This is a genomic window from Streptomyces sp. NPDC043870 (assembly GCF_056435785.1).
On record NZ_JBWKDT010000011.1, the window covers coordinates 113,315 to 228,657 of the forward strand.

The window sequence follows — 115,343 nt, forward strand, 5'->3', positions numbered from 1 at the left end:
CACGCCGAGCAGCAGCTGGTAGCAGTCCCCGCCGTGCGCGGCGTCCCGCCTTCCGGTCGCGGACTTGGCACCCGCCGTCTTCCCGTTCGTGGCCTTCCCGCCGGAGCTCTTTCCGGAGGCCGGACCCGGCTGCTGGACGCGGACGAGCATGTGCAGCAGACCGGGGCCGGCCGAGTCGACCGGCAGCAGCTCGGCCGCCGAGACCAGGGAGAAGCCGGCGACCGGGCGCCCTTTGCCCGCGAACCACCGCTGCCGGGGCAGCCATTCGCGCAGCAGTGGCGAGAGCGAAGGAAGCAGGGCGACGGGGGTCCGGGTGGATGCAGCCTCCGACATGGCATCGCGTCCTTTCCCCGGGCACACCACAGGATGCGAAGAGTGTCCCGGATTGCGGCAATAGCTGTCCGGCTGTGCGGGACGTGTCGGGTGAGGATGGTCCGTACGGACTCGATATGAGGGGGAGCGTGCCCCGTGCGGGCCGGTGACAACCGCCCCGCACGCGACATGGCATGTGCCGGAATCACGCACCCATGGGGGCGGACCGCGGCACGGACTCCTTCGGCGCGACGCTCTGCGCCACGACGGCGTCCGGTACGGCGTCCTTGGGCGAGGCGGCCTTCGGGACGGCGTCCTTCGGCACGGCCTCCTTGCGCAGCCGGAACCAGTAGAAGCCGTGCCCCGCCAGCGTCAGCAGATACGGCCACTCGCCGATCGCCGGGAACCGCACCCCGCCGATCAGCTCCACCGGATGACGGCCGTTGAAGCTCCGCAGATCCAGCTCCGTCGGCTGCGCGAACCGCGAGAAGTTGTTCACGCACAGCACCAGATCGTCCATTCCGTCCTCCGTCGAGGGGGCCTCGCGCAGGAACGCCAGCACCGCCGGATTGGACGACGGCAGTTCGGTGTACGAGCCCAGCCCGAACGCCCGGTTCTGCTTGCGGATCTCGATCATCCGCCGGGTCCAGTGCAGCAGCGACGACGGAGAGGCCATCGACGCCTCGACATTGGTGACCTGGTAGCCGTAGACCGGATCCATGATGGTCGGCAGATACAGCCGGCCGGGATCGCACGACGAGAAACCGGCGTTGCGGTCAGGAGTCCACTGCATCGGGGTGCGCACCGCGTCCCGGTCCCCCAGCCAGATGTTGTCGCCCATCCCGATCTCGTCGCCGTAGTACAGGATCGGCGAGCCGGGCAGCGACAGCAGCAGCGCCGTGAACAGCTCGATCTGGTTGCGGTCGTTGTCGAGCAGCGGCGCGAGCCGCCGCCGGATGCCGATGTTCGCGCGCATACGCGGGTCCTTGGCGTACTCCGCGTACATGTAGTCGCGCTCCTCGTCGGTGACCATCTCGAGGGTCAGCTCGTCGTGGTTGCGCAGGAAGATGCCCCACTGGCAGTTCTCCGGGATCTCCGGGGTCTTGGCCAGGATTTCGGACACCGGGTAGCGGGATTCCCGCCGCACGGCCATGAAGATGCGCGGCATCACCGGGAAGTGGAACGCCATATGGCATTCGTCGCCGCCCGCCGGGAAGTCGCCGAAGTAGTCCACGACGTCCTCGGGCCACTGATTGGCCTCGGCCAGCAGCACCGTGTCGGGATAGTGTGCGTCGATCTCCTTGCGGACCCGCTTGAGGAATTCGTGGGTCGCCGGCAGGTTTTCGCAGTTGGTGCCCTCCTCCTGGTAGAGGTAGGGCACGGCGTCCAGCCGGAAGCCGTCGATACCGAGGTCCAGCCAGAAGCGCAGCGCGGAGACGATCTCCTCCTGCACCGCCGGGTTCTCGTAGTTGAGATCCGGCTGGTGCGAGAAGAAGCGGTGCCAGTAGTACTGCTTGCGGACCGGGTCGAAGGTCCAGTTCGAGGTCTCCGTGTCGACGAAGATGATCCGCGCGTCCTGGTACTGCTTGTCGTTGTCGGCCCAGACGTAGTAGTCCCCGTACGGCCCCTTCGGATCCTTGCGGGACTCCTGGAACCACGGGTGCTGGTCGCTGGTGTGGTTCATGACGAAGTCGATGATCACCCGCATGCCGCGCTGGTGGGCGGCGTCGACGAACTCGACGAAATCGGCGAGGTCGCCGAACTCGGGCAGCACCGACGTGTAGTCCGCGACGTCATAACCGCCGTCGCGCAGCGGGGACTTGAAGAAGGGCGGCAGCCACAGGCAGTCGACGCCCAGCCACTGGAGATAGTCGAGCTTGGCGGTGATGCCCTTGAGGTCGCCGACTCCGTCGCCGTTGCTGTCCTGGAAGGACCGTACGAGCACTTCGTAGAAGACGGCGCGCTTGAACCAGTCGGGATCACGGTCCTTGGCGGGTGTGTCCTCGAAGGTGTCGTGGACGGGCTCGTTGACGATCATGATGTGGGTGACCCTCCGATCGGCGGGGACGGTCGCAGGACCACGATGTGCGCAGGCATGACGCCCGGCTCGAGGCGCACATAGGCAGCCCTGCCCCAGTGATAGGTCTCGCCGGTGAGCTCGTCGCGCACCGGTACGGTCTCGTGCCAGTCGAGGCCGAGCTCCGGCATGTCAAACGAGACCGTCGCCTCCTGGGTGTGGTGGGGGTCGAGATTGACGACCACCAGAACGATGTTCGAACCGGATCGCTTGCTGTAGACGATGACCGCGTCGTTGTCGGCGTGGTGGAAGTGCAGATTCCGCAGCTGCTGCAGGGCCGGATGGCGGCGGCGCACCCGGTTGAGTGCAGTGATGAGGGGGGCGATGCTGCGCCCCTCCCGCTCCGCCGACTCCCAGTCCCGAGGCCGCAGTTGGTACTTCTCGGAGTCCAGGTACTCCTCGCTGCCCGGCCGCAGCGGGGTGTTCTCGCACAGCTCGTACCCGGCGTACATGCCCCAGGTGGGGGAGAGCGTCGCGGCGAGCACCGCACGCGCCTCGAAGGCCGGGCGGCCGCCGTCCTGCAGACAGGCGTGCAGGATGTCCGGGGTGTTGACGAACAGGTTGGGCCGCATGTACGCGGCGGCCTCGCCGGACAGCTCGGTCAGATACTCGGTCAGCTCCTGCTTGGTGTTGCGCCAGGTGAAGTACGTGTACGACTGCTGGAAGCCGACCGCGGCGAGCGTGTGCATCATCGCGGGGCGGGTGAAGGCCTCGGCCAGGAAGATCACGTCGGGGTCGGTGCGGTTGATCTCGCCGATGACCTTCTCCCAGAAGACCACCGGTTTGGTGTGCGGATTGTCGACGCGGAAGATCCGCACACCGTGCCTCATCCAGTGGCGCAGCACCCGCAGGGCCTCCTTGACCAGTCCCTTCATGTCCTGGTCGAAGGCGATCGGATAGATGTCCTGGTATTTCTTCGGCGGGTTCTCGGCGTAGGCGATGGTGCCGTCGGCGCGATGGCGGAACCACTCGGGGTGCTTCTCCACCCACGGGTGGTCCGGGGAGCACTGCAGCGCGAAGTCGAGGGCGACCTCCATCCGCAGATCGCGGGCGCAGCGGACGAACTCGTCGAAGTCCTCCAGGGTGCCGAGGTCCGGGTGGACCGCGTCGTGGCCGCCCTCCGGCGAACCGATCGCCCAGGGCACGCCGACGTCGTGCCGGCCCGCCTTGAGCGCGTTGTTGGGACCTTTGCGGAAGGTGGTGCCGATGGGGTGGATCGGCGGCAGGTAGACCACGTCGAAGCCCATCGCGGCGATGGCGGGCAGCCGCTGCGCCGCGGTCCTGAAGGTCCCGGAGACCGGCTTGCCGCGCTTGACCGTGGCGCCCTCGGAGCGCGGGAAGAACTCGTACCAGGAGCCGAACAGCGCGCGGGTGCGCTCCACCTGGAGCGGCAACGCGGGTGAGGCGGTGACCAGTTCGCGCAGCGGATGACGGGCGAGCGCGGCCACCGCCGCCGGGGCGAGCGCCGCGGCCAGCCGCGCCTCGGCGGAGCAGCTCTCGTCGCGCAGTGCGTCCGCCGCGGCGAGCACCGCCTCCCGGCCGTCCTTCTTCGGTACGCCCGCGGCGGCGCGCTCGTACAGCTCGGCGCCCTCGGCGAGCACCGGCGCGGTGTCGATCCCCGCCGGGATCTTGATCCCGGCGTGGTGGCGCCAGGTCGCCACCGGGTCGCTCCAGGCCTCGACGAAGTAGGTCCACTGCCCCTCGGCGTCCGGGGTCACGTCGGCGCCCCAGCGGTCGGTGCCGGGCGCGAGTTCACGCATCGGCGTCCAGGGGCCCTGCCGACCGCCGGGGTCGCGCAGGACGACATTGGCGGCGACCGCGTCATGGCCTTCGCGGAAAACCGTCGCGCTGATCTGGAAGGTCTCGCCGGCCACGGCTTTGGCGGGCCTTCTGCCGCAGTCGACGAGCGGGCTTACGTCCAGGACGGGAATGCGGCCAATCAGCGGGTTCACGGCATCACCTGGGGGCTGTGCGGGCATGGCGGGGCGAGCGGGCGGGTCCGCTTCGCGGGGTGTGGGTGTTCTTTGTAACTGCTCCGTCGACGACTGGCGGGTTGCGGGCATGGCCGCTCCTGTCCGCGTTCACTCGAATGGAAGGGTCGCGAGCGCGCTCCGGTGCGTACCGGGGGAGCCTTCCCACGCACTTCGGGTCCGCAATCCGGTGGTTCGTTAACTACTAGGGCGTAGGCGGCGAGGCAAGATTGCGGGGCGACACACTGCGGCTGCTCGCCTCTCCCGACCGGGCATCGGCCGAAGGGGGCACGGTCCGATGCGCCCTCCTCGCGCCGTGGTTGGTGACGGGGCGACGCCACTACGGTCGAAGGGTTGGGCGGGCGCACACCGTTGTGCGTCCCCGGATGAACCTCCGCTTCGAAGGTGGGACCTGTGAAGGCCATTCGTCGATTCACCGTCCGCCCCGTCCTCCCCGAACCCCTCGCTCCGCTCAGCGACCTGGCCCGCAATCTGCGCTGGTCCTGGCATCCGCAGACCCGGGAGCTGTTCCGCGCCGTCGACCCCGCCGGGTGGCAGGCGGCGGGCGGCGACCCGGTGCGGCTGCTCGGCTCCGTGTCCGCGGGACGGCTCGCGGCACTCGCCACCGACCCGGACTTCCTGTTCCGGGTCTCGGAAACCGCCCGCGATCTCGACGACTACCTGGGCGGGCGCCGCTGGTACCAGGACCAGTCCGGCGACGGGGAACCGCTGCCCGCCGCCGTCGCCTACTTCTCGCCCGAATTCGGGATCACCGCCGCGCTGCCGCAGTACTCGGGCGGCCTCGGGATACTCGCCGGTGACCATCTCAAGGCCGCCAGCGACCTCGGCGTCCCGCTGATCGGTGTCGGGCTCCTCTACCGGCACGGATACTTCCGCCAGTCCCTGTCCCGCGACGGCTGGCAGCAGGAGCACTATCCGGTCCTCGACCCCGACGAGCTGCCGCTGACCCTGCTCCGGGAACCCGACGGCACCCCCGCCGTGATCGCCCTCGCCCTGCCCGGCGGCCGGTCGCTGCGCGCCCGCGTCTGGCACGCCCAGGTCGGCCGCGTACCGCTGTTGCTGCTCGACTCGGACGTCGAGGAGAACGCGCCGGGGGAGCGGGACGTCACCGACCGGCTGTACGGCGGGGGCAGCGAGCACCGGCTGTTGCAGGAGATGCTGCTCGGCATCGGCGGGGTGCGTGCGGTTCGGACGTACTGCCGGATCAGCGGCCATCCCGAGCCCGAGATCTTCCACACCAATGAAGGCCATGCCGGATTCCAGGGTCTCGAACGGATCCGTGAGCTCATGCCGTACGGCCTGGACTTCGAGGCCGCGCTCGAAGCGGTCAGGGCGGGAACGGTGTTCACCACGCACACGCCCGTTCCGGCGGGGATCGACCGCTTCGACCGCGAGCTGGTCGCCAGCCACTTCGGCGACGACGGCGAGCTGCCGGGAGTCGACCCCGGGCGGGTGCTGCGGCTCGGCATGGAGAGCTACCCGGGTGGCGAGCCCAACCTGTTCAACATGGCGGTGATGGGGCTGCGGCTCGCCCAGCGCGCCAACGGGGTCTCGACGCTGCACGGCGCCGTCAGCCGCGGCATGTTCGCCGGCCTGTGGCCGGGCTTCGACCCGTCGGAGGTGCCCATCACCTCCATCACCAACGGTGTGCACGCCCCGACGTGGGTGGCGCCCGAGGTGCTGAGTCTCGGGGACACCGTCGTCCACACCCCGGGCGCCGACCTCTGGGAGCTGCGCAGGGTGCTGCGCGAACAGCTCGTGGGGGAAGTACGGCAACGGCTGCACGCGTCCTGGCGCCAGCGCGGCGCGGGGACCACGGAGCTGGGCTGGATCGACGGGGTGCTGGACCCCGACGTCCTCACCATCGGCTTCGCGCGCCGCGTCCCCGCGTACAAGCGGCTCACGCTGATGCTGCGCGACCGCGACCGGCTGATGGAGCTGCTGCTGCACCCGACCCGGCCGGTGCAGATCGTCGTCGCGGGCAAGGCCCATCCGGCGGACGACGGAGGCAAGCGGCTGATCCAGGAGCTGGTGCGGTTCGCGGACGACCCGCGGGTGCGCCACCGGATCGTCTTCCTGCCGGACTACGGCATGGCGATGGCGCGGAAGCTCTACCCGGGCTGCGACGTCTGGCTCAACAACCCGCTGCGGCCGCTGGAGGCGTGCGGCACGAGCGGGATGAAGGCCGCTCTCAACGGCTGCCTCAACCTCTCGGTGCTCGACGGCTGGTGGGACGAGTGGTACGAACCCGACTTCGGCTGGGCCGTCCCCACCGCCGACGGAAGTGCCGCCCACGACGACGAACGCCGCGACGATCTGGAGGCCGCCGCCCTGTACGGGCTGATCGAGGAGCGCATCGCACCGCTCTTCTACGACCGGGACGGTGACGGACTGCCGGGCCGCTGGATCGAGATGGTCCGCCGCACGCTCACCACGCTCGGCCCGAAGGTCCTGGCGGACCGCATGGTGCGCGAGTACGTGGACCGGCTGTACGCACCCGCCGCCCGCGCCCACCGATCCCTCGCCCTGGACGCGGACGCCGCCACGGAGCTGGCGGCGTGGAAGTCGCGGGTGCGCGCGGCCTGGCCGGGTGTCTCGGTCGGCCATGTCGAGGCGGGTACGGCCCTGGGCACGGCGGAACTGGGCTCCACGCTCGCCCTGCGTGTGTGCGTCGCCCTCGGCGAACTCCAGCCGGAGGACGTGGAGGTGCAGGCGGTGGCGGGCCGGGTCGACTCCGACGACGCGATCGCCGACGCGCAGACCTTCCCGCTGAAACCGGTGGGCGGCGGCCCCGACGCGGCGGGCCGCCGGGTGTACGAGGGCCCGCTCGCGCTCGACCGCACCGGCCCGTTCGGCTACACCGTGCGTGTGCTGCCTGCCCATCGGCTGCTGGCCTCCGGCGCCGATCTGGGGCTGGTCGCGCTGCCTACGGAGGCGACGGGTGAAGGGGCGGGAGTGCTGATGCGCTGACATGGGCGCCCAGTGGGCGGGGATTGACGTGTACACGGAATGGCCTTAGGTTCCACGGCCAGTGTCACGTTCATACCCCCGCCCACTGTTCATGTGGATGAACGAAAGGCTCCGTCATGCGCAAGAGAACCGGCGTCGCGCTCCTGGGCTTCGGCCTCACCCTCTCCGCCGCCCTCCTCAGGGCCCCCACCGCCGCCGCAGGGCCCGGAGCGGCCGCCGCACCCGCCCCCGTACAGGCCGCCGCACCTGCTCGGTTCACCCACCCCGGCGTGCTCGTCAGCAAGCCCCAGCTCGACTTCGTCCGCGGCAAGGTGCAGGCCGGCGCGCAGCCCTGGAAGGCTGCGTACGACCAGATGCTCGGCAGCAAGTACGGCTCGCTCTCCCGCACCCCCAAGCCGCGCGCGGTCGTCGAATGCGGCTCGTACTCCAACCCCGACTACGGTTGCTCCGACGAGCGCGAGGACGCGATCGCCGCGTACAGCCAGGCCCTCGCCTGGTACATCACCCGCGACGACCGCCATGCGAAGAAGGCCATCGAGCTGATGGACGCCTGGTCCGGAGTCATCAAGGACCACACCAACAGCAACGCCCCGCTCCAGTCCGGCTGGGCCGGCTCGGTCTGGCCCCGGGCCGCCGAGATCATCAAGTACACCTACACCGGCAGCTGGCCCAACGCGGGACGCTTCGCGACCATGCTCCGCGACGTCTACCTCCCCGAGGTCATCAACGGGAAGCCGAACAGCAACGGCAACTGGGAACTGATCATGATGGAGGCGGCGCAGGGCATCGCCATCCACCTGGAGGACAGGCCGGGCTACGACAAGGCGATGTCCATCTACAACGGCCGCGTCCCCGCCTACGTCTATCTGGCGAGCGACGGCTCACAGCCGAAGTACCCGCCGCGCAGCTCCATCGACACCACCTCGGAGCTCATCGACTACTGGCACGGCCAGTCGGCCTTCTCGGACGGGCTCGCCCAGGAGACCTGCCGCGACTTCGGCCACACCGGCTACGGCGTCGCGTCCATCTCCCATGTCGCGGAGACCAGCCGCATCCAGGGCCAGGACATCTTCCCCCAGATCAAGGACCGGCTGCGGCACATGCTCGGCTTCCACACGAAGTACGAGAACGGCGCGTCCGTGCCGTCGTCGCTGTGCGGCGGCAGCCTGAAGCTGGGCCTCGGGCTCGTGACGGAGGTCGGCTACAACGCGCTGAACACCCGTATGGGCATCGCCATGAGCAACACCAAGCAGTACACGGAGTCCCACCGGCCGCAGGGCACCGAGAACCATTACGTGGCGTGGGAGACGCTGACGCACGCGCAGAACCCGAACTGACACGCGGAGGCGCGGGCCCGGTCGCTACGGGGACGCGAAGTCGGGGCCGTACTGTGCCCGCGCCGCCGCCTTGATCCTGGCGATGTGGGTGCCGAAGTCGGCCCGGCGGAAGCCCGTGACGTGCTTGTAGTCGTACGTGGCGGTGAACGCGAACGGCTTGACCACCCACCGGGGCGTGGGTGCGTCGCTCCTGTGACCGGTCTTGAACGGCACCGAGGTGAAGTTGCGCCGCTTCAGGTAGCACGAATTCGTGATGCCGAGCGGCAGATCGACCCACCGACGCGCGATCAGGGCAAAGGCCGCCCGTGTTCCGGCGGCCGACTGCGCGTTCAGCGAGGCGAGCAGTGCGGTCAGCTGACGCTCGGCCTCCGGGACGAAGGCCCCGCCGGCCACGATCGCGCGTTGGGCGACCACCGTGCCGAGGAAGTTGGAGCACAGGTCCTCGGGCGAGAACGACGAATTGTGCAGACCGGGAATGGCGGGGCCGCAAGATCCGGCACCCATGGGGTACGTGGCGATCTCGTGTCCCAGTGCGTCGTCGAAGGCGATCGACCGGGCCGTCTCCAGCCACTCCGCCGGCGGCACCGCGCTGGTCAGCGTGGCCTCGCCCTCGGCGGTACGGATCTTCGTGCCGGCGGTGCCGCTCGCCCGGTGGATCTCCTGATAGGCGAATGCCGTGCCGTCGCAGACGTCCCACAGGTGGGCCAGGTCGATGAACCCGGCTCTGCCGGTGTAGACGATGCCCGGCTTGCCGGAGCCGTGCCCTCCGGCGGCGCTCGCGCCGGTGAGGAAGCCGGGCGACAGCATGCAGCACGTCCGCAGGACCGGAGGTCCGGCGAGCGCCGGGCTCGGTGGGGCGGGGGGCATGAACGAAGGACGCCGAGGCGGAGGCGGGGCGACGATTCCCGGGAACTGCTCGGCGGCGTGAGTCGCGTCGGGCTGCCCCTGCACGGAACTCGTCGTGCCGTACGCCGGGTCGATCGCCGGCGGAGCGGACGGCGGCACCGGCACCTCCGCCTCGTACGCATCGGTGGCTTCGGCCCGCGGTGCCGACGCCCACAGGTCCTGAGGGCCACCGGGACGAAGCATGTCCGCCTCGCTCTGCGCCGCTTCCCCGCCGATCCACCGAGCCAGTTGCTCCACCGCCTCCGGCGTGACGGCTGACTGCCCGCACGCCGTCCGCCACGCGGCGGCCACGCGGAAGGCGGCCAGCACGCCGGACTGCAGGGCCCCCTCCATGTAGCCGAAGAACCCCGGCGAGGCCTGCTCGCCTGCGAAGAACAACCGTCCCTGGTAGGCGCTGCTCAGGTTCTTCGCGACCGTGGTGACCTGGTTCGGGGCAGGCACCGCATAACCGGTGCAGACGTAGGGCTCGTTCGGCCAGTCGACCAGGGTGGACTTCTTCACATTGGCGGCGTAGCCGGGGTAGAGCATCTCCATGCGGGTCTCGTAGAGCGGCGCGCTGAGGACGAACGATCCGCCTGAATAGACGGACAGGTCGAACCCCTTCGCCGGTTTCGTCTGTTTGTCGGTGCCCTCCCAGACACTGCCCAGCCAGTCCCAGAGCGCGCTCGGCGCCAGTTCCTTTCCCTTCGCGGCCCAGAAGTCGCTGTCGAAGGCGCTGAGGAACTTGACCGCCGGGCCGTGCTGGATGGTGTAGTCGGCCGGGACGAAAGGTGTGGGACCGCTGACCTTCGGCCACACGAACGGCGAGCCGGCAAGGATGGCGAAGTCGAAATCATCGGTCGAGACCGCCCCTCCGGAGGCACCGGACGTGTACGTCACCCGCACGCTGCTCTTCTGCACCTCGACCGCGGTCACCGGGCTGCCCAGCCGGACGTCTTTCAGGGTGCGTGCGAGCGCGGTGGCGAGCTGGTCGTTGCCGCCCTCGCAGCGGTCGGTTTCGGTGCGGCTCCAGTAGGCCAGCATGTCGCCGGCCATCGAGTGCGCCTTCACCGCGGCCAGGTACCCGAGGTAGCTCTGCTTGTTCAGTGCAACGCACTGGTCGTTCTCGGTGATCAACTCGAAGTAGTGCCGGGCCGGGGAGGAGGCCTGACCGAACATGTCCGGGTCGTTCAGGCGGTCCTCGAGCGAGATGGCGTCCAGCTTGGCGGCGTTCTTGCTGGTCCACGGACGCAGCGCGTCGACCGCCCTCGCCTCCGCGCCGATCTTGCGAAGCACCGGTTTCAGGTCGGACTCGATCTGCTTCTGCTCGGCATCCGTGAGGTCGGTCATGCCGAATCTCAACCGGACCTTGAGCCCCTTGCGCTTGTACTCATCCTTCGTGGTGACCTTGGTCAGCGTCAGTTTGAAGGCACGGGCGAGGGCGATCCACGCCCAATGGTTCTCTCCGATCAACTCGGCGCCCGCTTCGACCACCTTGCCCGGTACGAGCGACCGGTCCGTGCGCACCCGGCCCCCCAGTCGCTCGGTGGCCTCGAACACGGTGACCCGGGCCCCGCCTGTGGCCAGTGACCAGGCGGCCATCAGCCCCGCGAAGCCCCCGCCGACCACCGCCACCCGCAGATTGGACAGCGCGCACGGGTCCGCGTATTCGTGCAGCGAAGCCTCGGAAGGTGTCTCCCACGCGTCGAGCCCGGGGCGGTCCACGGCGACTGCGTCGCCGTCGCCGTACGTACGCAGGCCGCTCCGGTCGCCGGCCTCGCCGCCGGGCCTCACGGCGGCGACCGCACGGTCCGCGCGCAGACAGCCGCTGCCCAGCCGGCGCGCGTCGGCGCCCGGCATCGGCGGGTCGCAGCTCGCCAGGAGCGCCCGGCGGGCCTCTTCGATGGGCAGCGGCCGGCCGGCGGCCTGGAACATCAGTGCCACCGTGCCGGTCACCGCCGGCGCCGCCATGCTCGTGCCGGACATCCGGACATACGACGGCCCCCGCTCACTTGTGCCGGGGTGTGATCGCGCGCCGAGCACGCGCACGCCAGGAGCGACAAGATCGGGTTTCTGGCGCCCGTCGCGGGTCGGACCGGAGGAGGAGAACAATCCCGGCGGCCGGTCCGGGCGGTGCGCGTCATAGGCGCCGACCGCGATGGTACGAAGCCCGTTGACGATGGTGCCGAGGGTGGTGGCGGTGTCCACGTCGGAGTCGTCGAAGTGCGTCTGGCAGTGCCGGCACCCGGCATCCCGCTCGATCCAGGCGTGCACCCGGCCGTCCACCACGTCGTCCGCGTGCAGCGTGATGTGCCAGCCGTCGACCGCGGGGTCCGGGTCGAGGAACAGGCTGATCTGGTGGTCGCCGTTGTTGGGGTCGTGCGCCCGGTGGTAGATCCGGCCCACCTCGCGCCCGTCGATGCCGATCACCCCGTTGTCGCCGAGCGGCACCACGGCCCGGTGCGCTCCGTCGGCGCTGACCACCTCGACGGTCAGCCGGTCGCGGCCCGGGTACCAGATGTCGACCTCGTTGGAGGTGAGGTCGGCCGGGTCCACCTTGACCCGGAAGGTCTGTGCTTCTCCCGGGCGCAACTGCCAGGCGGCGTGGGCGCGGCGCTCGAAGTAGTTGCCGCAGGACTGGACAATGGCCCTGCCGGGCGCCTCACTTACCAGATGGTCCAGGGCCTGCTCCAGCAGCAGCCGCCCCGTGTGTTCACCGGCCTGTCGGCCCAGACTGAGATTGATCACGCAGGACCGGTCCCCTGCGGTGTCGAAGATCATCGCGCAGGCGTCCAGCAGATCACCCGAACTGCCCAGGGGAACAACCGCATTGCCGGGCTGTCTGCTCAGACTGACCGCCAGAATGTCCGCCTCGGGCGCCAGCCCCGGCGGTCCGCCCGCCAGACCGTTGCCCGCGGCGACGCTCAACGTGTGAGTGCCGTGCGCGCCCGTTCCCGGGTCGAAGTCGGCGGGGTGGTAGCCCAGTGCCCGGTACGGGTCGGGCTGCGCGAGCGCGGCGTCGATGTGCGCGGCGGTGAACAGCCGTCCTACCCCGTACGGTGCGGCCGGGCCGGGGCTCGCCGGGTCCGCCGGGCGCTGGTCCCACAGGGCCAACAGCCTGGTGCGGCCGTCGGGTCGGCGGAAGTCGGGGTGTGCGAAGTCGAAGCCCCAGTCGACGACACCGACGACGACGCCTCTGCCGGTCTCTTCGAGGTCCGGCCGTGCCTGGTCCAGGAACGGCTCGCCCCCGGCCGCCTCGGTGTCGATCGAGGGCGGCTCGACGTCCGGTGCGTACAGACGCGGAGCCTTGACGCTCACCGTGGCCGGGTCGGCCCACAGACCGGCGATGTTCCGGCGGCGCACCCGCACGGTGGCGATGTCGCCGAAGGTGTTGACGACCCGCACCGTGGCCGGGGGCCGGTCCGGGTCGCGCAGCCGGAGGATGACACCGACCTCGTCATCGGGGTCGCCGCGGCGGGACAGCTCGTGCAGCGCCGGATCCATGGGCGGCCCCTTCGCTCATGGCGTCTTGCCGGACACCTTGGCGGCGATCTGGTCGAGCTTCTTGACCAGGGCGTCGTATCGCACCTTCGCGGAGGCTTCGTCCTCCAGCCTGGCGACCGCTTTGGTCAGTTCATCCAGCTTCTTCGCCAGATCGGGCAGGGGGTTCGGGGTGGGCGGCGTGGTGATCACGTGCAGCGTCACCACCGAGCCCTTCGGCCGGACACCCCCGACGGGCGGTTCGTGGCTGAAGACGTCGCCCGCTTTGCCCTCTGCGACGATCTCCCGCACCCGCGGCGTCAGCCCGAAGTCCCTGAGCTTCTTCTCGGCCTCCGCGCGGGTCTTGCCCACCACATCGGGCACGCCCACGCCGCCGTCCGGACCGGCACCGGCAATGGTGCCGAAGGTCAACGCAGCCATCTCCGCCTCACTTCTTGGTCAGCATGGACAGCAGGACCAGGTTGGTGACCATGTCGCCGCCGAGCCCGCTCCTGTGCGACTCGTTGCCGCCGGTCAGGCCCGGCATGAGCAGCAGGAACGGCAGGAAGTCGGCGATCTTGCTCTGCGACTGGGTGACCACCTTGACCGGCCTGCCGTCGGCGTCGGCGTCCACGGTCTCCTGAGTGAACATCGGCAGCAGCAGGGCGAGCAGTTTCGTCTGCTGCAGGTCGGCCCGGATCACGTCGGAGCCCTTCTTCTGCTCGCCGGACTCCTTGCGGAGCGTGGTGGCGAGCTTGACCTGGTCGGTGGCGAGCGTGTTGGTCCGTGACTCCAGCGACTTGACCGCTGCGGCCAGGGTCTCGATCTTGCTGTCCAGGTTGCGGGCGGTGGACTGCACCTGGCCCTGGCTGGCCGGGGCGGGCGTATGTCTCGGGGCGAAGCTGCTGCGCCGGCTCGGTGTGCGCACCGTCTGGCGGCGGTACGGTGTGCGTTCCTCGAAGTCCTCGTACTCGGTGCCGTCCAGCAGCGTGCCGATTTCGTCGTACTCAGTCATGGGTTGTCCCTTCGCGCATCGACGGTGGGTCGGTGGTGACGGTCGAACGGTCCCGCCGGTGCATGCGGGCGTGCATGACGACGGCTGGGCGGACCAGCCGGTCGAAGAGTCCGGGCTCGGGGGTGGTGAAGCCGGGCACGCCTCGCCCGCGGCACCACCAACATGTGTCGTCCGCGCCGAAGCACGCGGGGCACGCGCCGAGCGCGGCGGCCATGTCGTCGAGCAGACCGTGCGCCGCGTCCAGCTGAGCGGCCAGCTCGGCGAGCCGACGGCTTACGTCCTCGGCGGGCTCGCGGTGTTCGGAGGTCCGACGCGCCCCTCCCCCGGTCCGTAGCTCGGCCTGTTCGGCCTCGGCCAGGTCGCGCTCCAGCTGCGCCTCGCGCCGGCTGAGCAACTGGGCGAGCTGCTGGCCGGATCCGGCCAGGCCTGCCAGGCCGTCCGTGTCTGCAGCCGCTCCGGGGAAGTGCCGCTGCAGGAGTTCGATCACCTGCTGCTGACTGGTCATCGGACACCGACCAGTTCCTCGAAGTCGACGGCGAAGCACTCGTCGTCGGTCAGTGCGTCATCGATCAAGGCGTCGTCGATCACGGCGTCATCGATCAAGGCGTCGTCGAGACCGATGTCGTCGAAGTCCTCGTCATCGTCGAGACCTTCGTCGTCGTCGAACCCGCCGTACGCGCCGAACTCCTCGTACGCCGCGGTGGCGGCGTCGTCGGGTTCTGCCTCGTCCCGCTCCGCACCCACCAGCAGGCCCAGCAGCCGACCCGCCCGCTCGTCACCGGCCGTCGGATCCTCCTCCGACTCCGCGTCGGTCGCCCACTCCGCCTCGGTCTCTCGGGCGAGGGCGCCGAGCAGACCGGCGAACGTGTGGGCAGGCACCGGCACCTGCTGGTGGCCCACGGGAATCAAAAGGGTTCGGCCCGCGCTCAGGGCGGCCAGCGCCTGGGCCGTCTCCGGCCGCCGCAGCAACGCCATCAGCGCGGCCGCAGCCGGCCCGCCGCGGCCCCCGCCCAGGCCCAGCAGTCCCGAGGCCAACGCGCCGGGCCCGGCCGGCGAGCCGGCTGTGCCGACCGCTCCGCCGAGTACGCTCCCGACGCCACGGGGTACGCCGCCGATGCCACGGGCATCGTGGCGGCCGTATCGCTGGAGCGCCGACCCGGCCGCACCGACCAGCGCCCCGCCCAGCGCGCCGAACGGGCCCAGCGCACTGCCGGCGGCGGCGCCCCGAAGTGCGCCGGGAGCGACGGCCTTGGCGAACGTGCCCGCGGGCTCGGCCACCTTCGCCAGCGCATTGCCGAGGCCGCCGAAGAACTCCTCGTACTCCGCGGGGGTGATGTTCTCACCGCTCGCCTCTGCGAAGGCCTCTTCCAGTTCACCGTCGGAGAAGCCGGCATACCGGGAGTCCAGCACCTCACGCAGATGTGGGTAGTAGGTACCTGCGTAGCACTCCGGCATCTCCCTGACCTCCGTTGTGACAGCGTCGTGCTGCGACCTCAGCGAATCACGGGGTCAGTGCCGGCACCATCCGAGACGCCCGAACAGGTGCCCGTCGCAACTCCAGCGCGAAAGCGCCCTGGGGGAGCGTCCAACCGCTGTCACGACCTGGTGTCCTGATCGAGCACGTCCTTCGCCGCGAGCCGGCCGTCGTCGAAGCACAGCCGGTAGACCGGGTGCAGGGCGTAGTCGGTCGTCCGGTAGTACACGCACTCGTCCATCCCCGGCGGCTCGGGCTCCGAGCCGTCGGGCCGGCCGTCCAGCGCGTAAGGGGGCAGCCGTGCGGTGACGTCGGTGCGGCTGTCGCCGATGCGCAGGGCGTCGTAGTCGGTGCGGTTCAGGGACGACTGGGTCTGGGTGTACAGGGCGAAGCCGCCCATCAGCATCGTCAGGGCGACGAGCAGCGCCGCCGGGATCCAGATCGCCTGGGCGAGACCGCGGCGCACCCGCCGTCGCGCGAGGCTCAGTTCGCGGGCGGACGTGGGCGCCTCGGGGGCGGCCGGGACAGGTGCGCCGGCGCCGCTCAGCGGCAGGGACGCCGTCACCGCGAAGCCGCCGTCCGCCGCCGGACCGTGCCGCAGGGTCCCGCCCGCGAGCCGCACGCGCTCGTCGAGCCCGACAAGCCCCGTACCGCCGGAGGCAGAGCTCTTCGACGCCTGCTCCGGGCCAGGGCCCGTCCTCCGGATCCTGCCGGGCCCGTTGACGACCGAGACCGTCACGGTCTGCCCGTCCCGGCCGAGCACCACCTGCACGGACGCGCCGGGGGCGTGCTTGGCGGCGTTGGTGAGCCCTTCCTGCACGACACGGTGCACGGCCCGCCCCACCATGTCCGGCACGTCCCGGGCAGGCAGGTGCTCCCCGGTCAGTTCCACCGCCATGCCCGAGGCCCGCGCCCGTTCCACCACGTCCCCGGCCGTCTCGCCGGCCGGAGCCGTCCGCGCGGTCTCGTCGTCGGTGCGCAGGACGCCGATGATGTCCCGCAGCCGCCCGGTCGCCTCCGCCGCGGCCCGGCGGAGCTCACCGGCGGCAGCCTGCTGGGCGGGATCCAGCTCCCGGTCCACCTCCAGGGCCGCCGCCCGTACTGCGATCAGCGCCAGATCGTGCCCCAGCGAGTCATGCATGTCCCCGGCGATACGGGAACGTTCGCGCAGGCGCTCCCGGTCGGCGACCGCGAGCTGTTCCCGTTCCATGCGGTCCGCCAGCTCCCAGCCGGCGCTGACGAGCTGCGCGTACTGCCGTACGTACCGCCCGAACAACCAGGGCGCCACGATCGCGAGCGCCAGTGTGAGGAGCAGCGTGAACCACTCCCACGGGGTTCTCCCCACGAGCAGCGTCAGCAGGAGACCGGCCGCCGCCACGGCCCCGAACGTCCACAGCGCGGACCGTGTGTGCTCGGTGCGCCGCCCGGTCAGATAGCCGAACGCGACCAGCGCGAGGCTGTACGACGACGTGAACAGCTCCACCGACGCCGCCAGACTCAGTGCCACGACGATCGTCAGAGCGAGCAGCGGCCAGGCCCGGCACACGGCGACGCACACCCCGAGCGCCGCGACACCCGCGCCCACCCACCACCACGAACCGCCGTCGTTCGGGTCGCCCTTCAGCAGCACGGGCACGCTCAGCAGGCCCCACAGGGCCAGGTCGACGACGTAGGCACGGGTCCGGTCTCTGCGCATGTCCCCACTGTGCCGGACGCTCCGGGGCCCGGGCCCCCGACGAAAGTAGGGGGTGGTCAGCGGCCGGCCGAGGCGTCCTCCTCGTCCACCAGGCCCGCCTCGTACGCCAGGATCGCCAGCTGCACCCGGTTCCGCAGACCCAGCCGCGCCAGCACGGCACTGACATGTGCCTTCACCGTGCCCTCGACGACGTGCAACCGCCCGGCGATCTCCCCGTTCGACAGCCCGGAGCCGACCAGTGCGACCACCGCGCGCTCACGGGGCGTCAGCGGCTCCAGCCGGGCCCGGGCGTCGGCGGATTTCGACAGCCGGCCCGTGCCGACGTGGGCGATCAGACGGCGTGCGATCTCCGGGGAGAGGAAGGCCGCGCCCTCCGCCACCGCCCGGATCCCCGCGATCAGCTCCCGCGGATCGCCGGACTTGAGCAGGAACCCGCTCACTCCCGAGCCGAGCGCTCGCGCGATGTACTCGTCCTCCGCGAACGTCGTCAGCATCACCAGCGCGGTCTCCGGAGCGGTGCGCCGCAACTCCTCGGCGGCCTGCAGCCCGTCCAGCCGGGGCATCCGGATGTCGAGCAGTGCCACGTCCGGCCGGTGCTTCAGGGCGAGTTCGACGGCGTCGTGCCCGTGACCGGCCTCGGCGACGACCTCGATACCGGGGTCGGAGGCCAGGATGGCCTTCACACCCGCGCGGACCATCGCCTCGTCGTCGGCCAGCAGCACTCTGATCATGTCGTCACGATACGTGGAACCGCCCGGGGGAACCGGAGTTCCCCCGGGCGGTCCGCTCACCGACGTGCCTACGGGAACGTCAGCTTGACGCTGTTGATGTAGCCGGTGTCCAGCGCGGCCACGTCCTGGACCTTCAGCTTCCACACGCCGTTCGCGACCTCGCTCGACGCGTTCACCGTGTACGTCTCGACCACGTTGTCCGCAGAGTCGCTGCCGCTGGCGTTCTTCAGCCGGTACGCCGTGCCGTCCGGGGCGAGCAGGTCGATGACGAGGTCACCGCGCCAGGTGTGGACGATGTCGACGCCGACCTTGAGGGCGGCAGGAGCGTTGCCGGAGCGGCCGGTGACGGTGACCGGGGACGTGACGGCGGCGCCGTTGTCCGGGATCGCGACGTCCGTGGTGTTCTCGAACGACGTACCGGTGTCGCCGCCCGGCCGGGAGCCGACGTTGATTCCGGCCCAGGCGTCGGCGACCGCCTTGTACTCGGCGCTGCTGGCTCCGTACAGCTCGCTCGCGACGGCGAGCGTGCCGGTGCGGGCGCCCGCGTAGTTCGTGGTCGAGTTGAACTTCGTCGTCAGCGCCTTGTACCAGATCAGCGAGGCCTTGTCGCGGCCGATGCCGGTGACCGGCAGACCGTCCGAGGTCGGGGAGTCGTAGTTCACGCCGTTGATGGTCTTCGCGCCACTGCCCTCGGAGAGCAGGTAGTACCAGTGGTTCGCCGGGCCCGACGAGTAGTGCACGTCGATGCCGCCGATGCCCGAGTACCAGGCGTCCTTGGACGCGCCGTCCTTGCTCGGCTTGTCCATGTAGCGCAGCGGGGTGCCGTTGCCCCGGATGTCGATCTTCTCGCCGACGAGGTAGTCGCCCTTGTCCTGCGCGTTGTTGGCGTGGAACTCGACGGCCGCCGCGAAGATGTCGGATGTGGCCTCGTTGAGGCCGCCGGACTCACCGCTGTAGACCAGCTTCGCGGTGTTGGAGGTGACGCCGTGCGTCATCTCGTGCGCCGCCACGTCGATCGAGGTGAGCGGCTTGGTGTTGTTGGAGCCGTCGCCGTAGGTCATGCAGAAGCAGCTGTCGGACCAGAAGGCGTTGACGTACGCGTTGCCGTAGTGGACGCGGGAGTACGCGCCGACGCCGTCGCCGCGGATGCCGCTGCGGCCGTGCACGTTCTTGTAGTAGTCCCAGGTGAGCGCGGCGCCGTAGTGCGCGTCGGCGCCGGCCGTCTCGGCGTTCTGCGGGGTGCCGTCGCCCCAGGTGTCGTCCGGGCCGGAGAAGAGCGTCCCGGTGCCGGAGGTGCCGCGGTTGAGGTTGTACGTCTTGTGGTTGCCGCGGCCCGTGTCGGTCAGGGTGTACGACGGCGCCGTGCCGAGCGTGACCTGGCCGCTGTACATCGTGTTGCCGGTGCCGGTCTCGATGGCCTGCCACTCGTAGAGCTTCTTGCCACTGGTGGCGTCGGTGACGACGTGCAGCTCGTTCGGGGTGCCGTCGTGCTGGACGCCGCCGACGACGGTCTCGTACGCGAGGACCGGCTTGCCCTGGGCCAGCCAGACCACCTTGCGCGGGGCCCGGTCGGCGGCGGTCTTCTTCGAGCCTTCGGAGCGCGCGGCGGCGACGGCCTGCTGCTCGGCGGCCGCAGGGGCGACGTCGGCGCTGGTGTCGACGTTCTTGAGGGCGGCGGCGGAAGCCTTGGTGACCGACTCGGTCCGCCCGGCCTTCGTCTCGGCGACGACCAGGTCACCGCCGAGAACGGGCAGGCCCGCGTAGGTGCGCTCGTAGCGCGTGTGCGTGGTGCCGTCCCGGTCCTGGACGACATCGCGGACGACGAGCTTCTCCTGGGAGCCGAGGCCGAGTTCGGCCGCGGTGGCCGCCTTGGTGGCGTTGGCCTCGCGTATCAGCTCCGCCCGCTGGGCGGGGGTGAGCTGCGCGGGCAGTGCGCCGGGGTCGGCCGCCGAGGCGGCCTGCTGCTTCGGGGCGGTCGCCGGGGCGTCCGGGGCCGCGGCGGCGGAGCCGGACTGGATTCCGACGGCCAGGAGGGCCGCGGCTGCGAGCAGAGCGCCGGTCGCGGACGCGCGACGGCTGGGCGTGGGTCTCACGCGAACTCCTTCTGCGAGGGGGGTTACAGGCGGCTGGGTGGGCCGCCTGGGCAGAGCGACGGAGCATGTGGTGCGTGGATCGCAGGAAGAGTGGCAGGCGTGAGGGGCTCCTGTCAGGAGCGCGTCAAAAGATTGGCCGGAAAGTGTCCGTTGGATGAAAGACCGTGTTCGTTAAGCGGACGTTTCGTCGATCTTCACCGCGAGGCCGTCGAGCAGCCGGGCCAGCCCGAACTCGAAGAGCGTTTCGAGGTCCAGCTCGAAGTCGTCCTGCTCGAACAGGGTGGTGAGCAGAGGGTACGCGCCACCTGATGCGATCGCCTCGAACTGTGGCTCGTTCCGTGCCATCCATTCGTCGCCCGACAGTCCGGTGTCCTGCCGGGCCTGTGTCTCCAGGTCGGCCGCCATCGAAACTCCCTGCACATACGCGAAGAGTGAGAGGTGGGCGTGAATTGTCTGAAAGGGAGTCAGTCCCGTGGACCGCATGGCCCGCAGCACCCACTCCGTGTACGCCATGGCGTTCGGCGAGGCCGTGGGCCGGGTGAACGACGCCATCGCCTGCGCCAGCCACGGATGGCGTGTGTGGGCGTCACGCAGCGACCGCGCCGCCTTCTCCAGAGCCGGACGCCAGCCGCCCGCGGGCAGTGCGCCCAACGGCCGCTCGGCGAACGCCGCGTCCGACATCAGCCGCACCAGCTCGCCCTTGCCCGGCACATGGCGGTACAGCGCCATCGTCGACGTACCGAGCCGGTGAGGGCGTCACGACGGCCGTTGGCGCCCCCCGTCAGGCCGCCGGCCGGGGGTCCAGCCACAACGCCTCGGCGAGAGCGCACAGTTCACCCTCGGCCGTGGCCAGTGCCACGCCCATCGCGTGCTTGCGGCCGGATTCCGACTGCAGCCAGGAATAGGAGATGTGCGGTTCGCCGGCGCGCACCGGACGCAGGAGCGCGCCGGTGAGGGCCGCGGTGACCGCGCCCGGGCGCTGGGTGCCCAGCATGCGGCCCGCCCAGTTGCCCGGGCAGTCCAGGGCGCCCCACACCAGTTCCGGCGGGAGCAGGCCGTCCTCGGAGGCGAGGGCGGGGGACGGGATCCAGGCGGAGGCGACGAGGTCACGGCCCGGCACCGGGGTGCAGTGCTGGCGCAGGCCGCGGTCGGGCGTACGGTCCAAGCCGCAGCCGAAGCAGTCGACGAGACCGGCGGGCGGCGCCGCCCGGAACGCCTCGGCCGCGGCGGCCGCCTCGTCCAAGGAAGGGGCGGCCGGCGCGTCGAGCAGCAGCTCGGCCGGGCGCGCGATGGCCAGCGGTCGCTCCCTTTCGCCCAACTCCGCACCCCCACCGACCGTTCCGGCGATCCGCACGGGAACCTCCACCGGCACGGGACCGCGGAAGTCCACCCGTACCGTCTTCGCCCCCGAGCGCTCTGCGAGCACCCCCGCGACGTACCCGCCGAAGGCCACCCCGGGATAGCCGACGTACAGCTCCGGCACCACGATCGCGTCAGTCGTCGTCATGATCCCCACTCCATCACACCGGGCACGTGAGCTCCGAGCCCGCCCGGGCCGGCGAGGATTTCGCGACCCACTTCGAGTTCGGGCTCGGCCTGCTCATCGAGGGTCTGCGGGCGCTGCGGTGAGCCTCAGGGCCTGTCTTCCGGCTCTTGCCGGCCTGACCCAGAAGCCGAGGTCCTACACCAGGCTGTCCCGCCAAGCCCGGTGCAGATCCGCGAACCGGCCCGCCCCGCCGGTGAGTTCCGCCGGGGTGCCGTCCTCGACGATCCGGCCGTGCTCCATCACCAGCACCCGGTCCGCGATCTCGACCGTCGACAGCCGGTGGGCGATCACCACCGCCGTACGGCCGCGCAGCACCGTCGTCATCGCGCGCTGAACCGCCTGCTCGCCAGGGATGTCCAGGGAGCTGGTCGCCTCGTCGAGGATGAGCACCGCGGGGTCGGCCAGCAGCGCCCGCGCGAACGCGACGAGCTGGCGCTGACCCGCCGAGATCCGCCCGCCCCGCTTGCGTACGTCCGTGTCGTAGCCGTCCGGCAGACCGCTGATGAAGTCGTGCGCGCCGATCGCCTTCGCCGCCTGCTCGATCTCCTCGCGGGTCGCGTCCGGGCGCCCGATCGCGATGTTCTCCGCGACCGTCCCGGAGAACAGGAACGCCTCCTGGGTCACCATCACGACCCCGCGCCGCAGTTCGGGCACGGCCAGCTCGCGCAGGTCGACGCCGTCGAGGAGAACCCGCCCGTCCGTGGGGTCGTAGAAGCGGGCCAGCAGCTTCGCCAGCGTGGACTTGCCCGCGCCGGTGGAGCCGACGACGGCGACGGTCCGGCCCGCCGGGAGCGTCAGCCCGAAGCGGGGCAGTACCTCGCCGCCGGTGCGGTACGCGAACCGCACGTCCTCGAAGACCACCTCCCGGCCGGGGCCGGCCGCCCCGGCGAGATCCGGCAGCCGCGCGGGATGCTCGGGCTCCGGAACGGACGGCGTCTGGGCCAGCAGACCGGCGATCTTCTCCAGCGACGCGCCCGCCGACTGGTACGAGTTGAGGAACATGCCGAGACGGTCGATCGGGTCGTACAGCCGCCGCATGTACAGCACGGCGGCCGCCAGCACACCCAGTGCCAGTGTCCCCTCGGCGACCCGGTACGCGCCCCACAGCACCATCCCCGCCACGGCGGTGTTGGCGACCAGCCGGGAACCGACGACATAACGGGCCATCTCCAGCAGGGCGTCGCCGTTGCTGCGGGCGTGCCGCTCGTTCAGCGCGCGGAAGCGGTCGTCGTTGGCGCGCTCGCGGCGGAACGCGCGCACCGGCCGGATGCCGTTCATCGTCTCCGCGAACTTCACGATGACGGCCGCGATCGCGGAGGACCGCTCGGTGAACACGACCGCGGCGCGCCGCTGGTAGAGCCGGACGAGCAGATACAGCGGTACGAAGCTGAGCACGGCCAGACCCCCGATGCCGAGGTCCAGCCAGAGCAGCATCGCCGAGATGTAGACGAACGCGAGGGCGACGCCGATCAGCTCCTGGAGCCCCTCGCTGAGCAGTTCTCGCAGCGACTCGACGTCGGTCGTGGAGCGGGAGATCAGCCGGCCCGAGGTGTACCGCTCATGGAAGTCCACACTGAGCGCCTGGGCGTGCCGGAAGATCCTGCCGCGCAGATCGAGCAGGACGTCCTGGTTGACACGGGCGGCGGCGCGGATGAACGCGTACTGGAACACACCGGACGCCACCGCGCACACGGCGTACCCGACGGCCACGACCACGAGCGGCCCGTGGTCACCGCGGCGCAGCGCCGGGACGCCGCTGTCGATGGCGTACGCGACGAGCAACGGGCCGGCCTGCGCGGCGGCCTGCTGGAGCAGCAGCAGCAACGCGGAGAGCGCGACCCTGGCCCGCCGGGGCGCCAGCAGCGACCGCAGCAGCGCACCGGTGGCGCCCTCGGGCGCGGGGAGGGCGTCGCGGTCGAACGGGTCCCGCTCTCCGCCCGCGCGCTCCCCGGCCGTGTCGTCGGCGTCCGCGTACGGCTGTGTGGTCGTCGATGACGTCATCGGACTCGCTCCTCGGCGTGCGCGCCCGACATCAGCCAGGCGTACTCGGCGTTGTCCCGCAGCAGTTCGTGGTGGGTGCCCACGGCCGCGATCCGGCCCTGGGACAGCAGCGCCACCCGGTCGGCCAGCAGCACCGTGGACGGCCGGTGTGCCACGACGAGCGCGGTCGTGTCCTCCAGGACGCGCCGGAGCGCGGCCTCCACCAGCGCCTCGGTGTGCACGTCCAGCGCCGACAGCGGGTCGTCGAGGACCAGGAACCTCGGCCGCCCCACGACCGCGCGGGCGAGCGCCAGCCGTTGCCGCTGGCCGCCGGAGAGGCTCAGCCCCTGCTCGCCGACCTGGGTGTGGACTCCCTGGGGAAGCGTGTCCACGAATCCGGCCTGCGCCACGTCGAGCGCGCGCCGCAGGCCTTCGTCCCCCGCGTCCTCGGCGCCCATCAGCACGTTCTCGCCGACGCTCGCCGAGAAGAGCGTGGGCTCCTCGAAGGCCATGGACACGAGCTGCCGCAGCTCCTCGCGGGGCATCGCGGCGATGTCCCGCCCGTCGAGCGTGATCCGCCCACCGGTCACCTCGTACAGCCGCGGTACGAGCGCGGTCAGCGTCGTCTTCCCGGATCCGGTCGCGCCGACGAGCGCCATGGTCTCGCCGGGCCGGACCCGCAGATCGATCCGTTCCAGCACGGGCGCGGACCGTGGGCTCGCGTCCGGGTAACGGAACTCGACCGCGTCGAAGACCAGCCCGCCCTCGGCGAGTTGCCCGGAGGGAACAGGGGCCGACCGGCCACTCGTATGCGCAATGTGCCCGGCATCCCGGCCGGCTGCGAGGTCCGTGCCGGCGGCCCCGTCGACGGCCGGGCCGGCCAGGCCCTTTCCCGCCACCGGGCTGCCGGCCCCGGAAGCCGGAGCCTTCCCGGGAAGGCCCGCCCCCGCACGCCCGTGGTGGGCCCGGGAGGACGCCTCGGTCTCCTCCTGGGACTCCTCTTCCGCGTCCAGGACCTCGAAGTAGCGGTCCGTCGCCGTCGCCGCCTCCTGGCTCATCGCGATCAGGAAGCCGATCGAGTCCACCGGCCAGCGGAGTGCGAGCGCCGTCGAGAGAAAGGCGACCAGCGTGCCGGCCGACAGCTCGCCGTCCGCGACCTGGAGGGTGCCGAGGACCAGCGCCGTGCCGATCGCCAGCTCGGGGATGACCATGATGACGGACCAGATGCCCGCCAGGAGGCGCGCCTTGACCAGCTCGGTGCCCCGCAGCCGCCGCGCGAGCTCGCGGAAGGCGGCGGACTGGCTGCGGTGGCGGCCGAAGCCCTTCACGATGCGGATGCCGAGCACGCTCTCCTCGACGACCGTCGTCAGATCCCCGACCTGGTCCTGCGCCGTTCGGGCGACGGACGAGTACCGGTTCTCGAACATCGCCAGGAGGATCACCAGCGGCGCGACCGGCACCAGCAGGATCAGCCCCAGCGTCCACTCCTGCATCAGCAGAATGGCCGCTCCAGCCAGAATCGTCACTCCGTTGACCAGCAGGAACGTCAGCGGGAACGCCAGGAACATCCGCAGCAGCATCAGATCCGTCGTCCCTCGCGACAGCAACTGCCCCGACGCCCAGCGGTCGTGGAAGGCCACCGGCAGCCGCTGCAGATGCCGGAAGAGATCCGCCCGCATCGCCGCCTCGACCGCGGCCAGCGGCCGAGCCACCAGCCATCGCCGGAAGCCGAAGAGCACCGCCTCCGCGATCCCGAGGAGCAGCAGATACAGCGCCCCCAGCCACACCCCGCCCGCGTCCCGCTCCGCGACCGGCCCGTCCACGAGCCACTTCAGGACAAGGGGGATCACCAGGCTCAGACAGGACGCGACGATCGCGACGCACGCGGCGCTGAACAGGCGGACCCGTACCGGCCGTACGTACGGCCACAGCCGGAGCAGCGAACGTACGGCGGACCGGTTATCGGCGACTGCATCTGTGGTGGGCATCAGGGGCGAGCCTACGTTTCACCACTGACACAGCCCACCGAGTTTCCGCGGGGCCGTACCGGACGTCCGTCCGCTGGATCTCGCCGGATCGCACGCACCAGACGCCGCCGGGCCCGCCCTTCGGGCGGACGACGCTACTTTGAAGACACTCCCTAGCTCTCGACCCGCAGCAGCAGCACCGACCGTGCCGGCACCGTCACCGTGTCGCCGCCCCGGTGCACCGTGCCCGGCGCCGAGGACTGGTCCTCCCGCGAGGTGTCGACGACCAGCTCGTACGCCTCGGCCCACGGCGGTCCCGGCAGCCGGAAGTCCACCGGGGCGTCCGCCGAGTGCAGGACCGTCAGGAAACTGTCGTCCGTCACCTGATCGCCCCGCGCGTCCCGGCCGGGAATGTCCCGGCCGGAGAGGAAAAGCCCGAGCGTCGACGCCGGCGCGTACCAGTCCTGCTCGGTCATCTCCGTGCCGCGCGGCGTGAACCACGCCAGGTCCCGCAGCCCGTCCGCGGTCTGCGGCCGCCCCGAGAAGAACGCCCGGCGCCGCAGCACCGGATGTGCCCCGCGCAGCGCGAGGAGCCGCGACGTCAGGGCCAGCAGCCCGCTCGGGCCGGGTTGCCCCAGGAGCGACCAGTCGAGCCAGCCGACCTCGTTGTCCTGGCAGTACGCGTTGTTGTTGCCGCCCTGCGTACGGCCCATCTCGTCGCCCGCGACCAGCATCGGGACCCCGGTGGACAGCAGCAGGGTGGTGAGCAGATTGCGGATCTGCCGTCGGCGCACCGCGTTGACCTGCGGATCGTCCGTCTCGCCCTCCACGCCGCAGTTCCACGCCCGGTTGTCGTTCGTGCCGTCGCGGTTGCCCTCCCCGTTGGCCTCGTTGTGCTTGCGCTCGTACGAGACGAGGTCGCGCAGGGTGAAGCCGTCGTGGGCGGTGATGAAGTTGACCGACGCGTACGGCCGCCGCCCGCCCCAGGCGTACAGATCGCTGGAGCCCGACAGCCGGTACCCGAGGTCCCGTACGTCGGGCAGCGCGCCGCGCCAGAAGTCCCGGACCGCGTCCCGGTAGCGGTCGTTCCACTCCGTCCACAGCGGGGGGAACGCGCCGACCTGATAGCCCCCGTTGCCCACGTCCCACGGCTCGGCGATCAGCTTCACCCGGCGCAGCACCGGGTCCTGGGCGATCACCGCGAGGAACGGGGAGAGCATGTCGACGTCGTGCATCGACCGCGCGAGCGCCGCCGCGAGATCGAAGCGGAAGCCGTCGACGCCCATCTCGGTGACCCAGTAGCGCAGCGAATCGGTGATCAGCCGCAGCACGTGCGGCTGGACGACGTGCAGGGTGTTGCCGCAGCCGGTGTAGTCGGCGTACCGGCGGGCGTCGGACTGGAGACGGTAGTAGCCGCGGTTGTCGATGCCCTTGAGACTGAGGGTCGGCCCGAGCTCACCCGCCTCCGCCGTGTGGTTGTAGACGACGTCGAGGATCACCTCGATGCCCGCCGCGTGCAGCGCCCGCACCATCCGCTTGAACTCGCCGACCTGCTGCCCGGCCGTCCCGGATGCGCTGTAGGCCGCGTGCGGCGCGAAATAGCCGATCGAGTTGTAGCCCCAGTAGTTCTTCAGCCCGCGCCGCAGCAGATGGTCCTCGTGCGCGAACTGATGCACCGGCAGCAGCTCCACCGCGGTCACGCCGAGGCGTACGAGATGGCCGATCGCTGCCGGGTGCGCCAGGCCCGCGTACGTACCGCGAAGCTCCTCCGGAACGTCCGGGTGCAGCTTGGTGAAGCCGCGTACATGAAGCTCGTAGATGACCGAGTCGGCCCACGGCGTCTTGGGCCGGCGGTCGTCGGCCCACTCGTCGTCGGGCGCGTCGTCGTGGACGACGACGCCCTTCGGTACGTACGGGGCCGAGTCCCGGTCGTCGCGGACGGTGTCGGCGACATGCTGCTGCGGCCAGTCGCGGACATGGCCGTACACCTCGGGCGGCAATGCGCCGTACTCCACCCGGGGGACACGGCGGCCGTCAGCGGCTCCGCCACGGGTCCTGCCCCCGAATTCCCCGTCGACCGCACGTGCGTACGGGTCGAGCAGCAGCTTCGCCGGGTTCCAGCGGCCGCCGGTCCACGGGTCCCAGCGGCCGTGCACCCGGAAGCCGTACCGCTGACCCGGCCGTACGCCCGGGACGAAGCCGTGCCAGATCTCGTGCGTCAGCTCGGCCAGCGGCAGCCGGGTCTCCGTCCCCGCCTCGTCGAACAGGCACAGCTCCACGGCTTCGGCCCCGCCCGCCCACAGCGCGAAGTTGGTGCCCGCGACCCCGTCGGGACCGACCCTGAACCGCGCGCCCAGCGGGGTCGGCGCCCCCGGCCAGACCGGCGGCCCGGGGACATCGGCTTCACTGCGCCGTCCGTTCAGCGCCGGACGCCGCTGCGCGGCAGGGGAGGTCCGCTCCCCTTCCCGAACTGCCTCCTGCTCGGCTGCGCTCGACACGTGTCGGCCTCCCGCGGCTCGTCGGGCCCCGCGGGATGTGGCGCGCGGCGTCCCGGCCGCGGCTCCCCGCGCGTGGTCCTCCCACCTGTTCTGCCCGCGCTGTGCTACTCCCAACATGACCCGCACTCACGTTTCCCCTGGAGGGTGGCGGTCGTTGGGCGGTACGTGCTGTGTCTTTGCGATCCCGCGAGGTGGACTCTGTGAGCAACGCAGTGAGGCGGACAAAGGCCACTCTGGCCGCCGCCCTGGTATGGACAGGACTGCTGGCCGGACTGACCGGCTGCACCAGCGGCGACCTGGGCGTCGGCAGCAAGCCGCAGGCGCCCTCGGACACCATCCGGGTGACGCCGGAGGACGGAGCGAAGGGCGTCGCCGCGGACGGCAAGGTGGAAGTGAGGCTGCCCGGCGGACGGCTGGAGCGGGTCAAGGTCACTCAGATCGAGGACGCCCAGCCGGTCGAAGTGCCCGGCTCGATCTCGGAGGACGGGCTGCGCTGGCAGCCCGAAGCGGGCACCCGTCTCGCGCTGGCCGCCAAGTACAGCGTCGAGGCGGTGGCCCTGGACGCCCACGGCCGCCGGGCGGCCCGGCACACCACCTTCACCACCGCCGTGCCCGCGCACCGGTTCATCGGCTACTTCAATCCGGAGAACCGCGCCACCGTCGGCACCGGCATGATCGTCTCCTTCACCTTCAGCCGGCGGATCGAGGACCGGGCGGCCGTGCAGCGCGGCATCCGCATCACCGCCGACCCGCCGGTGGAGGTCGTGGGCCACTGGTTCGACGCGCAACGGCTCGACTTCCGGCCGCGCCATTACTGGAAGCCCGGCACCAAGGCCACCGTCGACCTGCGGCTGCGCGATGTCCAGGGTTCGCCCGGCTCGTTCGGCATCCAGCGGAAGACCATCCGTTTCACCGTGGGCCGCTCGCAGATGTCCCTGGTCGATGCCGAGAAGCGCACGATGGTGGTGCGCCGCGACGGCAAGGTGCTGGCGACCCTGCCGATCACCGCGGGTGGGAAGAAGACGACCACGTACAACGGCAAGATGGTGGTCAGCGAGATGTTCGACGTCACCCGCATGAACGGCGCCACGGTCGGTTTCAAGACCAAGAAGGGCAAGAGCGAGTACGACATCAAGGACGTGCCGCACGCGATGCGGCTCACCACCTCGGGCACCTTCCTGCACGGCAACTACTGGGCCGATCCTGCCGTCTTCGGTTCGAGGAACGTCAGTCACGGCTGCATCGGACTGCGTGACGAGAAGGGCGGCAGCCAGGACTCCCCGGCCGGGTGGTTCTTCGACCGGACCCTGATCGGGGATGTCGTCGAAGTCGTCAATTCCCGCGACCGCAAAGTCGCGCCCTGGAACGGTCTGAGCGGCTGGAACATGAGCTGGGACGAGTGGAAGGCCGGTTCCGCGCTGGGCTGACCCTCGGACAACCTGCATGGCCCGCATGCCTTCCGGGCAGGTTTGCGACTGAACGGTGACATTTGCGGGAAGCCCTCGTGGCTTGCGGTGTGATTATCTATCGCAGTGCGCGCCGGTCGAGCGCGTGGGGGCAGGAGTCTGGCCGGATCATCCGGCCAAGCTCCACGGGCCGTGGCGGGGCCAGGCCGTGCGAGGGGAGACAGCAATCTTGAACGGGCAGCCGATATCGGGGGCATCGGTGCGGACGGGGCGCAGGCGCGGTCGTACTGCTCTGCCGGCCCTGGCCATGGGGGCGTTGCTACTGGTGGCGACGGCGTGCGGCGGGGGCGGGGACTCCGGCGGCGACAGCGCCGGCAAGGGCGGGAAGGACGGCGGCAAGGTCGGCACGGCGGCCTCGCAGGCGGTCGTGACCATAGCGCCCAAGGACGGCGCGGCTTCGGTCGCCACGAGCGGCGCGCTGAAGGTGACCGCCGACAAGGGCAAGCTGACCACGGTCGCCGTCCAGGACGACAAGGGCAACGCGGTCGAGGGGAAGATGGCCGCGGGCGGTGCGAGCTGGGAGCCGCTCCAGCACCTCGCCGGGGCGACCAAGTACAAGGTGCACGCGGTCGCCAAGGACTCCGAGGGCCGTGAGTCGGCGAAGGACACGACCTTCACCACCCTCGTCCCGAAGAACACGTTCGTCGGACACTACACGCCCGAGGACGGCTCGACCGTCGGCGTCGGCATGCCGGTCTCCATCAACTTCACCCGGGGCATCACCAACCCCGAGGCCGTCGAGCGGGCCATCAAGGTGACCGCCGAGCCGTCGGTCCCCGTCGAGGGCCACTGGTTCGGCAACGACCGCCTCGACTTCCGCCCGGAGAAGTACTGGGCCGCGGGTACGAAGGTGACCGTCAAGCTCAACCTGGACGGTGTCGAGGGCCGGCCCGGGGTGTACGGCAAGCAGTCCAAGACGGTGAAGTTCACCATCGGCCGCAGCCAGGTCTCCACCGTGGACGCCAGTGCCCACACCATGAGGGTCGTGCGGGACGGCAAGGTCGTCAAGAACATCCCGATCACCGCCGGTGCCCCGTCGACGACGACGTACAACGGCCAGATGGTCATCAGTGAGAAGTACAAGGTGACCCGGATGAACGGCGCCACCGTGGGCTTCGGCGGCGAGTACGACATCAAGGACGTGCCGCACGCGATGCGCCTGTCCTCGTCGGGCACCTTCATGCACGGCAACTACTGGGCCTCGTCCGGTACCTTCGGCTCGGCGAACGTCAGCCACGGCTGTGTCGGCCTGCGCGACGTGCGCGGCGCGTACGACAGCGGTACGCCGGCGGCCTGGATGTACAACAACTCGATCATCGGCGACGTGGTGATCGTGAAGAACTCCAGGGACAAGCAGATCGCCCCGGAGAACGGGCTGAACGGCTGGAACATGTCCTGGGCGGACTGGACGAAGTAGAACCCTGGGAACACGTACGCACGTACGTACGGGCCCGGTGCTGTACGGGACATTTTGGGGGATACCCCCAAACCCCCGACGGCACCGGGCCCGTCGCCGTTAACGGCCACTAACCTGCTGGCCATGACCGTTTCTCTCGAAGTCTCCGAAGGCGTCGGCACCATCCGCCTGGACCGCCCCCCGATGAACGCCCTGGACATCGCGACCCAGGACCGGCTGCGCGAGCTCGCCACCGAGGCGACCGACCGCGACGACGTCCGGGCCGTGATCCTCTACGGCGGCGAGAAGGTGTTCGCGGCAGGCGCGGACATCAAGGAGATGCAGGTGATGGACCACGCCGCCATGGTCAAGCGGTCCAAGGCCCTGCAGGACTCGTTCACCGCCGTCGCCCGGATCCCCAAGCCCGTCGTCGCAGCCGTCACCGGCTACGCCCTGGGCGGTGGCTGCGAGCTGGCGCTGTGCGCCGACTACCGGATCGCCGCGGACAACGCCAAGCTGGGCCAGCCGGAGATCCTGCTCGGGCTGATCCCGGGCGCGGGCGGCACCCAGCGGCTCGCCCGGCTCGTCGGCCCCTCGAAGGCCAAGGACCTCATCTTCACGGGCCGTCAGGTGAAGGCCGACGAGGCGTTGGCCATCGGTCTGGTCGACCGGGTCGTCCCGGCCGCCGAGGTGTACGAGCAGGCGCACGCGTGGGCGGCGAAGCTGGCCCAGGGCCCGGCGCTGGCCCTGCGTGCGGCCAAGGAGTCCGTCGACGCCGGTCTGGAGACGGACATCGACACGGGCCTCGCGATCGAGCGGAACTGGTTCGCCGGCCTGTTCGCCACCGAGGACCGCGAGCGGGGCATGCGCAGCTTCGTCGAGGAGGGCCCGGGCAAGGCGAAGTTCCTCTGAAGTTCCGCCGTGGTTCCCGCAGTTGGGCAGAGCGGGGCGTCGCGTCAACCTGGCGGCCACATTAATCGAACCTTAAAGGAGCCTTAAGGTGATTCGGGCCACCGCGCTCGGCGATCATTCGTAAGCGGTGCGTCATTGCAGGTCAGATGGGCCGCGCAGCCCCCGAATTGCCAAGGTCATATGCCAACTCGATACCCCGGAATGGTGCGTTCCGGGGTATCGATTCCTGTGGAACGGTCCCGGGGGGCGCCGCGTGCGGCCATGATGGGGGCATGGCGGGGCTGGAAGGTACGGAGCAACCGCGGGCGCGCGGCGGCGCGACCGCCGCGCGGTGGATGCCGGCCGTCGAGGACGAACGGGCGCTCAAGGCGCTCGAGTTGTTCGGCAATCCGACGGACGAGGAGATCCGGTTGCCGTCCCGTCCCGAATCCGCCGCCACCGCCCGCAGGCTGACGCAGTGTGTGGTGCTGCGGCAGTGGGCGCTCTCCCCGCAGGTCGCCGAGCACGCGATCCTGCTCGTCTCCGAGCTCGTCGGCAACGCCGTGCGTCATACCGGGGCGCGGGTCTTCGGGCTGCGGATGCTGCGCCGGCGCGGCTGGATCCGTATCGAGGTGCGTGACCCCTCGCGAGGGCTGCCCTGTCTGATGCCCGTGCAGGAGCTGGACATCAGCGGCCGTGGGCTCTTCCTCGTCGACAAGCTCTCCGACCGGTGGGGTGTCGATCTGCTGCCGCGCGGCAAGACCACCTGGTTCGAGATGCGGGTCTCCGACCGCTGACGCACGGGCGCCCGGTGCACGAAAGCCCCCTGTTGCCGTCGCGCGGCACCGAGGAGGCTTCACGTGTGCGGCCGGTGGACTTGGGGGTGTATCCACGGCCGCTTCTTCTGGACGACCTGGCCCGGGTCAATGGGGGTCGTGCCCCTGACTATGGCAGACGGGGGGCCCGCCACCAAAACTCTGTATCGGGGCGAAATCGTACATACCCCTGCAATCCAACCTTGAATTAAAGGTGAACTGGGCCACTCACCTGTCAAAGCATGAATGAATATCGGTTGACGTGGGTGAATCTTCGATTCGCCGACCGTGGGGCGGGTCGTGGATGCGCGACCCGCGATGGTCCTGAATTGGGTCAATCGTTATTTTCCGCCCTGCTCGCGCCTACTGTGCTGTGACGTGAACCGAATCGGCCGCCGTGGCGTACTGCGCACAGGAGCGGGCGCCGCGCTTGCCGGTGCCCTCGCCGCCGGTTGTACGGAGCCGGGCCCCGCCCCCAAGCCCCCCGCCCCGGATCGCCCCGCCGACCCCGCGGTTCCCGTCGCCCCGTCGGCCACGGCCGGGCAACAGACCGCCGGCACCGCGCCCCGCCGCATCCCCGGTCTGCCCGCCGAGATCGCGCACGGCCCCCGGAGCCGCTCCGCCGTCGCGCTCACCTTCCATGGCCAGGGCGACCCGGCCATCGCCCGCGCCCTGCTCGCCGAGGCCGAGCGGGCCGGCGCCCGTATCACCGTCCTCGCTGTCGGCACCTGGCTGGACGAGCACCCCTCCCTCGCCCGGCGGATCCTCGACGGCGGTCATGACCTCGGGAACCACACCCTGCGCCATCTCGACATCTGCTCGATGGCCGAGGCCGACGCGTACGCCGAGATCACCGGCTGTGCGGAACGGCTGCGCAGACTCACCGGTTCGATCGGCAGCTGGTTCCGCCCGTCCCGTACGCAGTACGCCACGCCGCTCGTCCAGCGGCTGGCCGCCCGGGCGGGCTACCCGCACACGCTCTCCTACGACGTCGACTCGCTCGACCACACGTCTCCCGGCGCTCCCGCCGTCACCAGCACCGTCACCCGCGAGATCCGGCGCGGCTCGGTGGTGAGTCTGCACTTCGGCCACCCCGACACGGTCGCCGCACTGCCTGCCCTCCTCGACGAACTGGACCGCCGCGGACTGCGTGCGGTGACGACCACGGAGCTGCTGACCTGATGCTGCACCTCACCGAACGATCCGCCGTTCTCCTCGCCGCCGCTCTCGCCGTCCTCGCCGCGGGCTGCGGCGCGCCCGCGGAGAAGGACGAACCGGAACAGGCACCGCCCGCGTCGAAGCAGGCGGTCGCCGCCCCGGCCGGACTGCCGGGAATGCCGCCCGTCCTGGACCCGAAGGACGTCTACGCCGCCGACCGGCCGGGTCAGCTGTCGCCAGTGGTCAGGGACTTCCCGTCCCGGGTGTACGTCCCCAACACCAACTCCAACACGGTCACGGTCATCGACCCCGCGACGTACAAGGTCGTCGAGACCATCCCGGTCGGCGCCCAGCCGCAGCACGTCGTCCCGTCCTGGGACCTCAAGACCCTGTGGGTGAACAACAACCGCGGCCACACCCTCACCCCGATCGACCCCGCCACCGGCATCGCGGGCAAGCCCGTCGAGGTCCACGACCCGTACAACCTCTACTTCACGCCCAACGGCCGCCACGCCGTCGTCATGGCCTCCCTCGACCGCGAACTGGTCTTCCGAGACCCGCACACGATGCGGAAGGTCAAGACCACCCCGGTCTCCTGCTACGGCGTCAATCACGCGGACTTCTCCGCAGACGGCCGGTACTTCATCGTCTCCTGCGAGTTCTCCGGTGAGCTGCTCAAGGTCGACACCGAGCGGATGGAGGTCATCGGCCAGCAGAAGCTGCCGTTCCGCGGCGCGATGCCGCAGGACGTGAAGATCTCGCCGGACGGCAAGACCTTCTACATCGCCGACATGATCGCCCACGGCATGTGGGTGCTGGACGGCGAGAAGTTCACCACGCCGAACCTGCTGCCCACCGGCAAGGGCTGTCACGGCCTCTACGTCAGCCGTGACTCCAAGGAGATGTACGTCACCAACCGCGGCGAAGGCACCGTCTCGGTCTTCGACTTCGCGCAGGACAGGCTGACGAAGAAATGGCGGCTGCCGGGCGGCGGCTCCCCGGACATGGGCGGTGTCTCCGCGGACGGCAAGGTGCTCTGGCTGTCCGGGCGCTACAACTCGGAGGTGTACGCGATCGACACCGGGACCGGGGAGCAACTGGCCCGTATCCCGGTCGGCAGCGGCCCGCACGGCCTCGCGGTCTATCCGCAGCCGGGCCGCTATTCGCTGGGACACACGGGCGTCTTCCGCTGAGCGGGGACTCCGCCACCGCACCCCCGCTCCTCGATCGCCGGAGGGGCTCGCTCCGAGCCCCTCCGGCGATCGAACGGGAAGGAGCGGGGGAAGGGCCCTTGCCCCCGCTACCACAACACCGGCAGCCGCTCCGGCAGGCGCTTGATGAACCCCGTGCGCCACACCAGCTGCTCGTCCGGCACCGCGAGCCGGAGCCCTGGCAGTCGCCGGACCAGCGCCCCGAGTGCGATCTCCGCATGGGTCCGGCCCAGCGCGGAAGCGGGACAGAAGTGGCGGCCGCCGCCGAAGGAGAGATGCGGGTTGTGCTCACGCTCCAGATCGAGCCGCTCCGGGTCCTCGAAGACCTCCGGGTCGAAATTGGCGGCCTCCACCAGCACCAGCACCAACTCACCCTTGCGGACCAGGACGTCGCCCAGCCGGACGTCTTCGCGGGCGAGCCGGGGAAGGCCGTCGCCGATCGACAGGTTCCAGCGCAGCAGCTCGTCGACGGCACGGCCCATCCGCTCCGGATGGTCGCGCAGGTAGCCGATCAGCTCGGGGCGCTGCAGCAGTGCGAGCACCGCGAGCACCAGGAACGAGGACGTGGACACGGCGCCCGCGCCGAAGAGCGACGCCGCGACCGTGGCGAGCATCTCGTCCGTCAGATGGGCCGATTCGGGGTCCTGGCGCAGCGCCGCCAGCGCACCCAGCAGGCCGTCCGGCTCCGGCGCATTGAGCCGCTCGACCATGTAGTCGAGGTCCTTGTACCAGTTGAGGGACGCGCCGTCGAAGGGCCGGGCGCTGGTCATGAAGGCGATGTCCAGTCCGGACATCAGCCGGCGCCAGTCGTCGAACGGCACACCGATGACCTCGCAGTGCAGTGCCGCCGAGAACGGGTCGGCGAAGCAGCCACGCAGATCCAGCGGCGGGCCCTCCGCGACCATCACATCGATCAGCTCGTCCGCCCTGACGCGCAGCCAGTCCTTGAGAGCGCCACCACCGGCCCGGGGGTTGAGCGCCTTCATCACGGCAGTGCGCAGACCGGCGCTGTTGATGTTGCCCATGTTGTTCACGACTTCGGGCGGGATCGTCAGGGCGTACTGCCGGGGCACACCGGGTGCTGCCGTGTCCTTGAGGCTGAACCGCTCGTCCTCCAGGACCCGTTTGGCCAGCGCATGGCTGCTCACGAGCCAGGCCTCGTCGCCGGTGAGCGTGCGTACCCGCGCCACCGGCCGCTTCTCCCGCAGCCAGGAACATTCGGCGGGCAGCACGTCACCGCGCCGGGAGAGCGGGAAGTCAAGCTGCTCGACGGTCATCTTCCTGGGTCCTTTCCGAGACATGAGGACGCACCACGGCATATGCCTGATTGCGGGTGGCCCGCAGTCCGCCGCCCTTGGCGTAGAGGAGTTCGGTCAGCGGCATCAGCGCGTGGTAGCAGGAGACCGAAGAGGGCACGTCGAGAATTCCTGGGGTGTCCAGGAAGAAGGGGAGCTCCGCCGCAATGTAGTCCAGGCAGGCGGTGCGCTGTGCCGCGCTGATGGATTCACCGCCGGACACTTTCGGGGCGAGGAACTGCTCCACCATCCTGGTGCAGCTCTTCTGGAATTCCTCATCGGTGCCGAGGAAGTGCCGCACACGCCGGTGCAGCAGCTCGTAGACCTGATTGCCGGAGAAATCCGACAGGGCGTGCACGCCGATCCGGCGGCCCGGCGGCCCGGCCGCCGCCTCGACTCCGCCGAGGATCCGCCGCCGTACGGCCTTGAGCTCCTTGGCCGCGCGCCGGGCGGCGTGCTCGTCGGTGTGCCCGAGTGCCGAGAACATCTCGGCGACATGGAGGTCGGCGTAGACGAAATCCACTTCTGTGAAGTGGGCCGTCGCCCAGCGCGTGAGTTCGGTGATACGCCGGGCGTTGAAATAGCTGTTTCCGGGGGAGACCCCGATGAGAACGTGATCGCCTTCGTCCCAGATCGTCCTGCAGTTTCTGGTGAAGGGCTCGACCGTGAAGGGTTCGGTAGTGAAGGGGGAATCGGCGCCCAAGGCGCCAATCGTGTCAGTGTCAGCTGCGATCGTCACTGGTGAATTCACCCTTGCGCCGCTTGTCCCTGGGAGCCCTGCGCTCCTGGTGTGGCGACGACGCCATGAAGTTATCTCCCGGCGGCGGAGAGTGACGAATCATGGCGGCCGGATTGGCGGGAATTCGGCGGTGCAGGGCGAAAAACCTTCGTTTCGAGCTACCGACAGGTAATTGAACCCTTCTCCATCGGCTTTGTCCGTCAGTGGGCCACCAGAAGGGCCTCGGAGCCCACCGGCCGGTACCCGGCCTGCTGGAACGTCCGCACGCTGCGGGCGTTTCCCGGCGACTGCTGAGCCCATACATGCGCCTCGGGGACCAGATGGCGCGCCGCGACCGCCAGGCGCACCCCCAGGCCCGCGCCACGCGCCTCCAGGTCCACCTCGATCGCGGCCTCCCAGCGCCCCGCGACTCCGCGGCCCAGCACCAGCACGCCGCCGTCCGCGGCCCAGACCCGTACGTCGTCGCGGAACTTCATGGCCCGCGCCACCCGTGGATGGGCCGGGTCCTCGATCTCCCGCAGTTCCAGCTCCGGCGGTCCGGGCCGGGCGTCGGCGACCGTCAGCAGGTCGATGGTGTTCATCGAACGGCCGGTTCTCGCCATCAGCGCGCTCAGGAAGCCGGGGTTCATCGTCGCCGCGAGCGCGTCGCCGGAGACGGCGGCCAGGGTGTCCCGTACCCACTGGGGGTCCTCGTCCGTGAAGACCACCGAGTGCGCGGTGAAGGCCAGCACCCCGGCGTCCCGCGGATTCGGCTGCGGCACCACGGTGGTCGTGCCGTCCGGCGGCGGGAACTGCCCGCGTGCCGCCGCTGTCAGGATCCGTGCCACCGCATCGCTCATGCCTCCATGGTCGCCGACCCCGGTTCCCGGCCCCGGAGCGCCCCCCAGGCCTGGATCGTGGCCCCCGCCGATAACCTGACCTCCGTCAGTTATGCACCAAGAAGGGGTGGACCCAGTGGCGGACATCGAGACGGCGCGCAAGGCCTTCGAGCGGTACGACCTGAACGGCGACGGGCTGATCTCGGCCGCCGAGTACAAGAGCGTCATGGCGCAGCTGGGCGACTTCAACGTGACCGAGACGGTTGCCGAGGCCGTCATCAAGTCCAAGGACGGCAACGGCGACGGCCTGCTGACCTTCGACGAGTTCTGGGCGTCGCTCAACAAGGGCTGATGTCACCGGGCGCACCGGTGCGCACCAGTACGGCCCCCGGCGAGTCCGCCGGGGGCCGTGGTCGCTCGTGCGTCAGGACGCGCGGCGGGTCACGCCGGCCACCTTGCAGGTGAACTTCTCGTCGGCCTTCCGCTCAGCACTCGATGATGTTCACCGCGAGCCCGCCCCGCGCGGTCTCCTTGTACTTCACGGACATGTCCGCACCGGTCTCCTTCATGGTCTTGATGACCTTGTCGAGGGAGACCTTGTGGCTGCCGTCGCCGCGCATCGCCATCCGCGCCGCCGTGACGGCCTTCACCGCCGCCATACCGTTGCGCTCGATGCACGGGATCTGGACGAGGCCGCCGACCGGGTCGCAGGTCAGGCCGAGGTTGTGCTCCATGCCGATCTCCGCGGCGTTCTCCACCTGCTCGGGCGAGCCGCCCAGCACCTCGGCGAGCGCGCCCGCCGCCATCGAGCAGGCCGAGCCGACCTCGCCCTGGCAGCCGACCTCGGCGCCGGAGATCGAGGCGTTCTCCTTGAAGAGCATGCCGATCGCGCCGGCTGCGAGGAGGAAGCGGACGACGCCGTCCTCGTCGGCGCCGGGCACGAAGTTCATGTAGTAGTGCAGGACGGCGGGGATGATGCCCGCGGCGCCGTTCGTCGGCGCGGTGACGACGCGGCCGCCCGCCGCGTTCTCCTCGTTCACCGCCATCGCGTAGAGGGTGATCCACTCCATGGCGAGCGCCAGCGGGTCGCCCTCGGAGCGCAGCTTGCGCGCCGTTGTGGCGGCGCGGCGGCGGACCTTCAGACCGCCGGGCAGGATGCCCTCGCGGGACATGCCGCGCGAGACACAGGCCTGCATGACCCGCCAGATCTCCAGCAGCCCTTCGCGGATCTCCTCCTCGGTCCGCCAGGCCTTCTCGTTCTCCAGCATCAGCGCGGAGATCGACAGACCGGTCTCGCGGGAGAGCCTCAGCAGCTCGTCACCGGTGCGGAAGGGGTACTTCAGCACGGTGTCGTCGAGCTTGATCCGGTCCTCGCCGACCGCGTCCTCGTCGACGACGAAGCCGCCGCCCACCGAGTAGTAGGTCTTCTCCAGCAGCGTCGCGCCGTCGGCGTCGTACGCCCACAGGGTCATGCCGTTCGCGTGGTACGGGAGCGCCTTGCGGCGGTGCAGGACCAGGTCCTCGTCGAAGTCGAAGCCGATCTCGTGCACGCCGAGCACGTTGATCCGCTTGCTCGACTTGATCTGCTCGACCTGGTCGTCGGCGGTCTCGACGTCGACCGTGCGCGGAGAGTTCCCCTCCAGGCCCAGCAGGACGGCCTTCGGGGTGCCGTGGCCATGGCCGGTCGCGCCGAGCGAGCCGTACAGCTCGGCGCGTACCGCGGTGGTGTGGGCCAGCATGCCCTCGTTCTTCAGACGGCGGGCGAACAGGGCAGCAGCTCGCATCGGGCCGACCGTGTGGGAGCTGGACGGGCCTATGCCGATCGAGAACAGGTCGAAGACCGAGATGGCCACGGGGGTACTCCTAGGGGTGGTAGACGCCGTTGTCTGCCAGGGTGGCGCAGAAGAACGAACGGGCGGTACGTGGTGCGGGGCACCGCACGCACCGGTGAGTGCGTGCGGTGCCCCGTTTGTTCTTGTCCTGGTGGTTGCGGCAGCCGTCAGTAGCTGCCGCGACTCCTACAGACCAGGGTAAAGCGGGTGCTTCGCGGCGAGCGCCGAGACGCGTGCCTTGAGGGCCGTACCGTCGTACGAGGGCTTGAGCACCTCGGCGATGATGTCGGCGACCTCGCGGAAGTCCTCGGCCTGGAAGCCGCGGGTCGCGAGCGCCGGCGTACCGATCCGCAGACCCGAGGTGACCATCGGCGGGCGAGGGTCGTTCGGGACGGCGTTCCGGTTGACCGTGATGCCGACCTCGTGGAGCCGGTCCTCGGCCTGCTGGCCGTCCAGCTCCGAGTGTCGCAGGTCGACGAGGACGAGGTGGACGTCCGTGCCGCCGGACAGGACCGAGACGCCCACCTGCTTGACGTCGTCCTGGACCAGACGCTCGGCGATGATCTTCGAGCCCTCGAGGGTGCGCTGCTGGCGCTCCTTGAACTCCTCCGAGGCGGCGACCTTGAAGGAGACCGCCTTGGCCGCGATCACGTGCTCCAGCGGACCGCCCTGCTGACCCGGGAAGACCGCGGAGTTGATCTTCTTGGCCAGCTCGGCCGTGGAGAGGATCACACCGCCACGGGGGCCGCCCAGCGTCTTGTGGGTGGTCGTGGTCACGACATGGGCGTGCGGCACCGGGTTCGGGTGCAGACCGGCCGCGACCAGGCCCGCGAAGTGGGCCATGTCGACCATCAGGTACGCGCCGACCTCGTCCGCGATCCGGCGGAACGCGGCGAAGTCCAGCTGGCGCGGGTACGCGGACCAGCCGGCCACGATCAGCTTCGGCTTGGACTCCTTGGCGAGCCGCTCGACCTCGGCCATGTCGACCTGGCCGGTGGCGTCGTCCACGTGGTACGCGACCACGTTGTAGAGCTTGCCGGAGAAGTTGATCTTCATGCCATGGGTCAGGTGCCCGCCGTGGGCGAGGTTCAGACCCATGATCGTGTCGCCCGGCTTCAGCAGCGCGAACATCGCGGCGGCGTTGGCCTGGGCGCCCGAGTGCGGCTGCACATTGGCGTGCTCGGCGCCGAACAGCTCCTTGATGCGGTCGATGGCGATCTGCTCGACGACATCGACGTGCTCGCAGCCGCCGTAGTAGCGGCGGCCCGGGTAGCCCTCGGCGTACTTGTTGGTGAGGACGGAACCCTGGGCCTCCATGACCGCGACCGGAGCGAAGTTCTCCGAGGCGATCATCTCCAGGGTGGACTGCTGACGGTGGAGCTCGGCGTCGACGGCGGCGGCGACGTCCGGGTCGAGCTCATGGAGAGGGGTGTTGAGAAGCGACATCACGCGATCCCTAGGGTTTCTGGTCAGCTGGCGAAGTCGGTGTACTCGTCGGCGGAGAGCAGATCCTTCGGCTCCTCCGCGACGCGTACCTTGAACAGCCAGCCGCCCTCGAACGGGGCGGAGTTCACCAGCGACGGGTCGTCCACGACGTCCTGGTTGGCCTCGACGACCTCGCCGGTCACCGGGGAGTACAGGTCGCTGACCGACTTGGTCGACTCCAGCTCGCCGCAGGACTCGCCCGCGGTCACCGTGTCACCGACCTCCGGGAGCTGGACGTACACGACGTCGCCCAGGGCGTTCGCCGCGTGCTCCGTGATGCCGACCGTCGACACGCCGTCCTCGGCGGCCGACAGCCACTCGTGCTCCTTGCTGTAGCGCAGCTGCTGGGGGTTGCTCATGGCCTGGATTCTCCTGTACGCGGGGGAGTGCTGCTGATGGGGGCTGCTGGAGGGACTACTTCTGGCGCTTGTAGAAGGGGAGCGCCACGACCTCGTACGGCTCATGAGTACCGCGGATGTCGACTCCCACGCCCTCGGTGCCGGGCTCGGCGTGCGCCGCGTCCACATAGGCGATGGCGATCGGCTTGCCGAGGGTCGGGGACGGGGCTCCGGAGGTGACCTCGCCGATCACCTGGCCGCCCGAGACGACGGACATCCCGGCGCGCGGCACCCGGCGGCCCTCGGCGATCAGACCGACCAGCTTGCGCGGCGGGTTGGTGGCCGCACGCTCGGCGGCGGCCTCCAGGGCCGTACGGCCCACGAAGCCGCCCTCCTTCTCGAACTTCACGACCCGGCCCAGACCCGCGTCGAACGGGGTGAGCGAGGTGGTCAGCTCATGCCCGTACAGCGGCATGCCCGCCTCCAGGCGCAGTGTGTCGCGGCACGACAGGCCGCAGGGGATCAGGCCGGCGTCCTGGCCCGCGTCGGTCAGCGCCTGCCACAGCTTCTCGGCGTCGGCCGGGGCCACGAACAGCTCGAAGCCGTCCTCACCCGTGTAGCCGGTACGGGCGATCAGCGCCGGGACGCCGGCGACCGTGCCCGGCAGGCCCGCGTAGTACTTCAGCCCGTCCAGATCGGCGTCCGTGAGCGACTTCAGGATGCCGGGGGACTCGGGACCCTGGACGGCGATCAGCGCGTACGCGTCGCGGTCGTCCCGTACGGCCGCGTCGAAGCCTCCGGCGCGCTCGGTCAGGGCGTCGAGGACGATCTGCGCGTTCGAGGCGTTGGCGACGACCATGTACTCCGTCTCGCCGAGCCGGTAGACGATCAGGTCGTCGAGGATTCCGCCGTTCTCCTGGCAGATCATGGTGTAGCGGGCGCGGCCCACGGCGACGCCGCCGATGTTGCCGACCAGCGCGTAGTCCAGCAGGGCGGCGGCCTGCGGCCCGGTGACGGTGATCTCACCCATGTGGGAGAGGTCGAAAAGACCGGCCTTGGTCCGTACGGCGTTGTGCTCGTCGCGCTCACTCGCGTACCGCAGCGGCATGTCCCAGCCGGCGAAATCGGTCATGGTCGCGCCCAGTGAGCGATGCAGGGCATCGAGGGCGGTGAGACGGGGGGCGTTGCTCATGGATGGGGCTCCCAGGGCATGACTGGCGAGGACGATCCTCCCCATCTGTCATCGAAACCTGAGAGGTTCATCACGACCACACGTGGGGGAGGTCATGACTTGCACCTTGGGTGGAGCCGCAGGAGCTGCGGCCCGCTTTTCAGATCTGCCTCATCGCGCGCGGTACGGGGCCTGAGAGATTCAAGGGAGGGACTTGCTCCTTCGGCGCCCGGCACACACAGTGGCCAGGACTCTCCCGCGCGGATTCAAGCGGCCGGTATGCAGTTGGCGGGCACATCATTGCACGGGTGCTCCGATCGGCAAATCACTTGTTGGTCATTACCTTTTCTTTAAGCTTCTGGGGCAGGGTCGAAGTGACCTGACAGGGGGAGAGCGATGACGGTGCAGCGGAGCGGTGCATATCTGACCCCGGCGGGAGTGCCCGCCCGGCCGGGCGTGCCCTCGCGCGGGCTGCTGGGCGCTGCGGCGCCCGCACCCGTCGTGCGCGATCTGCGGGACCGCGCGGGGCGCACCCCGCGCAGCCTGGTCTTCGGCCCGGGAGACGTGGTGGTGATCTCCGGGCTGCCGGGCAGCGGCAAGTCCACGCTGATACGGCGCGCGGCCGAGGACGGCGGGATCGACTCACAGGACACCAGGGACCGCTGGGACCGGCGGATGCCCAGGCTGCTGCCGTACGCCGTGTACCGCCCCCTGGTACGGATCGCCCACTACGGCGGGCTCTGGCGTGCCCTGCGCTCCGGCGCGAGCGTGATCGTGCACGACTGCGGCACCCAGTCCTGGGTACGGCGCTGGCTGGCCCACGAGGCGCGCCGTCGTGGCCGTGCCCTCCATCTGGTCCTGCTCGACGTCACCCCGGACGTCGCCCGCGCGGGCCAGCGGGAGCGCGGCCGGGGAGTCTCCGGGTACGCCTTCGCCCGCCACCGCCGGGCGGTGGGCCGCCTGGTCCGCGACGCCCAGCGCGGCCGCCTGCCCGCGGGCTGCGCCTCGGCGGTCCTGCTGGACCGCGATGCGGCGCGAACGCTGCGCCGCATCGGCTTCGACGAGCCGGTCTGACCGGTGGCTCCGCCCCGGGACGCGCTGGGGCGCACCGGCTTCGAGGAACCGGCCTGTCCGGCGACCGGGACGGACACACCGGCCCTCGGCGGTACCGGGAGCCTTGGGGCTCGCCCCCAGCGGTTCCGGCCCGCACTACCGCTACCCTGCTTTCGCAGGACATCGCGGCCCGCCCGAGGGCCGGACGGGGAAGCAGGGATCGCACGTGGACACGACATGGCCCGCCAATGAGCTGGAAGAGGCGCTCGCCGCCTCCGTCGGCAACCCCGCCGCGGGTGGCCGGCTCGTCGAGGTGCTGGGCCGCAGCGCCGTGTGGGTCCCGCTGCCGAACGGCGGCGGACCGGACAGCCCCAGCCTCGATCTGCCGACCCTGGACATCGACGGCGCCCCCTACGTCCCCGTCTTCAGCTCCCAGCAGCAGTTCCTCGCCTGTGTAGGCGACCGGATCTCCGGGACCGTCGCGCCCGCGGTCGAGTTCGCGCGCGGGCTGCCCCCGCAGCTGGGCATCGCCGTGAATCCGGGAGGCGCCGTCGGCGTACCGCTGCCGCCACCGGCCGTCGCCGAGCTCTGCCGGGTCGGGCGCACCCCGCTGGACGGTCCGGCGAGCGGTGGCCGGGTCCGGCTCTTCGAGCCGGACTGGCAGGAGGAGCCGGTCGACTTCCTCGCCGCCGCGGCCGGCGAGTTCGAGGGGACCGGCGTCGTGCAGACCGCCCGGCGCGTGCTGGCCAGCGTCGAGGGCGACGCTCCGGTCCTCTTCATCGGCGTCCAGCTCTCCGCCTTCGAGGGCCCCGACCGCACCGCCCCCATGGACGCGCTGGGCCGGGCCCTCGGCCGGGTCGCCGTGAAGTGGCCGGTCAACCTGGTCCTGCTGGACATCGCCCAGGACCCGGTCGGCGACTGGATGCTCAACCGGGTCAGGCCCTTCTACACCCGGCAGTACGCATAGTCGTCAAGTTTGTGTCAGGACGGCCGCTTAAGCTGGTTTGATGACGTTGGCCGCGGCACTCCTGTGCCCAGGGCGGCGTCAGGGAACGGCGGATCGAAGAGGGGTGGGACCGAGAGTGAGCGCGTCAGGCACCGCGGCGGCCGGGCAGGCCGAGCACATGCTGCGCCAGGTGACTCCCGGACGCTACGACGCGTACGAGGCCCTGCTCCACGCCCTCGCCGAGGACCGGATCTGGATGCTCCTCTGGCACGGCCGGTCCGGCTCCCCCGACGCCCAGTACGGGAACATGGAGGTGGACGGCGAGACCTACGCCCCCTGTGTCACCTCGGCCCAGGAGCTCGCCGCCTCCGGCTGGACCAGGGCGCACGAAGTGGTCACCGGCACCGACGTCGCCCGTGCCCTCTTCCCCGATCGCTACGGCCTCTGGCTCAACCCGCATGCGCCGGGCGGCGGGGTCGGTATCCCCTGGCTCGATCTGCGCCGGATCGCCACCGGACTCGACCGGATGCCCGCAGGACCCCTGCGGCTCACCGAACCCGCCATCGAGATCCCCCAGTTCTACGCCCTGCTCACGCAGAACGCCCACCGCACCCCCGCCGTCCGCTCGCTGCGCAGAGCCTGGGTGCAGCCCGCACTCGGCGCCCCGTACCTCGCCATCGGTCTCGATCTGTACGACACGGGCCAGCAGTCCGTCGACACCGTGCGCGCCATGATGCAGCAGTCGATCGCCGCCGTCCCCGACGGCCTCCCCGTCTCCACCGTCGCGATGTCCGACGACTACGACCCGGTCACCATGTGGCTGCGGGCCAACGCCCGCCCGTTCTACGACCGCGAGGCCCACGCCGCGCCGCCGCAGCCGTCCGGATACGGCTACCCGCCCGCGCAGTTCCGCTGATCCGTATGCCCGCAGTTCTGCTGGTTCGTACGCCCTCGGTTCCGCTGATCCCTATGCCCGCAGTTCCGCTGTTCCGTACGCCCGCAGGCCACTGATCCACATGCCTGCGGGCGCCGCTGTTCCGTAAGCCCGCGGGCCCTGCTCAACAGCTCTTTGTGTCCCGGAAGTTAACCGGACGAGGTCCGATGTCCCGGATCGGACCGTTTTGGTGAGTGTCCGGGTCTCAGGTGTGCATCACCGCTATGCGGACTGTTCTCCCTGTTGGGACTCGTCTGTAGTGTTCGGCCAATCAAGACCTGACCCGGCGCATTCCAGGGGTGGACCATGCGAATATTCAAGTCCAGAGCCGTTACGGCGATAACGGCGGCCATTGCGGTCGGCCTCATCGCCACGGGTTGTTCGAGTGACCGCGGCAAGGACGGCGACAAGGGCGGCGACAAGGACACCTTTGTCTTCGGTGCCCCGGGCGACCCGGGCTCCCTGGACCCGGCCCTCGCGAGCGACGGCGAGACCTTCCGGGTCACCCGTCAGGCCTTCGAGGCGCTGCTGGAGCACGAGTCGGGCGGCAGCAAGCTCGTCGGCGGTCTCGCCGAGAAGTGGTCGAGCGACCCGTCCGGCAAGGTCTGGACGTTCAACCTGCGCAAGGGCGTGAAGTTCCACGACGGCGAGGCGTTCAACGCGGCCGCGGTCTGCGCCAACTACGACCACTGGTTCAACTGGACGGGCACGTACCAGTCGAGCGCGGTCTCGTACTACTGGCAGACCATCATGGGCGGCTTCAAGAAGAACGAGGACAAGGAAGCGCCGAAGCAGAACTACAAGTCCTGCACCGCGAAGGACGAGAACACGGCGGTCATCGAGGTCAACGAGACCTCCGCCAACCTGCCCGGCGGCTTCTCGCTCCAGGCCCTGGCGATCCACTCGCCGAAGGCGATCAAGGAGTACGAGAAGCAGCAGGCGACCGCCAAGGGCGACGCGATCACGTACCCCAAGTACAGCCAGGAGGCCGGCACGGTCGCCGGCACCGGCCCGTACAAGATCACGAAGTGGAACAAGGGCAACAAGGAAGTCTCCCTCGAGCGCTTCGACGACTACTGGGGCGAGAAGGCGAAGGTGAAGAACCTCGTCATCCGCACGATCGACACCGAGGACGGCCGTCGTCAGGCGCTGCAGGCCGGTGACATCGACGGTTACGACCTGGTCGCGCCCGCCGACATCAAGACGCTCGAGAGCGCCGGCTTCAAGGTGCCGACCCGTGACGTCTTCAACCTTCTCTACCTCGGCATGTCCCAGGAGAAGAACCCGGCGCTGAAGAAGCCCGCCGTCCGCCAGGCCATCGCGCACGCCATCGACCGCGAGAACCTCGTCAAGACCCAGCTGCCCGAGGGCGGCAAGGTCGCGACGCAGTTCATGCCCGACACGGTCGCCGGTTTCTCCGAGAACGTGACGAAGTACCCGTTCGACACGGCCAAGGCCAAGTCGCTGCTGGCCTCCGCGAAGGAGAGCAACCTCTCCATCGAGTTCTGCTACCCGACCGAGGTCACCCGCCCGTACATGCCCGCCCCGCAGGACATGTTCGAGCTGATGAAGGCCGACCTGGAGAAGGCCGGGTTCAAGGTCACCCCGAAGCCCATGAAGTGGAACCCGGACTACCTGGACGCCACCGAGGCCGGCTCCTGCGCCCTGCACATGCTCGGCTGGACCGGTGACTTCAACGACGGCTACAACTTCATCGGCACCTGGTTCGCCGAGTACGACAAGCAGTGGGGCTTCAAGGACGCCAAGGTCTTCGCCGACGTGAAGGCCGGTTCGGTCGAGGCCGACCAGACCAAGCGCACGGAGCTCTACAAGAAGGCCAACGAGACGATCATGGCGTACCTGCCGGGTCTGCCGATCTCGTCCTCGCCGCCGGCCATCGCGTTCGGCAAGAACGTCAACCCGCCGAAGGTCTCCCCGCTGACGCAGGAGAACTTCGCCGAGGTCTCCTTCAAGTAAGACACCCCAAGGGGTCCGCCCGGCCACGGAAGACCGTTGGCCGGGCGGACCCGCATCCACTCACGTTCGACACGTAAGAAAGGGGCATGCGGGGTGTTGCGACTCGTCGTACGACGACTGCTACAGCTGATACCCACCCTGCTCGGCCTGTCGGTTCTGCTGTTCCTCTGGCTGAACCGGCTGCCCGGCGGACCCGCCTCAGCGATCCTGGGCGAGCGGGCGACCGAAGCCGAAGTGGCGCGCATCAACCGGGCGCTGGGACTCGACCAGCCGCTCTACGTCCAGTACGGCCGGTTCCTCAAGCGGCTCTTCGAACTGGACCTCGGCACCTCGACCCAGACCGGTCAGCCGGTGTGGGACGAATTCGTTCTCAGATTCCCGGCCACCGTGGAGCTCAGCCTCGCGGCGATGGCCATCGCCGTCGCGGTCGGCATCCCGCTCGGCTACCTCGCCGCACGCAAGCGCGGCGGCTGGCTGGACGTGGCGTCCGTCTCCGGGTCGCTGATCGGCATCTGCATCCCGGTCTTCTTCCTCGCACTGCTCCTCAAGGGCGTCTTCTCCGTCGAGCTGGGCATCTTCCCCAGCTTCGGCCGCCAGTCCACCGGCATCGACGCGACGTCGGTGACGGGCTTCGCCGTCCTCGACGGCGTCCTCACCGGTGAGTTCGACGCCTCGTGGGACGCGATCATGCACCTGGTGCTGCCCGCGATCGCCCTCGCCTCCATCCCGCTCGCCGTCATCGTGCGCATGACCCGCGCCAGCGTGCTGGAAGTCATCGGCGAGGACTACATCCGCACCGCCGAGTCCAAGGGTCTGGAGCGGCGGGTCGTCCGCGGCCGCCACATCCTGCGCAACGCGCTGCTGCCGGTGGTCACCGCGGTCGGTCTGCTCACCGGCAGCCTGCTGTCGGGCGCGGTGCTCACCGAGTCGGTGTTCTCCTTCGGCGGTATCGGCTCCTTCATCCGTACCGCGATCGACGCCCGCGACTATCCGGTGCTCGTCGGCTTCATCATGTTCATCGCGATGGTGTACGTCCTGATCAACCTGCTGGTCGATCTCGCGTACAGCGTCATTGATCCGAGGGTGCGGGTGCACTGATGAGCCTGCAGACAACGAAGACGTCAAAGATCGACCGGCTCGCGGAACTCACCGCGAAGACCGAGTCGTCCAGCGGCGCGAGCCTGTGGCGCGAGGCGTTCCGCCGACTGCGCGGCAGCAAGATGGCCATCATCGGCGCGGTGATCATCGCGGCGTTCGTCGTGGTCGCGATCGTCGGGCCGTGGGTCGCTCCCTACGGCCCCACCGAGCAGACCTGGCGCGGTGAGGTCTTCCAGAACCAGGGCAAGTTCGTCGGCGCGCGCGCCGGGAACTGGTTCGGCCTGGACCACCTGGGCCGCGACATGTTCTCCCGGATGCTCGTCGGAGCCCGGCAGACCCTGCTCGTCGGTGTGGTCTCCATGCTCATCGGCCTGATCCTCGGCGCCCTGATCGGCGCGGTGTCGGGCGCAGCGGCCACCCTCGGCGGACGCGCGGGCCAGCGCATGGACGATGTCATCATGCGCGTCACCGACATCATGCTGGCGCTGCCCTCGCTGCTGCTGGCCGTGTCCATCGCCGCCGTGATGGGACAGTCGCTGACCACCGTGATGATCGCCGTCGGTGTGGTGCAGATCCCCATCTTCGCCCGGCTGCTGCGCGGTTCGATGCTCGCCCAGGGCGGCAGCGACTACGTGCTGGCCGCGCGCTCCCTCGGCATCCGCAAGCGGCGCATCGTGCTCACCCAGATCATGCCCAACTCGCTGAGCCCGGTGATCGTCCAGGCGACCCTCAGCCTCGCCACCGCCATCATCGAGGCCGCCGCGCTGTCCTACCTGGGTCTCGGCAATCCCGACCCGGCCGTCCCGGAGTGGGGGGTCATGCTCTCCCAGGCCCAGCGCTTCTTCGACAACGAGCCGATGATGTCCATGTATCCGGCGGTCGGCATCATCATCACCGCTCTCGGCTTCACCCTGCTCGGCGAGGCCATGCGCGAAGCCCTCGACCCGAAGCTGCGAGGTTGATGTCATGCCACTGCTCAACGTGGACGAACTCACCGTCACCTTCGGCGGACGCGGCCGCAAGGACTCCAAGGCTGTCAACGGAGTCTCCTTCTCCGTCGACGAGGGCCAGGTCGTCGGCCTGGTCGGCGAGTCGGGGTGCGGCAAGTCCGTCACCTCGCTCGCCCTGATGGGCCTGCTTCCGCGCAAGGGCGTCACCCTCGGTGGACGCGCCGACTTCGACGGCGCGGACCTGCTGTCGATGAGCCCCTCGAAGATCCGTGATCTGCGCGGCAGCAAGCTCGCGATGATCTTCCAGGACCCGCTGTCGTCGCTGAACCCGGTCGTCCCGATCGGCGTGCAGGTCACCGAGATCCTCCAGCGCCACCGGGGCCTGAAGGGCGAGGCCGCCCGCAAGGAGGCCGCGCACCTGCTCGACCGGGTCGGCATCCCCGACCCGACGCGGCGCCTCAAGGAGTACCCGCACCAGCTCTCCGGCGGAATGCGGCAGCGCGCCCTCATCGCCATGGCGGTGGCCTGCGCGCCGCGGCTGCTCATCGCCGACGAGCCGACCACCGCGCTCGACGTCACCATCCAGGCGCAGATCCTGGAGTTGCTCAAGGAGCTGGTGGACGAGGAGGGCACCGCGCTGCTGATGATCACCCATGACCTGGGTGTCGTCGCCGGGCTGTGCGACCAGGTCAACGTGCTGTACGCGGGCAAGGTCGTCGAATCGTCGGGCCGGCGCGAGCTGTTCGCGCACCCGACGCATCCGTACACGCACGGGCTGCTCGGCTCCATCCCGCGGCTCGACGCGCCGCGCGGTGAGCCGCTCAACCCCATCCGCGGGTCCATCAACGACCAGATCGCCTGGGCCGAGGGCTGTGCCTTCGCGCCACGCTGCGACCGTTACGAGATGGGCTGCCTGACCGGCACGCCCGAACTGACCGAACCACGCGAGGCCGGACACCAGGCCCGCTGCGTCAACCCGGTCCTGCCCAAAACGGAGGTCCCGGCATGAGCCTGCTCGAACTCGACGGAGTGAAGGTCCACTTCCCCGTCAAGAAGGGCATCCTCTTCGACCGTACGGTCGGCCATGTCTACGCCGTCGACGGCGTCTCGCTGTCGGTCGAGGCAGGCCAGACGTACGGCCTCGTGGGCGAGTCCGGCTGCGGCAAGACCACGCTCGGGCGGGCGGTGCTGCGCCTCGTCGACATCACCGACGGAGAGGTGGTGCTGGACGGCACGGACCTGGCGAAGCTCCCCGAGAAGGAGATGCGGTCGTTCAGGCGGCGGCTGCAGATGGTCTTCCAGGACCCGCTGGGCAGCCTGAACCCGCGGCAGAACATCGAGTCGATCCTGTCCGAGGGCATGGCCGCGCACGGGATCGGCGCGAACCAGGAGGAACGCCGGGAGAAGATCAAGGAGATCCTGGCGAAGGTGGGGCTGCCGGCGAACGCCCTGTCCCGCTACCCTCACGAGTTCTCCGGCGGACAGCGCCAGCGCATCGGGATCGCACGGGCGCTGGTGCTCGAACCGGACGTGATCATCTGCGACGAGCCGGTCTCCGCGCTGGACGTGTCCATCCAGGCGCAGGTCATCAACCTGCTGGAGGAACTCCAGGAGTCGATGGGCCTGACGTATCTCGTCATCGCCCATGACCTCGCGGTCGTACGGCACATCTCGGACGTCATCGGGGTCATGTACCTCGGCTCTTTGGTGGAGGAGGCCCCGAGCGACGCGCTGTACGCCGAGCCCAAGCACCCTTACACCAAGGCGCTGATGTCGGCCGTCCCGGTCCCCGACCCTGAGGTCGAGGACCACCGCGAGCGCATCCTGCTGCGCGGGGACCTCCCGTCCCCCGCGAACCCGCCCGCGGGTTGCCGCTTCCACACGCGCTGCCCGTGGAAGCAGGACACGCTGTGCGCCACGGAACGCCCCGAGCTGAAGGACCTCGGCTCCGGCCACAAGGTCGCGTGCCACTTCGCGGCGGAGATCGCGTCCGGCGAGATCGCGCGGACGTCGGGCGAGGTCGTCCCGGCGGTGCGCGAGGGCGTCGAGGACGCGGAGGTGGACGTCGTCGCGACGGCGGGCGCGGTCCCGGCGCCTCGCGACGAGGCGGCCCCAGACGGCTCCGGCTCCGACTCCGGGCCCGGCTCCGGCTCCGACTCCGGGCCCGGCTCCGGCTCCGGAGACTCCGACGCTTCCGGGGAGTCCGGGGATTCCGACGACTCGGGGGAGGCGTCCCAGGCGCCCGCGAAGCAGCCGAGCTGAGCCGCAGCCTGACACGCCCCCGGGGCCCGGGCCCCAGGGGCGTGCCAGGCCCCCGACGCGGAGGCGGCACAATTGGGCGGTGCTCCACGAACTGTTCACGCCCTCCGTTCAGCATGCGCTCGACCTCGTCGGGATCTTCGTCTTCGCGATCTCCGGCGCACTCCTCGCCGTACGCAAGAACTTCGACGTCTTCGGCATCGCCGTCCTCGCTGAGGCCACCGCGCTGGGCGGTGGCCTGTTCCGTGATCTGGTCATCGGAGCCGTACCACCCGCCGCGTTCACGGATCTGGGGTATTTCGTGATGCCGCTCGTCGCGGCCGCGCTCGTCTTCTTCCTGCACCCCGAGGTCGAGCGCATCCAGGGCTCGGTCAACGTCTTCGACGCCGCCGGCCTCGGCCTCTTCGCCGTCACCGGGACGACCAAGGCGTACGAGTACGGCCTGGGTCTGACCGCCTCGGCGACCCTCGGCCTCGCCACCGCCGTCGGCGGCGGTGTCCTGCGCGACATACTCGCCAACGAGGTGCCGTCGCTGCTGCGCTGGGACCGCGATCTGTATGCCGTCCCCGCCATCGTCGGAGCCACGATGGTCGTCCTCTGTATCCGTTTCGACGTGCTGAACGCGCTCACCAGCGGACTCGCCGTGGTGACCGCGTTCCTCCTCCGCCTGCTCGCGATGCGCCTCCACTGGCGCGCGCCCCGCGCCTGGAACCGCCGCTCGGCCGCCGCCGAGGAAGCGTGAGGATCCTGTGATCCAAGCCAAAGCTACCGCTTAGTAGTTTCCTGCTGTACGGTTCAGGTATGGCACAGGTGGCACAGGCAACCATCGGTAACAGCGAGTTCGACCGCGATACCGCTGTCGCTCTCCGGGACCCGGACGTACCCGGCGTCTACGACGCGGAGCTCTCCGCGGGCTGGACGATCATCAGCGCCGTCAACGGCGGCTATCTGCTGGCGCTCCTCGGCCGCGCCCTCAGCGAGGCGCTGCCGCACCCCGACCCGTTCACGGTCTCGGCGCACTACCTCAGCCCCTCGGCGCCCGGCCCCGCGGTGGTCCGCACCGAGATCATCCGCACCGGACGCACCCTCTCCACCGGTCAGGCCTCCCTCTTCCAGTACGCGGAGGACGGTACCGAGATCGAGCGCATCCGTGTCCTCGCCACGTACGGCGACCTGGACCGGCTGCCCGACGACGTCCGTACGACCGCGGCGCCGCCGGCCATCCCGCCGTACGAGCACTGCCTCGGCCCGTCCGACGGCCCCGCGGCGATCCCCGGCTCCTCCGCGATCACGGAGCGGCTGACCATCAAGCTCGACCCGGCGACCATCGGCTGGGCCGTCGGCGCGCCGTCCGGCAAGGGTGAGATGCGCGGCTGGTTCGGCCTCGCCGACGGCCGCGACGCCGATCCGCTCTCCCTTCTGCTGACGGTCGACGCGCTGCCGCCGACCTCCTTCGAGCTGGGCCTCAAGGGCTGGACCCCCACCGTGGAACTCACCACCCACATCCGCTGCCGCCCGGCGCCGGGCCCGCTGCGCGTCGCCATCACGACGCGCAATCTCGCGGGAGGCTTCCTGGAGGAGGACGCCGAGGTCTGGGACAGCGCCGACCGCCTGGTCGCCCAGTCCCGCCAACTGGCGAAGGCGCCGCTGCCGCGGAGCTGAGCCGGTGTGCCCGGGCGCGTAGGTCCTGGCGCTTCGCCGGGCGGTCGGCCGCGCCGGTCGTACCGGGTCACCGTCGAACTCGCCCTGCCCGTGCTCCCCGCGGCCGCGGTCTGCTCGCCTTCGGCGACCGTCTGGAGATCCTCGCGCCACCGGAGGCCCGCGCGGAACTGGCCGAGGTGGCGGAGGGGGTGGCCGGCCTGTACGCGAACTGACCTCCGTCCGGGCGGCGACCCGGCGGGACAAGGCTCCGCCGTCGCGGCCCGGGCGGTGCGCTTCCCCGGTCCGCACTCGGCCGTACCGCTGTACCGCCGTCCCTCGCCATGGGGCACGGCCTGGTGGCGGTTCATGGCCGGCGAAGGTCGGCCCGCCGGCCCCCGACCGGGGCGCGGACACGGACCGGATGAGCGCGGGGCCGCCGACGAGCGCGGGGATGCCGATCGGTGCGGGCGCGGTTCAGTCCGTACGGGAGCCGGTCTGTGGCCAGTGGCGGCGGCCCAGCGAGACCAGGCGCAGGCGGTTCCGGGCCGTGCGCGCGACCTGCTGCTCGTCGGGCTCGCCCGGAGAGCCGTGCGGTCCGGGCTCCTGCGCCGACAGGAACGCCGAGGCGGTCATCACCATGTGCTCGACATAGACCCCGGCCAGCATCCGCAGATCCTCCTCGCTCCAGCCCTCCGACGCCGGCTCACGCGCGAGTGCCGCCGCCACCTCTTCCGTGAAGCGGTGGAGCTGGGCCGCGATGGCCGCGCGCACCGGAGCCACCCCGCCGTGCCGCTCGCGCGCGATGAAGCGGAAGTGGGCGGGCTGCTCACGGACATGACGGGCGATGAGGTCCACGGTGCGGTCGATCCGCACCTCACTGTCGCCGGTGTCCGCGAGGATCTCGCCGATCAAGCCGTGCAGACTGCCCAGCGTCTCCTCGACCAGCGCCACGCCGAGCTCCGGCAGGTCCGCGAAATGCCGGTAGAACGCGGTCGGCGCCACCCCGACGGCCCGTGTCACCTCGCGCAGTCCGAGGCTGCTCAGGCTCTGGTGCTCCAGCAGCCCGAGGGCCGCGTCCAGGAGGGCCTGACGGGTTTTCAACTTCTGGGCCTGACGGATGCCGACGGTGTGACTCATGCCATTCAGTAAACAACCGTTCTCTGGTATTCGGAAGACTAGACTGGGGAGTCAGTTAACACTCGTACTCCGAATCAAGGGGAGGAAACGAACATGATCGCCCTCGTCGCCGCTGTCGCTTTACTGGGCATCGTCCTGGGCGCCGTGGCCCAGATCTCGCTGTCCGCGTCCACCGTGGCCGCCGCCCTCATCGGCGCCTGGCTGCTCGGGTTCGCCGTGCGTGAACGTCTCGCGCGCCGCGCGGCCCGGTGACTCCGAGGAAGGGAACCATGGAACTCGCCACCCCCGCCCGCCGGTTCACCGGAACGCGCGACGCCGACGGCATGGCCGTCGCGTCGTTCGTGCTCGGCCTGGTCGGACTGCTCGTGATGAACGCCGTGCTCGGACCCGTCGCCATCGTCCTGGCCGGCCTCGCCCTGTGGCGTGGCACCGCCCGGCGCGGACGCGCCCTGCTCGGCCTGGCTCTCGGCGTCGCCGATCTCGTCGTCCTCGTCACGCTCGTCACCGGCAGTGGCATGGTCACCTGGAACCTGGCCGGCTGACCGGCCGGGCGGTACTGGCCACCCGGGGCGGAAGCCGGCCGCCGGGCGGCTCGTAGAATCGTGTTCACCATGGCCTACCTCGACCACGCCGCGACCACTCCGATGATTCCGGAGGCGATCGAGGCGATGACTGCCCAGCTCGCCGTCACCGGCAACGCCTCGTCGTTGCACGCCGCGGGCCGGCGGGCCCGCCGTACCGTCGAGGAGGCCCGCGAGACCCTCGCCGAGGCGCTCGGGGCGCGCCCCAGCGAGGTCGTCCTCACCTCCGGCGGCACCGAAGCCGACAACCTCGCCGTGAAGGGCCTGTACTGGGCCCGCCGCGCCGCCGACCCGCGCCGCATTCGCATTCTGGCCAGCCCCGTCGAGCACCACGCCGTCCTCGACGCCGTGCACTGGCTCGGCGAGCACGAGGGCGCGAACGTCGAGTATCTGCCCGTCGACGGGTACGGACGCGTCCACCCCGAGGCGCTGCGCGAGGCCATCGAACGCGACCCGGACGATGTGGCGTTCGCCACCGTGATGTGGGCCAACAACGAGATCGGCACCGTCATGCCGGTCCGTGAACTGGCCGCGACAGCCGCGGAGTTCGGCATTCCGCTGCACTCCGACGCGGTCCAGGCCTTCGGCCAGCTCGACGTCGACTTCGGTGCGTCCGGCCTCGCCGCGATGACCGTGAGCAGCCACAAGATCGGCGGCCCCTACGGCATCGGCGCGCTGCTGCTCGGCCGTGAGTACAGCCCGGTGCCCGTCCTGCACGGCGGCGGCCAGGAGCGTCACGTACGCTCCGGGACCCTCGATGTCCCCGCCGTCGCCGCCTTCGCCGTGGCGGGGCGGCTCGCCGCCGAGCGCCGCACGGACTTCACCCGCGAGATCGGCGGACTGCGCGACAAGCTCATCGATGCCGTACGGACCTCCGTACCGGACGCGATCCTCGGCGGCGACCCCGAGAACCGGCTCCCGGCCAACGCCCATTTCACGTTCCCCGGTTGTGAGGGCGACTCGCTGCTCCTGCTCCTGGACGCGCAGGGCATCGAGTGCTCCACCGGCTCCGCGTGCACGGCCGGCATCGCCCAGCCCAGCCATGTCCTGCTCGCCACCGGCACCGACCCGGACCTGGCCCGCGGCACGCTCCGCTTCAGCCTCGGCCACACCTCCACCGAGGAGGATGTCGAGGCCGTCGCGAAGGCGATCGGCCCGGCGGTCGAGCGGGCCCGTACGGCAGGGCTCAGCTGAGAGCAGGGCTCGGCAGGCGGCAGGGCTTCTCCCGGCGGCGGAACCTGGGCGGACGACAGGGCTTCTCCCGGCGGCGGGGCCTGGGCCGACGGCAGGGCTTCCCCGCGGCGGGACTCAGCCGGCGGTCGTCGTCCTCGGCTTCGGCGGGGCGGCCGCGGCCTCCCGTACGAGTCGTATGTACCGGTTCCAGTCCCAGTGCGGACCGGGGTCGGTGTGGTCCGTGCCCGGCACCTCGACATGGCCGATGATGTGCTCCCGGTCCACCGGTATCCCGTACCGCTCGCATATCCCCGCGGTCAGCCGGGCCGACGCCGCGTACATCGCGTCCGTGAAGTCCTGCGGCCGGTCGACGAAGCCTTCGTGCTCGATGCCGATGCTCCGCTCGTTCACGTCCCGGTTACCGGCGTGGAAGGCGACGTCGAGCTCGCGGATCATCTGGGCGATGCGCCCGTCCTTGCCCACCACATAGTGCGCGGCTGCGCCGTGCCCGGGGTCCTTGAAGACCTTCAGGGCGGTCGGATAGCTGCCCTGGACGACATGGATCACGACCCGGTCGATCGTGTAGTCCGCGGGCCGGTCCGCGCGCCGCCAGTTCGCCCGGGCGGCCGCCGTCCACACCGCGCCCGCGTGGTCCAGCTCACCCTCCACGCGCTTCTTCTCCATGCCCGGCAGCCGCCACCAGAGACGACTCAGCTCGTCCCGGGCCACCACACCCGCCCCCACGAGCAGGGCTCCGCCGCTGATCAGCACGGTCCGCCGGCCGACGCCGCGCCGCCCCTCTTCGCTCCCCATGATCTCCAGAACGTCCACTCGTAGGCCTTCGGTTCCCGCCGCCCCGTACTCTGGTAGGGCTATGACTCAGACACCCCAGCGCCCCCTCCGTGTGCTCGCCGCCATGTCCGGCGGTGTGGACTCCGCTGTCGCCGCCGCCCGCGCCGCCGAAGCCGGGCACGATGTCACCGGGGTGCACCTGGCGCTCTCGGCGAACCCGCAGTCGTTCCGTACCGGCGCGCGCGGCTGCTGCACCATCGAGGACTCGCGCGACGCCCGCCGCGCCGCGGACGTCATCGGCATCCCTTTCTACGTCTGGGACCTCGCCGAGCGGTTCCGCGAGGACGTCGTGGAGGACTTCATCGCGGAGTACGAGGCGGGCCGCACCCCGAACCCGTGCTTGCGGTGCAACGAGAAGATCAAGTTCGCCGCCCTGCTGGACAAGGCCCTGGCACTGGGCTTCGACGCGGTGTGCACGGGTCACTACGCGACGGTGGTCGTACGGGACGACGGTACCCGCGAGCTGCACCGGGCCAGCGACATGGCCAAGGACCAGTCCTACGTCCTCGGCGTGCTGGACGAGAAGCAGCTCGCCCACGCGATGTTCCCGCTCGGCGACACCCTCACCACCAAGGACGAGATCCGCGCGGAGGCCGAGCGCCGCGGCCTCGCGGTGGCGAAGAAGCCCGACAGTCACGACATCTGCTTCATCGCCGACGGCGACACCCAGGGGTTCCTCGCCTCCCGCCTCGGCAAGTCGGAGGGTGACATCGTCGACGAGTCCGGCGCGAAGCTGGGCACCCACGACGGCGCGTACGGCTTCACCATCGGCCAGCGCAAGGGGCTGCGCATCGGCCACCCCGCCCCCGACGGCAAGCCGCGCTACGTCCTGGACATCTCACCCGTCAACAACACGGTGACGGTGGGCCCCGCCGAGGCCCTGGAGGTCGGCGCACTCACCGCGATCAAGCCCCGCTGGTGCGGTACGGCCCCCTCCAGCCCCGGTACGTACACGGCGCAGCTCCGCGCCCACGGCGGCGAGACCGAGGTGACGGCCGAGCTCGTCGACGGCTCGGAGCTCCGCGTCACTTTCACGGAGCCGGTCCGTGGCGTGGCGCCCGGCCAGGCGATCGTCCTGTACGACGGCACGCGTGTGGTGGGCTCGGCGACGATCGCCACGACGGCGCGGCACGCGCCGGCGGACTACGCCGCGAAGTAGTCCTCCGGCACCGGCGTCGGCACATGCGACGCCACCTCTTGGGTCTGTCCCGTCGGGGTGCGGTGCCGGCCGGGCCGTACCGCTCGACGGCCGCCGCGGCGGCGCCGGCAAGCCGCTCAAGGAGGACTTCGCCGGGGCGTTCCTCGATGACGTCGACGACGTGCTCGACCCGAGCTGCCCAACCTGCCGCCGTGAGCCGGCCGGTCCGGTCGGGCAGCAGTCCGCGGCCGCCGTGCATCAGCTCGTAGAGGCGTCCCCGCTTCAGCCTCACGTCCCGCATCCGATGGCCGAGCATTTCGTGGCCCTCGCCGAGGTCGTAACGGACCCGGCGGCTCCAGCGGGCCGTACCCGCCGGGGTCCACCCCGGGCATACCCGCCCGCCGGAACCGCTGGTGCCCTGGAGCGCGACGGTGGCGGATCACCACCACGTCACACGAGACGGTGGTCAGAGCCCTGCACGACGCCAACTGCAAACCCGGTGGGGAGAACGAACTGCTCCGCAACGAACTCGCCGTGGCCCTCTGCCGGCTCCGAGACCTCCGCCGAGGCATCGGTGCGTCCGTTGACTGAACGCATGGGCCTCGTGGGTCACGGTCAGCCTCCGTGCGCGGTGAGTGTGTAGCCCTCGGGGCCCTCGAAGGAGAACATCGGCCCGAAGGGGCTGTCCTTCATCGGGGTCAGGATCGTGACCCCGGCGGCGGTGAGCTGGTCGCGGAGCGTGTGAGCGTCCGATGTCCGGAACCACAGCGCCACGCCCAGGCCGGGCCGTGCGGCATCGGCGAGGCCGACGCCCGGGAGGAGCTCGCGGACGGCGAACGGAGTCGGCTTGGTGTCGAACACGACCGCGTGGGGCGGCGAGACGGCGGCCCGGCGCAGGCCCAGGTGCTGCTCGCAGAAGGCCGCTGCTGCGTCCACGTCGCGGACTTGCAGGGCGACGAAGTCGGGGCCGTCGATGGTGACAGTCATGGGTCTCCCTCGATCCTTCAATGTCAGAACTTTGACATGCGTCAGGCTAAAGCCGCGCCACACCTATGTCAAAATGCTGACATGATGGAGAGCATGCCGCCCGAGCCGCCCCACCCCGCGAAGGACGTCACTCAACACGTGGGATACCTGCTCAAACGCGCCCAGGCCGCCCTGCGCGGCGCCATGGACAAGGTCCTGCGCGAGCACGGACTGACCGTGCCGCAGTACGCCACTCTCGAACTCCTCGCCCTGCACCCCGGCATGTCCAACGCTGACCTCGCCCGCGCGACCTTCGTGACCCGGCAGTCCGGGAACGTCGTCCTGCGGGGCCTGCAGGAAGCGGGACTGATCACCCGCCCCGTCACCGCCGACCACGGCCGCGCCCGGCCGGCCCACCTCACCGACGAAGGCCACGCACGCCTGACCGCGGTCCAGGCCGCCGTCTACGCCGTCGAACAGCGCATGGTCGAGGCGATCCCGCCGCAGCGCATGGCGGCGCTGCTCACCGACCTCGACCGCATAGCGGCAGCCCTGGAGGAGTGACCCGCCGGCCCGGTTGCGGAGGTGGCCCTTCTGCGGCGCGGTGAGTCCCCGCCGGTCCTCGCCCGGCAGTCTCTCGGCCCACTCGGGCTCGGCCTGGACTTCTTGCGGCAGCGGGGGAGTTGATGACGGGTGACGGGACAGGGCGCTCCACGCCCCGAGTTCATCCCGTGGCGGGTTTCTGGGGTGCCTGGGCCGTGCCACATGGTCAGAGGCTGCCCGTACCGTTGCCGCATGAATATTTGCGTCTTCCTCTCCGCCGCAGACCTCGACGACCGCTACACCCGGCCCGCGCGCGAGTTCGCCGAGCTGCTCGGCAAGGGCGGACACACCCTGGTCTGGGGAGGCTCCGACGTCGGTCTGATGAAGACCGTCGCGGACGGTGTGCAGGAGGCGGGCGGACGCCTCATAGGTGTCTCGGTGGAGTTCCTGGCGGACAAGGTCAGGCCGGGCGCCGACGAGATGGTGATCGCCCGGGACCTCGCCGAGCGCAAGGCACTGCTGCTGGCCAAGTCCGATGCGGTCGTGATCATGGTCGGGGGTACGGGCACGCTGGACGAGGCGACCGAGATCCTGGAGCTGAAGAAGCACGGCAGGACGACCAAGCCGGTGGTGCTGCTCAACACGGCGGGGTTCTACGACGGCCTGAAGCAGCAGTTCCGCCGTATGGAGGACGAGGGCTTCCTGCCCCTTCCCCTCACCGACCTGGTCTTCTTCGCCGACGACGGCGTCGGGGCGCTCGCCTACCTCGAGGAGTCGGCAGGTATCCGGTAGTGCGAGCATTGCTGGCATGGCTACACATCTGATCACCGGAGCGGGCTCCGGCATCGGCGCGGCCGTCGCGCGCAGGCTGCACGAGCGAGGCGACGAGCTCGTCCTGCTGGCCCGCGACGCCGGGCGCGCCAAGGAGCTCGCCGCGGCCTATCCGGGCTCCCGCACCCTCGTCGGCGATCTCGGCACCCCCGACCGGCTCTCCTGGGCGTTCTCCCACCAGACCATGCCCGAGCGCCTCGACTCGCTGCTGCACATCGCGGGCATCGTGGACCTGGGACGGGTCGGCGATCTCACGCCGAAGACCTGGCAGGCCCAGCTCAATGTGAATCTGGTGGCGCCCGCGGAGCTGACCCGGCTGGTGCTGCCCCAACTCCGGGTGTCCCAGGGCACGGTGGTCTTCGTCAACTCCGGTGCGGGTCTCAACGCCCATGCCGAGTGGGGCGCGTACGCCGCCTCCAAGCACGGCCTCAAAGCGCTCGCCGACTCGCTGCGGCAGGAGGAGAAGGCCAACGGAGTGCGGGTCACCTCCGTCTACCCGGGCCGGACGGCCAGCCCCATGCAGGCCAAGGTGCATCAGCAGGAGGGCAAGGAGTACGACGCGTCGAAGTGGATCGATCCGGGGTCGGTCGCGACGACGATCCTGATGGCCCTGGACCTCCCGCACGACGCGGAGGTCAACGACTTGACGGTCCGGCCGGGGCGATGAGCGACTACGTCTGGGGGCCCGCGACCGGGGTCGGCTCCATGCCCGGCGGCGACGCGCGCGAGGCGGCCAGGACCGTCACCGGGTCCTTCGAGGACTTCCCGTACCTGCCCGAGCTGCCGGCCCGCGGGCCCGGCGCCGACATGATCGGGCGGACCATCGGCCTGCTCGTCGAGTTGTACGCGCACGTCGAGCCCAGCGGCTGGCGTGTGAGCGACCGGCCGGGCCGGGACACCCGGCGCGCCAGGTCCTGGCTCGGGGAGGACCTGGACGCCCTGGAGGAGTTCACCCAGGGGTACGAGGGGCCGCTGAAGGTCCAGGCCGTCGGCCCGTGGACGCTCGCGGCCGCCCTGGAGCTGAGGAACGGCGAGGCCGCCCTGGCGGACCCCGGCGCGTGCCGTGACCTCGCCGCCTCGCTCGCCGAGGGCCTGCGTACCCATCTCGCGGAGGTGCGGCGGCGTGTCCCCGGCGCCCAGGTGGTGCTGCAGTTCGACGAGCCGTCCCTCACGGCTGTCCTGCGGGGGCAGGTCAGGACCGCCAGCGGATACCGGGCCCACCGCGCGGTCGACCGGCAGATCGTCGAGAGCGCGCTGCGGGACGTGACGGGCGTCGCCGACGGGCCGGTGACCGTGCATTCCTGCGCGCCTGACGTGCCGTTCGCGCTGCTGCGCCGGGCCGGAGCCGCGGGCATCTCGTTCGATTTCGGCCTGCTCACTGAACGTGACGAGGAGGCGATCGGTGAGGCCGTGGAGGGCGGCACGAAGCTCTTCGCGGGAGTGGTGGCATCCACCGACGGTCCATTGTCAGACCCTGCCGGTAGCGTCATGGGTGTCAGGACGTTGTGGCGCAGGCTGGGGCTGAATCCGGGGACTCTCGCCGAGTCCGTGGTGGTCACCCCGTCGTGCGGGCTGGCGGGCGCTTCGCCTGCCTACGCGCGTGCGGCTCTCGCGCACTGTGTCCGGGCGGCGAGATCGCTCTCGGACAACCCTGAGTAATGGACTCAGGGCTGAGGTAACGGAGGACGAAGGTGGCTGTCGAACAGCAGGGGCCGGTGCCCGCCGAGGCACGGGAGAAGCATGCCCAGCTGGCCGAGCAGGTCGAGGAGCACCGCTTCCGGTACTACGTGAAGGACCAGCCGGTCATCAGCGACGCCGAGTTCGACAAACTGCTGCGGTCGCTGGAGGCGCTGGAGGAGGAGTATCCGGAGCTGCGCACGCCCGACTCGCCGACCCAGAAGGTCGCGGGCGCGTACGAGACGGAGCTCGCCAAGGTCGACCACCGCGAGCGGATGCTCTCGCTCGACAACGCCTTCGACGAGGCCGAGCTGGCTGCCTGGGCGGACCGCATCGCCAAAGAGGTCGGGACGTCGGAGTACCACTTCCTGTGCGAGCTGAAAGTCGACGGCCTCGCGGTCAACCTGACCTACGAGAAAGGCCGCCTGACCCGGGCAGCGACCCGTGGCGACGGCCGCACCGGCGAGGACATCACCCCGAATGTGCGGACGATCGCGGACATTCCGGACCGGCTGAGCGGTGACCGTATCCCGGATCTCGTCGAGATCCGCGGCGAGGTCTACTTCCCGATGGAGGCTTTCGAGGAGCTCAACGCACGCCGGGTGGCGTCCGGCGAGCAGCCGTACGCCAACCCCCGTAACTCCGCCTCGGGTTCGCTGCGGCAGAAGGACCCCAGGGTCACGGCGACCCTTCCGCTGCACATGGTGGTGCACGGCATCGGCGCGCGCGAGGGCCTGGAGATCGACCGGCTCTCGCAGGCGTACGAGCTGCTCCGCGAATGGGGCCTGCCGACCGCCCGGCACAACAAGGTGGTGAAATCGCTCGACGAGGTCCGCGAGTTCATCGCGTACTTCGGTGAGAACCGCCACTCCGTGGAGCACGAGATCGACGGCGTCGTCGTCAAGCTCGACGAGATCCCGCTCCAGGGCCGCCTCGGCTCGACCTCGCGGGCGCCCCGCTGGGCCATCGCGTGGAAGTACGCGCCGGAGGAGGTCAACACCAAGCTGGTCAACATCCGGGTGGGCGTGGGCCGTACGGGCCGCGTCACTCCGTACGCGCAGGTGGAGCCGGTCACGGTCGCGGGCTCCGAGGTCGAGTTCGCCACGCTGCACAACCAGGACGTGGTGAAGGCCAAAGGCGTTCTCATCGGCGACACGGTGGTGCTCCGCAAGGCCGGCGACGTCATCCCGGAGATCCTCGGGCCGGTCGTCGATCTGCGGGACGGCAGCGAGCAGGAGTTCGTGATGCCGGCCGAGTGCCCCGAGTGCGGCACGGGGCTGCGGCCCATGAAGGAGGGCGACATCGACCTCCGCTGCCCCAACGCCCGTACCTGCCCGGCCCAGTTGCGTGAGCGTCTCTTCTATCTCGCGGGCCGCAAGTGCCTGGACATCGAGGCGTTCGGCTATGTGGCGGCCGCGGCGCTGACCAAGCCGCTGGAGCCCGCCGACCCGCCACTGGTGGACGAGGGCGGTCTGTTCGATCTGACCGTCGACCAGCTGCTGCCCATCAAGGCGTATGTGCTCGACCAGGACAGCGGACTGCCCAAGCGTGACCCCAAGACCGGCGAGGAGAAGATCGTCACGGTCTTCGCCAACCAACAGGGCGAGCCGAAGAAGAACACCCTGACGATGCTGGAGAACGTCGCTGCGGCCAAGGAGCGCCCGCTCGCCCGCATCATCACCGGCCTCTCCATCCGTCATGTCGGACCGGTGGCGGCCGAGGCCCTCGCCCGCGAGTTCCGGTCCATCGAACGGATCGAACAGGCCACGGAGGAGGAGCTGGCAGCCGTCGAGGGCGTCGGGCCGACCATCGCGGCCTCGCTCAAGCAGTGGTTCGAGGAGGACTGGCACCGGGAGATCCTGCGCAAGTGGCGGGCTGCGGGAGTCCGGATGGAGCAGGAGGGCGCCGGAGAGGACGAAGGGCCGCGACCGCTGGAAGGCCTCACCGTCGTTGTCACCGGAACGCTCCAGAACCACACGCGGGATGGCGCAAAAGAAGCGCTTCAGAGCCTCGGCGCGAAAGTGACGGGTTCCGTTTCGAAGAAGACCGGATTCGTGGTGGTGGGTGACAACCCCGGTTCGAAGTACGACAAGGCCATGCAGCTGAAGGTGCCTGTACTGGACGAGGAAGGCTTCGCTGTCCTGCTTGAACAGGGCCCGGAGGCTGCTCGCGACGCTGCGGTTCCGGTCACCGAATAGCACGAATGCGCGAGCTGAACTCCCAACGAGGGTCACCCGTTTGGCGCATACCAGATGGATAAGGGTGGCTGGGCCGCATTCGGGCAAGAGCTGTAGAGCGCTGCCCGTCAGAGCCATCTGCGGCCTACTGTTGAGGTGTGCGCCTGTCGTGCCTGCCTGCGTGGTGAGGTTCCAGCCGTGTTGGCATGACAGCAGAGGCCACCGCGTGGCATCGGCACCGCCGGCTGTGAGAGGGACGGAATGAAACCGACCGAGAGTGCCGCCCCGGTCTCACGGCCGCGTGGTATCGCGGGGTTCGCGTTTGTCGCGGGCGTCGCCTCGACGCTGCCCTTCGTCGTGACGGGACTCGCCGCCCTTGTGCTGGCGAGCGGTCTGTTCATGGCCCTACGGGACGGAAACGCGCTGTTCCCCGGCGGCACCGAGGGCTGGTCGCTCGCCGTGCTCACCGGCATCCTCGTCGGCCATCTGGTCGCGCTCGGCCGCGACCGATGGTGGGGCGGCACCGGCTCCGGTGCCGCCCTCACCGTCGCCGTGCTGCTGCTGTACGGCTGGGTGCCCGCGGGCCTGGTCAGCCTGGCCGTCGTGATGCTCGTCGGCACCGCCCGCCGGCACCGCTGGAGGCAGGGCGTCCTGCACGGCGCGGCCGACATCCTGGGCATCGGTGCCGCCGCGCTGGTCCTCGTGGCGTTCGGCGAGGCGCCGACGGTCGAACAGCCGTGGCAGCCCCTGGAATGGGGGTTCGACGTCGTCCCTGAGATGGTGCTCGCGGCAGCGGCGTATCTTGGTGTGACCCGTGTGCTGCTCTGGTACGCGCTGGCACCGCAGGGCGGCGGACTGCCCACCGTCGCCCGTACGGCCCTGCTGCGTCAGGGGCTCGTCGCGGTCGCACTGTTCGGCATCGCCCCGCTGATCTGCGTGGTCGCTACCGCCCTGCCGATCCTGCTGCCGCTCTTCGCGGTGCCGCTGATCGCCCTCGACTCCACGCTGTGGATCGCCCGCGCCCGGGCCGAGGAGCAGCTGCGCGACCCGCTCACCGGACTGCCCAACCGTCAGTGGCTGCTGGAGCGCACCTGGGCGGCGCTGGAGGAGGCCGAAGGTGTCGGCGCCCGGTCCGCTCTCGTTCTGATCGACCTCGACCGATTCCGTTCGGTCAATGACACCCTCGGACATCTCGCGGGTGACCGGCTGCTCCTCCAGATAGCCGAACGGCTCAAACTGGCGCTGCCGCGCGGCGCGGAGGCCGCGCGGCTCGGCGGCGACGAGTTCGCCGTGCTCCTGCCGAGGGCCGACTCCACCACCAGCGCGCAGCGCGTGGCCCGCCATCTCGTCGCCGAGCTCTCCTCGCCCCTCGACCTCGACGGACTGACGCTCGTCCTGGAGGCGAGCGCCGGTCTCGCTGTCTTCCCCGATCACGCACTGGACGCCGAAGGGCTTCTCAGGCGCGCCGATGTGGCGATGTACCAGGCCAAGCGAGATCGCACGGGCGTCGAGGTGTACGAATCCAAACGCGATTCGAACACACCGGACAGGCTCGGACTGCTCGGCGATCTGCGCCGGGCGCTGGACGCGGGCGATGTGGAGCTGCACTACCAGCCGAAAGTCGGCTTCGACGGTCATGTCGCGGGTCTTGAGGCGCTGGTGCGCTGGGTGCACCCGGAGCGCGGCCGGGTCCCTCCCGACGAGTTCATCGCCATCGCCGAGTCCTCCGGGCTGATGCCCCATCTGACGGAGTACGTCCTGGAGACGGCCCTCGGCCAGGTCGCCAAATGGCGCGCCCAGGGCCTCTTCGTGCCGGTCGCCGTCAACGTGTCGCCGCGTGACGTCCACACTCCGGGCTTCGCGGGCGCGGTCGCGGCCCGGCTCGCCCGGCACGGTGTCCCGGCCGGGGCGCTGCAGTTGGAGATAACGGAGCACGTGCTGCTGGAGGATCCGCAGCGCGCCGCCGACACCCTCGCCGGGCTGACCGGGCACGGCGTGAAGATGTCGCTGGACGACTTCGGTACGGGCTACTCATCGCTCGTCCATCTGCGCCGGCTGCCCGTCAGCGAGCTGAAGATCGACCGGTCGTTCGTGGCCCGGCTGGCGATCGACAACGAGGACGCCGAGATCGTCCGCTGCACCGTCGATCTCGCCCACTCGCTCGGGCTGCTCGTGGTCGCGGAGGGTGTCGAGGACGACGAGACCTGGGAGCGGCTGCGTGACCTCGGCTGCGACGCGGTCCAGGGCTGGCTCGTCGCCGCGGCGATGCCCCCGCAGGAGACCACCGCCTGGCTGAGGGCCCGCGGCGAGCACGGCTGGCGCCGCCCCCCCGCCGCGGAGCTCCCCGCCGGCTCCACGGTGGAAGCCGACAGCGCGTCGGGCCACGTCGTGCAGTGACCGAGGAGTCCCGGTGGACCGCCAGGACCCGGTAGGCCAGGGAGTCCCGGTGGGCCGGGAGGTCCCGGTGAGGACAGCGGTCAGCCGGCGTGCACCGTTCCCGCGTAGCGCTGCCTGAATCGGGTTCCGCTCGCCGCCGTCACCTCCAGGTCGTAGCGTCCGTCGCGCACCTTCAAGCTCACCGAGGACCGGTCACCCGGCCCCACCCACACCGTGCGGGCCGCCTTCGGATCGCCGTCCGGAGTGACGGTGAAGGAGACCCGCGTGGCGCCCTGATTGGTGAACCGCAGTTCCACCGTGCCCCGTTCGGGACGGCGGCCGTGCAGCGAAGCCGTCACCGACGGCACGGGGGCGCCCGCCTCGCGCCCCTGGCGTACGACCGTGCCGGAGAAGCGGCGTACGAAGCCGTCCGCGCCCATCACGGTGAAGTCGTACCGGCCATCGGTCTCCGAGGTGTCCCAGGTGTACGTCTTCGAGGCACCCGGGGCGACGGTGAACGGCCGTGCCCGTGAACGGCTTGACCGCATTCGGCAGCACGGTGAAGTGGAATGTCTCCGTACCGTGGTTGGCGAGGGTGCAGACGACCTCTCCGGTCTCCCGGTCCACGGTCACGTCGGCCCACGGACGGTACGGCAGCGCGCGATGCGGCCGGGCGCCGGGCTCCTGCGTGGGCATCGACTGCCCGCCGCTCGGCGGCAGCTTCACCGCGGGAAGGGCGTTGCCCGCGTCCGCCTTCGCCATGAGCTCGGCCGTGTCCGGCAGCCACGGAATCGAGTAGTCCGGCGAGCTGAAGTCGAAGCACGTGGTCAGGTCGCCGCAGACGGCCCGACGCCAGTCCGAGATGTTGGGCTCCCGCACACCGGTCACGACCTCCAGGAACCGCAGCACCGAGGTGTGGTCGAAGACCTGGGAGTTGACGTAACCGCCGCGCGACCAGGGGGAGACCGCCCACAGCGGGACCCGGTTGCCGAGCCCGATCGGCCGGCCCTCCGCGAACTCCTCCGGAGTGCCCGGCTCCGGGACCGGCGGCAGGACATGGTCGAAGTAGCCGTCGTTCTCGTCGTACATCAGCAGGAAGACGGTGTGCTTCCACACGTCCGGATTGGAGAACAGCGACTGCAGCGCGGTGTTGACCCAGTGGGCGCCGTAGTTCGGCCCCGCCTCCGGGTGCTCGCAGAACAGGTACGGCGCCACCAGCCAGGAGACCGTCGGCAGCGTGCCGTCCTTGCAGTGCTTGTCGAAGGCGGTCAGATCGAACTTGGTCATCGCGTTGATGTAACGCGGGTCGTCCTTCGGAAACTTGTGGAACTGACCGAAGTACGAGAGCCCGTTGTCGTCGTAGTCGCCGCACCGCTCGTCCTTCGACGGGTTGTGGTAGACGCGCCAGCTGACCCCGGCGTCCTCAAGCCGTTCGGCATACGTCGTCCAGTCCGCGACCGGGTTGTCGGTGACCGGAGTGTTGTCGGTCCACGGGCCGGTCGTGCCGTCCTTGCCGGGGCCGCAGCTGCCCGACCACAGATACAGCCGGTTGGGGTCGGTCGGGCCCGCCTGAGAACAGAAGTACGCGTCGCAGATGGTGAACTCGTCGGCGAGGGCGAACTGGTAGGGGATGTCGTCGCGGGTGAAGTAGCCCATGGTGCGCTCGCCCTTGGAGGCGACCCACTTGTTCATCGCGCCGCCGTTGATGGCGGTGTGGCCCGTGCCCCAGTCGTGCGGGAGGCCGGACGCGTTCTGGGCGTTGTACTTCGTGGTGTCCATGGGGTTCGGCAGCATGAAGCCGTCGGAGCGGCCGGGGGCGGGCTGCTTGAAGACGGAGTCGCCGTTCGGGAAGGTCAGTGCCTGCCGGTCGTCGAAGCCCCGGACACCGTTCAGGGTGCCGAAGTAGTGGTCGAAGCTGCGGTTCTCCTGCATCAGGATCACCACGTGCTTCACGTCCTTGACGGACCCGCGGGGTCTGGCGGCGGCCGAGGCGTCCGCCTCGGGAAGACCGACGGCGGCAGCGGCGGCGGTCGCGGCGGACGCGCCGACGAAGGCGCGGCGGCTCAGCGGAGTCATGGCGTGGGAGCCCTTCGGTTCAGCGTTCAGCGTTCAGGCGTGTGGCGGCGGTGGTGGTGGCTCGGCGGAGCGGTTCGGCGGGAGCGTTCCGGCGGTGGTGGCTCGGCGGAGCGGTCCGGCGAGTGGTCCGGCGCGAGCGGTTCGGCGGGAGCGGACCGGTGGAACGGCCCGGAGGGAGTCGTTCAGCGGAGCGAGAAGGTGACGGTCGGGGCTGCGTGGTCGGAAGGCCAGCCGTTGCCTGCGGCGTCCGGGACCGGCACCGGCCAGCCGGTGCAGAGCGTGTACGCGCCCTCGACCCGCAGCGGCCCGGCGTACTGGACCTGGTCGATCCGGTCCTGCGGCTCGCCGGGGCGCACCGGCGACCAGGTGACGCCCGGCTCGTGCGAGGCGTTCGGGTGCTCGTCCCGGAAGGCGTCGTTCAGCCCGGCCTTGGCGAAGGCCGCGGTGACCGGCCAGCGGACCGCGCCCCGGCCCTTGCGGTCGAGGTGCGAGGGGGAGGCGAGCCCGGCCGCCAGAACCACCGGCGTCGTACGGGACGCGGCGAGGTCGGACTTCATCGCGGCGAGCAGCATGCCCGCCTGCCGGTAGCGGACGGACTTCAGCTCGGCGGCCTCGACCTCGGCAGGGGTACGGCCCTCCTTGAGGGCGTACGGCCCGTACGCGGCCTCGTCGAGCTGCGCCGCCCACAGCCGTACGCCGCGGCCGCCCGGCAGCTGGAGGGTCGCCGCCAGCGCCGGCAGGTCCGCCAGCGGCGCCGATATGGCGGCGAGCGGGAAGCGGCTGATCAGCCCGACCCCGGCCGGGGTGTCGTGGGCGTGCCACCCCAGCGCGTCGGCGAGCGGCCCGGCAGCGGCGCCGCCGGTCTCCTGGAGTGCCACGGCGTCGAGCCCCTGGGCGAGGATCAGCCGCAACAGCTTCTCGTGGCAGTCGCCGGTGTTCTTTCCCGCCTCCCAGAGGTTCAGCGAGGCGACCGTCAGCCGCGCGCGCGCCGAGGCCGGCCGGACCGGGACCTGCACGGTCACGGTGTCGGTCCCGCCCGCGCTGTCCCGCACGGCGACGGTGATCCGTGCCGGGCGTCCTGCGGGCTCGGCGGGAGCGGTGCCGCTGATCCTGCCGTCGGCGGAGATGCCCAGCCAGGAATCCCCGGACAGCCGCCGGAAGGAGGGGGTGCCGGAGGCGTTGCCCTGCGGGCGGATCCAGAGCGGTCCGAGCGCGAGGGAGACCCGGGAACCGGGTGCGACATCGCCGGTCGTGAGCGAGTCGACGACAGAGTGCGGGGGCGTCACGGGGGCCTGACCGCGACGGTGAAGGGGTCGGTCCTGGCGAGGATGCCGTATCCGTCCTCGGCGAGCAGATAGGCCGTGTACGTGCCCTCGCCGAGGCCGGTGGTGTCGAGGGTGATGTCGCCGGACGCCTCGGTGACGTACGACCAGACCAGCGAGGATCCGACGCCCGGCTTGCGGTCGCCGTCGTAGATCCCGATCCAGTTCTTGGCGTGGGGCGTGTCGGTGGACCAGCGGAAGGTCAGCCGGTCGCCCTCGCGCGGGCTCGTGGGCGAGATCAACGACAGGGCGTTGCCGGACGCGGCGGCGGTCATGAGTGGGGACACCGGACTGAAGGTCCTCTCCGCCCGGGAGGCGGACCCCCGGTGCCAGAAGTTGTTTGGACAACTTGAGCCAGTGAGTCAGTCCTCGGCGCCTTTGAAATGAACAGGACATGAGCAGTAACGGGAGAACGGCGGAACGCGGCTGTGCGGCGGGCGGGCGGCGGCCCGAGAGGGCGCCTGCCGGTGCGGCGGGGAAAGCGTTTCGCGGGCACCGGCGCCTGGCCCATAGGATTGGGCCAAAACCATCACACTCACCCCTGAGGATCGCTGCATGCCTGGCATCACGCGCGAGGAGGTCGCTCACCTCGCCCGGCTGGCACGTCTGGAGCTGAAGGACGAAGAGCTCGACCACTTCGCCGGACAGCTCGACGACATCATCGGCGCGGTCGCCCGCGTCTCCGAGGTCGCCGACCAAGACGTACCGCCGACCTCCCACCCGCTGCCGCTGACCAATGTCATGCGCGCGGACGAGGTCCGTCCGTCGCTCACCCCCGAGCAGGCGCTCTCCGGCGCCCCGGCACAGGAGCAGCAGCGTTTCAAGGTGCCGCAGATCCTGGGGGAGGACTAAACAGTCATGACGGACAGCACCATCATCAAGCTCACCGCGGCCGAGATCGCCGCGAAGATCGCCGCCGGCGAGCTCACGGCCGTCGAGGTCACCGAGGCGCACCTCGCCCGGATCGAGGCCGTGGACGAGAAGGTCAACGCCTTCCTGCACATCGACCGTGAGGGCGCTCTCGCGCAGGCCCGCGCCGTCGACGCCAAGCGCGAGCGCGGCGAGAAGCTGGGCCCGCTGGCCGGCGTCCCGCTCGCACTGAAGGACATCTTCACCACCGAGGGCATCCCGACCACGGTCGGTTCGAAGATCCTCGAGGGCTGGATCCCGCCGTACGACGCCACGCTCACCAAGCGTCTCAAGGCCGCCGACGTCGTGATCCTCGGCAAGACCAACATGGACGAGTTCGCCATGGGGTCCTCGACCGAGAACAGCGCGTACGGTCCGACCGGCAACCCCTGGGACCTGACCCGGATCCCCGGCGGCTCCGGCGGTGGCTCGTCCGCCGCCCTCGCCTCGTACCAGGCCCCGCTCGCCATCGGCACGGACACCGGCGGTTCGATTCGCCAGCCCGCCGCCGTCACGGGCACCGTCGGCGTCAAGCCGACCTACGGCGGTGTCTCCCGCTTCGGCATGGTCGCCTTCTCCTCGTCCCTCGACCAGGGCGGCCCGTGTGCCCGTACGGTCCTGGACGCGGCGCTGCTGCACGAGGTCATCGCCGGGCACGACCCGCTGGACTCGACCTCGATCGACGCGCCGGTCCCGCCGGTCGTGGAGGCGGCCCGCAACGGCAGCGTCAGCGGCATGCGCGTCGGCGTGGTCAAGCAGTTCCGCGGCGAGGGCTACCAGGCCGGCGTCGTCCAGCGCTTCGACGAGTCCGTCGAGCTGCTGCGCGAGCTGGGCGCCGAGATCGTCGAGCTGGACTGCCCGTCCTTCGACCTCGCGCTCTCCGCGTACTACCTGATCGCGCCGTCCGAGTGCTCCTCGAACCTCGCGCGCTTCGACGCCATGCGTTACGGCCTGCGCGTCGGCGACGACGGCACGAAGTCCGCCGAGGACGTCACCGCCCTCACCCGTGAGGCCGGCTTCGGCGACGAGGTCAAGCGCCGCATCATGCTCGGTACGTACGCCCTGTCGTCCGGCTACTACGACGCGTACTACGGCAGCGCCCAGAAGGTCCGCACGCTCATCAAGCAGGACTTCGAGAAGGCCTTCGAGCAGGTCGACGTGATCGTCTCCCCGACGACCCCGACCACCGCCTTCCCGATCGGTGAGCGTGCCGACGACCCGATGGCGATGTACCTCGCCGACCTGTGCACCATCCCGACCAACCTGGCCGGCAACGCGGCGATGTCGCTGCCCTGCGGCCTGGCTCCGGAGGACAACCTCCCGGTCGGTCTGCAGATCATCGCCCCCGCCATGAAGGACGACCGCCTTTACAAGGTGGGTGCGGCCGTCGAGGCCGCCTTCGTGGAAAAGTGGGGCCACCCGCTGCTGGAGGAGGCACCGTCACTGTGAGCACGTTGCAGAAGGCCAAGGGCTTCAAGAAGTCCAAGACCGGCACCTATCTGTCCATCGGCACCACCGCGTTCGGTGCGATCAGCGTCGCCAAGCAGGTCAAGAAGGCCCGCCTGGAGCACGACACGCTCCGGCTGATCGACGCCGCCGTGTCCGCCGCCGCCATTGTGACCGGCATCGCCCTGCTCTACCGCGAGTTGAAGCGGCTGGGCGACGACGACGTCCTGCTCGGCTGAGAGGGAAAGTTTCACCGTGACCGTCACGACTGACCTGGTGTCGTACGAGGACGCTCTCGCGTCGTACGACCCCGTCATGGGCCTCGAGGTCCATGTCGAACTCGGCACCAGGACCAAGATGTTCTGTGGCTGCTCGACCGAGCTGGGCGCCGAGCCCAACTCGCAGACCTGCCCCACCTGCCTCGGCCTGCCCGGCTCGCTGCCGGTGATGAACGCCGTGGGCGTCGAGTCCGCCATCAAGATCGGTCTCGCGCTCAACTGCGAGATCGCCGAGTGGTGCCGTTTCGCCCGGAAGAACTACTTCTATCCGGACATGCCGAAGAACTTCCAGACCTCGCAGTACGACGAGCCGATCGCCTTCAACGGCTATCTGGACGTCCAGCTGGAGGACGGCGAGGTCTTCCGCGTGGAGATCGAGCGCGCCCACATGGAGGAGGACACCGGCAAGTCGACCCACGTCGGCGGCGCCACCGGCCGTATCCACGGCGCGTCCCACTCCCTGCTGGACTACAACCGCGCCGGCATCCCGCTGATCGAGATCGTCACCAAGCCGATCGTCGGCGCCGGTGAGCGTGCTCCCGAGGTCGCGAAGGCGTACGTCGCCGAACTGCGCGAGCTCATCCGCGCTCTCGATGTCTCCGAGGCCCGTATGGAAATGGGCCAGATGCGCTGCGACGTGAACCTCTCGCTGCGGCCGAACGGCACCGAGAAGTTCGGCACCCGCTCCGAGACGAAGAACGTCAACTCGCTGCGATCCGTCGAGCGTGCGGTGCGCTACGAGGTCATGCGCCACGCGGCGGTGCTCTCTTCGGGCGGCACGATCGTCCAGGAGACCCGTCACTTCCACGAGGAGGACGGTTCGACGACGTCCGGCCGGGTCAAGGAGGAGGCCGAGGACTACCGGTACTTCCCGGAGCCCGACCTCGTTCCCGTCGCCCCGTCCCGTGAGTGGGTCGAGGAGCTCCGCGCGGGGCTCCCCGAGCTGCCGCGCGTGCGCCGCAACCGGCTCCGCGAGGAGTGGGGCATCTCGGAGCACGACATGCAGTCGATCCTCAACGCGGGCGCGGTCGACCTGATCGTCGCCACGATCGAGGCGGGCGCCGACTCCGTCTCCGCCCGTAAGTGGTGGATGGGCGAACTGTCCCGTAACGCCAACGAGTCGGGCGTCTCCCTCGACGTGCTGGCCATCACCCCGAAGCAGGTCGCCCGGGTGACCGCCCTGGTCGCCGACGGCTCGCTCAACGACAAGCTGGCGCGCCAGGTCATCGAGGGTGTCCTCGCGGGCGAGGGCGACCCGGACGCCGTGGTCGAGAAGCGCGGCCTCAAGGTCGTCTCCGACGAGGGTGCGCTGGGCACCGCCGTCGACGAGGCGATCGCCGGCAACGCGGCCATCGCGGACAAGATCCGCGGTGGCAAGGTCGCGGCGGTCGGCGCGCTGGTCGGCGCGGTCATGAAGGCCACCCGTGGCCAGGCCGACGCTGCCCGTGTCAAGGAGCTGATCCTGGAGAAGCTCGGCGTGACCGAGGGCTGATCCGCAGCTGTACGGACGGACGGGCGGGACACCGAGCGCGGTGACCCGCCCTTCCGCTTGTCCGCCCTTCCGCCTTGCCTGTCGTTCCGGCTGCCCGGCTGCCCGGCCATGGTTATCAGGAGCGCTTCGCCGACAGCCGAAGTGCCGCCGGGAACGCCAGTGCCGGCAGCGCCGTCGCGCACAGCAGCGTCGTACGGAAGCTGTCCGGGGAGGGGCCTCAGCACGTCCGTATGCCCAGGCCCGGGAGCCACAGCTCGCCGCGGTCGTTCACACCGACGTCCCGGGCCACCAGCTCGTCCGGAGTGACCGCCCCGCGCGCCCGCAGCTCACCGACCGCCAGCCGCGCCGCCGCGGCCGCCGCGCCCTCCTCCGAATCCGGGAAGGCCGACTGCCACCAGCCCTTGTCGCGGGTCTGCCAGCCACGCTCCCGCATCTGCCGCTCCCGCTCCGGGCCCTGTTCCGCGTCCCGGTCGTCAACCGCCACCCCCAGCCCCTCGCCCGGGCTGTACGAGACGACCAGATCACGCCCCCAGTCCCGGCTGCAACGGATGGTGAAGCCCGCCCAGTCGCCCGGCACCTGCACCGGGAGCTGCTCGGCCCAGGCCGCGAGCATCAGCTCCAGCGCGGTCTCCAGATGGTCCCAGCGGCCCGCGAGCCGGGCGCCGGGACGTGCCACGGGTCGCGCACCCGGCCCGTTCCGGTACAACTGCCAGCTGTACGGCAGGAGATCGAAGTCCTCCGGCTCGTCCACCGACCAGGCGCCGCCCCATTCGAAGCGCCGCCGCTCCTCGTCCTCCAGCTCCTCCGGACGGTGTACCGACAGCCGGGCGCCGAAGCGGTCGCCCGACAGCAGCACCAGCCGGCTGTCGTCGCGCCACCGGACACTGGGCCCCCGCGCCGATCCCCCGTACAGCGTCGGCTCGCCGATCCTGGCCATCAGCGCGCCGTACACCTCCCGGAACGCCTCGCGCCGCTCCACCGGCGTCGCCCCCGGCCGGTACGACACGACCTCGACCGGCGGCCGGCCGAAGTGTCCCTCCGGGGCGTCGTGCAGCTGCTGCGCGAGCTCTGCCGCCGCGGCCGGCGTGGTGACTGCGGCGGTCCTGGATGCCCCCGTGGATGCCCCCGTATTGGTCATGGACCCATGGTGGCAGGCTTCACTGACAACGCTGCCAGGTCAGGCGCCGCCGACCGGCCGTCCGGTGGCGGGATATCGCCTGGACTCTCCGGTGGGCCCCTTGGACGTTCATTCCGCTGTCGTCCCCGGGACTTTCCTCCGCCATCTGCTCTCACTAGCTTCCGGGCGGTAACGCGCGACTCAGGAGGATCACTTGGCCACGGACATCTCACGTCGACGGCTGTTCGCACTCGGCGGGGGCGCCCTCGGTGCCGCGGCGGCCGGGTCCCTGCTGCCGCCGTCCCTGCAGGAGGCGCTCGCCGCCCAGCCGCCCTCCGGGGGGCTGCAGGCGATCAAGCACGTGGTGATCCTGATGCAGGAGAACCGTTCCTTCGATCACTACTTCGGCACCCTGCGCGGCGTCCGTGGCTTCGGTGACCGCAACGCCGTCGAACTGCCCTCCGGCAAGCCGGTCTTCGAGCAGCCCGGTCCCCTGGGCGCCGTGCTGCCCTTCCCGGTGCGCGGCGCCGCCGAGACGCAGAAGAAGGACCTCCAGTACATCGGCGACCTCGACCACTCCTGGGGCGGCGGAGCCAAGGCCTGGCACGACGGCTGGATGGACGGCTGGGTTTCGGCCAAAACCGCGGCGACCATGGCGTACTACGACCGTCGCGACATCCCGCTGCACTACGAGCTCGCCGACACGTTCACCATCTGCGACGCGTACCACTCGTCGATCCATACGTCGACGAGCCCCAACCGCAACCATCTGTGGAGCGGCTGGACCGGCTTCGAGGCCGACGGCAGCCGCGCGGTGACGAACGCCGCGTACGCCGAGGGCAGCCACCCCGGATACCCGTGGCCCACCTACGCCGAGCGGCTGGAGAAGGCGGGCCGCAGCTGGAAGACGTACCAGGAGTGGGAGAACTTCACCGACAACAACATCGAGTTCTTCACCACCTTCAAGAAGATCGCCCGGAAGGCCCTCGCCAAGGCCGGCGACTTCACCTTCATGGAAGCCTTCTACGCGAAGGTCCGCGACACCTCCGACGCCGCCGAACGGGCCCGGCTGCTGGCCGCGCTGGAGGAGGGAGTGGCCACGCTCACCAAGGAGGAGCGCTCGCTCTTCGAGCGCGGGCTGCGGCGCGGTGAGACCGGCAGCCTCGCCGACCAGTTCCGCGCGGACGTGGCGGCCGGTACGCTCCCCGAAGTGTCGTACCTGGTGCCGTCCGCGGTCGACTCCGAGCACCCGGGCTCCTCCTCGCCGATCGCCTCCGCCACCCTCGTCTACAAGGTGCTGGACGCCCTCGGCTCGCACCCCGACGTCTGGCGGCACACCGTCGTCCTGATCAACTACGACGAGAACGACGGCTTCTTCGACCACGTGCCGCCGCCGGTGCCGCCCGCCGACAACACCGAGGAGCGCTGGCAGGGCAGGCCCACGGGCCTCGGCATCCGCGTCCCGCTGCTCGTGGTCTCGCCGTGGACCGTCGGCGGCTACGTCTGCTCCGAGGTCTTCGACCACAGCTCGGTGGTCCGGTTCCTGGAAAAGTGGACGGGTGTCGAGGAGCCCAACATCACCGCCTGGCGGCGCGCCGTCACCGGCGATCTGACCTCTGCCTTCGACTTCCGGCGCGGCCGGCCGCAGCCCGAGGTCGAGCAGCCCGGCGCGATCCCGCCGTTCACGGGCCGCTGGCGGCCGCAGCCGCCGTTGGTGCAGCACATGCCCGTGCAGGAGCCGGGCACCCGGCCCGCGCGCCCGCTGCCGTACCAGCCGGACGCCTCCGCGAAGCTCGGCGACGGCGCGCTGACGGTCGCCCTCAGCAACACGGGGCGTGCGAGCGCACACTTCACGCTCTACCCGTACGCCGGTGAGTTCCCTGTCCCGCAGCACAAGGACCTAAGGGGCACGGCGCAATGGAGCGTGCCCCTCACCGGGGAGGCCTACCGGTTCACGATCACCGGGCCGAACGGCTTCCGACGCGAGTTCGCCGGCCCGGTCAGGGGCGGCGCCGAGGTCATCTCGCGCATCGACCACCACGACCGCGATCTGCATCTCACGCTTCGCAACAACGGGCACCGGGCCGTCACCTTCACCGTCCGCCCCCTCGGGTACGTCGACGAGGAGGACCTCCGCGACTGGACCCGGGAGATCACGGTGAAGCCCGGCCGCAGCCGCACCGTCGTCCACTCCGCCGCCGACGCCCACGGCTGGTACGACGTCGAGGTGACCGCGGACGGTGGCAGCGGCTTCCGCCGGCGCCTGATGGGCCACATCGAGAACGGGCGCCCCAGCGTCTCCGGGTGACATAACCGAACATAAGCGGTCCTTCGGGGCGCATGGAATTCGAGGACGTCGGCCCCGAATTCCGTGCAGCCCTGTGAGTATGACCACGAACCGGGCGAAGGGGGCCCTAACGATCACCATCACCTGACAGAGTGATTTCCTGAAGGTCATGTGTTCTTTATGGGCAGTTCCCTCTAAAGATCCACAAACCAACAGGGAGCTCGTCCGTTGGCCGTCATCGCCCGGTGGTGCATCAAGCACCGCCTTGTCGCCGTCATGCTCTGGCTCCTCGCTCTCGGCGGTGTCTCGGCCGCGGCAGGCTTCGCGGGCACCGCGTACTCCACCGACTACGACGTTCCCGGCACCGAAGCGGGCCGGGCCGCCGAACTCCTCCAGGACGGGTTCCACGGCCAGGGCGGCGCCGGAGAGACCATCGTCTGGCACAGCGAGCACGGCAGCGTACGGGCGGCCGCCGTGAAGCAGCGCACGACCGCGATGCTCAAGAAGGTCGCGCGCCTGGACGGGGTCGCCTCAGTCACGGGGCCGTACGGCACCACCGCGAAGCCTCCCGCCGCACAGGTGCCCAAGCCCTCGGGCAAGAACGCGTCCGAGGCCGAGGCCGAGGCCGCGTCCGAGGCAAAGGCCGAGGCAGAGGCCAAGGCGAAGGACGAACCCAGGACCGAGGCGAAGACCAGGGACGCAGCCAAGGACAAGGCCGAAGCCAAAGCCACAGCCAAGGCCGGCAACGGCAAGGACGACGACAGCGCCGCCCCGGGCGGCAACGGCGGAGTCTCCGTCCCGGACGGCGCCGCACAGATCAGCGAGGACGGCCACACCGCCTACGCCACGGTCGTCTTCGACGCGAAGGCCGAGGACATCAGCAAAGCGCAGGCGCAGGCCGTCGTCGACACGGCCCGGGCGGCCGCCGGCGACGGGCTCCAGGTCGAACTGGGCGGCAGCGCCACCGCCCTGACCGAGGCGCCCTCCTCGCACATCGCCGAGATCGTCGGCGTGGCCGTTGCCGCGGTCGTCCTCTTCCTCGCCTTCGGCTCGCTCGCCGCCAGCCTGCTGCCCATCGCCACCGCGCTCGTCAGCGTCGGCGCCGCGTACTCGGGCATCGTGCTGCTCGGCCACGCCATGGACGTCGCCGACTTCGCGCCCATGCTCGGTCTGCTGATCGGACTCGGCGTCGGGATCGACTACGCCCTGTTCATCGTCACCCGGCACCGCAAGGGGCTCAGACGGGGACTGCCCGTCGCCGAGGCCGCCGAGAACGCCGTGGCGACGACCGGGCGCGCCGTCGTCTTCGCCGGCCTCACCGTGTGCATCGCCCTGCTCGGCATGCTGATCCTGCGACTCTCCTTCCTCAACGGAGTGGCGATCGCCGCTTGTCTCACGGTCCTCCTCACCGTCGCCGCCTCCGTGACGCTGCTGCCCGCGCTGCTGTCCTTCATCGGAATGCGGGCACTCGGCCGCCCAGAGCGCCGCAGGCTCGCCAGGCGCGGTCCCCGGCCCGAGCTCCCGACCGGTTGGGCCGCCCGCTGGTCCGTCTTCGTCGAACGCCGCCCGAAGCTGCTCGGGGCCGTCGCCGCCGTGGTGATGGCGGTGCTGGCGCTGCCGACGCTCTCGCTCCACCTCGGCACGTCCGACCAGGGCAACAACCCCGCGTCCAGCACCACCCGCAAGGCGTACGACCTGATCGCCGAGGGCTTCGGCCCCGGCACCAACGGGCCCCTCACTCTGGTCGCCGAACTCGACGGCGCCGATGACCGGCGGGCGCTGCGGAAGCTGCCCCGCACCCTGAGGGACACCAAGGGCGTCGCCTCCGTCAGCCCCGTGACCTACAACCGCAGCGCCGACAGCGCCGACAGCGCCGTACTCACCGTCGTGCCGGAGTCCTCGCCACAGTCCAAGGAGACCAGCGAACTCGTCGGCCGCCTCCGCGACACCGTCCTGCCCGCCGCCGTGAGCGGCACCTCGCTGCACGTCCACGTCGGAGGTGTGACCGCGAGCTACGACGACTTCGCCGCGGTGATCGTCGGCAAGCTGCCGCTCTTCGTCGGCGTCGTCATCGCGCTCGGCTGTCTGCTTCTGCTGCTCGCCTTCCGCTCCCTCGGCATTCCGCTCAAGGCCGCCCTGATGAACGTGGCGGCCGTCGCCTCCGCCTTCGGCGTCGTCGTCGCGATCTTCCAGTGGGGCTGGGGGAGTGAACTGCTCGGACTCGGCAGCGCGGGACCGATCGAGCCCTTCCTGCCCGTCATCATGGTCTCGGTGCTCTTCGGACTCTCCATGGACTACCAGGTCTTCCTGGTCAGCCGGATGTACGAGGAGTGGCTGGCGACCGGGGACAACCGGCGCGCCGTCCGGATCGGCCTCGCCGAGACGAGCCGCGTGATCAACTCCGCGGCGGTCATCATGATCTCCGTCTTCCTCGCGTTCGTCCTCAGCGGCGACCGTGTGATCGCGATGTTCGGCATCGGACTCGCCGCGGCCGTCGCGCTGGACGCCTTCGTCCTCCGTACGCTCCTGGTGCCCGCGCTCATGCACTTGCTGGGCGGCGCCAACTGGTGGCTGCCGCGCCGACTGGACCGGTGGCTGCCACGGATCAGCATCGAAACTCCCGTGAGCCGAACCCGCACACATGCGAGGATCCCGGAGCAGCGTGTGAGCGAGGACAGCCCGCTCGCGCGGTAGCCGGAGACACCGAGAAGCCGAGCGACACGAACAAGTCGAGCGACACCGAGAAGTCCACAGAGACCGTGAAGGAGCGGGATGTTCGCGATATCCCTGGGGGACGGCGCCGAGCTGAGGCCCATCGAGCCCTGGCAGGCCGAGGAGTTCCTCGATCACATCGACCGGGCTCGGGAGTACGCGGGTCCCTGGGTGCCCATGACGGTCAATGTGAAGGACGTCGATTCCGCCCGCACCGTGCTCCAGAACTACGCCGACAAGCAGGCGGCCGACACCGGCCGGCTGTACGTGATCCGGCTGGACGGCACCATCGTCGGCGGTGTGCTCTTCCGGGTCTTCGACACCCAGACGGAGTCGTGCGAGGTTGGCGTCTGGCTGGAGCCGTCGGCCGCCGGCCGCGGACTGATCACCCGGGCCGTCGAGCACCTCATCGACTGGGCCGTGGACGAGCGCGGCATGCACCGCGTCGAATGGCTCGCCTCCTCCCTCAACCACCGCTCCATCGGTGTGGCGAAGCGGCTCGGCATGACCCGCGACGGCGTCCTGCGCGAGCTCTTCCCCTGGCAGGGCATCCGCCACGACATGGAGGTCTGGTCCGTACTCGCCCCGGAGTGGCGCGAACGGCGCGCGGCCGGCAACCGTTCCTGAGCCTGGACCCACCCTTCCCTGGACCCACCCTTCCCTGGACCGCCGTTCCTGAGCCCTGATCGGGGTGCCTTAGAGGCGGATCGGCGGACCTGGGCGGACGTCTAAGGACCCCGGGCCGAGAAGATGCGGCACTCTCCCGATGTGGCCGCACCCCCTGGGGGACGAGAGTTGAGACATCGCGGAAGCGAAGGCTCGAACGAGTCGCCAACACCTCGTCACCAGGGAGAACCCCGTGTTCGCGTACGAACTCCAGAAGATTCAGCACGCCGAGATGATCCGCCGGGCCGACAACGAGCGGCTGGCCCGGCGGTTGCGCGTCGCCCGCCGTGCCGCCCGCCTCGCCGGCACCCCGTCCGCCAAGGACGAACCGGAGGGGCAGGTGAGTGGAAGCGGCCGGTTCGCCCGGGCTGCATGACGGGGCCGGGCCATGACGGTCGTGCCGATTTCCAGTGCCGCCGGCCCGGACGGCTGTGCGATGCTCGTCGGCGTGGAGACCCGGTCCGTCAGCCCCGTCTTCGTCGGCCGCACCGGCGAACTGAACACTCTTGCACACGCGCTCTCCCGCGCCACCGCGGGAGAGCCACAGGCGTTGCTCGTCGGCGGCGAGGCCGGAGTGGGCAAGACCCGTCTCATCGAGGAGTTCCACGAGGAGGCCTGCCGCAGGGGCGCCGTCTCCGCCATCGGCGGCTGTGTCGAGATCGGTGCCGACGGGCTGCCGTTCGCCCCGTTCTCCACCGCGCTGCGCAGTCTGCGGCGGCGGCTGCCCGAGGAGTTCGCAGCGGCGGCGGCCGGGCAGGAGGAGGAACTGGCCCGGCTGCTGCCCGAACTGGTCCAGGCCTCGAGGAGCTGGCAGGGCCGGCCCGATGAGGAGAGCGTAGCCCGGCTCTTCGAACTCACCGTCCGCCTCCTGGAACGCCTGGCAGCCGACCGCACGGTCGTCGTCGTCCTGGAGGACCTGCACTGGGCCGACGCCTCCACCCGCCACCTCCTCGCCTACCTCCTGCGCACCCTGCGCCGCGGCCGCCTCGTCGTCGTCGCCACCTACCGTGCCGACGACATCCACCGCCGCCACCCACTGCGGCCCCTCCTCGCCGAACTCGACCGGCTGCGGACCCTCCAGCGCGTCGAACTGCCCCGCTTGAGTCGCGACGAGGTCGCCCGCCAGATGGCCGGCATCCTCGCCACGGAACCCGCCCCGGCCCTCGTCGACGACATCTTCGAACGCTCCGACGGCAACGCCTTCTTCGTCGAGGAACTCGCCGTCGCCGCCAACGAGGGGGGCTGCCGCACCGGTCTCACCGACTCGCTCCGGGATCTCCTGCTCGTCCGTGTCGAAGGACTGCCCGACCACGCCCAGCGGGTCGCCAGGATCGTCGCCGAGGGCGGGTCCACCGTCGAGTACGACCTGCTCGCCGCCGTCGCCGGGCTCCCCGAGGACGAACTCATCGAGGCCCTGCGGTCCGCCGTGGGCGCCAACATCCTCACCCCCACCCCGGACGGCGACGGCTACCGCTTCCGCCACTCCCTGGTCCGCGAGGCCGTCAGCGACGATCTGCTGCCCGGCGAACGCTCCCGGCTCAACCGCCGCTACGCCGAAGCCCTGGAGGCCGGTCCCGCGCTCGTCCGCGCCGACGAACGCGCCGCCCGCCTCGCCAGCTACTGGTACCACGCCCACGACGCCGCGAAGGCCCTCCCCGCCGTGCTGGACGCCGCCGTCGAGGCCCGCCGCCGGCACGCCTACTCCGAGCAACTCCGGCTGCTGGAACGGGCGATGGAGCTGTGGGACGACGCCCCCGAGGACGTACGGGCCGAGCTGCGCCCCGCTGACTACGCCGAGGTCTACCCTCCGTGCGGCTACGACCCGGCCACCACCCCGCTGCACTATCTCGACCTCATGGCCGAGGCTGCCGTCGCAGGCCGTCTCTGCGGCGAGCGGGAACGCGCCCTGAAGATCACCAAGCGGGCGCTGCGGATTCTGGACGAGGAGAACGACGCCCTGCGCTCCGCCTGGTTCTGGGTCCAGCGCTCCCGCCTGACGCAGAGCCAGGGCCGAGGCGACGGCTGGAAGGAACTCGCCACCGCGCAGGAACTCGTGCGCGGACTTCCTCCGTCCGAGGTCCACGCCGACGTGCTCGCCAGCGTCGCCGCCTGGTCCATGCTGCACAACCCCGGGCCCGACGCGCTGGCCGCGGCCGAACGCGCCGTCACGTACGCGCAGATGGTCGGCGCCCCCGACATCGAGATGCACGCACGGCTCACCCTCGGAGGCCTGATGGTCGACGCGGGCGACATCGAGGCCGGACTCGCCGAGATGTACACGGTCAAGGACCGGGTGACCGACATGGGCATCGCCGCCGCCGTGGGCCGAAGCCATGTGAACCTCCCCTCCGTCCTGGAAGGCGTCGGTCGCTCCGCCGAGGCCGTGTGCGTCCTCGAGAAGGGGCTCGAGCTGTCCAGGAAGTACGGACTGCTGGACTCCGAAGCGTGGGTGTGGGGCAACCTGTCCGAGTCGCTGTACGCCCTCGGCCGCTGGGACGAGGCGGCCGAGGCCGCCGCCCAGGCCCAGCGCATCGGACAGAGCGCCAAGCCGCGGGGCGCCGGAGCGTCCCGGCACGCCTATCTCGCCCTCGCCCGGGGCGAGATGGCCGAGGCCGCCAGACAACTCGCTGCCGCACGCGACTACTACGGCACCCACGACCCCGTTCCGCAGCAGTCAATACCCTTGGCCCGTATCGCCGTCGGAGTCGCCGCGGGCGAGGGCCGTATCGCCGACGTCCGCGCAGAACTCGACCGTGCCCTGGCCCCCGGCTTTCCTCCGGGCACCCAGCGCTACGCCTGGCCGCTGCTGCTCGCCGCGGCCACCGCGGAGGCCGACGTCCGCGGTCTGCCCGCCGCCGAGGCCGGGCGTGCCGAGGCGCTCGCCCGCATCCGCCATGGCGCCAAGGCACTCCCCACCTCCGCACCGGTCTGGAACGCCTACCAGGAGTGGGTACAGGCGGAACTGCGCCGCGCCGAGGGCCAGGACACCCGGGACACCTGGGCCGCTGTGCTGGCCGCCTTCGCCTCCGTGGAGCGCCCTTACGACGTGGCACGGGTCCGCCATCGCACGGCCGAGTCGCTGCTGGCCGCCGGGGAACGCGAACCCGCGGTCGGCCTCCTGCGCCAGGCCCACCGGACCGCCGAGGCCCTCGGAGCCCGCCCGCTCGCCCAGGCCGTCGCCCAGCTCGCCCAGCGAGCCCGTGTCGGCCTCACCACCCCCGAGCCCGCGCCCGAACCCATCCCCGCCCCCGCCGAGGACCTCGGACTGACCCCGCGGGAGCAGGACGTCCTGCGTCTGGTCGCCGCCGGCCGCACCAACCGCCAGATCGCCGAGGAGCTCTACATCTCACCCAAGACCGCGAGCGTCCACGTCTCCAACATCCTGGCGAAGCTCGGCGTCGCAGGCCGTGGCGAAGCAGCCGCGCTGGCCCACCGTCTCCAGCTCTTCCCGGCGACCGCCTGACCATCCCTGCCCCGGCGGGCGCCCGTCGGGCCAGGTGCTGGTGCTCAGGCCTGCGGGTCCTGGCGAGGCGTGCGTATGACGACCTTCCCGGACGACAGGTCTATCTCGCCGTGCGCCGGATCGCCGTCGCCGACGTCCACCCGCGTCAGCTGCAGCCGGTTCCTCTCGTCCTCGGTGTGCTTGCGGCCGGGCGCGAAGAGTTCCTCGATCAGATTGAACACAAGCCGCTCACCTCTCACTTCACCTCCAGCCGCAGGATCCTGTCGTCCCCCGGCTCAGGTGTGCCTCTGGTGTCCGTCTCGCTGGTGACCAGCCAGACGGCCGAGCCGTCGCCCGCCCCGCCGACCGGCAGGACCGTACGCAGCCTGCCGTACTGTCCTTCGAGGAACGACTGGGGATCCGCGGAAGGTTCCGCACCGGCCAGCGGAATCCGCCACAGGCGCTGGCCCCTCAGGCCCGCCATCCATATCGAGCCCTTGGCGTAGGCGATCCCGCTCGGAGACGCCTCGTCCGTCCGCCACTGGGCCACCGGGTCCACGAAGCCGGGCCTGCCGCCCTTGCCCTCCACCTCGGGCCAGCCGTAGTTCTTGCCGGGTTCGACGAGATTCAGCTCGTCCCAGGTGTGCTGCCCGAACTCGGCGGCCCACAGCCGCTTTTCGGAGTCCCAGGCGAGGCCCTGCACATTGCGGTGGCCGTACGAATAGACCACGGAATCCGCCGACGGATTCCCGTGCACAGGCTCCCCGTCCGGGGTCATCCGGAGGATCTTGCCGCCCAGGGATTCCTTGTCCTGCGCCAGTCCCGTGTCGCCCGTTTCGCCCGTGCCCGCGTAGAGCATCTTGTCCGGGCCGAAGGCGATCCGTCCGCCGTTGTGGATACGGCCCTTGGGGATGCCACGCAGGACGGTGTCGGGAGCGCCGAGCTGCTGCCCGGCCGGCTTCTTCTCGTCGTACAGCATGCGGGCGATGCGGTTGTCCGACTCGGTCGTGAAGTACGCGTACACCAGATGGTCCGAGGCGAACGACGGGGAGACGGCGAGACCCATCAGGCCCCCCTCACCGGCCGGGGCGACGCCCGGCACCGCGCCTGTCTCCGTCTTCTTGCCGCTGTCGGCGGCGACGCGCGTGATCGTGCCCTCGTCGCGCGACGAGACCAGCAGGTCGCCGTCGGGCAGGGCGGCCAGGCCCCAGGGAGACTTCAGGTCCTGGGTCAGCGTGGCCGTCACCTTCACCGAGCCCTTCGCCGGCGGGGCGGCCGGGGAGGTACCGCCGCCCGGGCCTGAGGGGGTGACCTGGCCCGAGGGGGCGCCTCGGCGCCCGTCCGCCCGCTCCTGTCCGTCGCCGGAGGAGCACCCGGCGACGAACAGCAGCGCGGCAGCGGCCAGCACGGCCGATACACCTGGACGTTGCACGATTCATGTCCCTTCGCCGGGTGAGCGGGTCGCGTAGGCCGTACGAGCCGCACGTCTACAGTTCTTACACCGCAGCCCCGCCCCAGGTTCCCGATCTCCGCAGATGACTTCGCGCGCTGACCGGCGTACGTACCCCGGACAGGCCCTAGTCCCAGGATCCCCTGGCCGGCGGCAGTCCCGCGATCTCGGCGACGTCCCGCACGGTCAGCTCCAGCCGCGCCGCCGCCGCGTTCTCCACGGCCCACCGCTCCCGTTTGGCCCCCGGCACCGGCACGACATGACGTCCTCGGCCCAGCACCCACGCCAGCGCCACCTGCGCCGGAGTCGTACCGGGACCGTGCCGCTCCGCGACCCGCCGCAGCCCCGCGACCACCGGCTGGTTCGCCGCCATCATCTCCGCCGTGAACCGCGGGTGCCGGGCCCGCAGATCATCGGGCTCGAAGCCCTGTCCGGGGGTCAGGGTGCCCGTGAGGAATCCGTTGCCCAGCGGCATCGCCGCCAGGAAACCCATGCCACGCGCCTCGCACCACGGCAGCAGCGTGTCGAGCGACTCGGGCGACCACACCGACAGCTCCGCCTCCACCGCGCTGACCGGAAAGACCTGCTGGATCCGCTCCAGCTGCCGAATCGTTCCGTCGTACAGCCCCGCACCCGCTCTGCGCGACGCACGCGCCCCCACCGCGCAGAGCCCCAGCGCGCGCACCTTTCCCGCCGACACGAGTTCCGCCATCGCGCCCCAGGTCTCCTCCACCGGGACCTCCGGGTCCGCGCGGTGGAGCTGGTACAGGTCGATGGCATCGATCCCGAGCCGCCGCAGCGACGCGTCGCACGCCCGCCGCACATAGCCCGGCCGCCCATTGGCGACGATGTGCTGATCGCCGACGAGCAGTCCGACCTTCGTCGAGACGAACGCCTCGCCCCGCCGCTCCTTGAGGACCCTGCCGAGCAGCAGTTCATTGGTGAACGGGCCGTACATGTCGGCCGTGTCGAGCAGATTCACACCCGCGTCGAGCGCCGCGTGCACTGTGCGCAACGAGCGGTCACCGCGTTGCTGCGAGCTGGTGTACGCCCAGCTCATCGGCATACAGCCGAGGCCGATCGCGCCCACTTCGAGCGCCGCCGCACCGATTGTCCTGCGGTCCACCTGCGCGTACCCCTCCCTGTGCCGCTCCCCAAACTAACCTCTGCCTCCCGCCGCGCTTCGCATAGCCTCCTGACCATGACTTCAGACGTATGGCTCCCCGTTCCGGCAGAGGAGATCGAAGGGCTCCCCGCTGCCGCGGAGTCCGGGCTCCGCTACCGCTTCTGGGACGGCGACGAGGACTATCCGGCCGACCCCGTCGACTGTGCCTTCTACGTCGTCCCGTACATGAAGGGCACGGGGGTCGCGGTACGGCCGCTGGCCGCCATGAAGAACGTGCGGGTCGTCCAGACCCTGTCGGCCGGAATCGACCACGTCGAACCCGGACTCGGCTCGCTGCATGCCGGCGTACGCCTCTGCAATGCCCAGGGAGTTCACGAGGCGAGCACCGCCGAGCTCACGCTCGCCCTGATCCTCGCCTCCCTGCGCGGCATTCCCCGCTTCGTGGAGGGCCAGCGTCAGGAGGAGTGGAGGTCAGGCTTCTATCCGGCGCTCGCCGACAAGTCCGTGCTCATCGTCGGGTACGGCTCGATCGGCGCCGCCATCGAGGACCGGCTCGTGCCGTTTGAATGTGCGCGGGTGGTGCGCGTCGCGCGCTCTGCACGTACCACTGAGCGCGGCGAAGTGCACGCACTCACCGAACTCCCGGAGCTGCTCGCCGAATCCGATGTGGTGATCCTCTCCACCCCGCTCACAGCGGCCACCCACCATCTCGCCAACGCCGATTTCCTGGCCCGGATGAAGGACGGCGCCCTGCTGGTGAACGTTGCGCGCGGACCGGTCGTCGACACCAAAGCGCTGCTCACGGAGGTCGCGAGCGGCCGGATCACCGCAGCCCTCGACGTCACCGACCCCGAGCCGCTGCCCGTCGGCCACCCGCTCTGGCACGCCCCCGGCGTCCTGATCAGTCCTCATGTCGGCGGCTCCACTTCGGCGTTCCTGCCCCGCGCCAAGCGCCTGCTGGCCGGACAGCTCACCCGGTACGCGGCAGGAGAGCCGCTGCGAAACGTGGTCCTCACGACCGAGTAGACGCCACACTGGAACGCGCCGGGCACTCTGCGGAGTCGCCCGGATGCACCGTGTGTCGAGGATCCCTCTCTCGGTCACTGTGAGTAGAGAACCTATGTCCCTGAGTGACGAGACTGGTGTATCGTCCCGACTTGGGGGCTGCGTCGTGTACGAGAGCGGCGTTGCGGAGCGATCAGACTTCGAGGGGGGCGACGGGCGATGCACGGCCAATGGACCAACGATCCGACGCGGCGGGAGCGCCGCCGACGACCCTCGCACGCTCCACTGCGCGGACCGGCAGCCCCGGCGAGACCGGGCACGCCGCCCGGCTCTCGCAGGCGGAGCCCGGGGAGTCCGCACAGCCGGCCCCGCAGGCGGAGCCGGCTGAAAGCGCTGTCAGGAGCGGTCCGGTGAGCGCCCTGGGAGCGCTCCTCGCCCCCCGGCCGGTCCAGGACGGCGGTGGGACGGGGATGATGCCGAAGGTCCTGCTCGGTCTCGCCAGCGGCGGTTATGCCATCGGTGCCGCCTTCGGCTGGGGATCCGAGCAACTGGCGCTGATCATGGGTGATTTCGGGCTCAGTCTCGCCGCCCTGCTCGCAGCGGTCTCCTGCTTCGTCTACGCACGTGCGCGCGGCAACCGCTTCCGGCCGGCCTGGATGCTCTTCGCGGTCTCGTCCGCCATGGCGGCGTGCGGAAACGCGGTCTGGGGCTGGTACGAGGTGGTGCTCGGCCAGGCCGTGCCGAGCCCGTGCCTCGCCGATCTGTTCTTCCTCTGCTTCGCGCCGCCGGCCATCGTGGGGCTGCTCGTCCTGGCCAAGCGGCCCGTCACCCGGGCCGGCTGGGTCTGCCTCGCCCTCGACGCCTGGCTGATCGGCGGCTCCCTGCTCACGCTCTCCTGGAGCCTCGCCCTCGCGCACACCGCGCACTTCGAGGGCGAGAGCGTGGCAGAGGCGGCGCTGTCCCTCGCCTATCCGCTGCTTGACATCGTTCTCGTCAGCATGGTGCTCGCCCTGCACTTCCGGCGGTCGAACCTGAACCGGTCGGCGATCAACACCGCCATCGCCGCGCTCGCCCTGACCGTGCTGTGCGACGCCCTGTTCACCTCACCGCTGCTGCGGGACAACTACCACTCCGGGCAGCTGCTGGACGCCGGCTGGTTCGCCGGGTCGCTCCTCCTCGCGTACGCGCCCTGGGGAGTGCGCCGACTGGAGGCGAGCGCCGGGCATCCCCGCGGCTCCCGGCCCGCGGTCCGCCCCATTGCCGGCTCCCTCGCCGCCCTCACTCCGTATCTGGCGGCAGCCGTCTGCACGCTCGGCATCCTCTACAACGTCATCGAGGACCGCCGGGTCGACCGGGTGGTGGTCTTCACCGGCTGCATGGTCGTCCTGGCCCTCGTCGTGCGGCAGGGCATCATGCTGCTCGACAACATCGCCCTCACCCATGAACTGGCCCAGAAGGAGAACCACTTCCGATCCCTGGTGCAGGGATCCAGCGACGTCATCATGATCGCCGCGCCCACAGGCATACTCCGCTACGTCAGCCCGGCCGCCGCCGGTGTGTACGGCCGGGACGCGGACGAGCTCATCGGCTCCGAACTGGCATCCCTCATCCACCCCGAGGACCTGGGGCGCGTCGTCCACGAAGTGCGCCGGTTTCTGGCCGCTCCTCCTTCGGAGGAGCCCACGACCCGCATCGAGTGCCGCTTCAGATCCGGCACCGGCCAGTGGCTCAATGTCGAGTCGACGGTCAACCGCCACCAGGGCGGGCTGATCTTCAACAGCAGGGATGTCACCGAGCGGGTGCGCCTCCAGGCCCAGCTGCAGCACAACGCCGAGCACGACCCGCTCACCGACCTGCCCAACCGCGCACTGTTCACCGAGCGGGTACGCCAGGCCCTCGGCGGCCGCCGTGCCGGCGACCAGGGCACGGCCGTGCTCTTCATCGACCTGGACGGCTTCAAGGGGGTGAACGACCGCCTCGGCCACCAGGCCGGCGACGAGCTGCTGATCCAGGCCGCCCGCCGTCTCCAGGAGTCCGTGCGCGCGGGTGACACCGCGGCCCGGCTGGGCGGTGACGAATTCGCCGCCCTCATCCTCGGCGACGGCTCCCGCGATCAGTCCGCCCGCGAGTTCACGGTGCACGACATCGCCGACCGGCTGCGGCTCATGCTCTCCCAGCCGTACCGGGTGGGGGGCAACGAGGTACGGGTCGCCGCGTCCATCGGCGTCGCCTTCGCCGAGTCCGGCATCACCGCGGGCGAGCTGCTGCGCAACGCCGACCTGGCCATGTACCGGGCCAAGGCGGGCGGCAAGAACCGGGTCGAGCTGTACGCACCCCAGATGCAGGCAGAGGTCGTCCGCCGCAGTGAGCTGGCCGGCCGGCTGCGCGCCGCGCTCCACGACGGTGAGTTCGCGCTGCTCCACCAGCCCGTCGTCGGCCTCGACGACGGCCGTATCAGCGCCGTCGCCGCGCAGGCCCGCTGGAGATCGGCCCAGGGCATCCTCTTCACGCCCGCCGAATTCCTGCGGGTCGCCGAGGACAGCGACCGCACCGCCGAGCTCGGCCGCTGGCTGCTGGAGGAGGCCGTCGAGCAGGCCGCGGAGCGCAGCCGGCTCGGACACCAGGTGCCCGTGTCCATCCGGCTCCCGGCCCGTCGGCTGCTGGACCGGTCCGTGCCGCTCGGCTCCATCGAGGGGCTCCTCACCCGCCATGGGCTGCCCTCCGGTTCCCTGGTGATCGAGCTCGCCGACAGCGACCCGCGGATCTCCTTCGACGAGCTGGAGCAGCGCCTCGTCGCGCTGCGGCGACTCGGAGTACGGATTGCCCTGGACGGCTTCGGCAGCGGCTACGCCGCGATCAACGCACTGCGCCGGCTCCCCGTCGACGTACTGAAACTCGACCGCGGCCTGGTCGAGGGCGTCGTCGAGTCGGCCAGACTGCACAAGATCACCAGCGGTCTGCTCCGTATCGCCTGCGACCTCGGCATGCAGTCCGTGGCGGACGGTGTGGACGTTCCCGAGCAGGTGCTGGCTCTGCGCGCGATGGGCTGCACCCACGGCCAGGGGATGGCGTTCTCGGGACCGATCGACGAGTACCGGCTGCGCCGTGCCCTGGTGCGTGGCGAGTATCCGGTGCCCGGGGGAGCCGCTCTGCCGGTCCTCTCCGGCCGCTCCCTGCCCGGGCGGCGCCAGGCGGTCCCACCGGAGGTGTTCGGGCATCCCTCGATGCGCTCAAATAATGAGACGCCTGTCCCACCCACTTGACAGTGGCAGTGTGCCGGGGAGAGGGTCAGTGCCATGCGCACCCGAATTCTCGTACTTGGAAAGCGCGTCGGCTGAAGCAGGGCCCTGCACGGGCTCTGCAGACCGCACCGGCGCGCTCCCCTCGCTTGCCTCACGGCACGAGGGGTTTTTTGTTGCACTGGTACTTATCAAAACCCCGCAAAACACCCAGCTTCGAGACCCGCAATAACCCTCAGCTTCGAGAAGAGAATGCCGATGACCGAGCAGGCCACCGGGGCCCACCATCCGCAGCCGCGGGCCCGCACCGGCGGACAGACCTCCGCCACCGTTGAGCACGTCACGGGCGCGCAGTCCCTCATCCGCTCTCTCGAGGAAGTCGGGGCCGAGACCGTGTTCGGCATCCCGGGCGGTGCCATCCTCCCCGCGTACGACCCCTTGATGGACTCCTCCCGGGTCCGTCACATCCTGGTCCGCCACGAGCAGGGCGCGGGCCACGCCGCCACCGGCTACGCGCAGGCCACCGGCAAGGTCGGCGTGTGCATGGCCACCTCCGGGCCGGGCGCCACCAACCTGGTCACGCCGATCGCCGACGCCCACATGGACTCCGTCCCGCTGGTCGCGATCACCGGCCAGGTGGCCAGCAAGGCCATCGGCACGGACGCCTTCCAGGAGGCGGACATCTGCGGCATCACGATGCCGATCACCAAGCACAACTTCCTGGTCACCAAGGCCGAGGACATCCCGAGGACCATCGCCGAGGCCTTCCACATCGCCTCCACCGGCCGCCCGGGACCGGTCCTGGTCGACATCGCCAAGGACGCCCTGCAGGCGCAGACCACCTTCAGCTGGCCGCCGCAGACCGACCTGCCCGGCTACCGCCCGGTGACCAAGCCGCACGCCAAGCAGATCCGCGAGGCCGCCAAGCTGATCACGCAGGCCAAGCGCCCCGTCCTGTACGTCGGTGGCGGTGTCCTCAAGGCCGGCGCCACGGCCGAGCTGAAGGTCCTGGCGGAGCTCACGGGCGCCCCCGTCACCACCACCCTGATGGCGCTGGGCGCGTTCCCCGACAGCCACCCGCTCCATGTGGGAATGCCGGGCATGCACGGTGCGGTCACCGCCGTCACCGCGCTGCAGAAGGCCGACCTGATCGTCGCCCTCGGCGCCCGTTTCGACGACCGCGTCACCGGAAAGCTGGACAGCTTCGCCCCGTACGCCAAGATCGTCCACGCCGACATCGACCCGGCCGAGATCGGCAAGAACCGGGCCGCCGACGTCCCGATCGTCGGTGACGCCCGCGAGGTCATCGCCGATCTGGTCCAGGCCGTCCAGGCCGAGCACAACGAGGGCAACACCGGCGACTACGCCGCCTGGTGGAACGACCTCAACCGCTGGCGCGAGACCTACCCGCTCGGCTACGAGACGCCGGACGACGGCAGCCTCGCCCCGCAGCAGGTCATCCAGCGGATCGGCCGGCTCGCTCCGGAGGGCACGATCTTCGCGGCCGGTGTCGGCCAGCACCAGATGTGGGCCGCCCACTTCATCGACTACGAGAAGCCGGCCACCTGGCTGAACTCCGGCGGCGCCGGGACCATGGGCTACGCCGTCCCGGCCGCCATGGGAGCCAAGGCCGGAATGCCGGACCGTACCGTCTGGGCGATCGACGGCGACGGCTGCTTCCAGATGACCAACCAGGAGCTGGTCACCTGCGCGCTGAACAACATCCCGATCAAGGTCGCGATCATCAACAACGGCGCGCTGGGCATGGTCCGTCAGTGGCAGACCCTGTTCTACAACGAGCGTTACTCCAGCACCGTCCTGCACGCCGACGAGACCGGCCACCACACAACCGGCTCCCAGCTCGGCGCGAGCACGGCGCCCCGCAAGGGCACCCGCGTCCCGGACTTCGTGAAGCTGTCCGAGGCGATGGGCTGTGTCGCCCTGCGCTGCGAGGACCCGGCCGACCTGGACAAGGTCATCGCCGAGGCCAACGCGATCAACGACCGTCCCGTCGTCATCGACTTCATCGTCCACGAGGACGCCATGGTGTGGCCGATGGTCGCCGCAGGCACCTCCAACGACGAGGTCATGGCCGCCCGCGGCGTCCGCCCGGACTTCGGCGACAACGAAGACGACTGAGCGAGCAGCGAGAGTAGAGAGAGACGTCACGAATCATGTCCAAGCACACGCTCTCCGTCCTGGTGGAGAACACCCCGGGCATCCTGGCCAGGATCGCCGCCCTGTTCTCCCGCCGCGGCTTCAACATCGACTCGCTCGCCGTCGGCGTCACCGAGCACCCCGACATCTCCCGCATCACGATCGTGGTCCAGGTCGAGGACCTGCCGCTGGAGCAGGTGACCAAGCAGCTCAACAAGCTGGTCAACGTCCTGAAGATCGTCGAGCTCGAGCCCAGCGCCGCGATCCAGCGCGAGCTCGTCCTGGTGAAGGTCCGCGCCGACAACGAGACCCGCTCCCAGATCGTCGAGATCGTCCAGCTGTTCCGCGCCAAGACCGTCGACGTCTCGCCCGAGGCCGTCACGATCGAGGCCACCGGATCGAGTGACAAGCTCGACGCCATGCTGAAGATGCTGGAGCAGTTCGGCATCAAGGAGCTGGTCCAGTCCGGCACGATCGCCATAGGGCGTGGCGCCCGGTCCATCACGGACCGCAGCCTGCGGGCCCTCGACCGCAGCGCGTAACGGCACGTCCGCCCGGATACCGAGACCCCCGAGCCCCTCATCGCTCCCCGCCGTACGGTGGGACGCAACACCAGCAAGACCAGTCAACAAGGAGAAACCAGTGGCCGAGCTGTTCTACGACGACGACGCCGACCTGTCCATCATCCAGGGCCGCAAGGTCGCGGTCATCGGCTACGGCAGCCAGGGCCACGCCCACGCGCTGTCGCTCCGCGACTCTGGTGTGGACGTCCGCGTCGGTCTGCACGAGGGGTCCAAGTCCAAGGCCAAGGCCGAGGAGCAGGGCCTGCGCGTGGTGACGCCGTCGGAGGCCGCCGCCGAGGCCGACGTCATCATGATCCTCATCCCGGACCCGATCCAGGCCCAGGTGTACGAGGAGTCCGTCAAGGACAACCTGAAGGACGGCGACGCGCTGTTCTTCGCCCACGGTTTCAACATCCGCTTCGGCCTCATCAAGCCGCCGGCTGGTGTCGACGTCGCCCTGGTCGCTCCCAAGGGCCCGGGCCACCTGGTCCGCCGTCAGTACGAGGAGGGCCGCGGCGTCCCGGCGATCGCCGCCGTCGAGCAGGACGCGACCGGCAGCGCCTTCGCGCTGGCGCTCTCGTACGCCAAGGCCATCGGCGGCACCCGCGCCGGTGTCATCAAGACGACCTTCACCGAGGAGACCGAGACCGACCTGTTCGGTGAGCAGGCCGTCCTGTGCGGTGGCGCCTCGGCGCTCGTCAAGGCGGGCTTCGAGACCCTGGTCGAGGCCGGCTACCAGCCGGAGATCGCGTACTTCGAGTGCCTCCACGAGCTGAAGCTGATCGTGGACCTCATGTACGAGGGCGGCCTGGAGAAGATGCGCTGGTCGGTCTCCGAGACCGCCGAGTGGGGCGACTACGTCACCGGTCCGCGCATCATCACGGACCAGACCAAGGCCGAGATGAAGAAGGTCCTCGCCGAGATCCAGGACGGCACGTTCGCCAAGAACTGGATGGACGAGTACCACGGCGGTCTGAAGAAGTACAACGAGTACAAGACGCAGGACGAGAACCACCTCCTGGAGACCACCGGCAAGGAGCTGCGCAAGCTCATGAGCTGGGTCGACAACGAGGAGGCGTAAGCCTCGGTGCGGCGGGTCCGGAAGGGCCCGCCGCACTCCGTTGGACAACAAGTCCAACCACGGACGGGTGATCCTTCCGCCAAGGCGGAAAACCAGCCCTCCAAGACCACTAGAGTGGTCAACAGATTCGCGTTCAGGCCCACAGCGTCGTGCGTCTTCCACGCGGCTAGCCCCTCCGCCTGCGGCCGTCGGGACGGCCGTCCGCATTGGACCAGTGAGGACTCACGTGAGCACTGCGCCCCGTAAACCCGTTGTACTCATCGCTGAAGAGCTGTCGCCCGCGACCGTGGATGCGCTCGGTCCGGACTTCGACATCCGGCATTGCAACGGCGCGGATCGCGCCGAGCTTCTCCCCGCCATCACCGATGTGGACGCGATCCTCGTACGTTCCGCCACCAAGGTCGACGCCGAGGCGATCGCCGCAGCGAGCAAGCTCAAGGTCGTCGCCCGCGCCGGTGTCGGCCTGGACAACGTGGACGTATCCGCCGCCACCAAGGCCGGCGTGATGGTCGTCAACGCCCCGACCTCCAACATCGTGACCGCCGCCGAGCTCGCCTGCGGTCTGCTCGTCGCCACCGCGCGCAACATCCCGCAGGCCAACACCGCCCTGAAGAACGGCGAGTGGAAGCGCTCCAAGTACACGGGCGTGGAGCTGAGCGAGAAGATCCTCGGCGTCGTCGGCCTCGGCCGCATCGGTGTGCTGGTCGCCCAGCGGATGTCCGCCTTCGGCATGAAGATCGTCGCGTACGACCCCTACGTCCAGCCCGCACGAGCCGCGCAGATGGGCGTCAAGCTGCTCTCGCTGGACGAGCTGCTGGAGGTCTCGGACTTCATCACCGTCCACCTCCCGAAGACCCCGGAGACGCTCGGCCTGATCGGTGACGAGGCGCTGCACAAGGTCAAGCCGACCGTCCGCATCGTCAACGCCGCGCGTGGCGGGATCGTCGACGAGAGCGCGCTGGCCAGCGCGCTCAAGGAGGGCCGGGTCGCGGGCGCGGGTCTCGACGTGTATGCGAAGGAGCCCTGCACGGACTCCCCGCTGTTCGAGTTCGACCAGGTCGTCTGCACCCCGCACCTCGGCGCGTCCACGGACGAGGCTCAGGAGAAGGCCGGTATCTCGGTCGCCAAGTCGGTGCGCCTCGCGCTCGCCGGCGAGCTGGTGCCGGACGCGGTCAACGTCCAGGGCGGTGTCATCGCCGAGGACGTGCGCCCGGGTCTGCCGCTCGCCGAGAAGCTCGGCCGGATCTTCACCGCGCTGGCGGGAGAGGTCGCGGTCCGGCTCGATGTCGAGGTGTACGGCGAGATCACCCAGCACGATGTGAAGGTGCTCGAACTGTCCGCGCTGAAGGGCGTGTTCGAAGACGTGGTCGACGAGACCGTGTCGTACGTGAACGCGCCGCTGTTCGCGCAGGAGCGCGGTGTCGAGGTCCGTCTGACCACCAGCTCGGAGTCCCCGGACCACCGCAATGTGGTGACTGTGCGCGGCACGCTCTCCGACGGCGAGGAGGTCGCGGTCTCCGGCACCCTGGCCGGCCCCAAGCACCTCCAGAAGATCGTGGCCGTGGGCGACTACGACATCGACCTGGCTCTCGCCGACCACATGGTCGTGGCGCGCTACGAGGACCGTCCGGGCGTCGTCGGCACCGTCGGCCGGATCCTCGGCGAGGCCGGGCTGAACATCGCGGGCATGCAGGTCTCGCGCCAGGAGGAGGGCGGCGAGGCGCTGGTCGTGCTCACCGTCGACGACACCGTGCCGCAGCCCGTGCTGAACGAGATCGCCGAGGAGATCGGCGCGACGTCGGCCCGTTCGGTGAACCTGATCGACTGATCCCGTATCGCGGACCGCTCCCGCGCACCCGCTTCTTAGACGCTCGTCTTACACGAGCGTCTAAGGGGCGGGTACGCTGCTTTCATGGGACACCGCGAAGATCTGCTCGAAGGCGCCAAGCGCTGCCTGCTGGAGAAGGGTTACGGCCGGACGACCGCCCGTGACATCGTCGCCGCATCCGGCACGAACCTGGCCTCCATCGGCTACCACTACGGCTCCAAGGACGCTCTGCTCCAGCAGGCCTTCCTGGCGCTGACGGAGGAGTGGGGCGAGGCTGTGGGACCCGCTCGGGCCGAGAGCGCGGGTGGCGCGCCGGCCGATCCGTACGCACGCTTCGAAGGTGTCTGGGAGAAGGTCATCGCCGCCTTCGAGGAGAGCCGCAAGGTCTGGAAGCTCCAGCTGGAGGTGGTCACCCGGCTCGACGACGACGAGGTGCTCCGGGAGGCGATCAAGGAGCCCCAGCGGGAGGGGCGGCTCGGCATGGCGGAGGGCATCCTCGGGATCGACCCGGAGGCCGATCCGGAGAAGGCCCGTGCGGCGGGGCTGCTCTTCCAGGCGCTGGTGGCGGGCGTGATGATCCAGTGGATGGTGGACCCCGAGACGGCTCCGTCCGCGAAGGATCTCACCGACGGCCTCAAGGCGATCATGGAGTAGGTGGCGACAGGGGTGCGGCCCTCGCCCGTGATGACGGGCGAGGGCCGCGGGGTGTGGCTATGGTCAGCAGCCCATCGTCCAGGTGTGGGAGTCGCCGTCGTCATTGGCCGCGGCGTTGTAGTTGACCTCCTGGCCCGGGGCCAGACAGATCGTCATGTGCCCGCCCAGGTTGGCACTTGAGTACACCTGGACGTGGTCCTTGACGCCCGGCCCGGAGATGCCGTGGTTCGCCCAGGAGGAGTCCTCATCGGCGATCCAGCTCTCCCACCAGTGGTCGTCGCCCGACCAGTTGGCCCGCTGGCCGCCGTAGTCGGCGTCCGTCCAGGTGCAGAAGTGGCCGCTCGGACAGTCGGCGGCACCGGCCGGGGCCGCGGCCGCGGCGAGCCCGCCGGTGAGCAGGAGCACGGCCGTCGCGGCGGAGGCAAGGATGCGCTTCGGAGTCATGGAGTGAGGGTGCCTTTCTCTGTCGTGTTCCCCTGAGGTCGCGCGGGGGAGAGTTCCGCCGCGCGGTGCAGAGCGCGGGTGCGCAACTGCGCGTACGTGGTGAGCTGTTCGCGCCGCAGGGCGCGCACCTCGGCCAGCCGGGCCGGTTCGAGCCGGGCCTCGACGGCGGTCAGCCCGCTCTCACGGGCGCACCGGGTGGCGGCAGCCTGCTCCGGCTGCCGAGGCGAACGGCCGGACAGGCACCGGGTGTACCGGGCGAAGACGGTGCGGTGGGCGGGATCCGTCCGCATCCGGGCCCCGGCCTCGGCGCGCAGGTTGTTGACGGTCACCTGGGCCCTGAACCAGCGGCGCTGGTCGCCGTAGAGGGTGCGCTGGGCCGAGGCGAGGCAGCCGTCGGTGTGAGCGGTGACGGTGTAGCCGGTGGGAAGGGTCAGGGACAGTTCGCTGGGCCCGCTGCCGAAGAGGGCGGCCTGGAGCCGTCTGTTCTCGGCGGGGGTGGCGGGCTTGGGCGCGGTGGTGAGCCCCTGGCTCGCGAGGCAGCGGGTGACCAGGGCCTGCTCGGCGGATCGGATGAGGTCGTCCCTGGACCGCTCGGTCGTGGGCAGCGCACGTCCCGCGGGCGCCGCGGCACAGCCCGACAGGACGAGCACCGCGACAAGGGCGCACGCCGCGTGGAGAGCGCGCACGCTCAGCTGACCTCGCAGCCCATGGGGGTGTCGGCGACCCCGTCGATACGGGAGCCCCAGGACCAGTTGTCGCTGAAGTCGTACGCCCGGATCAGCCGGTAGTAACAGGCGTCACGGCCCCAGTCGATCGCGTACACATCGCGGTTCACGTCCGAGCGGAACGAGGCGGCCCGGTCGTGGAGGAACTCGGGGACGTCGGCGTAGCCCGGTGGGCCGTAACACCATCCGTCTCCATGCTGCCCGGTGCCGGTCCAGAAGCACACCTGTCCGGGGCCCCGCCCGGCGGCGGGCCCCGGCTGCGCGGCGCCGGCCGCTGGGGTGGGCAGGAGAGCGGGGGCGAGGGCGGTGAGCACGGCGGCTGCGGACATGGCGAGCCTGCGGAGCATGAGGACTCCCGGGATGTGGTGGAAGGTCCCGTTCGTGATCGACGGGAAGGCACGGTCAAGCTGCCCTGCGCCGATCGGTGCCATGCGTCATTCACCCGAAGGGGTGCGAGACCTGCCGGAAGGAGCGTTTCTGCAGGTCACGGCCCATGAGGTGGCCGCTTGGTGGCTCACAGCCGGGCTGCCTTGAGCGCCATGTGCAGCAGCAGGCGGTCCTCACCCTCGTCCAGGTCGAGTCCGGTCAGCTGCTCGACGCGGGACAGCCGGTAGTAGAGCGTCTGACGGTGGATGCCCAGGGCCGACGCCGCGCGCCCCGCCTGGCCCGCACAGTCCAGGAACACCTCCGCGGTACGGGCCAGTTCGGCATGTGCGGGGGCGAGCAGGGGAGCGGCCGCGGGGTCGGGGGAGGACGCCGGAGCGAGCGACGTCAGCAGCCGGTACGGGCCGATCGAGGACCAGTCGGCCACCGCGCCGAGCCGGGGCTCGGCCAGGGCGGCGCACGCGGCGGCCGTGGCCTCCCGCCAGGAGACGTCGAGCTCGCCGATGCCGCGGCGGGGGAGTGCGACTCCGGCCGCGGCGCCGCCGAGCCGTGTCGCCGCGGAGTGCGCGGGGCCGAGGGCGTCGGCCGAGCGGAGCCGTACGAGCACGGCGAGCGCGTGGGCTCCGGTGTCCGGGGCGTCTTCGCGGGGAGCGGCGTCCGATGCGCCGGTACGGGCCGCCCACCCCGTGCCACGCCCACCGGGCGCGGTACCGGTCCACGGGAGCGTGCACAGCGCCGACGCACCCGGGACCGTGCGCGCGGAGGGAGCGTCACCGGACGGCCAGGGGGCCACGCACACCGCCGCGTGCAGCCCGTCCGCGGCCGGGCCCAGGGCCGTCCGCAGGGCCGCGAGAGCCATGTCGTACTGCCAGCCCCGCTCGGCCGTGAGCACCGCGCGGAACTCCCGTGACAGATCCGTGCCCGCGCGCTCCTCGTCCGCGAGCAGGCCGCCGATCCGCCCGGCCACCTCCATGGCCGCGGTCAGCTGGGCGTGTGTGGGACCCGGGTCGGCGTCGAGCAGCCATACGTATCCGAGCACGATCCCGCGATGGCGGACCGGAAGGCAGATGCGGTCGCGGAAGACTCCGGCCTCCGGGGCCGCCGGGATCCGCACCGGGCCGGTCGCCCGGGCGATGCCGAAACCCTCGAACCAGGTGCGTACCGCGGGAGTGGACTTCCTGGTCAGGATCGAGCGCGTGCGGACCGGGTCCATGGCGCTGTCGTCGTCGCTGTCGTGCGCACCGAAGGCGATCAGTCCGAAGTCCCGGTTCTCCAGCGTCGCCGGGGCGCCCAGCAGCCCGGAGATCTCGTCCACCAGTTCCTGGTAATCGCCCTTCACGCGGACATTCTCGCACCGGGCGGGCACCTCTTCAGACATATGTCTGAAGAGGGGGTCGCGGATGCGTGACAGGTGTCGATGGCCGACCATCGGAGCGATATTTAGGTTTCACGGTGGTTCTCCGTGCTGTTCCCGGATCGTTCGGTTACGGCCCCCTCAACCCGTGTTCCGTGGAGGTGCCCCGTGCTGGGTCCCGTGATCCTCGCCGCGTCCCGCAGCGACAAGATGCGCCGTTTCGTGTCGGCCGCTCCGGGGACGAAGCAGGTCGTCGCCCGGTTCATCGCCGGTGAGACGGTCGACCAGGTCATCCCGATCGTCGAGGACACCATCGGCAAGGGACTCGAGGTCACCCTGGACGTGGTGGGCGAGGACATCACCACGCGCGAGCAGGCCGCCGCGGCCCGCGACGCCTACCTGGAGCTGATCGAGCACCTGAAGGACCTCGGCCTGGGCACGAAGGCCGAGATGTCGGTCAAGCTGTCGATGTTCGGCCAGTCGCTGGAGGGCGGTCACGAACTGGCGCTCGCCAACGTCCGCCCGGTCGTCGAGGCCGCCGCAGCGATCGGCACCACGGTCACTCTGGACGCGGAGGACCACACCACCCTCGACTCGATGTTCGCCATCCACGAGGAGCTGCGGAAGGACTTCCCGCAGACCGGCTGCGTGATCCAGGCGTATCTGTTCCGCACCGAGGACGACGCCCGCCGCCTGGCCGCGAACGGCAGCCGCGTACGCATCGTGAAGGGCGCCTACAAGGAGCCCGCCGAGGTCGCGATCCAGGACAAGGCCGAGATCGACAAGGCGTACGTCCGCATCCTGAAGATCCTCATGGAGGGCGAGGGCTACCCGATGATCGGGTCCCACGACCCGCGTCTCATCTCCGTCAGCCAGGAGCTCGCCCGTCGCGCAGGGCGCAAACTGGATGAGTACGAGTTCCAGATGCTGTACGGCATCCGCAGCGACGAGCACGTGCGGCTGGCGGCCGAGGGCCACCGGATGCGCGTGTACACCGCGTACGGAACCGACTGGTACGGCTACTTCATGCGCCGTCTCGCCGAGAAGCCGGCCAACCTGCTGTTCTTCGTCCGGTCGATGATCACCAAGAACTGACCCCAGGGCCCCAGGACTGAGCCCTCCCACCCCTCACAAAGGAGTCAAGGAACTCATGGACGCTGTGACCCAGGTCCCCGCCCCGGTCAACGAGCCGGTGCACGGCTACGCCCCTGGCTCGGCCGAGCGTGCCCGCCTCGAGGCCAAGCTCAAGGAGCTGGCCGAGAACCCCATCGACCTCCCGATGACCATCAACGGTGTGAAGCGGATGGGCGGCGGCGAGCGCGTGGACGTCGTACAGCCGCACAACCACCGGGCCGTCATCGGCACCTTCGCCGGTGCCACGGAGCAGGACGCGCAGGACGCGATCGACGCCGCCCTCGCCGCCGCCCCGGCGTGGCGCGCGATGTCGTTCGACGACCGCGCCGCGATCATCCTGCGCGCCGCCGAGCTGCTGGCCGGTCCCTGGCGCGAGACGCTGGCCGCCTCCACCATGCTGGGCCAGTCGAAGACCGCGCAGCAGGCCGAGATCGACACCCCGTGCGAGCTCGTCGACTTCTGGCGCTTCAACGTGGCCTACGCCCGCCAGATCCTGGCCGAGCAGCCGCCGGCCAACTCCCCGGGTGTGTGGAACCGTCTGGACCACCGCCCGCTGGAGGGCTTCGTCTACGCGATCACGCCGTTCAACTTCACGGCCATCGCCGGGAACCTGCCCACCGCCCCCGCCCTCATGGGCAACGTGGTGGTCTGGAAGCCGTCCCCGACGCAGACCCACTCCGCCGTCCTGCTGATGCAGCTGCTGGAGGAGGCGGGCCTGCCCAAGGGCGTCATCAACCTGGTCACGGGCGACGGCATCGCCGTCTCCGAGGTGGCGCTGAACCACCCCGACCTGGCCGGTATCCACTTCACCGGTTCGACCAGGACCTTCCAGCACCTGTGGAAGACGGTCGGCAACAACATCGAGAAGTACCGCTCCTACCCGCGCATCGTCGGCGAGACGGGCGGCAAGGACTTCGTCGTCGCCCACCCGAGCGCCGACCGCGCGATCCTCAAGACCGCGCTGACCCGCGGTTCGTTCGAGTTCCAGGGCCAGAAGTGCTCCGCTTCCTCGCGTGCGTACATCCCGGCCTCCATCTGGAACTCGGGCTTCAAGGAGGAGTTCGCGGCCGAGGTCGACGGCATCAAGATGGGTGACGTCACCGACCTGACGAACTTCATCGGCGCCGTCATCGACGAGCGCGCCTTCGCCAAGAACAAGGCCGCGATCGACCGCGCGAAGGAAGACCCGACCTGCACCATCGTCGCCGGCGGTACGTACGACGACTCGGTCGGCTACTTCGTCCGCCCGACCATCGTCGAGTGCACCGACCCGGAGAACGAGGTCTTCACGACCGAGTACTTCGGCCCGATCCTCGCGGTGCACGTGTACGAGGACGACCAGTACGAGGCCGTGCTGGAGCAGATGGAGTCGGTGTCCGCGTACGCGCTGACCGGCTCGGTCATCGCCGGTGACCGTGCGGCGACCGCGTACACGATGGACAAGCTCCGCTACGCCGCGGGCAACTTCTACATCAACGACAAGTCGACCGGCGCCGTCGTCGGCCAGCAGCCCTTCGGCGGCGGCCGCGCATCCGGCACGAACGACAAGGCGGGCGCTCCGCAGAACCTGATGCGCTGGACGCTGACCCGCGCGATCAAGGAGACGCTGGTTCCGCCGACCGAGTACGGCTACCCGCACATGGGCTGACGCCCCCCGGGCCACACGGCCCGTCCCGTGAACACCGCCCCCTGCCGGTCCCCCCAAGACCGGCCGGGGGCGGCTCACGTTCGGCGGGCTTACGCTGCTGGGAGGGGGCTGGGTGAGGGAGACCGGCGAGGAGGGATGACATGCCTGGTTCCACGACTCTCGGCGCGGGCCACGGGGTCGACGTGATCGACCACCTCGACGCGCAGCGGCTGGCCGCAGTGATGAAGGAGATGGGCCGTCTGCTGGCCGTGTCCGGACCGAACAGGATCACGGATCCGCAGGTCGCAGCGTTGTGCGGGGGTGAGGCGCACCACCGGGAGGAGTTCACCGACTGGGTGGGCCGGGTCGCCAGGAAACTCGACGAGGCCACGTCCTAGACACACGATGCGCGCAAGCGGTGCCCCGGCCCTTCAGACCCGGGGGCACTGCTGTGTCCGGGCCGCTGCGCTTCCTGCTCAGGAAGTCGTCGACGAGTGGACCGATGCGGGGTGCGTGCGTTGCGGCCAGGCGCGGGTGTCAGGTGCGCGTGCCGCTCTTCGGCCGGCGCGACGGCGACGTACTCCGACCGGCCCTCTCAGGTCGTTCGAAGTCCGCTCTGCAGGTCCGCTCGGGCCACCAGCATCTTTCCCACGTTCTCGCCGCGCAGCATTCCGAGGAACGCCTCCACGATCCGCTCGAAGCCGTCCACCACCGTCACGTCCTGCCCGGCCCGCCCGCTCTGCAGGTGCGGTACGAGGAAGTCCTCGAACTCCTCCTGCAGATCGGTGTGGTTGCGGACCAGAACTCCCTCCAGCCGCAGACTCTTGTGGTTGATCTCGAACAGGTTGCGCGGCGCGGCCGGGGGCTCGGCGCTGTTGTACTGGGCCACCGCGCCGACCCAGGCGATCCGCCCGAAATCGCGCAGCGCCGCGATCGCGGCCGCCAGATGGTCACCGCCCACGTTGTCGACGTAGGCGTCGATGCCGTCGGGCGCCGCGTTCGCCAGCAGCTCCTCAACCGCCCCGTCGTGGTAGTCGAAGGCCGCGTCGTAGCCGACGTGTTCGGTCAGATACGCAACCTTGGCCGGGGAGCCCGCGCTGCCGACGATCCGGCCCGCGCCGAGCAGCCGGGCGATGCGGCCGGCCGCCGTGCCCACGCCGCCCGCGGCGGACGAGACGAAGAGGTCCTCGCCCGCCTGGAGCCGCAGCGTCCGCGTGAGGGCGGCGTAGGCGGTCAGGCCGGTGCCGCCGAGGATGCTGAGATGGGCGGTGAGCGGGACGCCCGCGTACGTACGGATCTTCCGCGTCCCGTACTCGCCGGGAGTCACCAGCGCGTGCGTGCGCCAGCCGTGCCGGTGGAAGACCAGGTCGCCGTCCTCGAAGCGGGGGTCGCGGGAGCCGATGACGCGGCCGAGGGTGCGGCCCTCCATGGGGGAGCCGAGCGTCCACAGCTCGTCGCTGTCCATCGCGCCGCGGTGATAGGGGTCCACGGACCAGAGCAGGTTCTCGACCAGGGCGGTGCCGGGCGCGGGAGCCGGAACGGGGCCCTCGACGAAGGCGAACTGATCCGATGAAGGAAAGCCGTGGGGACGTGCGGTCTGCTGGACGGTGAGGGAGGTACGAGTCGTCATGCGCAGGACCGTACGGAGGAATGCGAAGGCCGGGCAGAGGGTTCGGTCGATGGAACGGCCGTATCCATGAGCGGCCCTCATACAACCAGGTGGGAGCCCCGATGGCGGACCTTGAAGTCGGCGAACTGCGCGTCCTCGTCGCCGTGGAGCGCGAGGGTGGTTTCTCGGCTGCGGCCGCCTCCCTCGGCATGACCCAGTCCGCCGTCTCGCATTCGGTGCGCGTCAGCGAGCGCAAGGTCGGGGCCGTCCTCTTCGAGCGGGGCCGCAAGGGCGCGACCCCCACCGCCGCCGGAGCGCGGGCCGTCGCCCACGCCCGGCGCATCCTGCGGCTGCTCGCCGTGCTGGGCACGGAGGCACGCGGGGCGGCGACCGGCACGGTACGCGGGCCGCTGCGCATCGCGGCCTTCCGCAGCGCCGCGCTCAATCTGCTGCCGCAGGCCCTGAAGAAGCTCGCCGAGCGGCATCCGGAGATCGTGCCGGAAGTGCGCATCGTCCGGGAAGTGGGACGCGGCACCGCGGGCGAGGTCCTGGACGGGCGGGCGGATCTGGCCATCGCGACGATCGGGACGAGTTCGCCGGTGCCGCCGGAACTGATCGGCGGACTGCTGGTCGAGGAGGGGTACTTCCTGGTGCACCCGGCAGGGCATGCGTCGCCGCGTTCGCTGCCGCTCGTCGACTGGACGGAGAACTGCACCTCGTACACGCGCGACTGGTGGAAGCGCCAGGAATGGCTACCGCCCGCCACGGTCCGTACCGAGGACGACGGAGCGGTGCTCTCGATGGTGAGCAGGGGCTTCGGCATGGCGGTCATGCCGCAGCTGTCCCTGATCGGAGTACCGGACACCGTCGAGATCACCGATCTCGGACCGGACCGTCCGACGCGCTCCGTCGGCTACGTCACCACTCCCGAGCAGGCCGGAACCCTCGCCGTACGCGCGCTGATCCGCGAGCTCAGAGCGCTCTCACCAGCGCCGCTCCAAGATCACGTCTCAGATAGTAGGAAGTCCGACTAATTGTAGAGACAGGGCGGCCCTGCTCCCTTAGCTTTGTAGTAGCCGAACGTCTCGCTCGATCCAGCGAATGGCGGTTGTGAGCCGGTGCCCCAAGCAGGCAACCCCTGCGGCCCGCTCCCCGCCCCTTCCGGCCCCTCGTAGATACGTCATGCGGCCTCGCCGCCTGGCACCAGATCTCAAGGAGTCGATCACCATGCCCGAGACGACCCTCCCCCGCCGCGTCCGGCACACGCCCCGCACGAGCGAGTCCGACCGTAAGAACGCCGCCGCCGCCCTGCAGCGAGCCCTCGACCGCAGGGACAACGGCGGCGAGACCGGCCACAGCCACTAGGACCTGTCTCTCGGATCTCGCCGGCCTGATCCAGAAGACAGGCCCTAGGCGGAACGCTTGATCTCGAAGTGGTCGATGCGCTCGCCGCTCTCGGCGAGCGCGGAGACCTTCAGCTTCGCGCCCGCACCCGTCTCCGCTTCCACTGCGAGGAAGGAGAAGCCGGTGTACCGGACACGCGACCATTCGACCGTGTCCGGGTCGGGCAGCCGCAGCTTCGTCCAGTGGAACGTCACGATGTGGTCGTGGTCATGGACGTTGCCCTCGTAGCTGTCCTTCACCCCGAGCCCGAAGCCGTACAGGTCCGCACCCGCGCCGCCCGCCGTGACGTACACGATGCCGTCCCGTGTCGGGTCGGTCGTCGCCCCGATGGGCACGGGCTTGCCGACCTCGCCGCCCTTGATGGCGTCCGTGCGCTCGTAGACGTGGTTGTGTCCGTTGATCACCAGGTCCACCTGGTGCTTGGTGAAGAGCGGCAGCCATGCGTCGCGCGGACCGCCGTCCGAGGCGTGCGTCGACGTCGAGTACATGCAGTGGTGGAAGAAGACGACCACGAAGTCGATCTCCGGGCGCGCCCGCAGCTCGCCGAGCCGCTTGTCCAGCCAGGCCGTCTGTGCGCCGCCCGTGTAGCCCTTGTTGGCGGGAATCTCGTACGAGACGTCGTTCGCGTCCAGCGCCACGACGCCCACGTTGCCGTACGTGAACGAGTAGATCCCGGGGGCGTTCGAGGCGTCGGGCCCGTTCTCGGGGAGCGACCAGCGTGCGGACTGGCCGCCGTAGCCGTTCGGCGAGTACCACGCCTCCATGTCGTGGTTTCCGGTGGTCACCATCCACGGCACCCGTGAGGCGACGCTTTCCGTCTGGGCGAGGAACTGGTCCCACACCCGGGCGTCGTACGTGTCCGACTCCTTGCCGTGCCCGCTGCTGTCGGCGTAGCAGATGTCGCCCGCGTGCAGATGGAACGAAGGGTTCTGGCCGAGGATCAACTGGTCGTTGGCGAGGGCGTCGTAACTCACGCCCTGGTCACCGAAGGCCGTGAAGACGAATTTCTCCGGCGTGGCCGGCGCCGTACGGAACGACCCGATCGTCGACATCCGGGAGGCGTCCGCCGGGTCGAAGCCGTCGTGGCCGACCCCGTAGTAGTACGTCGTCCCGGGCTTGAGCCCGTCGAGCCCCACGTGCAGGTAGTGCTGGTCGACGGCGGGCAGCTTCCGCGACAGCGAGGGCGTGTGCAGCGGACGCGCCTCCGCCTCGATCTTCCGGCTCAGCTCCCACGGCTTCAGCCCGACCCGCAGATACGGCCGCTGCACCGCGAACGGTACCTGCCAGGAGATTCGCATCTGTGTCTTCGGGTCGGCCCCGAACGCCAGATGGCGGCCGAACGGGGCGACGAGCGAGCCGTCGACCGTGGCCGTGGCAGGTGTCGTCACCAGCGTCGGGGAGGCCTGGGCCGCGCTCGCCCGCCCGGCCAGCAGGCCGCCGCCGGCCGCGGCGAGACCGCCCGCGAGCCCTCCGGTCAGCGCTCCGCGCCGGGAGATCTTCGGGCGTGCATGCCGGGCGCGCAAATACTCGTGCTGCGCGGGCATGCTCATGCCACGTGCGAGCTGATCGGGGATCCCGACCCGTGGGGTGTCTTCGGTCATGCGGGGTAACTTGCCAGTAACTTACGACCGAGGACCAGACTTCGGATGAACGAAATTCAACGAAACTGCGTGCGAACCTCGGTGACACTCCGGCGTGAAACGCGTCCGCATGGTGGACGATGAGTGTCATTCACTGGGACGGGGAGTACGGTGCGAATATGTCTCGCAGCATCAATCTCGCAGTAATCCCTGGTGACGGCATCGGCCAGGAGGTCGTGGCCCAGGGCCTCAAGGTCCTCTCCGCCGTGCTTCCGCAGGATGTGAAGCTGGAGACCAAGGAGTACGACCTCGGCGCCCAGCGCTGGCACCGCACCGGAGAGACCCTCCCGGACGCGGAGCTCGACTCCCTCAAGAACCACGACGCGATCCTGCTCGGTGCGATCGGTGACCCGTCGGTGCCGTCCGGGGTCCTGGAGCGCGGGCTGCTGCTGAAGCTGCGGTTCGCCTTCGACCACTATGTGAACCTGCGTCCGTCGAAGCTGTTCCCCAACACCGCGACCCCCCTCGCCGGCCGCCCCGACATCGACTTCGTCGTCGTCCGCGAAGGCACCGAGGGTCCGTACACGGGCAACGGCGGTTCCCTGCGCACCGGTACGCCCGCCGAGGTCGCGACCGAGGTCAGCGTCAACACGGCGTACGGCGTGGAGCGGGTCGTCCGTGACGCCTACGAGCGGGCCGACTCGCGCCCCCGCAAGAAGCTGACGCTGGTTCACAAGAACAACGTCCTCGTCTACGCGGGCCACATGTGGAAGAACATCTTCGACAAAGTCGGCCAGGAGTACCCCGAGGTCACCACCGACTATCTGCACGTCGACGCCGCGACGATCTTCTTCGTCACCCAGCCGGAGCGCTTCGACGTCATCGTCACCGACAACCTCTTCGGCGACATCCTCACCGACCTTGCCGCTGCCGTGACCGGCGGCATCGGCCTGGCCGCCTCCGGCAACATCAACCCGACGGGCGAGTTCCCGTCCATGTTCGAGCCCGTCCATGGCTCCGCGCCCGACATCGCGGGCCAGGGCAAGGCCGACCCGACGGCCACGATCCTGTCCGTCGCCCTCCTCCTGCGCCACCTCGGCTACGAGACCGAGGCAGCCCGCATCGAGGACGCCGTCGCCGCCGATCTGGCGGAGCGGGACGGCACCGCCCGCGCGACCGACGTGATCGGCGACGCGCTCGCCGTACGAGTAGCGGGCTGACCCGTCGACGCTCGAAACCTCGAAGCCGCCGGGTCGCATCCGCGCCCGGCGGCTTCTCCTATGCGGCCCCCGGGTGCCACCATCAGCCATGGGCCGCAATTCACACTGTTCTGCTCCGGCTCCCACGCACTGCGATAATTGGACGTGGGGCCGCATCATGCGGGAAAGCTCGGACGTCCTAGTACAGGTGTACTCAGGGCGTGCAGACGTTCAGATGTGAGCGCGGTCCGTCACAAACACACGGTGAAGGACACGCAGACATGACGACGCCCACGATCGAGCTCAAGCCCTCCTCGACCCCGCTGTCCGATGCGGAGCGCGAGGCGATCCTGGCCAACCCCGGATTCGGCCGCCACTTCACCGACCACATGGTGACGATCAAGTGGACGGAGGGGCGGGGCTGGCACGACGCGGAGCTCACCCCGTACGCGCCGCTGTCCATCGACCCGGCCAACATGACGCTGCACTACGCGCAGGAGATCTTCGAGGGGCTGAAGGCCTACCGTCGGCCCGACGGCTCGGTCGCCACGTTCCGGCCCGACGCCAACGCCAAGCGCTTCCAGATCTCCGCCCGCCGTCTCGCCATGCCCGAGCTTCCGGTCGATACGTTCATCGCGGCGTGTGACGCCCTCGTCCAGCAGGACAAGGCATGGGTCCCGGCGCACGGCGGCGAGGCCTCGCTCTATCTGCGCCCGTTCATGTTCGCCAACGAGGTCGGTCTCGGTGTGAGGCCGGCCAACGAGTACCTCTTCATCGTCATCGCGTCCCCGGCCGGCCCGTACTTCCCCGGTGGCGTCAAGCCCGTCTCGGTCTGGCTCTCCGAGAACTACGTCCGTGCCGTTCCCGGCGGCATCGGCTTCGCCAAGACCGGCGGCAACTACGCCGCCTCCCTCCTGGCGCAGGCCGAGGCGGCTGCCAAGGGCTGCGACCAGGTCGTCTGGCTCGACGCCCTGGAGCACAAGACCGTGGAGGAAATGGGCGGCATGAACCTGTACTTCGTGTACGGGGACAAGATCGTCACACCCGAGCTCACCGGCTCGCTCCTCGCCGGTATCACCCGTGACTCGCTGCTCAAGCTCGCACGCGACCTCGGCTACGAGGCCGAGGAGGGCCGGATCACCACCGACCAGTGGAAGCGTGACACCGAGAACGGCACGCTCACCGAGGTCTTCGCCTGCGGCACCGCCGCCGTCATCACCCCCGTCGGCACGGTCAAGTCCGCCGCCGGCGAATGGACGCAGGCGAACGGCGAGCCCGGCAAGGTCACGATGGAGCTGCGGAAGTCGCTGCTGGACATCCAGACCGGCGTCGCCGAGGACCCCCACGGCTGGATGCACGAGCTCGGCTGACCCCGGGCCCGGATCGCAGACACGCAGCACGCAGACACGCACCACGCAGAACCGCGCGGGATCCCTGTCCGGGGGACCCGCGCGGTTCCGTCGTGTTCGGGCCGGGGTCAGGACGCCACGGCCGCTTCCGGCTCCTGCAGGCCGGCCGCGGCCTGCACCGTCTCCATGGCCCCGGGGGCCGTACGGGCGCCACGCGGCGTCAGTACGGCGTACACGACACCGCCCACCACACCCGACAGGACGAAGCTGCAGTCCAGACCGCCGGTCAGGGCGAGCAGCGGGCCCTCGTAGAACGGGGTCGAGACAGAGGCCAGACCCACGGCCGCGCCGAGCACCCAGGCGACCGTGGCGCGCGGCTCCCAGCCCGCCCGGAACCAGTAGATGCCGCCCCGGGCGCGCCGGTTGTAGACCTGCAGCGCCTCCGCGTCGTACGCGCCCCGACACCGCACATGACCGATGAGGGTGATCACCGCCCACGGGGTGCCGATCGCGGTGAGCAGCAGCACGAACGAGGTCATCGCCGACTGGGCGTCCCAGGCGAAGTGCCCGAGGAAGACGAAGGCGGTGGCGACGACCGCGACGATCACGGTGGCCACGGTCCGGCTGGCCCTGGGCACGATCGCGTCGAGGTCCAGGCCCATCGAGTAGAGCATCAGTCCGGCGTTGCCGACCGAGCCGGCCGCTGCGGCGAGCAGCAGCGGTATCAGGTACCAGGTGGGGGACGCGTCGACCAGCGGCTCTGCGTAGTCGACCGAGGCACGGGCGGCGAGTGCGGTGAAGGTGCCGAACAGCTGGGGGACGAGCAGTCCGGCGAACAGGCCCAGACAGGTGGCGTTCAGCACCGCGCGCGGGTTGTGCCGCTGCGGCGAGATGTAGCGGGTGTAGTCACCGAGCAGGGTGATGAAGGCGATCGGTCCGCTCAGCCCCGCGGCCACCGCGGAGAGCGCCCACGTGGGCCAGAAGGAGCCCAGCAGATACGGGGCGTCGGGCGGCGCGGCGGCGGTGAAGTCGGGAGCGTACGCCACCAGGCCTGTCGCGAGCAGCACGATCATCCCGAGGGCCAGGACCTTGCTCATGCGCAGCAGCAGCCGGTAGCCGAAGACCGCGCCGATCACGGTGAGGGCGGCCAGCAGGGCGTAGACCAGTGCATGGGTCGCGTCGCCGGTCGGCAGGCCGATGATCCGGGCGAGCGTGCCGACCATCACGTCGCCGCCGATCCACAGGGTCAGCGCCGTGTAGCCGAGCGACAGCAGGAGGCCGACGATCGAGCCGACGAGCCGTCCGCGGACGCCGAAGAAGGCACCGCTGGACGTGGAGAGATTGGTCGCCGTGCGCAACGAGACGAGCGCGAGCGGTGCCGTCACGATCACACCGGCGATGGTGCCCGCGACGACCGAGGTGACCGCGCCCCACAGGCCGAGGCCGAAGGAGACCGGCAGCCAGCCGAAGACGATCACGCCGAGGCAGAGGTTGGAGCCGAGCAGGATCGCCAAGAGGTCGCGGGGACCACTGGTCCGTTCCGCTTCGGGGATGGTGTCGACTCCGCGCTGTTCAATCGGCATCGGGTTCTCCCTGTTACGCCGTCGGCAATTTGAGTGCTGCTCTATGTGAACCCAGCTTCCGGCTGTCGTCAATGCTTCCAGCAAGGGAAAGTGGGCGTTAGAGTGTCGTTCAAACATCTGGAATCGGATTCGGAGATTCCGGCGCGGTGCGTCCATCGGGAGGCCGCGGTGTACGTACAGGGAGGCGTGGTGACGTGCGACTGACCCCGACCGAGCGGGACCGGCTGCTGCTGTTCGGCGCGGCCGAGCTGGCCCGCGCGCGGCGCGCCCGCGGGCTCAGGCTCAATGTCCCCGAGGCGACCGCGCTGATCGCCGACACCGTCTGCGAAGCGGCCCGGGACGGGCGCAGGCTCGCCGAGGCCATCGCAGCGGCCCGTGCCGTCCTCGGCCCCGACGACGTCCTTCCCGGCGTCGCCGACGTGGTCACCGAGGTCCATGTCGAGGCCGTCTTCGACGACGGATCCCGGCTCGCGGTGGTCTCCGACCCCATCGGGGGCGGCGGCCTCGGGGACCAGGCGCCCGGTGCCGTACTGCCCGGACCCGCCGACCCCGAGCCCGAGCCCGCACTGCGCCTGACCGTGCGCAACACCGCGGCCGTGCCCGTCAGCGTCACCTCCCACTTCCACTTCTTCGAGGCCAACCCTCGTCTCGACTTCGACCGGGCAGCGGCCTACGGCATGCGCCTGTGCGTGCCGGCCGGCTCGTCCGTCCGCTTCGACCCGGGCGGCGAGGCCGAGGTGGGCCTCGTGCCCATCGGCGGCGACCGCGTCGCCATCGGTTTCGCGGGCCTGGTCGATGGCCCGCTCGACGCCCCGGGCGCCAGGTCGGAGGCGCTGCGCAGGGCCGCTGCCTGCGGCTACCTCGGTGCCGCCGCTGGAGCCGCTGCCGCCGCTGGAGCCGCAGAAACCGCTGAAGCCGCAGAAACCACTGAAGGGGCCCGCCCGGTTTCGGGCCAGGGCCAGATGCCTACGGACGACGGCCAGGCGCCTACGGACCACGGACAGACGCCTACGGAGGAGGACCAGTGACCGGCATCGATCCGCACGAGTACGCGAGCGTTCACGGCCCGCGCGCCGGGGACCGTGTCGTCCTCGGCGACTCCGGCCTCGTCGTCCGCGTCGAGTCCGACTCGCAGAAGCCCGGCGACGAGTTCCTCGCCGGCTTCGGCAAGACCGCCCGCGACGGACTGCACCTCAAGGCCTCCGCCGTCCGCGAGACCTGCGACGTCGTGATCAGCAACGTCCTGGTCATCGACGCCGTTCAGGGCATCCGCAAGGTGTCCGTCGGTATTCGCAAAGGCCGTATCGCCGGAATCGGGCGCGCGGGGAACCCGGACACCCTCGACGGTGTGGACGTCGTCGTCGGCACCGGCACGTCGATCGTCTCCGGCGAGGGCCTCATCGCCACCGCCGGCGCCGTGGACACACATGTCCACCTTCTGTCCCCCCGCATCATGGAAGCCTCCCTCGCATCGGGTGTCACGACGATCATCGGGCAGGAGTTCGGCCCTGTCTGGGGGGTCGGCGTCAACTCGCCATGGGCCCTGAAGCATGCCTTCAACGCCTTTGACGCCTGGCCCGTCAACATCGGCTTCCTCGCACGCGGCTCGTCCTCCGGCGACGCCCCGCTCGTCGAGGCGCTCGCCGAGGGCGGCGCCTCCGGCTTCAAGGTCCACGAGGACATGGGCGCGCACACGCGCGCCCTCGACACCGCGCTGCGGGTCGCCGAGGAGTACGACGTCCAGGTCGCGCTGCACAGCGACGGCCTCAACGAGTGCCTGTCGGTCGAGGACACCCTGAAGGTCCTCGACGGCCGCACGATCCACGCCTTCCACATCGAGGGCTGCGGCGGCGGACACGTACCGAACGTGCTCAAGATGGCGGGCGTGCCGAACGTCATCGGCTCATCCACCAACCCGACGCTGCCCTTCGGCCGGGACGCGGTCGCCGAACACTACGGAATGATCGTCTCCGTCCACGACCTCAAGACCGATCTGCCCGGCGACGCCGCCATGGCCCGGGACCGCATCCGCGCCGGCACGATGGGCGCCGAGGACGTGCTGCACGACCTGGGCGCGATCGGCATCACCTCCTCCGACGCCCAGGGCATGGGCCGCGCCGGTGAGACCGTACGCCGCACGTTCGCCATGGCCGGGAAGATGAAGGCCGAGCTGGGCCCCATGGAGGGCGACGGCGCGCACGACGACAACGCGCGTGTGCTGCGCTACATGGCCAAGCTGACCATCAACCCCGCGATCGCCCATGGTCTCTCCCACGAGATCGGCTCGATCGAGAACGGCAAGCTCGCCGACATCGTGCTGTGGAAGCCGCAGTTCTTCGGCGCGAAGCCGCAGCTCGTGCTGAAGGCCGGCTTCCCGGCGTACGGAGTCACCGGCGACCCGAACGCCGCGACCGACACCTGCGAACCCCTCGTCCTGGGCCCGCAGATCGGCGCCCACGGCTCGACCCCCGCGGACATCTCCGTGGCGTTCGTGTCCCAGGCCGCCGCGGCTCTCGGCAGCGACAAGATGCCCACGCGGCGCCGCCGGGTCGGCGTGCGCGACACGCGGGGCATCGGCCCCAAGAACCTGTTCCTCAACTCCCGGGTGGGCAGCGTGTCCGTGGACGCGCACAGCGGACTGGTCACCCTCGACGGCGATCCGCTCCGCTCGGACCCGGTCGAGTCCATGTCCCTGAACCGCCTCTACTTCCTCTGATCTCCCTACCCAAGGACCTGCGATGACGTTCCGTATGCCGCCCGAGTGGGCCCCCCACGAGCGCACCTGGATGGCCTGGCCCGGCCCCAACCCGACCTTCACGAACGACGAGGAGCTCGCCGAGGCCCGCGCGGCCTGGGCAGGCGTCGCCCGCGCCGTACGCCGCTTCGAGCCGGTCACCATGGTCGTCGGCCCGGGCCAGAGCACGGACGCCCGGGAACTGCTCGGCGACGACATCGTCATCGTGGAGCGGGAGCTCGACGACGCGTGGATGCGTGACATCGGCCCCACCTTCGTCACCGACGGCCAGGGCGGCCTCGCGGCCGTCGACTGGGTCTTCAACGGCTGGGGCGGCCAGGACTGGGCGCGCTGGGAGCACGACTCCAAGATCGCCCGCCATGTCGCGGAC

The 115,343-nt window shown here is 70.4% G+C and carries 95 protein-coding genes, 2 pseudogenes and 1 riboswitch (2 of these 98 running past the window's edge); of the genes and pseudogenes, 55 read left to right on the plus strand and 42 right to left on the minus strand.

Going from position 1 to position 115,343, the window contains the following annotated elements; all coding sequences use genetic code 11:
- From AC0699_RS16630 to AC0699_RS16640, 3 genes are all read right to left on the minus strand, one after another.
- Window positions 1-333: the 5' portion of a maltokinase N-terminal cap-like domain-containing protein gene (locus tag AC0699_RS16630; RefSeq protein WP_478660477.1), read on the minus strand. 1,107 nt of this gene lie to the left of the window's left edge; only the first 333 of its 1,440 coding nucleotides appear in the window; it begins with the start codon at window positions 331-333; its stop codon lies off the left edge, out of view.
- Between the two features lie 184 nt (window positions 334-517).
- Window positions 518-2,350 (minus strand): maltose alpha-D-glucosyltransferase, encoded by a 1,833-nt coding sequence (gene treS / locus AC0699_RS16635; protein ID WP_478660480.1) that lies wholly within the window; start codon window positions 2,348-2,350, stop codon window positions 518-520.
- Entirely contained in the window at window positions 2,347-4,332 is a 1,986-nt protein-coding gene (locus AC0699_RS16640; protein WP_478660688.1) for an alpha-1,4-glucan--maltose-1-phosphate maltosyltransferase, read from the minus strand. Before AC0699_RS16640 ends, treS begins: the two co-directional genes overlap by 4 nt.
- A 441-nt stretch (window positions 4,333-4,773) precedes the next feature.
- On the opposite strand from AC0699_RS16640, the gene glgP reads away from it, so the two are divergent.
- Together glgP and AC0699_RS16650 are read left to right on the plus strand one after the other, a co-directional pair.
- Window positions 4,774-7,350, plus strand: coding sequence for an alpha-glucan family phosphorylase (gene glgP / locus AC0699_RS16645; RefSeq protein WP_478660482.1), 2,577 nt, complete (start codon window positions 4,774-4,776; stop codon window positions 7,348-7,350).
- A 116-nt stretch (window positions 7,351-7,466) separates the two neighbouring features.
- Window positions 7,467-8,687 carry an alginate lyase family protein gene (locus AC0699_RS16650; protein WP_478660485.1) on the plus strand — a complete coding sequence of 407 codons (1,221 nt, stop codon included), beginning with the start codon at window positions 7,467-7,469 and terminating at the stop codon, window positions 8,685-8,687.
- Window positions 8,688-8,711: 24 nt separating this feature from the next.
- Here the strand turns inward: AC0699_RS16650 and AC0699_RS16655 are convergent, their stop codons facing one another.
- The 13 genes from AC0699_RS16655 to glgX all read right to left on the minus strand — a co-directional run bounded on the left by AC0699_RS16655 (window position 8,712) and on the right by glgX (window position 28,052).
- Complete coding sequence (locus tag AC0699_RS16655; RefSeq protein WP_478660488.1) at window positions 8,712-13,076, minus strand: FAD-dependent oxidoreductase; 4,365 nt, start codon at window positions 13,074-13,076, stop codon at window positions 8,712-8,714.
- A 15-nt stretch (window positions 13,077-13,091) separates the two neighbouring features.
- Window positions 13,092-13,493, minus strand: coding sequence for a PASTA domain-containing protein (locus AC0699_RS16660; protein ID WP_478660491.1), 402 nt, complete (start codon window positions 13,491-13,493; stop codon window positions 13,092-13,094).
- Window positions 13,494-13,500: 7 nt separating this feature from the next.
- The gene (locus AC0699_RS16665) at window positions 13,501-14,067 is read right to left on the minus strand and encodes a hypothetical protein (protein WP_478660493.1); all 567 of its coding nucleotides are present in this window, start codon (window positions 14,065-14,067) and stop codon (window positions 13,501-13,503) included.
- Window positions 14,060-14,572: a hypothetical protein gene (locus AC0699_RS16670; protein ID WP_478660495.1), complete on the minus strand. Its 513-nt coding sequence runs from the start codon at window positions 14,570-14,572 to the stop codon at window positions 14,060-14,062. The genes AC0699_RS16665 and AC0699_RS16670 overlap by 8 nt, the downstream gene beginning before the upstream one ends.
- Window positions 14,569-15,522: a hypothetical protein gene (locus tag AC0699_RS16675; RefSeq protein ID WP_478660497.1), complete on the minus strand. Its 954-nt coding sequence runs from the start codon at window positions 15,520-15,522 to the stop codon at window positions 14,569-14,571. The genes AC0699_RS16670 and AC0699_RS16675 overlap by 4 nt, the downstream gene beginning before the upstream one ends.
- A gap of 140 nt (window positions 15,523-15,662) precedes the next feature.
- Window positions 15,663-17,237 (minus strand): sensor histidine kinase, encoded by a 1,575-nt coding sequence (locus AC0699_RS16680; protein ID WP_478660499.1) that lies wholly within the window; start codon window positions 17,235-17,237, stop codon window positions 15,663-15,665.
- A 56-nt stretch (window positions 17,238-17,293) separates the two neighbouring features.
- A complete protein-coding gene (locus tag AC0699_RS16685; RefSeq protein WP_478660501.1) occupies window positions 17,294-17,968 on the minus strand; it encodes a response regulator in 675 nt (224 codons plus the stop codon).
- 68 nt (window positions 17,969-18,036) lie between these two features.
- A complete protein-coding gene (locus AC0699_RS16690) occupies window positions 18,037-20,061 on the minus strand; it encodes a M4 family metallopeptidase (protein ID WP_478660503.1) in 2,025 nt (674 codons plus the stop codon).
- A gap of 171 nt (window positions 20,062-20,232) precedes the next feature.
- The gene (locus AC0699_RS16695; protein ID WP_478660505.1) at window positions 20,233-20,790 is read right to left on the minus strand and encodes a TetR/AcrR family transcriptional regulator C-terminal domain-containing protein; all 558 of its coding nucleotides are present in this window, start codon (window positions 20,788-20,790) and stop codon (window positions 20,233-20,235) included.
- Between the two features lie 52 nt (window positions 20,791-20,842).
- The gene (locus tag AC0699_RS16700) at window positions 20,843-21,568 is read right to left on the minus strand and encodes a hypothetical protein (protein WP_478660507.1); all 726 of its coding nucleotides are present in this window, start codon (window positions 21,566-21,568) and stop codon (window positions 20,843-20,845) included.
- Window positions 21,569-21,742: 174 nt separating this feature from the next.
- Window positions 21,743-23,608 (minus strand): ABC transporter ATP-binding protein, encoded by a 1,866-nt coding sequence (locus AC0699_RS16705; RefSeq protein WP_478660509.1) that lies wholly within the window; start codon window positions 23,606-23,608, stop codon window positions 21,743-21,745.
- Window positions 23,605-25,575 (minus strand): ABC transporter ATP-binding protein, encoded by a 1,971-nt coding sequence (locus AC0699_RS16710; RefSeq protein WP_478660511.1) that lies wholly within the window; start codon window positions 25,573-25,575, stop codon window positions 23,605-23,607. The genes AC0699_RS16705 and AC0699_RS16710 overlap by 4 nt, the downstream gene beginning before the upstream one ends.
- Window positions 25,576-25,727: 152 nt before the next feature.
- Entirely contained in the window at window positions 25,728-28,052 is a 2,325-nt protein-coding gene (glgX, locus tag AC0699_RS16715; RefSeq protein ID WP_478660513.1) for a glycogen debranching protein GlgX, read from the minus strand.
- Between the two features lie 200 nt (window positions 28,053-28,252).
- Here glgX and AC0699_RS16720 point away from each other — a divergent pair, with 200 nt between their 5' ends.
- From AC0699_RS16720 to AC0699_RS16745, 6 genes are all read left to right on the plus strand, one after another.
- The gene (locus tag AC0699_RS16720; RefSeq protein ID WP_478660516.1) at window positions 28,253-29,479 is read left to right on the plus strand and encodes a L,D-transpeptidase; all 1,227 of its coding nucleotides are present in this window, start codon (window positions 28,253-28,255) and stop codon (window positions 29,477-29,479) included.
- A 208-nt stretch (window positions 29,480-29,687) separates the two neighbouring features.
- Window positions 29,688-30,935 carry a L,D-transpeptidase gene (locus tag AC0699_RS16725; RefSeq protein ID WP_478660518.1) on the plus strand — a complete coding sequence of 416 codons (1,248 nt, stop codon included), beginning with the start codon at window positions 29,688-29,690 and terminating at the stop codon, window positions 30,933-30,935.
- A gap of 123 nt (window positions 30,936-31,058) precedes the next feature.
- Entirely contained in the window at window positions 31,059-31,826 is a 768-nt protein-coding gene (locus AC0699_RS16730; protein WP_478660521.1) for an enoyl-CoA hydratase/isomerase family protein, read from the plus strand.
- A gap of 146 nt (window positions 31,827-31,972) precedes the next feature.
- The gene (locus tag AC0699_RS16735; protein WP_478660523.1) at window positions 31,973-32,602 is read left to right on the plus strand and encodes an ATP-binding protein; all 630 of its coding nucleotides are present in this window, start codon (window positions 31,973-31,975) and stop codon (window positions 32,600-32,602) included.
- 396 nt (window positions 32,603-32,998) lie between these two features.
- A complete protein-coding gene (locus AC0699_RS16740; protein WP_478660526.1) occupies window positions 32,999-33,802 on the plus strand; it encodes a polysaccharide deacetylase family protein in 804 nt (267 codons plus the stop codon).
- Window positions 33,802-34,971, plus strand: coding sequence for a YncE family protein (locus AC0699_RS16745; RefSeq protein WP_478660528.1), 1,170 nt, complete (start codon window positions 33,802-33,804; stop codon window positions 34,969-34,971). Before AC0699_RS16740 ends, AC0699_RS16745 begins: the two co-directional genes overlap by 1 nt.
- Window positions 34,972-35,078: 107 nt before the next feature.
- Here AC0699_RS16745 and AC0699_RS16750 read toward each other — a convergent pair whose 3' ends face one another.
- The 3 genes from AC0699_RS16750 to AC0699_RS16760 all read right to left on the minus strand — a co-directional run bounded on the left by AC0699_RS16750 (window position 35,079) and on the right by AC0699_RS16760 (window position 37,862).
- The gene (locus tag AC0699_RS16750; RefSeq protein WP_478660530.1) at window positions 35,079-36,266 is read right to left on the minus strand and encodes a cytochrome P450; all 1,188 of its coding nucleotides are present in this window, start codon (window positions 36,264-36,266) and stop codon (window positions 35,079-35,081) included.
- The gene (locus AC0699_RS16755) at window positions 36,247-36,987 is read right to left on the minus strand and encodes a tRNA-dependent cyclodipeptide synthase (RefSeq protein WP_478660533.1); all 741 of its coding nucleotides are present in this window, start codon (window positions 36,985-36,987) and stop codon (window positions 36,247-36,249) included. The genes AC0699_RS16750 and AC0699_RS16755 overlap by 20 nt, the downstream gene beginning before the upstream one ends.
- A gap of 236 nt (window positions 36,988-37,223) precedes the next feature.
- Window positions 37,224-37,862, minus strand: coding sequence for a GNAT family N-acetyltransferase (locus tag AC0699_RS16760; RefSeq protein WP_478660535.1), 639 nt, complete (start codon window positions 37,860-37,862; stop codon window positions 37,224-37,226).
- 115 nt (window positions 37,863-37,977) lie between these two features.
- On the opposite strand from AC0699_RS16760, the gene AC0699_RS16765 reads away from it, so the two are divergent.
- Window positions 37,978-38,193, plus strand: a complete 216-nt coding sequence (locus tag AC0699_RS16765) for an EF-hand domain-containing protein (protein WP_478660538.1) — start codon at window positions 37,978-37,980, stop codon at window positions 38,191-38,193.
- 133 nt (window positions 38,194-38,326) lie between these two features.
- Here AC0699_RS16765 and AC0699_RS16770 read toward each other — a convergent pair whose 3' ends face one another.
- From AC0699_RS16770 to gcvT, 4 genes are all read right to left on the minus strand, one after another.
- On the minus strand, window positions 38,327-39,694 hold the full coding sequence (locus AC0699_RS16770) for an L-serine ammonia-lyase (protein WP_478660541.1): 1,368 nt from the start codon (window positions 39,692-39,694) through the stop codon (window positions 38,327-38,329).
- Between the two features lie 165 nt (window positions 39,695-39,859).
- Window positions 39,860-41,119, minus strand: a complete 1,260-nt coding sequence (gene glyA, locus AC0699_RS16775; RefSeq protein WP_478660544.1) for a serine hydroxymethyltransferase — start codon at window positions 41,117-41,119, stop codon at window positions 39,860-39,862.
- A 23-nt stretch (window positions 41,120-41,142) separates the two neighbouring features.
- Entirely contained in the window at window positions 41,143-41,517 is a 375-nt protein-coding gene (gene gcvH / locus AC0699_RS16780) for a glycine cleavage system protein GcvH (RefSeq protein WP_385411919.1), read from the minus strand.
- A 55-nt stretch (window positions 41,518-41,572) separates the two neighbouring features.
- Window positions 41,573-42,688 carry a glycine cleavage system aminomethyltransferase GcvT gene (gcvT, locus tag AC0699_RS16785; RefSeq protein WP_478660547.1) on the minus strand — a complete coding sequence of 372 codons (1,116 nt, stop codon included), beginning with the start codon at window positions 42,686-42,688 and terminating at the stop codon, window positions 41,573-41,575.
- Between the two features lie 150 nt (window positions 42,689-42,838).
- A riboswitch (glycine riboswitch) is annotated at window positions 42,839-42,936 on the minus strand.
- A gap of 127 nt (window positions 42,937-43,063) precedes the next feature.
- On the opposite strand from gcvT, the gene AC0699_RS16790 reads away from it, so the two are divergent.
- From AC0699_RS16790 to AC0699_RS16835, 10 genes are all read left to right on the plus strand, one after another.
- Window positions 43,064-43,741 (plus strand): AAA family ATPase, encoded by a 678-nt coding sequence (locus AC0699_RS16790; protein ID WP_478660549.1) that lies wholly within the window; start codon window positions 43,064-43,066, stop codon window positions 43,739-43,741.
- Window positions 43,742-43,946: 205 nt separating this feature from the next.
- Window positions 43,947-44,687: an enhanced serine sensitivity protein SseB gene (locus AC0699_RS16795; protein ID WP_478660551.1), complete on the plus strand. Its 741-nt coding sequence runs from the start codon at window positions 43,947-43,949 to the stop codon at window positions 44,685-44,687.
- A gap of 115 nt (window positions 44,688-44,802) precedes the next feature.
- Window positions 44,803-45,582: an enhanced serine sensitivity protein SseB C-terminal domain-containing protein gene (locus AC0699_RS16800; RefSeq protein WP_478660554.1), complete on the plus strand. Its 780-nt coding sequence runs from the start codon at window positions 44,803-44,805 to the stop codon at window positions 45,580-45,582.
- 324 nt (window positions 45,583-45,906) lie between these two features.
- Window positions 45,907-47,577: an ABC transporter substrate-binding protein gene (locus AC0699_RS16805; protein WP_478660556.1), complete on the plus strand. Its 1,671-nt coding sequence runs from the start codon at window positions 45,907-45,909 to the stop codon at window positions 47,575-47,577.
- A 93-nt stretch (window positions 47,578-47,670) separates the two neighbouring features.
- Complete coding sequence (locus AC0699_RS16810; RefSeq protein WP_478660558.1) at window positions 47,671-48,675, plus strand: ABC transporter permease; 1,005 nt, start codon at window positions 47,671-47,673, stop codon at window positions 48,673-48,675.
- Entirely contained in the window at window positions 48,675-49,637 is a 963-nt protein-coding gene (locus AC0699_RS16815) for an ABC transporter permease (protein WP_478660560.1), read from the plus strand. The genes AC0699_RS16810 and AC0699_RS16815 overlap by 1 nt, the downstream gene beginning before the upstream one ends.
- Window positions 49,638-49,641: 4 nt before the next feature.
- Window positions 49,642-50,634: an ABC transporter ATP-binding protein gene (locus AC0699_RS16820; protein ID WP_453668440.1), complete on the plus strand. Its 993-nt coding sequence runs from the start codon at window positions 49,642-49,644 to the stop codon at window positions 50,632-50,634.
- On the plus strand, window positions 50,631-51,887 hold the full coding sequence (locus AC0699_RS16825) for an ABC transporter ATP-binding protein (RefSeq protein WP_478660563.1): 1,257 nt from the start codon (window positions 50,631-50,633) through the stop codon (window positions 51,885-51,887). Before AC0699_RS16820 ends, AC0699_RS16825 begins: the two co-directional genes overlap by 4 nt.
- Before the next feature lie 79 nt (window positions 51,888-51,966).
- Window positions 51,967-52,626 carry a trimeric intracellular cation channel family protein gene (locus AC0699_RS16830; protein WP_478660566.1) on the plus strand — a complete coding sequence of 220 codons (660 nt, stop codon included), beginning with the start codon at window positions 51,967-51,969 and terminating at the stop codon, window positions 52,624-52,626.
- Between the two features lie 59 nt (window positions 52,627-52,685).
- Window positions 52,686-53,546 (plus strand): thioesterase family protein, encoded by an 861-nt coding sequence (locus AC0699_RS16835; RefSeq protein ID WP_478660568.1) that lies wholly within the window; start codon window positions 52,686-52,688, stop codon window positions 53,544-53,546.
- A gap of 453 nt (window positions 53,547-53,999) precedes the next feature.
- On the opposite strand, the gene AC0699_RS16840 is transcribed toward AC0699_RS16835, so the two are convergent.
- Complete coding sequence (locus AC0699_RS16840) at window positions 54,000-54,662, minus strand: TetR family transcriptional regulator (protein ID WP_478660570.1); 663 nt, start codon at window positions 54,660-54,662, stop codon at window positions 54,000-54,002.
- 93 nt (window positions 54,663-54,755) lie between these two features.
- Here AC0699_RS16840 and AC0699_RS16845 point away from each other — a divergent pair, with 93 nt between their 5' ends.
- The 3 genes from AC0699_RS16845 to AC0699_RS16855 all read left to right on the plus strand — a co-directional run bounded on the left by AC0699_RS16845 (window position 54,756) and on the right by AC0699_RS16855 (window position 56,437).
- Window positions 54,756-54,914 (plus strand): hypothetical protein, encoded by a 159-nt coding sequence (locus tag AC0699_RS16845; protein ID WP_478660573.1) that lies wholly within the window; start codon window positions 54,756-54,758, stop codon window positions 54,912-54,914.
- Between the two features lie 17 nt (window positions 54,915-54,931).
- Complete coding sequence (locus AC0699_RS16850; protein WP_453660870.1) at window positions 54,932-55,204, plus strand: DUF4190 domain-containing protein; 273 nt, start codon at window positions 54,932-54,934, stop codon at window positions 55,202-55,204.
- 69 nt (window positions 55,205-55,273) lie between these two features.
- Entirely contained in the window at window positions 55,274-56,437 is a 1,164-nt protein-coding gene (locus AC0699_RS16855; protein ID WP_478660576.1) for a cysteine desulfurase family protein, read from the plus strand.
- Between the two features lie 114 nt (window positions 56,438-56,551).
- Here AC0699_RS16855 and AC0699_RS16860 read toward each other — a convergent pair whose 3' ends face one another.
- Window positions 56,552-57,229 (minus strand): N-acetylmuramoyl-L-alanine amidase, encoded by a 678-nt coding sequence (locus AC0699_RS16860; protein ID WP_478660578.1) that lies wholly within the window; start codon window positions 57,227-57,229, stop codon window positions 56,552-56,554.
- Window positions 57,230-57,290: 61 nt separating this feature from the next.
- Here AC0699_RS16860 and mnmA point away from each other — a divergent pair, with 61 nt between their 5' ends.
- The gene (gene mnmA, locus AC0699_RS16865) at window positions 57,291-58,427 is read left to right on the plus strand and encodes a tRNA 2-thiouridine(34) synthase MnmA (RefSeq protein WP_478660580.1); all 1,137 of its coding nucleotides are present in this window, start codon (window positions 57,291-57,293) and stop codon (window positions 58,425-58,427) included.
- 94 nt (window positions 58,428-58,521) lie between these two features.
- Here mnmA and AC0699_RS16870 read toward each other — a convergent pair.
- Both AC0699_RS16870 and AC0699_RS16875 read right to left on the minus strand, forming a co-directional pair.
- Window positions 58,522-58,752, minus strand: a pseudogene (locus tag AC0699_RS16870) (FAD-dependent oxidoreductase); the annotation flags it as partial.
- Window positions 58,753-59,021: 269 nt separating this feature from the next.
- Complete coding sequence (locus tag AC0699_RS16875) at window positions 59,022-59,393, minus strand: VOC family protein (protein WP_478660582.1); 372 nt, start codon at window positions 59,391-59,393, stop codon at window positions 59,022-59,024.
- Between the two features lie 81 nt (window positions 59,394-59,474).
- Here AC0699_RS16875 and AC0699_RS16880 point away from each other — a divergent pair, with 81 nt between their 5' ends.
- The 6 genes from AC0699_RS16880 to AC0699_RS16905 all read left to right on the plus strand — a co-directional run bounded on the left by AC0699_RS16880 (window position 59,475) and on the right by AC0699_RS16905 (window position 66,997).
- Window positions 59,475-59,936 carry a MarR family winged helix-turn-helix transcriptional regulator gene (locus tag AC0699_RS16880; protein ID WP_478660584.1) on the plus strand — a complete coding sequence of 154 codons (462 nt, stop codon included), beginning with the start codon at window positions 59,475-59,477 and terminating at the stop codon, window positions 59,934-59,936.
- A gap of 231 nt (window positions 59,937-60,167) precedes the next feature.
- Window positions 60,168-60,707, plus strand: coding sequence for an LOG family protein (locus AC0699_RS16885; protein WP_478660586.1), 540 nt, complete (start codon window positions 60,168-60,170; stop codon window positions 60,705-60,707).
- A 16-nt stretch (window positions 60,708-60,723) separates the two neighbouring features.
- Complete coding sequence (locus AC0699_RS16890) at window positions 60,724-61,413, plus strand: SDR family oxidoreductase (RefSeq protein WP_478660588.1); 690 nt, start codon at window positions 60,724-60,726, stop codon at window positions 61,411-61,413.
- The gene (locus AC0699_RS16895) at window positions 61,410-62,405 is read left to right on the plus strand and encodes a methionine synthase (RefSeq protein WP_478660590.1); all 996 of its coding nucleotides are present in this window, start codon (window positions 61,410-61,412) and stop codon (window positions 62,403-62,405) included. The genes AC0699_RS16890 and AC0699_RS16895 overlap by 4 nt, the downstream gene beginning before the upstream one ends.
- Window positions 62,406-62,437: 32 nt before the next feature.
- Window positions 62,438-64,621, plus strand: coding sequence for an NAD-dependent DNA ligase LigA (gene ligA / locus AC0699_RS16900; RefSeq protein ID WP_478660593.1), 2,184 nt, complete (start codon window positions 62,438-62,440; stop codon window positions 64,619-64,621).
- A gap of 240 nt (window positions 64,622-64,861) precedes the next feature.
- Window positions 64,862-66,997 carry a putative bifunctional diguanylate cyclase/phosphodiesterase gene (locus AC0699_RS16905; protein WP_478660596.1) on the plus strand — a complete coding sequence of 712 codons (2,136 nt, stop codon included), beginning with the start codon at window positions 64,862-64,864 and terminating at the stop codon, window positions 66,995-66,997.
- An 80-nt stretch (window positions 66,998-67,077) separates the two neighbouring features.
- Here AC0699_RS16905 and AC0699_RS16910 read toward each other — a convergent pair whose 3' ends face one another.
- From AC0699_RS16910 to AC0699_RS16925, 4 genes and pseudogenes are all read right to left on the minus strand, one after another.
- Complete coding sequence (locus AC0699_RS16910; RefSeq protein WP_478660598.1) at window positions 67,078-67,524, minus strand: phospholipase domain-containing protein; 447 nt, start codon at window positions 67,522-67,524, stop codon at window positions 67,078-67,080.
- Window positions 67,525-67,582: 58 nt separating this feature from the next.
- Window positions 67,583-69,052 (minus strand): annotated as a pseudogene (locus AC0699_RS16915) (phosphocholine-specific phospholipase C); the annotation flags it as partial.
- A 182-nt stretch (window positions 69,053-69,234) separates the two neighbouring features.
- A complete protein-coding gene (locus AC0699_RS16920) occupies window positions 69,235-70,338 on the minus strand; it encodes an endonuclease/exonuclease/phosphatase family protein (protein WP_478660599.1) in 1,104 nt (367 codons plus the stop codon).
- Window positions 70,335-70,661, minus strand: a complete 327-nt coding sequence (locus tag AC0699_RS16925) for a hypothetical protein (RefSeq protein ID WP_478660601.1) — start codon at window positions 70,659-70,661, stop codon at window positions 70,335-70,337. The genes AC0699_RS16920 and AC0699_RS16925 overlap by 4 nt, the downstream gene beginning before the upstream one ends.
- Window positions 70,662-70,929: 268 nt before the next feature.
- On the opposite strand from AC0699_RS16925, the gene gatC reads away from it, so the two are divergent.
- Genes gatC through gatB form a run of 4 tightly spaced genes read left to right on the plus strand, consistent with a single transcriptional unit; the run spans window position 70,930 to window position 74,499 of the window.
- Window positions 70,930-71,226 carry an Asp-tRNA(Asn)/Glu-tRNA(Gln) amidotransferase subunit GatC gene (gatC, locus tag AC0699_RS16930; RefSeq protein ID WP_016642027.1) on the plus strand — a complete coding sequence of 99 codons (297 nt, stop codon included), beginning with the start codon at window positions 70,930-70,932 and terminating at the stop codon, window positions 71,224-71,226.
- 6 nt (window positions 71,227-71,232) lie between these two features.
- Window positions 71,233-72,732: an Asp-tRNA(Asn)/Glu-tRNA(Gln) amidotransferase subunit GatA gene (gene gatA / locus AC0699_RS16935; protein ID WP_478660603.1), complete on the plus strand. Its 1,500-nt coding sequence runs from the start codon at window positions 71,233-71,235 to the stop codon at window positions 72,730-72,732.
- Entirely contained in the window at window positions 72,729-72,968 is a 240-nt protein-coding gene (locus tag AC0699_RS16940) for a hypothetical protein (RefSeq protein ID WP_469768824.1), read from the plus strand. The genes gatA and AC0699_RS16940 overlap by 4 nt, the downstream gene beginning before the upstream one ends.
- A gap of 16 nt (window positions 72,969-72,984) precedes the next feature.
- Window positions 72,985-74,499 carry an Asp-tRNA(Asn)/Glu-tRNA(Gln) amidotransferase subunit GatB gene (gene gatB, locus AC0699_RS16945; RefSeq protein WP_478660606.1) on the plus strand — a complete coding sequence of 505 codons (1,515 nt, stop codon included), beginning with the start codon at window positions 72,985-72,987 and terminating at the stop codon, window positions 74,497-74,499.
- Between the two features lie 217 nt (window positions 74,500-74,716).
- Here the strand turns inward: gatB and AC0699_RS16950 are convergent, their stop codons facing one another.
- Complete coding sequence (locus tag AC0699_RS16950; RefSeq protein ID WP_478660608.1) at window positions 74,717-75,637, minus strand: hypothetical protein; 921 nt, start codon at window positions 75,635-75,637, stop codon at window positions 74,717-74,719.
- Window positions 75,638-75,830: 193 nt separating this feature from the next.
- Here AC0699_RS16950 and AC0699_RS16955 point away from each other — a divergent pair, with 193 nt between their 5' ends.
- From AC0699_RS16955 to AC0699_RS16975, 5 genes are all read left to right on the plus strand, one after another.
- On the plus strand, window positions 75,831-77,924 hold the full coding sequence (locus tag AC0699_RS16955; RefSeq protein WP_478660610.1) for a phosphocholine-specific phospholipase C: 2,094 nt from the start codon (window positions 75,831-75,833) through the stop codon (window positions 77,922-77,924).
- A gap of 207 nt (window positions 77,925-78,131) precedes the next feature.
- Window positions 78,132-80,597, plus strand: a complete 2,466-nt coding sequence (locus AC0699_RS16960; protein ID WP_478660613.1) for an MMPL family transporter — start codon at window positions 78,132-78,134, stop codon at window positions 80,595-80,597.
- 78 nt (window positions 80,598-80,675) lie between these two features.
- Window positions 80,676-81,242, plus strand: coding sequence for a GNAT family N-acetyltransferase (locus AC0699_RS16965; RefSeq protein ID WP_478660615.1), 567 nt, complete (start codon window positions 80,676-80,678; stop codon window positions 81,240-81,242).
- A gap of 232 nt (window positions 81,243-81,474) precedes the next feature.
- Complete coding sequence (locus tag AC0699_RS16970; protein WP_478660618.1) at window positions 81,475-81,657, plus strand: hypothetical protein; 183 nt, start codon at window positions 81,475-81,477, stop codon at window positions 81,655-81,657.
- A gap of 60 nt (window positions 81,658-81,717) precedes the next feature.
- Window positions 81,718-84,744, plus strand: a complete 3,027-nt coding sequence (locus tag AC0699_RS16975) for a helix-turn-helix transcriptional regulator (RefSeq protein WP_478660690.1) — start codon at window positions 81,718-81,720, stop codon at window positions 84,742-84,744.
- Window positions 84,745-84,788: 44 nt separating this feature from the next.
- Here the strand turns inward: AC0699_RS16975 and AC0699_RS16980 are convergent, their stop codons facing one another.
- From AC0699_RS16980 to AC0699_RS16990, 3 genes are all read right to left on the minus strand, one after another.
- A complete protein-coding gene (locus tag AC0699_RS16980) occupies window positions 84,789-84,965 on the minus strand; it encodes a DUF6191 domain-containing protein (RefSeq protein ID WP_478660622.1) in 177 nt (58 codons plus the stop codon).
- Between the two features lie 14 nt (window positions 84,966-84,979).
- The gene (locus AC0699_RS16985; RefSeq protein ID WP_478660624.1) at window positions 84,980-86,155 is read right to left on the minus strand and encodes a PQQ-dependent sugar dehydrogenase; all 1,176 of its coding nucleotides are present in this window, start codon (window positions 86,153-86,155) and stop codon (window positions 84,980-84,982) included.
- Between the two features lie 145 nt (window positions 86,156-86,300).
- Window positions 86,301-87,299: an aldo/keto reductase gene (locus AC0699_RS16990; RefSeq protein WP_478660626.1), complete on the minus strand. Its 999-nt coding sequence runs from the start codon at window positions 87,297-87,299 to the stop codon at window positions 86,301-86,303.
- A gap of 75 nt (window positions 87,300-87,374) precedes the next feature.
- Between AC0699_RS16990 and AC0699_RS16995 the strand changes: the two genes are divergently transcribed.
- From AC0699_RS16995 to AC0699_RS17025, 7 genes are all read left to right on the plus strand, one after another.
- Entirely contained in the window at window positions 87,375-88,325 is a 951-nt protein-coding gene (locus AC0699_RS16995; protein ID WP_478660628.1) for a 2-hydroxyacid dehydrogenase, read from the plus strand.
- Window positions 88,326-88,714: 389 nt separating this feature from the next.
- Window positions 88,715-91,567 (plus strand): putative bifunctional diguanylate cyclase/phosphodiesterase, encoded by a 2,853-nt coding sequence (locus AC0699_RS17000; RefSeq protein ID WP_478660692.1) that lies wholly within the window; start codon window positions 88,715-88,717, stop codon window positions 91,565-91,567.
- Window positions 91,568-91,795: 228 nt separating this feature from the next.
- Window positions 91,796-93,682, plus strand: a complete 1,887-nt coding sequence (locus AC0699_RS17005; RefSeq protein ID WP_453660909.1) for an acetolactate synthase large subunit — start codon at window positions 91,796-91,798, stop codon at window positions 93,680-93,682.
- 35 nt (window positions 93,683-93,717) lie between these two features.
- Window positions 93,718-94,242, plus strand: coding sequence for an acetolactate synthase small subunit (ilvN, locus tag AC0699_RS17010; RefSeq protein ID WP_453660908.1), 525 nt, complete (start codon window positions 93,718-93,720; stop codon window positions 94,240-94,242).
- Window positions 94,243-94,342: 100 nt separating this feature from the next.
- Window positions 94,343-95,344: a ketol-acid reductoisomerase gene (gene ilvC, locus AC0699_RS17015; RefSeq protein ID WP_478660631.1), complete on the plus strand. Its 1,002-nt coding sequence runs from the start codon at window positions 94,343-94,345 to the stop codon at window positions 95,342-95,344.
- A gap of 226 nt (window positions 95,345-95,570) precedes the next feature.
- A complete protein-coding gene (gene serA / locus AC0699_RS17020) occupies window positions 95,571-97,172 on the plus strand; it encodes a phosphoglycerate dehydrogenase (protein ID WP_478660636.1) in 1,602 nt (533 codons plus the stop codon).
- Between the two features lie 84 nt (window positions 97,173-97,256).
- The gene (locus AC0699_RS17025) at window positions 97,257-97,826 is read left to right on the plus strand and encodes a TetR/AcrR family transcriptional regulator (protein WP_478660638.1); all 570 of its coding nucleotides are present in this window, start codon (window positions 97,257-97,259) and stop codon (window positions 97,824-97,826) included.
- Window positions 97,827-97,889: 63 nt separating this feature from the next.
- Here the strand turns inward: AC0699_RS17025 and AC0699_RS17030 are convergent, their stop codons facing one another.
- From AC0699_RS17030 to AC0699_RS17045, 4 genes are all read right to left on the minus strand, one after another.
- The gene (locus tag AC0699_RS17030) at window positions 97,890-98,270 is read right to left on the minus strand and encodes a peptidase inhibitor family I36 protein (protein ID WP_478660640.1); all 381 of its coding nucleotides are present in this window, start codon (window positions 98,268-98,270) and stop codon (window positions 97,890-97,892) included.
- Window positions 98,267-98,956 (minus strand): hypothetical protein, encoded by a 690-nt coding sequence (locus tag AC0699_RS17035; RefSeq protein ID WP_478660642.1) that lies wholly within the window; start codon window positions 98,954-98,956, stop codon window positions 98,267-98,269. The genes AC0699_RS17030 and AC0699_RS17035 overlap by 4 nt, the downstream gene beginning before the upstream one ends.
- A 2-nt stretch (window positions 98,957-98,958) precedes the next feature.
- Entirely contained in the window at window positions 98,959-99,426 is a 468-nt protein-coding gene (locus AC0699_RS17040) for a hypothetical protein (protein WP_478660644.1), read from the minus strand.
- A gap of 83 nt (window positions 99,427-99,509) precedes the next feature.
- Window positions 99,510-100,718, minus strand: a complete 1,209-nt coding sequence (locus AC0699_RS17045) for a PucR family transcriptional regulator (RefSeq protein WP_478660646.1) — start codon at window positions 100,716-100,718, stop codon at window positions 99,510-99,512.
- Window positions 100,719-100,901: 183 nt separating this feature from the next.
- Between AC0699_RS17045 and AC0699_RS17050 the strand changes: the two genes are divergently transcribed.
- The 3 genes from AC0699_RS17050 (at window position 100,902) to AC0699_RS17060 (ending at window position 103,892) form a co-directional block, all read left to right on the plus strand.
- Window positions 100,902-101,828: a proline dehydrogenase family protein gene (locus tag AC0699_RS17050; protein ID WP_478660648.1), complete on the plus strand. Its 927-nt coding sequence runs from the start codon at window positions 100,902-100,904 to the stop codon at window positions 101,826-101,828.
- 55 nt (window positions 101,829-101,883) lie between these two features.
- Window positions 101,884-103,515: an L-glutamate gamma-semialdehyde dehydrogenase gene (gene pruA / locus AC0699_RS17055; protein ID WP_478660651.1), complete on the plus strand. Its 1,632-nt coding sequence runs from the start codon at window positions 101,884-101,886 to the stop codon at window positions 103,513-103,515.
- A 140-nt stretch (window positions 103,516-103,655) separates the two neighbouring features.
- A complete protein-coding gene (locus AC0699_RS17060; protein WP_478660653.1) occupies window positions 103,656-103,892 on the plus strand; it encodes a hypothetical protein in 237 nt (78 codons plus the stop codon).
- 197 nt (window positions 103,893-104,089) lie between these two features.
- Here AC0699_RS17060 and AC0699_RS17065 read toward each other — a convergent pair whose 3' ends face one another.
- Entirely contained in the window at window positions 104,090-105,124 is a 1,035-nt protein-coding gene (locus AC0699_RS17065; protein WP_478660655.1) for a zinc-binding dehydrogenase, read from the minus strand.
- Window positions 105,125-105,225: 101 nt separating this feature from the next.
- On the opposite strand from AC0699_RS17065, the gene AC0699_RS17070 reads away from it, so the two are divergent.
- Together AC0699_RS17070 and AC0699_RS17075 are read left to right on the plus strand one after the other, a co-directional pair.
- Window positions 105,226-106,137: a LysR family transcriptional regulator gene (locus AC0699_RS17070; RefSeq protein ID WP_478660657.1), complete on the plus strand. Its 912-nt coding sequence runs from the start codon at window positions 105,226-105,228 to the stop codon at window positions 106,135-106,137.
- A gap of 193 nt (window positions 106,138-106,330) precedes the next feature.
- Entirely contained in the window at window positions 106,331-106,468 is a 138-nt protein-coding gene (locus AC0699_RS17075; protein ID WP_453667942.1) for a hypothetical protein, read from the plus strand.
- Window positions 106,469-106,512: 44 nt separating this feature from the next.
- Here the strand turns inward: AC0699_RS17075 and AC0699_RS17080 are convergent, their stop codons facing one another.
- Entirely contained in the window at window positions 106,513-108,108 is a 1,596-nt protein-coding gene (locus tag AC0699_RS17080; RefSeq protein WP_478660659.1) for a purple acid phosphatase family protein, read from the minus strand.
- A gap of 158 nt (window positions 108,109-108,266) precedes the next feature.
- On the opposite strand from AC0699_RS17080, the gene AC0699_RS17085 reads away from it, so the two are divergent.
- Both AC0699_RS17085 and AC0699_RS17090 read left to right on the plus strand, forming a co-directional pair.
- Window positions 108,267-109,307: a 3-isopropylmalate dehydrogenase gene (locus AC0699_RS17085; protein ID WP_478660662.1), complete on the plus strand. Its 1,041-nt coding sequence runs from the start codon at window positions 108,267-108,269 to the stop codon at window positions 109,305-109,307.
- A gap of 260 nt (window positions 109,308-109,567) precedes the next feature.
- On the plus strand, window positions 109,568-110,656 hold the full coding sequence (locus AC0699_RS17090; protein WP_478660665.1) for a branched-chain amino acid aminotransferase: 1,089 nt from the start codon (window positions 109,568-109,570) through the stop codon (window positions 110,654-110,656).
- 107 nt (window positions 110,657-110,763) lie between these two features.
- Here AC0699_RS17090 and AC0699_RS17095 read toward each other — a convergent pair whose 3' ends face one another.
- Window positions 110,764-112,218, minus strand: coding sequence for a cytosine permease (locus AC0699_RS17095; RefSeq protein WP_478660667.1), 1,455 nt, complete (start codon window positions 112,216-112,218; stop codon window positions 110,764-110,766).
- Window positions 112,219-112,412: 194 nt separating this feature from the next.
- Here AC0699_RS17095 and ureA point away from each other — a divergent pair, with 194 nt between their 5' ends.
- The 3 genes in view from ureA to AC0699_RS17110 are tightly spaced (at most 22 nt apart) and all read left to right on the plus strand, a layout consistent with a single transcriptional unit that may run on beyond the window.
- Window positions 112,413-113,246, plus strand: a complete 834-nt coding sequence (ureA, locus tag AC0699_RS17100) for an urease subunit gamma (protein WP_478660670.1) — start codon at window positions 112,413-112,415, stop codon at window positions 113,244-113,246.
- A 5-nt stretch (window positions 113,247-113,251) separates the two neighbouring features.
- A complete protein-coding gene (locus AC0699_RS17105) occupies window positions 113,252-114,934 on the plus strand; it encodes an urease subunit alpha (RefSeq protein WP_478660694.1) in 1,683 nt (560 codons plus the stop codon).
- A 22-nt stretch (window positions 114,935-114,956) separates the two neighbouring features.
- Window positions 114,957-115,343, plus strand: partial view of an agmatine deiminase family protein gene (locus AC0699_RS17110; protein WP_478660672.1) — the 5' end (the start) only. Its footprint extends 633 nt past the window's final position; 387 of the gene's 1,020 nt are visible here — the first part of the coding sequence; its start codon is at window positions 114,957-114,959; its stop codon lies off the right edge, out of view.

What these genes read in the sequence shown, in the direction of transcription:
- treS (WP_478660480.1), bottom strand. Translation starts at nt 2,350, where the DNA reads ATGATCGTCAACGAGCCCGTCCACGACACCTTCGAGGACACACCCGCC.
- AC0699_RS16650 (WP_478660485.1), top strand. Translation starts at nt 7,467, where the DNA reads ATGCGCAAGAGAACCGGCGTCGCGCTCCTGGGCTTCGGCCTCACCCTC.
- AC0699_RS16655 (WP_478660488.1), bottom strand. Translation starts at nt 13,076, where the DNA reads ATGGATCCGGCGCTGCACGAGCTGTCCCGCCGCGGCGACCCCGATGAC.
- AC0699_RS16660 (WP_478660491.1), bottom strand. Translation starts at nt 13,493, where the DNA reads ATGGCTGCGTTGACCTTCGGCACCATTGCCGGTGCCGGTCCGGACGGC.
- AC0699_RS16665 (WP_478660493.1), bottom strand. Translation starts at nt 14,067, where the DNA reads ATGACTGAGTACGACGAAATCGGCACGCTGCTGGACGGCACCGAGTAC.
- AC0699_RS16670 (WP_478660495.1), bottom strand. Translation starts at nt 14,572, where the DNA reads ATGACCAGTCAGCAGCAGGTGATCGAACTCCTGCAGCGGCACTTCCCC.
- AC0699_RS16675 (WP_478660497.1), bottom strand. Translation starts at nt 15,522, where the DNA reads ATGCCGGAGTGCTACGCAGGTACCTACTACCCACATCTGCGTGAGGTG.
- AC0699_RS16680 (WP_478660499.1), bottom strand. Translation starts at nt 17,237, where the DNA reads ATGCGCAGAGACCGGACCCGTGCCTACGTCGTCGACCTGGCCCTGTGG.
- AC0699_RS16685 (WP_478660501.1), bottom strand. Translation starts at nt 17,968, where the DNA reads ATGATCAGAGTGCTGCTGGCCGACGACGAGGCGATGGTCCGCGCGGGT.
- AC0699_RS16695 (WP_478660505.1), bottom strand. Translation starts at nt 20,790, where the DNA reads ATGGCGCTGTACCGCCATGTGCCGGGCAAGGGCGAGCTGGTGCGGCTG.
- AC0699_RS16700 (WP_478660507.1), bottom strand. Translation starts at nt 21,568, where the DNA reads ATGACGACGACTGACGCGATCGTGGTGCCGGAGCTGTACGTCGGCTAT.
- AC0699_RS16705 (WP_478660509.1), bottom strand. Translation starts at nt 23,608, where the DNA reads ATGACGTCATCGACGACCACACAGCCGTACGCGGACGCCGACGACACG.
- AC0699_RS16710 (WP_478660511.1), bottom strand. Translation starts at nt 25,575, where the DNA reads ATGCCCACCACAGATGCAGTCGCCGATAACCGGTCCGCCGTACGTTCG.
- AC0699_RS16730 (WP_478660521.1), top strand. Translation starts at nt 31,059, where the DNA reads ATGACCGTTTCTCTCGAAGTCTCCGAAGGCGTCGGCACCATCCGCCTG.
- AC0699_RS16735 (WP_478660523.1), top strand. Translation starts at nt 31,973, where the DNA reads ATGGGCCGCGCAGCCCCCGAATTGCCAAGGTCATATGCCAACTCGATA.
- AC0699_RS16745 (WP_478660528.1), top strand. Translation starts at nt 33,802, where the DNA reads ATGCTGCACCTCACCGAACGATCCGCCGTTCTCCTCGCCGCCGCTCTC.
- AC0699_RS16750 (WP_478660530.1), bottom strand. Translation starts at nt 36,266, where the DNA reads ATGACCGTCGAGCAGCTTGACTTCCCGCTCTCCCGGCGCGGTGACGTG.
- AC0699_RS16760 (WP_478660535.1), bottom strand. Translation starts at nt 37,862, where the DNA reads ATGAGCGATGCGGTGGCACGGATCCTGACAGCGGCGGCACGCGGGCAG.
- glyA (WP_478660544.1), bottom strand. Translation starts at nt 41,119, where the DNA reads ATGTCGCTTCTCAACACCCCTCTCCATGAGCTCGACCCGGACGTCGCC.
- gcvH (WP_385411919.1), bottom strand. Translation starts at nt 41,517, where the DNA reads ATGAGCAACCCCCAGCAGCTGCGCTACAGCAAGGAGCACGAGTGGCTG.
- gcvT (WP_478660547.1), bottom strand. Translation starts at nt 42,688, where the DNA reads ATGAGCAACGCCCCCCGTCTCACCGCCCTCGATGCCCTGCATCGCTCA.
- AC0699_RS16790 (WP_478660549.1), top strand. Translation starts at nt 43,064, where the DNA reads ATGACGGTGCAGCGGAGCGGTGCATATCTGACCCCGGCGGGAGTGCCC.
- AC0699_RS16805 (WP_478660556.1), top strand. Translation starts at nt 45,907, where the DNA reads ATGCGAATATTCAAGTCCAGAGCCGTTACGGCGATAACGGCGGCCATT.
- AC0699_RS16815 (WP_478660560.1), top strand. Translation starts at nt 48,675, where the DNA reads ATGAGCCTGCAGACAACGAAGACGTCAAAGATCGACCGGCTCGCGGAA.
- AC0699_RS16820 (WP_453668440.1), top strand. Translation starts at nt 49,642, where the DNA reads ATGCCACTGCTCAACGTGGACGAACTCACCGTCACCTTCGGCGGACGC.
- AC0699_RS16825 (WP_478660563.1), top strand. Translation starts at nt 50,631, where the DNA reads ATGAGCCTGCTCGAACTCGACGGAGTGAAGGTCCACTTCCCCGTCAAG.
- AC0699_RS16835 (WP_478660568.1), top strand. Translation starts at nt 52,686, where the DNA reads ATGGCACAGGTGGCACAGGCAACCATCGGTAACAGCGAGTTCGACCGC.
- AC0699_RS16840 (WP_478660570.1), bottom strand. Translation starts at nt 54,662, where the DNA reads ATGAGTCACACCGTCGGCATCCGTCAGGCCCAGAAGTTGAAAACCCGT.
- AC0699_RS16845 (WP_478660573.1), top strand. Translation starts at nt 54,756, where the DNA reads ATGATCGCCCTCGTCGCCGCTGTCGCTTTACTGGGCATCGTCCTGGGC.
- AC0699_RS16850 (WP_453660870.1), top strand. Translation starts at nt 54,932, where the DNA reads ATGGAACTCGCCACCCCCGCCCGCCGGTTCACCGGAACGCGCGACGCC.
- AC0699_RS16855 (WP_478660576.1), top strand. Translation starts at nt 55,274, where the DNA reads ATGGCCTACCTCGACCACGCCGCGACCACTCCGATGATTCCGGAGGCG.
- AC0699_RS16860 (WP_478660578.1), bottom strand. Translation starts at nt 57,229, where the DNA reads ATGGGGAGCGAAGAGGGGCGGCGCGGCGTCGGCCGGCGGACCGTGCTG.
- mnmA (WP_478660580.1), top strand. Translation starts at nt 57,291, where the DNA reads ATGACTCAGACACCCCAGCGCCCCCTCCGTGTGCTCGCCGCCATGTCC.
- AC0699_RS16875 (WP_478660582.1), bottom strand. Translation starts at nt 59,393, where the DNA reads ATGACTGTCACCATCGACGGCCCCGACTTCGTCGCCCTGCAAGTCCGC.
- AC0699_RS16880 (WP_478660584.1), top strand. Translation starts at nt 59,475, where the DNA reads ATGATGGAGAGCATGCCGCCCGAGCCGCCCCACCCCGCGAAGGACGTC.
- AC0699_RS16885 (WP_478660586.1), top strand. Translation starts at nt 60,168, where the DNA reads ATGAATATTTGCGTCTTCCTCTCCGCCGCAGACCTCGACGACCGCTAC.
- AC0699_RS16890 (WP_478660588.1), top strand. Translation starts at nt 60,724, where the DNA reads ATGGCTACACATCTGATCACCGGAGCGGGCTCCGGCATCGGCGCGGCC.
- AC0699_RS16895 (WP_478660590.1), top strand. Translation starts at nt 61,410, where the DNA reads ATGAGCGACTACGTCTGGGGGCCCGCGACCGGGGTCGGCTCCATGCCC.
- AC0699_RS16905 (WP_478660596.1), top strand. Translation starts at nt 64,862, where the DNA reads ATGAAACCGACCGAGAGTGCCGCCCCGGTCTCACGGCCGCGTGGTATC.
- AC0699_RS16910 (WP_478660598.1), bottom strand. Translation starts at nt 67,524, where the DNA reads ATGCGGTCAAGCCGTTCACGGGCACGGCCGTTCACCGTCGCCCCGGGT.
- gatC (WP_016642027.1), top strand. Translation starts at nt 70,930, where the DNA reads ATGCCTGGCATCACGCGCGAGGAGGTCGCTCACCTCGCCCGGCTGGCA.
- gatA (WP_478660603.1), top strand. Translation starts at nt 71,233, where the DNA reads ATGACGGACAGCACCATCATCAAGCTCACCGCGGCCGAGATCGCCGCG.
- AC0699_RS16950 (WP_478660608.1), bottom strand. Translation starts at nt 75,637, where the DNA reads ATGACCAATACGGGGGCATCCACGGGGGCATCCAGGACCGCCGCAGTC.
- AC0699_RS16965 (WP_478660615.1), top strand. Translation starts at nt 80,676, where the DNA reads ATGTTCGCGATATCCCTGGGGGACGGCGCCGAGCTGAGGCCCATCGAG.
- AC0699_RS16975 (WP_478660690.1), top strand. Translation starts at nt 81,718, where the DNA reads ATGCTCGTCGGCGTGGAGACCCGGTCCGTCAGCCCCGTCTTCGTCGGC.
- AC0699_RS16995 (WP_478660628.1), top strand. Translation starts at nt 87,375, where the DNA reads ATGACTTCAGACGTATGGCTCCCCGTTCCGGCAGAGGAGATCGAAGGG.
- AC0699_RS17005 (WP_453660909.1), top strand. Translation starts at nt 91,796, where the DNA reads ATGCCGATGACCGAGCAGGCCACCGGGGCCCACCATCCGCAGCCGCGG.
- ilvN (WP_453660908.1), top strand. Translation starts at nt 93,718, where the DNA reads ATGTCCAAGCACACGCTCTCCGTCCTGGTGGAGAACACCCCGGGCATC.
- AC0699_RS17025 (WP_478660638.1), top strand. Translation starts at nt 97,257, where the DNA reads ATGGGACACCGCGAAGATCTGCTCGAAGGCGCCAAGCGCTGCCTGCTG.
- AC0699_RS17030 (WP_478660640.1), bottom strand. Translation starts at nt 98,270, where the DNA reads ATGACTCCGAAGCGCATCCTTGCCTCCGCCGCGACGGCCGTGCTCCTG.
- AC0699_RS17040 (WP_478660644.1), bottom strand. Translation starts at nt 99,426, where the DNA reads ATGGCACCGATCGGCGCAGGGCAGCTTGACCGTGCCTTCCCGTCGATC.
- pruA (WP_478660651.1), top strand. Translation starts at nt 101,884, where the DNA reads ATGGACGCTGTGACCCAGGTCCCCGCCCCGGTCAACGAGCCGGTGCAC.
- AC0699_RS17060 (WP_478660653.1), top strand. Translation starts at nt 103,656, where the DNA reads ATGCCTGGTTCCACGACTCTCGGCGCGGGCCACGGGGTCGACGTGATC.
- AC0699_RS17065 (WP_478660655.1), bottom strand. Translation starts at nt 105,124, where the DNA reads ATGACGACTCGTACCTCCCTCACCGTCCAGCAGACCGCACGTCCCCAC.
- AC0699_RS17070 (WP_478660657.1), top strand. Translation starts at nt 105,226, where the DNA reads ATGGCGGACCTTGAAGTCGGCGAACTGCGCGTCCTCGTCGCCGTGGAG.
- AC0699_RS17075 (WP_453667942.1), top strand. Translation starts at nt 106,331, where the DNA reads ATGCCCGAGACGACCCTCCCCCGCCGCGTCCGGCACACGCCCCGCACG.
- AC0699_RS17080 (WP_478660659.1), bottom strand. Translation starts at nt 108,108, where the DNA reads ATGACCGAAGACACCCCACGGGTCGGGATCCCCGATCAGCTCGCACGT.
- AC0699_RS17085 (WP_478660662.1), top strand. Translation starts at nt 108,267, where the DNA reads ATGTCTCGCAGCATCAATCTCGCAGTAATCCCTGGTGACGGCATCGGC.
- AC0699_RS17090 (WP_478660665.1), top strand. Translation starts at nt 109,568, where the DNA reads ATGACGACGCCCACGATCGAGCTCAAGCCCTCCTCGACCCCGCTGTCC.
- AC0699_RS17095 (WP_478660667.1), bottom strand. Translation starts at nt 112,218, where the DNA reads ATGCCGATTGAACAGCGCGGAGTCGACACCATCCCCGAAGCGGAACGG.